Source organism: Limnohabitans rimovensis (SeqCode) (assembly GCF_965234775.1).
Classification (GTDB): Bacteria; Pseudomonadota; Gammaproteobacteria; order Burkholderiales; family Burkholderiaceae_C; genus Limnohabitans; species Limnohabitans rimovensis.
The window spans coordinates 555,925-651,392 of record NZ_OZ248566.1; the positions used below are offsets into that span (position 1 = coordinate 555,925).

At 55.2% G+C, this 95,468-nt stretch carries 87 protein-coding genes and 2 tRNA genes (1 of these 89 running past the window's edge); 63 read left to right on the forward strand and 26 right to left on the reverse strand.

Annotated elements, in window-relative coordinates; genetic code table 11:
* The 3 genes in view from AC8GFZ_RS11515 to rlmD are tightly spaced (at most 11 nt apart) and all read left to right on the forward strand, a layout consistent with a single transcriptional unit that may run on beyond the window.
* A protein-coding gene (locus AC8GFZ_RS11515; RefSeq protein WP_506645024.1) for a protein-L-isoaspartate(D-aspartate) O-methyltransferase crosses the window boundary here: on the forward strand, positions 1-154 show its 3' portion. The gene continues 695 nt to the left of window position 1, outside the view; 154 of the gene's 849 nt are visible here — the last part of the coding sequence; its start codon lies beyond the left edge, outside the window; the stop codon is at positions 152-154.
* A gap of 11 nt (positions 155-165) precedes the next feature.
* On the forward strand, positions 166-1,083 hold the full coding sequence (locus AC8GFZ_RS11520) for a peptidoglycan DD-metalloendopeptidase family protein (RefSeq protein WP_506645025.1): 918 nt from the start codon (positions 166-168) through the stop codon (positions 1,081-1,083).
* A gap of 7 nt (positions 1,084-1,090) precedes the next feature.
* A complete protein-coding gene (rlmD, locus tag AC8GFZ_RS11525; RefSeq protein ID WP_506645026.1) occupies positions 1,091-2,464 on the forward strand; it encodes a 23S rRNA (uracil(1939)-C(5))-methyltransferase RlmD in 1,374 nt (457 codons plus the stop codon).
* 66 nt (positions 2,465-2,530) lie between these two features.
* Here rlmD and AC8GFZ_RS11530 read toward each other — a convergent pair whose 3' ends face one another.
* Positions 2,531-3,223, reverse strand: coding sequence for a Bax inhibitor-1/YccA family protein (locus AC8GFZ_RS11530; RefSeq protein ID WP_506645027.1), 693 nt, complete (start codon positions 3,221-3,223; stop codon positions 2,531-2,533).
* Positions 3,224-3,390: 167 nt separating this feature from the next.
* Here AC8GFZ_RS11530 and AC8GFZ_RS11535 point away from each other — a divergent pair, with 167 nt between their 5' ends.
* A complete protein-coding gene (locus tag AC8GFZ_RS11535; protein ID WP_506645028.1) occupies positions 3,391-3,795 on the forward strand; it encodes a GlcG/HbpS family heme-binding protein in 405 nt (134 codons plus the stop codon).
* Positions 3,796-3,861: 66 nt separating this feature from the next.
* Here AC8GFZ_RS11535 and ppsR read toward each other — a convergent pair whose 3' ends face one another.
* Entirely contained in the window at positions 3,862-4,683 is an 822-nt protein-coding gene (gene ppsR / locus AC8GFZ_RS11540; protein WP_506645029.1) for a posphoenolpyruvate synthetase regulatory kinase/phosphorylase PpsR, read from the reverse strand.
* A gap of 196 nt (positions 4,684-4,879) precedes the next feature.
* Here ppsR and ppsA point away from each other — a divergent pair, with 196 nt between their 5' ends.
* From ppsA to dnaB, 8 genes are all read left to right on the forward strand, one after another.
* Positions 4,880-7,276, forward strand: a complete 2,397-nt coding sequence (gene ppsA, locus AC8GFZ_RS11545; RefSeq protein WP_506645030.1) for a phosphoenolpyruvate synthase — start codon at positions 4,880-4,882, stop codon at positions 7,274-7,276.
* A 116-nt stretch (positions 7,277-7,392) separates the two neighbouring features.
* On the forward strand, positions 7,393-7,554 hold the full coding sequence (locus AC8GFZ_RS11550; RefSeq protein WP_506645031.1) for a hypothetical protein: 162 nt from the start codon (positions 7,393-7,395) through the stop codon (positions 7,552-7,554).
* Positions 7,554-9,560 carry a VC_2705 family sodium/solute symporter gene (locus AC8GFZ_RS11555; RefSeq protein ID WP_506645032.1) on the forward strand — a complete coding sequence of 669 codons (2,007 nt, stop codon included), beginning with the start codon at positions 7,554-7,556 and terminating at the stop codon, positions 9,558-9,560. Before AC8GFZ_RS11550 ends, AC8GFZ_RS11555 begins: the two co-directional genes overlap by 1 nt.
* Before the next feature lie 159 nt (positions 9,561-9,719).
* Positions 9,720-10,085 carry a 30S ribosomal protein S6 gene (gene rpsF, locus AC8GFZ_RS11560; protein ID WP_506645033.1) on the forward strand — a complete coding sequence of 122 codons (366 nt, stop codon included), beginning with the start codon at positions 9,720-9,722 and terminating at the stop codon, positions 10,083-10,085.
* Between the two features lie 16 nt (positions 10,086-10,101).
* Positions 10,102-10,392, forward strand: coding sequence for a primosomal replication protein N (gene priB, locus AC8GFZ_RS11565; protein ID WP_506645034.1), 291 nt, complete (start codon positions 10,102-10,104; stop codon positions 10,390-10,392).
* Between the two features lie 12 nt (positions 10,393-10,404).
* Positions 10,405-10,686 carry a 30S ribosomal protein S18 gene (gene rpsR, locus AC8GFZ_RS11570; protein WP_054255839.1) on the forward strand — a complete coding sequence of 94 codons (282 nt, stop codon included), beginning with the start codon at positions 10,405-10,407 and terminating at the stop codon, positions 10,684-10,686.
* A gap of 11 nt (positions 10,687-10,697) precedes the next feature.
* Positions 10,698-11,150, forward strand: a complete 453-nt coding sequence (gene rplI, locus AC8GFZ_RS11575) for a 50S ribosomal protein L9 (protein WP_506645035.1) — start codon at positions 10,698-10,700, stop codon at positions 11,148-11,150.
* Between the two features lie 239 nt (positions 11,151-11,389).
* A complete protein-coding gene (gene dnaB, locus AC8GFZ_RS11580; RefSeq protein ID WP_506645036.1) occupies positions 11,390-12,793 on the forward strand; it encodes a replicative DNA helicase in 1,404 nt (467 codons plus the stop codon).
* Between the two features lie 15 nt (positions 12,794-12,808).
* Here the strand turns inward: dnaB and AC8GFZ_RS11585 are convergent, their stop codons facing one another.
* The 3 genes from AC8GFZ_RS11585 to AC8GFZ_RS11595 all read right to left on the reverse strand — a co-directional run bounded on the left by AC8GFZ_RS11585 (position 12,809) and on the right by AC8GFZ_RS11595 (position 15,622).
* The gene (locus tag AC8GFZ_RS11585) at positions 12,809-14,281 is read right to left on the reverse strand and encodes a PhoH family protein (protein ID WP_506645037.1); all 1,473 of its coding nucleotides are present in this window, start codon (positions 14,279-14,281) and stop codon (positions 12,809-12,811) included.
* 348 nt (positions 14,282-14,629) lie between these two features.
* Positions 14,630-15,115 carry a peroxiredoxin gene (locus AC8GFZ_RS11590; protein WP_506645038.1) on the reverse strand — a complete coding sequence of 162 codons (486 nt, stop codon included), beginning with the start codon at positions 15,113-15,115 and terminating at the stop codon, positions 14,630-14,632.
* A 129-nt stretch (positions 15,116-15,244) separates the two neighbouring features.
* Positions 15,245-15,622, reverse strand: a complete 378-nt coding sequence (locus tag AC8GFZ_RS11595) for an Mth938-like domain-containing protein (protein ID WP_506645039.1) — start codon at positions 15,620-15,622, stop codon at positions 15,245-15,247.
* A 67-nt stretch (positions 15,623-15,689) separates the two neighbouring features.
* Between AC8GFZ_RS11595 and AC8GFZ_RS11600 the strand changes: the two genes are divergently transcribed.
* From AC8GFZ_RS11600 to AC8GFZ_RS11650, 11 genes are all read left to right on the forward strand, one after another.
* Entirely contained in the window at positions 15,690-16,916 is a 1,227-nt protein-coding gene (locus tag AC8GFZ_RS11600; protein WP_506645040.1) for a pyridoxal phosphate-dependent aminotransferase, read from the forward strand.
* Positions 16,913-18,223, forward strand: coding sequence for a homoserine dehydrogenase (locus AC8GFZ_RS11605; RefSeq protein ID WP_506645041.1), 1,311 nt, complete (start codon positions 16,913-16,915; stop codon positions 18,221-18,223). Before AC8GFZ_RS11600 ends, AC8GFZ_RS11605 begins: the two co-directional genes overlap by 4 nt.
* Positions 18,223-19,659: a threonine synthase gene (thrC, locus tag AC8GFZ_RS11610; RefSeq protein ID WP_506645042.1), complete on the forward strand. Its 1,437-nt coding sequence runs from the start codon at positions 18,223-18,225 to the stop codon at positions 19,657-19,659. Before AC8GFZ_RS11605 ends, thrC begins: the two co-directional genes overlap by 1 nt.
* 20 nt (positions 19,660-19,679) lie before the next feature.
* The gene (gene mobB, locus AC8GFZ_RS11615) at positions 19,680-20,216 is read left to right on the forward strand and encodes a molybdopterin-guanine dinucleotide biosynthesis protein B (protein ID WP_506645043.1); all 537 of its coding nucleotides are present in this window, start codon (positions 19,680-19,682) and stop codon (positions 20,214-20,216) included.
* Positions 20,213-21,475 carry a molybdopterin molybdotransferase MoeA gene (locus AC8GFZ_RS11620; protein WP_506645044.1) on the forward strand — a complete coding sequence of 421 codons (1,263 nt, stop codon included), beginning with the start codon at positions 20,213-20,215 and terminating at the stop codon, positions 21,473-21,475. Before mobB ends, AC8GFZ_RS11620 begins: the two co-directional genes overlap by 4 nt.
* Complete coding sequence (gene moaD / locus AC8GFZ_RS11625) at positions 21,472-21,723, forward strand: molybdopterin converting factor subunit 1 (protein ID WP_506645045.1); 252 nt, start codon at positions 21,472-21,474, stop codon at positions 21,721-21,723. The genes AC8GFZ_RS11620 and moaD overlap by 4 nt, the downstream gene beginning before the upstream one ends.
* A gap of 2 nt (positions 21,724-21,725) precedes the next feature.
* A complete protein-coding gene (moaE, locus tag AC8GFZ_RS11630; RefSeq protein ID WP_506645046.1) occupies positions 21,726-22,208 on the forward strand; it encodes a molybdopterin synthase catalytic subunit MoaE in 483 nt (160 codons plus the stop codon).
* 103 nt (positions 22,209-22,311) lie between these two features.
* On the forward strand, positions 22,312-24,939 hold the full coding sequence (gene clpB, locus AC8GFZ_RS11635; protein ID WP_506645047.1) for an ATP-dependent chaperone ClpB: 2,628 nt from the start codon (positions 22,312-22,314) through the stop codon (positions 24,937-24,939).
* A 108-nt stretch (positions 24,940-25,047) separates the two neighbouring features.
* Entirely contained in the window at positions 25,048-26,028 is a 981-nt protein-coding gene (locus AC8GFZ_RS11640) for a Bug family tripartite tricarboxylate transporter substrate binding protein (protein ID WP_506645048.1), read from the forward strand.
* A gap of 6 nt (positions 26,029-26,034) precedes the next feature.
* On the forward strand, positions 26,035-27,267 hold the full coding sequence (locus AC8GFZ_RS11645) for an MFS transporter (protein ID WP_506645049.1): 1,233 nt from the start codon (positions 26,035-26,037) through the stop codon (positions 27,265-27,267).
* 31 nt (positions 27,268-27,298) lie between these two features.
* A complete protein-coding gene (locus tag AC8GFZ_RS11650; RefSeq protein ID WP_506645050.1) occupies positions 27,299-29,008 on the forward strand; it encodes a thiamine pyrophosphate-binding protein in 1,710 nt (569 codons plus the stop codon).
* Positions 29,009-29,151: 143 nt separating this feature from the next.
* Here the strand turns inward: AC8GFZ_RS11650 and AC8GFZ_RS11655 are convergent, their stop codons facing one another.
* Positions 29,152-29,610: an SWIB/MDM2 domain-containing protein gene (locus AC8GFZ_RS11655; protein ID WP_506645051.1), complete on the reverse strand. Its 459-nt coding sequence runs from the start codon at positions 29,608-29,610 to the stop codon at positions 29,152-29,154.
* Between the two features lie 352 nt (positions 29,611-29,962).
* Here AC8GFZ_RS11655 and AC8GFZ_RS11660 point away from each other — a divergent pair, with 352 nt between their 5' ends.
* From AC8GFZ_RS11660 to AC8GFZ_RS11710, 11 genes are all read left to right on the forward strand, one after another.
* Positions 29,963-30,277, forward strand: a complete 315-nt coding sequence (locus AC8GFZ_RS11660; protein ID WP_506645052.1) for a gamma-glutamylcyclotransferase family protein — start codon at positions 29,963-29,965, stop codon at positions 30,275-30,277.
* A gap of 354 nt (positions 30,278-30,631) precedes the next feature.
* Positions 30,632-31,951, forward strand: a complete 1,320-nt coding sequence (aceA, locus tag AC8GFZ_RS11665; RefSeq protein ID WP_506645053.1) for an isocitrate lyase — start codon at positions 30,632-30,634, stop codon at positions 31,949-31,951.
* 140 nt (positions 31,952-32,091) lie between these two features.
* On the forward strand, positions 32,092-33,999 hold the full coding sequence (gene thrS / locus AC8GFZ_RS11670; protein WP_506645054.1) for a threonine--tRNA ligase: 1,908 nt from the start codon (positions 32,092-32,094) through the stop codon (positions 33,997-33,999).
* Between the two features lie 91 nt (positions 34,000-34,090).
* Positions 34,091-34,690 (forward strand): translation initiation factor IF-3, encoded by a 600-nt coding sequence (gene infC / locus AC8GFZ_RS11675; RefSeq protein ID WP_506645118.1) that lies wholly within the window; start codon positions 34,091-34,093, stop codon positions 34,688-34,690.
* A 136-nt stretch (positions 34,691-34,826) separates the two neighbouring features.
* Positions 34,827-35,030 carry a 50S ribosomal protein L35 gene (rpmI, locus tag AC8GFZ_RS11680; RefSeq protein ID WP_300041581.1) on the forward strand — a complete coding sequence of 68 codons (204 nt, stop codon included), beginning with the start codon at positions 34,827-34,829 and terminating at the stop codon, positions 35,028-35,030.
* Between the two features lie 24 nt (positions 35,031-35,054).
* Positions 35,055-35,414 (forward strand): 50S ribosomal protein L20, encoded by a 360-nt coding sequence (gene rplT / locus AC8GFZ_RS11685; RefSeq protein ID WP_506645055.1) that lies wholly within the window; start codon positions 35,055-35,057, stop codon positions 35,412-35,414.
* Between the two features lie 98 nt (positions 35,415-35,512).
* Complete coding sequence (locus AC8GFZ_RS11690; protein WP_506645056.1) at positions 35,513-36,550, forward strand: phenylalanine--tRNA ligase subunit alpha; 1,038 nt, start codon at positions 35,513-35,515, stop codon at positions 36,548-36,550.
* A gap of 18 nt (positions 36,551-36,568) precedes the next feature.
* The gene (gene pheT / locus AC8GFZ_RS11695) at positions 36,569-38,992 is read left to right on the forward strand and encodes a phenylalanine--tRNA ligase subunit beta (RefSeq protein ID WP_506645057.1); all 2,424 of its coding nucleotides are present in this window, start codon (positions 36,569-36,571) and stop codon (positions 38,990-38,992) included.
* 15 nt (positions 38,993-39,007) lie between these two features.
* Positions 39,008-39,340: an integration host factor subunit alpha gene (locus AC8GFZ_RS11700; protein ID WP_506645058.1), complete on the forward strand. Its 333-nt coding sequence runs from the start codon at positions 39,008-39,010 to the stop codon at positions 39,338-39,340.
* Positions 39,341-39,437: 97 nt separating this feature from the next.
* Positions 39,438-39,893 carry a MerR family transcriptional regulator gene (locus AC8GFZ_RS11705; RefSeq protein ID WP_506645059.1) on the forward strand — a complete coding sequence of 152 codons (456 nt, stop codon included), beginning with the start codon at positions 39,438-39,440 and terminating at the stop codon, positions 39,891-39,893.
* Between the two features lie 21 nt (positions 39,894-39,914).
* Positions 39,915-39,991: transfer RNA gene (locus tag AC8GFZ_RS11710), tRNA-Pro, on the forward strand.
* A 240-nt stretch (positions 39,992-40,231) separates the two neighbouring features.
* On the opposite strand, the gene AC8GFZ_RS11715 is transcribed toward AC8GFZ_RS11710, so the two are convergent.
* Together AC8GFZ_RS11715 and AC8GFZ_RS11720 are read right to left on the reverse strand one after the other, a co-directional pair.
* Entirely contained in the window at positions 40,232-42,460 is a 2,229-nt protein-coding gene (locus tag AC8GFZ_RS11715) for a xanthine dehydrogenase family protein molybdopterin-binding subunit (RefSeq protein WP_506645060.1), read from the reverse strand.
* Between the two features lie 2 nt (positions 42,461-42,462).
* Positions 42,463-42,918 carry a (2Fe-2S)-binding protein gene (locus tag AC8GFZ_RS11720; protein ID WP_506645061.1) on the reverse strand — a complete coding sequence of 152 codons (456 nt, stop codon included), beginning with the start codon at positions 42,916-42,918 and terminating at the stop codon, positions 42,463-42,465.
* Between the two features lie 164 nt (positions 42,919-43,082).
* Here AC8GFZ_RS11720 and gnd point away from each other — a divergent pair, with 164 nt between their 5' ends.
* Positions 43,083-44,063, forward strand: coding sequence for a phosphogluconate dehydrogenase (NAD(+)-dependent, decarboxylating) (gnd, locus tag AC8GFZ_RS11725; RefSeq protein ID WP_506645119.1), 981 nt, complete (start codon positions 43,083-43,085; stop codon positions 44,061-44,063).
* A gap of 13 nt (positions 44,064-44,076) precedes the next feature.
* Here gnd and AC8GFZ_RS11730 read toward each other — a convergent pair whose 3' ends face one another.
* Entirely contained in the window at positions 44,077-44,628 is a 552-nt protein-coding gene (locus tag AC8GFZ_RS11730; RefSeq protein ID WP_506645120.1) for an NUDIX hydrolase, read from the reverse strand.
* A 27-nt stretch (positions 44,629-44,655) separates the two neighbouring features.
* Positions 44,656-45,351, reverse strand: coding sequence for a fumarylacetoacetate hydrolase family protein (locus tag AC8GFZ_RS11735; protein ID WP_506645062.1), 696 nt, complete (start codon positions 45,349-45,351; stop codon positions 44,656-44,658).
* A gap of 195 nt (positions 45,352-45,546) precedes the next feature.
* On the opposite strand from AC8GFZ_RS11735, the gene pgeF reads away from it, so the two are divergent.
* Entirely contained in the window at positions 45,547-46,317 is a 771-nt protein-coding gene (gene pgeF / locus AC8GFZ_RS11740; RefSeq protein WP_506645063.1) for a peptidoglycan editing factor PgeF, read from the forward strand.
* On the opposite strand, the gene AC8GFZ_RS11745 is transcribed toward pgeF, so the two are convergent.
* Positions 46,243-46,542, reverse strand: a complete 300-nt coding sequence (locus AC8GFZ_RS11745; RefSeq protein WP_506645064.1) for a hypothetical protein — start codon at positions 46,540-46,542, stop codon at positions 46,243-46,245. The genes pgeF and AC8GFZ_RS11745 overlap by 75 nt on opposite strands.
* 129 nt (positions 46,543-46,671) lie before the next feature.
* Between AC8GFZ_RS11745 and AC8GFZ_RS11750 the strand changes: the two genes are divergently transcribed.
* The 5 genes from AC8GFZ_RS11750 to AC8GFZ_RS11770 are packed head-to-tail and all read left to right on the forward strand — an operon-like array spanning position 46,672 to position 52,368.
* Positions 46,672-48,375, forward strand: coding sequence for a PHA/PHB synthase family protein (locus tag AC8GFZ_RS11750; protein WP_506645065.1), 1,704 nt, complete (start codon positions 46,672-46,674; stop codon positions 48,373-48,375).
* 50 nt (positions 48,376-48,425) lie between these two features.
* A complete protein-coding gene (locus tag AC8GFZ_RS11755) occupies positions 48,426-49,604 on the forward strand; it encodes an acetyl-CoA C-acetyltransferase (protein WP_506645066.1) in 1,179 nt (392 codons plus the stop codon).
* A 48-nt stretch (positions 49,605-49,652) separates the two neighbouring features.
* On the forward strand, positions 49,653-50,390 hold the full coding sequence (gene phbB / locus AC8GFZ_RS11760) for an acetoacetyl-CoA reductase (RefSeq protein WP_506645067.1): 738 nt from the start codon (positions 49,653-49,655) through the stop codon (positions 50,388-50,390).
* A complete protein-coding gene (gene dusA, locus AC8GFZ_RS11765; RefSeq protein WP_506645068.1) occupies positions 50,390-51,457 on the forward strand; it encodes a tRNA dihydrouridine(20/20a) synthase DusA in 1,068 nt (355 codons plus the stop codon). Before phbB ends, dusA begins: the two co-directional genes overlap by 1 nt.
* Positions 51,454-52,368: a DMT family transporter gene (locus tag AC8GFZ_RS11770; protein ID WP_506645069.1), complete on the forward strand. Its 915-nt coding sequence runs from the start codon at positions 51,454-51,456 to the stop codon at positions 52,366-52,368. The genes dusA and AC8GFZ_RS11770 overlap by 4 nt, the downstream gene beginning before the upstream one ends.
* On the opposite strand, the gene AC8GFZ_RS11775 is transcribed toward AC8GFZ_RS11770, so the two are convergent.
* Positions 52,338-53,036: a GntR family transcriptional regulator gene (locus tag AC8GFZ_RS11775; RefSeq protein WP_506645070.1), complete on the reverse strand. Its 699-nt coding sequence runs from the start codon at positions 53,034-53,036 to the stop codon at positions 52,338-52,340. The two genes, AC8GFZ_RS11770 and AC8GFZ_RS11775, sit on opposite strands and share 31 nt — an antisense overlap.
* Before the next feature lie 111 nt (positions 53,037-53,147).
* On the opposite strand from AC8GFZ_RS11775, the gene scpA reads away from it, so the two are divergent.
* Genes scpA through AC8GFZ_RS11810 form a run of 7 tightly spaced genes read left to right on the forward strand, consistent with a single transcriptional unit; the run spans position 53,148 to position 62,683 of the window.
* Positions 53,148-55,331, forward strand: coding sequence for a methylmalonyl-CoA mutase (scpA, locus tag AC8GFZ_RS11780; RefSeq protein ID WP_506645071.1), 2,184 nt, complete (start codon positions 53,148-53,150; stop codon positions 55,329-55,331).
* 37 nt (positions 55,332-55,368) lie between these two features.
* Positions 55,369-56,418 carry a methylmalonyl Co-A mutase-associated GTPase MeaB gene (gene meaB / locus AC8GFZ_RS11785; RefSeq protein ID WP_506645072.1) on the forward strand — a complete coding sequence of 350 codons (1,050 nt, stop codon included), beginning with the start codon at positions 55,369-55,371 and terminating at the stop codon, positions 56,416-56,418.
* The gene (locus AC8GFZ_RS11790; protein ID WP_506645073.1) at positions 56,411-57,943 is read left to right on the forward strand and encodes an acyl-CoA carboxylase subunit beta; all 1,533 of its coding nucleotides are present in this window, start codon (positions 56,411-56,413) and stop codon (positions 57,941-57,943) included. The genes meaB and AC8GFZ_RS11790 overlap by 8 nt, the downstream gene beginning before the upstream one ends.
* Positions 57,944-57,959: 16 nt before the next feature.
* Positions 57,960-60,011, forward strand: a complete 2,052-nt coding sequence (locus AC8GFZ_RS11795) for an acetyl-CoA carboxylase biotin carboxylase subunit (RefSeq protein WP_506645074.1) — start codon at positions 57,960-57,962, stop codon at positions 60,009-60,011.
* Complete coding sequence (locus AC8GFZ_RS11800) at positions 60,008-60,502, forward strand: VOC family protein (protein ID WP_506645075.1); 495 nt, start codon at positions 60,008-60,010, stop codon at positions 60,500-60,502. The genes AC8GFZ_RS11795 and AC8GFZ_RS11800 overlap by 4 nt, the downstream gene beginning before the upstream one ends.
* An 8-nt stretch (positions 60,503-60,510) precedes the next feature.
* A complete protein-coding gene (locus AC8GFZ_RS11805) occupies positions 60,511-61,704 on the forward strand; it encodes a M20 aminoacylase family protein (RefSeq protein WP_506645076.1) in 1,194 nt (397 codons plus the stop codon).
* 16 nt (positions 61,705-61,720) lie between these two features.
* The gene (locus AC8GFZ_RS11810; protein WP_506645077.1) at positions 61,721-62,683 is read left to right on the forward strand and encodes a tripartite tricarboxylate transporter substrate binding protein; all 963 of its coding nucleotides are present in this window, start codon (positions 61,721-61,723) and stop codon (positions 62,681-62,683) included.
* A gap of 96 nt (positions 62,684-62,779) precedes the next feature.
* Here AC8GFZ_RS11810 and AC8GFZ_RS11815 read toward each other — a convergent pair whose 3' ends face one another.
* The 3 genes from AC8GFZ_RS11815 to AC8GFZ_RS11825 form a co-directional block, all read right to left on the reverse strand.
* Complete coding sequence (locus tag AC8GFZ_RS11815) at positions 62,780-63,454, reverse strand: RnfABCDGE type electron transport complex subunit B (protein ID WP_506645078.1); 675 nt, start codon at positions 63,452-63,454, stop codon at positions 62,780-62,782.
* Complete coding sequence (locus tag AC8GFZ_RS11820; RefSeq protein ID WP_506645079.1) at positions 63,451-64,791, reverse strand: polyhydroxyalkanoate depolymerase; 1,341 nt, start codon at positions 64,789-64,791, stop codon at positions 63,451-63,453. The genes AC8GFZ_RS11815 and AC8GFZ_RS11820 overlap by 4 nt, the downstream gene beginning before the upstream one ends.
* An 81-nt stretch (positions 64,792-64,872) precedes the next feature.
* Positions 64,873-66,069 (reverse strand): amino acid aminotransferase, encoded by a 1,197-nt coding sequence (locus AC8GFZ_RS11825; protein ID WP_506645080.1) that lies wholly within the window; start codon positions 66,067-66,069, stop codon positions 64,873-64,875.
* Between the two features lie 83 nt (positions 66,070-66,152).
* Between AC8GFZ_RS11825 and uvrB the strand changes: the two genes are divergently transcribed.
* The 10 genes from uvrB to AC8GFZ_RS11875 all read left to right on the forward strand — a co-directional run bounded on the left by uvrB (position 66,153) and on the right by AC8GFZ_RS11875 (position 74,557).
* Positions 66,153-68,273: an excinuclease ABC subunit UvrB gene (uvrB, locus tag AC8GFZ_RS11830; RefSeq protein WP_506645081.1), complete on the forward strand. Its 2,121-nt coding sequence runs from the start codon at positions 66,153-66,155 to the stop codon at positions 68,271-68,273.
* A 79-nt stretch (positions 68,274-68,352) separates the two neighbouring features.
* Positions 68,353-68,889 (forward strand): Fe-S cluster assembly transcriptional regulator IscR, encoded by a 537-nt coding sequence (iscR, locus tag AC8GFZ_RS11835; protein WP_506645121.1) that lies wholly within the window; start codon positions 68,353-68,355, stop codon positions 68,887-68,889.
* 43 nt (positions 68,890-68,932) lie between these two features.
* Positions 68,933-70,153 carry an IscS subfamily cysteine desulfurase gene (locus AC8GFZ_RS11840; protein WP_506645082.1) on the forward strand — a complete coding sequence of 407 codons (1,221 nt, stop codon included), beginning with the start codon at positions 68,933-68,935 and terminating at the stop codon, positions 70,151-70,153.
* 19 nt (positions 70,154-70,172) lie between these two features.
* Entirely contained in the window at positions 70,173-70,565 is a 393-nt protein-coding gene (gene iscU / locus AC8GFZ_RS11845; protein WP_506645083.1) for a Fe-S cluster assembly scaffold IscU, read from the forward strand.
* Between the two features lie 38 nt (positions 70,566-70,603).
* Positions 70,604-70,927: an iron-sulfur cluster assembly protein IscA gene (iscA, locus tag AC8GFZ_RS11850; protein WP_506645084.1), complete on the forward strand. Its 324-nt coding sequence runs from the start codon at positions 70,604-70,606 to the stop codon at positions 70,925-70,927.
* A 1-nt stretch (position 70,928) separates the two neighbouring features.
* The gene (gene hscB / locus AC8GFZ_RS11855; RefSeq protein ID WP_506645085.1) at positions 70,929-71,477 is read left to right on the forward strand and encodes a Fe-S protein assembly co-chaperone HscB; all 549 of its coding nucleotides are present in this window, start codon (positions 70,929-70,931) and stop codon (positions 71,475-71,477) included.
* Positions 71,478-71,489: 12 nt separating this feature from the next.
* Positions 71,490-73,346 carry a Fe-S protein assembly chaperone HscA gene (gene hscA, locus AC8GFZ_RS11860; protein ID WP_506645086.1) on the forward strand — a complete coding sequence of 619 codons (1,857 nt, stop codon included), beginning with the start codon at positions 71,490-71,492 and terminating at the stop codon, positions 73,344-73,346.
* The gene (gene fdx / locus AC8GFZ_RS11865; protein ID WP_506645087.1) at positions 73,346-73,684 is read left to right on the forward strand and encodes an ISC system 2Fe-2S type ferredoxin; all 339 of its coding nucleotides are present in this window, start codon (positions 73,346-73,348) and stop codon (positions 73,682-73,684) included. Before hscA ends, fdx begins: the two co-directional genes overlap by 1 nt.
* A gap of 1 nt (position 73,685) precedes the next feature.
* On the forward strand, positions 73,686-74,375 hold the full coding sequence (gene dnaQ, locus AC8GFZ_RS11870; protein WP_506645122.1) for a DNA polymerase III subunit epsilon: 690 nt from the start codon (positions 73,686-73,688) through the stop codon (positions 74,373-74,375).
* A gap of 107 nt (positions 74,376-74,482) precedes the next feature.
* Positions 74,483-74,557, forward strand: a tRNA-Val gene (locus AC8GFZ_RS11875).
* 295 nt (positions 74,558-74,852) lie between these two features.
* Here the strand turns inward: AC8GFZ_RS11875 and AC8GFZ_RS11880 are convergent.
* The 4 genes from AC8GFZ_RS11880 to AC8GFZ_RS11895 form a co-directional block, all read right to left on the reverse strand.
* The gene (locus AC8GFZ_RS11880; protein ID WP_506645088.1) at positions 74,853-75,056 is read right to left on the reverse strand and encodes a hypothetical protein; all 204 of its coding nucleotides are present in this window, start codon (positions 75,054-75,056) and stop codon (positions 74,853-74,855) included.
* A gap of 36 nt (positions 75,057-75,092) precedes the next feature.
* Positions 75,093-76,343, reverse strand: a complete 1,251-nt coding sequence (locus tag AC8GFZ_RS11885; protein WP_506645089.1) for a hypothetical protein — start codon at positions 76,341-76,343, stop codon at positions 75,093-75,095.
* Positions 76,344-76,548: 205 nt separating this feature from the next.
* Positions 76,549-77,190 carry a hypothetical protein gene (locus AC8GFZ_RS11890; protein WP_506645090.1) on the reverse strand — a complete coding sequence of 214 codons (642 nt, stop codon included), beginning with the start codon at positions 77,188-77,190 and terminating at the stop codon, positions 76,549-76,551.
* 61 nt (positions 77,191-77,251) lie between these two features.
* Positions 77,252-78,187 (reverse strand): hypothetical protein, encoded by a 936-nt coding sequence (locus AC8GFZ_RS11895; RefSeq protein ID WP_506645091.1) that lies wholly within the window; start codon positions 78,185-78,187, stop codon positions 77,252-77,254.
* Between the two features lie 291 nt (positions 78,188-78,478).
* Here AC8GFZ_RS11895 and AC8GFZ_RS11900 point away from each other — a divergent pair, with 291 nt between their 5' ends.
* On the forward strand, positions 78,479-79,141 hold the full coding sequence (locus AC8GFZ_RS11900; protein WP_506645092.1) for a hypothetical protein: 663 nt from the start codon (positions 78,479-78,481) through the stop codon (positions 79,139-79,141).
* Positions 79,142-79,272: 131 nt separating this feature from the next.
* Here the strand turns inward: AC8GFZ_RS11900 and AC8GFZ_RS11905 are convergent, their stop codons facing one another.
* The 4 genes from AC8GFZ_RS11905 to AC8GFZ_RS11920 all read right to left on the reverse strand — a co-directional run bounded on the left by AC8GFZ_RS11905 (position 79,273) and on the right by AC8GFZ_RS11920 (position 90,703).
* Positions 79,273-86,220 (reverse strand): YDG domain-containing protein, encoded by a 6,948-nt coding sequence (locus AC8GFZ_RS11905; RefSeq protein WP_506645093.1) that lies wholly within the window; start codon positions 86,218-86,220, stop codon positions 79,273-79,275.
* Between the two features lie 63 nt (positions 86,221-86,283).
* Complete coding sequence (locus AC8GFZ_RS11910; protein WP_506645094.1) at positions 86,284-87,975, reverse strand: ShlB/FhaC/HecB family hemolysin secretion/activation protein; 1,692 nt, start codon at positions 87,973-87,975, stop codon at positions 86,284-86,286.
* Between the two features lie 110 nt (positions 87,976-88,085).
* Complete coding sequence (locus AC8GFZ_RS11915; RefSeq protein WP_506645095.1) at positions 88,086-88,802, reverse strand: response regulator transcription factor; 717 nt, start codon at positions 88,800-88,802, stop codon at positions 88,086-88,088.
* Entirely contained in the window at positions 88,778-90,703 is a 1,926-nt protein-coding gene (locus tag AC8GFZ_RS11920) for a sensor histidine kinase (RefSeq protein WP_506645096.1), read from the reverse strand. The genes AC8GFZ_RS11915 and AC8GFZ_RS11920 overlap by 25 nt, the downstream gene beginning before the upstream one ends.
* Positions 90,704-90,875: 172 nt before the next feature.
* Between AC8GFZ_RS11920 and AC8GFZ_RS11925 the strand changes: the two genes are divergently transcribed.
* Entirely contained in the window at positions 90,876-91,097 is a 222-nt protein-coding gene (locus tag AC8GFZ_RS11925; protein ID WP_506645123.1) for a YgjP-like metallopeptidase domain-containing protein, read from the forward strand.
* A 285-nt stretch (positions 91,098-91,382) separates the two neighbouring features.
* On the opposite strand, the gene AC8GFZ_RS11930 is transcribed toward AC8GFZ_RS11925, so the two are convergent.
* A complete protein-coding gene (locus AC8GFZ_RS11930; RefSeq protein WP_506645097.1) occupies positions 91,383-91,955 on the reverse strand; it encodes a tyrosine-type recombinase/integrase in 573 nt (190 codons plus the stop codon).
* A 604-nt stretch (positions 91,956-92,559) separates the two neighbouring features.
* Between AC8GFZ_RS11930 and AC8GFZ_RS11935 the strand changes: the two genes are divergently transcribed.
* Positions 92,560-92,940, forward strand: coding sequence for a DUF6876 family protein (locus AC8GFZ_RS11935; RefSeq protein WP_506645098.1), 381 nt, complete (start codon positions 92,560-92,562; stop codon positions 92,938-92,940).
* 231 nt (positions 92,941-93,171) lie between these two features.
* Here AC8GFZ_RS11935 and AC8GFZ_RS11940 read toward each other — a convergent pair whose 3' ends face one another.
* Positions 93,172-93,378, reverse strand: coding sequence for a hypothetical protein (locus AC8GFZ_RS11940; RefSeq protein WP_506645099.1), 207 nt, complete (start codon positions 93,376-93,378; stop codon positions 93,172-93,174).
* Positions 93,375-93,887, reverse strand: a complete 513-nt coding sequence (locus AC8GFZ_RS11945; protein WP_506645100.1) for an ATPase — start codon at positions 93,885-93,887, stop codon at positions 93,375-93,377. The genes AC8GFZ_RS11940 and AC8GFZ_RS11945 overlap by 4 nt, the downstream gene beginning before the upstream one ends.
* Before the next feature lie 354 nt (positions 93,888-94,241).
* On the opposite strand from AC8GFZ_RS11945, the gene AC8GFZ_RS11950 reads away from it, so the two are divergent.
* Together AC8GFZ_RS11950 and AC8GFZ_RS11955 are read left to right on the forward strand one after the other, a co-directional pair.
* On the forward strand, positions 94,242-94,715 hold the full coding sequence (locus AC8GFZ_RS11950) for a DUF6641 family protein (RefSeq protein WP_506645101.1): 474 nt from the start codon (positions 94,242-94,244) through the stop codon (positions 94,713-94,715).
* A 241-nt stretch (positions 94,716-94,956) separates the two neighbouring features.
* Positions 94,957-95,421: a winged helix DNA-binding protein gene (locus AC8GFZ_RS11955; RefSeq protein WP_506645102.1), complete on the forward strand. Its 465-nt coding sequence runs from the start codon at positions 94,957-94,959 to the stop codon at positions 95,419-95,421.
* The last annotated feature ends 47 nt before the right edge of the window (positions 95,422-95,468 follow it).

Consider the following 95,468-nt stretch of genomic DNA (forward strand, 5'->3'; position numbering starts at 1 on the left):
CGAGCAGCTCGCGGTGGGTGGCCGGCTGATTGCGCCCACGCTCACGGCCAATGGCCAGCAGGCCTTGGTGGTGATCGATAAAACCCTCCAGGGATTGCATCAGCAGCAATATGAGGCCGTTCATTTTGTCCCCCTAAAATCGGGCGTCGCTTAATGAGGGTTGGGATGAATTCCGTGCCGCGTAGCTGGGGTCTGTGGGTTGTTGCTTTGTTGCTGGCCATTGGCATGGCGGGATGCGCTTCGCGATCGGGCTTTCCGGCGCCGGTCGAAGACCGGGGCAGCAGCCTTGGGCGACTTCCCCCACCGCCGCCACCCAGCCCGGCTTCTGCCAGCCGCCCGTCGGCACGCCCAGATCCGCAAACCTTGCCCGGTTATGAGAACATGGGCAAACCAGGTTTTTACACCGTCAAACCGGGTGATACCTTGATCCGCATCGGTTTGGATGCAGGCCAAAACTGGCGCGATTTGGTGCGCTGGAACAAGATTGACAACCCCAATTTGCTGGAAGTTGGGCAGGTGCTTCGCGTCGTGTCACCGGACCAAACACCAGCCCCCGAGGCGGTGGTGATCAAACCTGTCACAGCGCCCACCGTTGTCAATGCTGCTGGGCCTGACAGCAAGCTGGCCACAGCCGCCCCGCCCACCCCTTCGCTTCCTTCGACCGGTGTGGCCGCAGGAACGCCTGCCGCATCGACCCCTGGCATGGCCGACAGTGATGGCCTGGCTTTTATCTGGCCGCACAACGGCACTGTCACGGCTGGTTTTGACGAAGCCAAAAACAAAGGCCTGGACCTGGCGGGCAAGGCCGGCGATCCCGTGCTGGCCGCCGCCGATGGCAAGGTGGTGTACGCGGGGTCTGGTTTGCGCGGTTATGGCAACTTGGTAATCATCAAACACAACAACACATTTTTAAGCGCCTACGCACACAACCAAGCTTTGTTGGTGCGCGAGGACCAATCGGTCAAGCGCGGTCAAACCATTGCCCAAATGGGCAACAGCGATGCTGACCAGGTGAAGCTGCATTTTGAAATTCGCCGTCTGGGCAAGCCGGTGGACCCCGTTAAATTCTTGCCCCCCCGTTGAAGCCCGCGTGAGTCCCAAGCCTTTGCCCGAACTCGACATCGAGTCGCTCGATCACGATGCCCAAGGTGTGGGCCACAGCATGGAGGGCAAGGTGGTGTTTGTCGAAGGTGCGCTGACTGGTGAGCGGGTGAGCGCCATCATCCACCGCAGCAAGAACCAATGGGAGCAGGGGACTTTGCAGGCCGTCTTGCATGAAAGCTCCCAACGGGTCAAACCACACTGTCCGCATTTTGGTTTGCACGCCGGTGCTTGCGGGGGCTGCAAGATGCAGCACTTGCACCCCATGGCCCAATTGGCGGTCAAACAAAGGGTGATGGAAGACAACTTGTGGCATTTGGGCAAGGTCAAGCCCGAGCGCGTCTTGCGCCCCATCCAAGGCCCAGATTGGGGCTATCGATATCGGGCACGCCTGTCGGTGCGCTGGGTGCAAAAAAAAGGCGAGGTGTTGGTGGGCTTTCACGAGCGCAAAAGCCGCTATGTGGCCGACATGCAGGTCTGCCCGGTGCTCCCGCCCCAAGTGAGTGCCATGTTGCTGCCGCTGCGAGCGCTCTTGGGCGGCATGCAAGCGCGCAGCACCTGTCCCCAAATTGAATTGGCCGGCGGCGACCGCACCACCGCCTTGGTGCTGCGCCATTTGGAGCCCTTGAGCCCCAGCGATTTGCAAGCCTTGCGCGACTTTGCCATCCAGCATGGGGTGGAGTGGTGGCTGCAGCCCAAAGGACCGGACACAGCCCACCGTTTGGACAACGCGGCCTCTGACTTGTTTTATGCCTTGCCCGAATTTGGCATCCAGTTGCCCTTCAAGCCCACCGATTTCACCCAGGTCAACCCCCGCATCAACCGTGTGTTGGTGCAGCAAGCCTTGCAACTGTTGGATGTTCAAGGCAACGAGCGGGTGATCGACTGGTTTTGTGGTCTGGGCAACTTCACCTTGCCCTTGGCCACCCAAGCCGCTGAGGTCTTGGGGGTGGAGGGGAGCGCTGCCTTGGTGCAACGGGCCCATGACAACCTGGGCTTGCAGAAAACCCGATTGGCCCCCACCCGTTTTGTTGCGCGCAATTTGTTTGAGATGACGGCACCAGCCCTGGTGCAAGATGGCGTGGCCGACAAGTGGCTGATGGATCCGCCCCGAGAAGGTGCCTTCGCGCTGAGCAAGGCCTTGGCCGATGCCATTCAAAACCCCGCCGAGCACCCTGGCTGGCAACCGCCGCAGCGGATTGTGTATGTCAGTTGCAACCCAGCCACCCTGGCCCGAGACGCGGGCTTGCTGGTGAATGTGGCCGGTTACCGTTGCACGGCAGCCGGCGTGGTGAACATGTTTCCGCACACCGCCCACGTGGAGAGCATGGCGGTGTTTGACAGGATGCCACCGAGCCCATGACAAAAGGCCCCGAAGGGCCTTTTGCAGGAGAGGGCCAAAGAAGGTTGGCCGTCGTTGGGGAGAAACTTAATCGCGTTCGCCGCCCATGATGCCCAGCAAAGCCAGCAGGCTTTGGAACACATTCATGATGTCCATGTACAAGGACAAAGTGGCACTGATGTAGTTGGTCTCGCCGCCATCAATGATTTGTTTGATGTCATACAGCATGTAGGCGCTGAAGATACCAATTGCCAACATGGAGATGGCCATCATGCCGGCCGATGAACCGACAAACACGTTGATGATGCTGCCCACCATCAGCACCATGGCGCCAACGAACAACCATTTGCCCATGCTGCTCAAGTCGCGCTTGATCACGGTAGACAAGCTGGCCATCAGGAAAAACACACCGGCTGTGCCACCAAAAGCGGTCATGATCAGCTCGGCGCCGTTTTTAAAGCCCAGCACCATGGCGATCATGCGCGAGAGCATGATGCCCATGAAAAAGGTGAAGGCCAACAAGACCGGCACGCCTTTGGCTGTGTCTTTGGTCTTTTCGATGGCGTACATGAACCCAAAGGCGCCCACCAAGAAAACCACCAAGCCCACGCCACCCGACATGGCCCGGCTCAGGCCTGTGACCACACCCAGCCAAGCACCCAGCACCGTTGGCACCATGCTCAGGGCCAGCAGCCAATAGGTGTTGCGCAACACCCGGTTGCGCTCAGCGGGGGTGGTGGTGACGTATTGGTAATCCATCGTTTGGTATGAATCGCTCATGACACAGTCTCCAAAGTTACTCTGCACATGCAGATGGCGATATTCTAGGAGGATTCAAGTCCCCACCCACAATATGCCTAAGCCTTGTAGGTTTATGCCGTTTCCAGTGGGTGTCGCAGATTTATCCCCCTCTGCCGTGATGGCGCAGGTTTGCTAACATCATTGCCATGAAAAACAAACCCACCCTTGAACACTCCGATCTGCAGCGCATGGCCGCTGCCGCCCAAGCTGAAGCCTTGAAAAACCAATGGGCTGTGTCCTTTGCCATCGTCGATGACGGCGGACATTTGCTGTGGTTTGAACGCATGGACGGCGCAGCACCGAGCACGTCGTACATGGCACCGGCCAAGGCCAACACCGCAGCACTGGGCCGGCGTGAGAGCCGCATTTACGAAGAAATGATCAACGGCGGGCGCTATGCCTTTTTGAGCGCCCCCAACCAACAAGGTTTGTTGGAGGGCGGTGTGCCGATCATCAAGGACGGGCAAGTGATTGGTGCGGTGGGCGTAAGTGGCGTGAAATCCCAAGACGACGCCCAAATCGCCCGCGCAGCCATCGCTGCACTGGGTTGAAGGCCCGCTCCATCGGGGCGAGTCACACAAACGCGTTGCGCGAACCCCCATCGCTGCGGCAACCCGCTAATAAGTCAGGCGCTCAGGCCTGACTTCTTGCAAGATGGTGGTGGCAATTTCTTCGATGCTTTTGGTGGTGGTAGATAACCAGCGGATGCCTTCGCGGCGCATCATGGCCTCGGCTTCGCTGACCTCGTAGCGGCAGTTGTCCAAACTGGCATACCGCGAACCGGGCCGACGCTCGTTGCGGACCTCGCTCAAACGCTCGGGAAGAATGCTCAGGCCAAACACCTTTTTGCGAAAAGCTTGCGCCGCAGAGGGAAATTGCTGGCGCTCGAAATCCTCGGGTATCAGTGGGTAGTTGGCGGCCTTGATGCCGTACTGCATGGCCAAATAAAGGCTGGTTGGGGTTTTGCCACTGCGGCTCACACCCACCAAAATCACATCGGCTTTGTCCAAATCGCGGCTGAGTTGGCCGTCGTCGTGCGATAGGCTGAAATTGATGGCCTCGATGCGGTCATGGTAGGCCTGGCTTTTGCTGACATCCGAAAAACGACCAACCCGGTGGTTGGAAGTGATGCCCAATTCGGCTTCCAAGGGGTTAACAAAGGTGCCAAACATATCGAGCAACAAGGCTTTCACGCCGTTGCGAATCACGCCCAAAACATTCTCATCGACCAAGGTGGTGAACACAATCGGGCGGCGGCCCTCCAACTCGGCGGTGTGGTTGATTTGGCGCACCGCTTGGTGCGCCTTGTCCACCGTGTCCACAAACGGCAAACGCACATGGCGGGACTTGATTTCAAACTGCGCCAAGATGGCGTTGCCAAAGGTTTCAGCAGTGATGCCAGTGCCGTCAGAGACAAAAAAGACCGTGGGGTTGGGCATGGGTGCTTTCAAAGGGGGTGGGCCCAAACGCAGGCCTACAATCTGTCCATTATCCAAATTTATACATGACAAACCGTTTCTACACACCCAAAAAAACACAACTCCGCTGTGTGGGAGCGTTTGCACATGGGCCACACGGGCTTGAACATCAGCCCCGGCTTGGCGCCACACCGGTTTTAACTTCCGGAGCTTCCCCATGTCTGCACTCTTCAGCCCGACCGCCTTGGTCGTACCGTTTGAAAACCTGAGAATGACCGATGTCGAGGCCGTTGGCGGTAAAAACGCCAGCCTCGGCGAGATGATTTCTCAGCTCCCCGCAGGAGTCCGCGTCCCCACCGGCTTTGCCACCACTGCACATGCTTTCAGACAGTTTTTGCACCACGAAGGTTTGGACGCACGCATTGCCCAGCGCTTGACCAGTTTGGACACCGAAGATGTGCGTGCCCTGGCCCTGGCGGGTGCCGAAATCCGCCAGTGGCTGATGGATCAGCCGTTTCCCGCCGATTTGGAAGCGGAGATCCGCGCAGCGCATTCGGTTTTGTGTGCCGGTCAGCTGGATGCCTCATTGGCGGTGCGCTCTTCGGCCACTGCCGAGGATTTGCCCGACGCATCCTTTGCCGGCCAGCAAGAGACCTTTCTCAATGTGACGGGTATTGAAGATGTGTTGTTGAAGATGCGCGAGGTGTTTGCCTCGCTCTACAACGACCGCGCCATCAGTTACCGGGTGCACAAAGGATTTGCCCATGCTGATGTGGCTTTGTCGGCTGGGGTCCAGCGCATGGTGCGCTCGGACTTGGGGGCGGCAGGGGTGATGTTCACCATGGACACCGAAACCGGTTTTGACCAAGTGGTGTTCATCACATCGAGCTACGGCTTGGGCGAGACAGTGGTGCAAGGTGCCGTCAATCCTGACGAGTTTTATGTGCACAAGCCCATGCTCAAAGCCGGGCACAAGGCGGTGATTCGCCGCAGCCTGGGCTCCAAATTGATCCAAATGGTGTTCGCCACCCCTGAGCAGCGTGCCCAGGGCGGTAAATTGGTTCACACCGAGGATGTGCCCACCGAGATGCGCAACCGCTACTCGTTGACCGACGATGAGGTGCAGCAGTTGGCGGCTTACGCTTTGGTCATCGAAGCGCACTATGGCCGGGCGATGGACATTGAATGGGGCAAGGACGGTGTGGATGGGCAGCTTTATATCTTGCAAGCCCGCCCAGAGACCGTGAAAAGCCAGCAAAAAGACCAGGTCGAACACCGCTTCAAGCTCAAAGCCCAGGGAACTGTATTGGCCCAAGGCCGTGCCATCGGCCAAAAAATTGGCGCCGGACCGGTGCGCTTGGTCAACCACATCGATCAAATGGATCTGGTGCAAGCGGGGGATGTGTTGGTCACCGACATGACCGACCCCAACTGGGAGCCGGTGATGAAGCGCGCCAGCGCCATCGTCACCAACCGCGGCGGGCGCACCTGCCACGCGGCCATCATCGCCCGCGAGTTGGGCATCCCTGCGGTGGTCGGTTGTGGCGACGCCACCGAACACCTCAAATCGGACCAACTGGTCACAGTCAGTTGTGCCCAGGGCGATACCGGTTTTATCTATGACGGTCTGCTGCCCACCGAGGTGAGCGAGGTCGCGCGCGGCACCATGCCCGAGATCGCCACCAAAATCATGATGAACGTGGGCAACCCGCAGTTGGCGTTTGATTTTTGCCAACTGCCCAACCAAGGTGTGGGCTTGGCCCGGCTGGAGTTCATCATCAACAACAACATTGGCATTCACCCCAAGGCCATCTTGGATTACCCCAATGTCGACTCTGACCTGAAAAAAGCGGTGGAATCGGTGGCCCGTGGCCATGCCTCGCCGCGTGCGTTTTATGTGGACAAAGTGGCGGAGGGTGTGGCCACCATTGCCGCGGCTTTTTGGCCCAAGCCGGTGATTGTTCGCTTGTCCGACTTCAAGTCCAACGAGTACCGCAAACTCATCGGGGGCAGCCGGTACGAGCCCGAAGAAGAAAACCCCATGCTGGGTTTTCGCGGTGCAGCGCGTTACCTCAGCGCTGACTTTGGCCCAGCCTTTGCCATGGAGTGCGAAGCCCTGCGCCGGGTGCGTTTGGACATGGGTTTGCGCAATGTGCAAGTCATGGTGCCGTTTGTGCGCACCTTGGGGCAGGCCGAGCGCGTGACCCAGTTGTTGGCCCAGCACGGTTTGCAACGTGGACAAGACGATTTGAAATTGATCATGATGTGCGAAGTGCCCAGCAACGCCATTTTGGCGGCTGACTTTTTGCAATTTTTTGACGGTTTCTCCATCGGCTCCAACGACCTGACCCAACTCACTTTGGGCTTGGACCGTGACTCGGGATTGGAATTGTTGGCCGCTGATTTTGACGAACGCGACCCGGCGGTTTTGGCCATGCTCGAGCGCGCCATCGATGCCTGTCATGCAGCCGGCAAATACGTGGGTATTTGCGGTCAAGGCCCCAGCGACCATGCCGACTTTGCCTTGTGGTTGGCCCAAAAAGGCATCAGTTCCATCTCGCTCAACCCCGATAGCGTGATCCAAACTTGGAAATCGCTGGCTGCGCCGACCTAAACACTAGGGGCAACCCCAGCCCTTGAGCTTCGGAAAACTGCTAAAACCAAGGTGTGGACCCCGAAATCAATTCCCCATCTTCACACCCTGGACACCGCGCTTGGTGGGCATTGTGTTTGACGATGCTCGCCACCTTGGCCGCCTTGGCCTGGGTTTGGCTGACGCCAGATCAATCGGGGTGGCATTTTTGGTGGGTGGCCCAGGCCATGCCGGTGGCTTATGTGCTGTTGCTGTGGTGGGTGCATGGCATCCGCTGCGATGAACCCGGCCAGCGGTGATGGGTGAGGCCTGGAGCTGGCGCATGGTGGCGGGCGCCAGTTTGGGTGCTTTGCTGATGGCCTTGTCCTTGTGGCTGGCCGAGACTTGGGGTGTTTCCAAATCCAGCATCAATGTGGCTTTTTTGGTGCTGTCGATTGTGGGCTATGCCGCGATTGGCTTGGTGTGCCGAACCACCTTGTTCAACGAATACTATGTGGCTGGGCGTCGCATTGGGGCGCCCTTCAATGGCATGGCCACGGCGGCCGATTGGATGTCGGCAGCCACTTTCATGGGGTTGACCGGATTGCTGATTTCCGATGGGTTTGTTGGCGATGGTGCACATGCCGGAGGCTTGGCTTATGTGTTGGGTTGGACCGGTGGGTTTTGTTTGTTGGGTATTTTGTTCGCCGGCAAGATCAACCAATCGGGTGCCACCACCATCCCCGAATTGTTGGGCCAGCGGCTCGACAGCACGGCTGTGCGCTGGCTGGGTGCAGCAGGTGCCATCTTGTGCTCAGGCGTTTATTTGGTGGCGCAAATTTATGCCATCGGCCTGGTCGCTTCGATGTTGTCGGGAATGAACTTTGAGCTGGGTGTTTTTTTGGCATTGGGTGGCGTCTTGCTCTGTTCCTTTTTGGGCGGCATGCGGGCGGTGACCTGGACACAGGTGCTGCAATGTGTGGTCATCGTCTCGACCATGGTGACGTTGGCGGTGGCCGTGGCATGGCATCTTCACGGCAGTGCTTTGCCCTCTTGGGGCGCAGGCATGGGCTTGCAGGCGATGGCCCAACGGGTGCGTGACATCCAAATAGATCCGGCCGAGGCGCAATCCAAGGCCATCATGCGCGAAAGACTGGCCGAATTGGAGCGCAAGATCGCCGACCCCGAGCAAGCCCGCTTTGCTGAGCGGCAGTTGTTGGGTGCCAAAATTGCAGATTTGAAGCTGCAAAACAGCCCCGTGCGCGATATCCAACGCTTGGAGGCCAACCCGGTTTGGCACGACAGCGACAGCCACCGTTTGGTCCAGGTCTGGCAACGCGAGCGCGGCCTGATCCAGCAAGAGCTTCAGCGCGCCATTGGCTTTGAGCGCGGGAGCGCCAGCGTGATTCACCACGGCTTGCTCAACACAATTTGTTTGGTGTTGTGCTTCATGATGGGAACGGCCTCCTTGCCCCATGTGCTGATGCGGTCGCTGACCACCCCCACAGCACGGCAGGCCCAACAGTCGATTGTTTGGACCTTGTTCTTTGTGGTCATTGTCTACCTGTGCGCGTCGAGCTTGGCGGTGATGATCAAACAGGTGGTCTTGACCGATTTGGTGGGCTCGGCCATGGGTGCCCTGCCGGAATGGGCGCAAAACTTACGGTTGCGAAAACCGGCCTTGTTGACCCTCAACGATCACAATGGCGATGGCCTGGTTCAGTGGGCCGATGTGCGCTTGGCCACCGACTATTTGGTGCTGGCAGCACCTGAGATTTTGGGCATTTCTGCTGTGTTCACCGGCCTGATTGCCGCTGGTGCTTTGGCCGCTGCCTTGTCCACCGCGGATGGATTGTTGTTGACCATCTCCAATGCCTTGGCCCACGACATGTATTTCCAAACCCTGGCCCCCCAGGCCACGCCCATTCGCCGGGTGATGCTGTCCAAAATTTTGTTGATGCTGGTGGCTTTGGTGGCGGCCTGGATCGCAACCTATCGACCCGTGGACATTTTGTTTTGGGTCTCTTGCGCTTTCTCCTTGGCCGCATCGTGTTTTTTCCCCGTTTTGTTGCTCAGCTTGTATTGGCCGGGGTTTAGCCGTGCGGGGGCCGTGGGAGCCATGGTGTCGGGGACCTTGTTGGCGCTTTGGTACATAGGCGCCCATTCTCTGGCCGCTGCGGGCTTGGGGGCCGTGGATGGGCTTTGGTGGGGCGTGGCGCCGGTGAGTGCCGGCGTTTTTGGCGTGCCCCTGGGCTTGTTTGTGGGTATTTTGTTGAGCAAAATATGGCCCCCAACCCGTTCCGCACCATTGTCCGCTGCGGCTTGAGGCGACCCAAACTGCCCCAAAAATTCAATGGGGATTGGGTGCGCACGACGACCTGACCCAACTGTGCACAAAAGCGGGTGCGCGTTCGCCTATAATCTTGGGTTTCCCTTGCCGCACCCCATCAGACGCTGGGGGCGGCTTCATCCACAAGGAGTCTGCATGCGTCATTATGAAATCATCTTGCTCATCCATCCGGATCAGAGCGAACAAGTTCCAGCCATGCTGGAGCGCTACAAAGGCATGATCACCGCTGGCGGCGGCGTGATCCACCGGGTTGAGGACTGGGGTCGGCGTCAGCTGACCTACATGATCAACAAACTGGCCAAGGCGCATTACCTGTGCATCAACATCGAAGCCAGCCAAGCGGTGATGGCAGAAATCGAACATGCGTTCAAGTTCAATGACGCTGTGCTGCGCCACCTCACCGTTCAAAAGAAGAAGGCCGATACTGGTCCTTCCTCGATGATGAAGAGTGTGGAACGCGAAGAGGCCCGCAAGGCCCAGCAAGCGGACTTTTCTGCCTGAGGTCGATCGGCTGGGTGTGAACCAGTTGGTTTTGACGGCACGCATCGCAGAGGTCAGTCCTTTGCGGTACACCCCAGCGGGATTGCCAGTTTTGGAATTGCGACTCGAACACGAGTCAGAGCAGCAAGAAGCCGGAACCCCGCGAACCGTCAAAACCTCTGTCAAAACCATTGCGGTGGGCCTGATGGCCGAACGCATTGGCCACCAAGCCCTCGACAGTTGCTGGTTGTTCAAAGGCTTTTTGGCCACCACCCGCAACGCCAAGCACCCTGTTTTTCATTTGCAAGATTTTCAGCCCAACACATAGGAGGCCCAAGCCATGGCCACGTTCAAGAAATTCAACAAAGACAAGCGCCCCAAGCGCAACACCCAGTCCCTGCTGTTCAAGCGCAAGCGCTTTTGCCGTTTCACGGTTGCTGGCGTGGAAGAGATTGACTACAAAGATGTCGACACCTTGCGCGACTTCATTGCCGAAAACGGAAAAATCATTCCCGCACGCCTGACCGGCACCCGGGCCATTTACCAACGCCAACTCAACACCGCCATCAAGCGTGCCCGCTTTTTGGCCATGTTGCCCTACAGCGACCAACACAAAATCTAAGGGAACACATCATGCAAATCATATTGCTCGACAAGGTGGTGAACCTTGGCAATCTGGGTGAAGTCGTCAAGGTCAAAGACGGTTATGCCCGTAATTTCCTGATCCCTTCGGGCCGCGCTCGCCGCGCCACCGCAGACGCCATCAAAGAGTTTGAAGTGCGCCGCGCTGATCTGGAAAAGGCGGCTGCTGAAAAGTTGGCCCAAGCCCAAGCGGCTGGTGAAAAGTTGGCGGGCACCACCGTCAAGCTGACCCAAAAGGCCGGTGTGGATGGCCGCTTGTTTGGCTCGGTGACCAATTTCGACATCGCCGAAGAGCTGGTCAAAGCCGGCTACACCCTCACCAAAGCCCAGGTACGCATGCCCCATGGCCCTATCAAGGTGGTCGGCGACTCTGCAGTCAGCGTGTCTTTGCACACCGATGTGGTGGTGGAAGTCAACGTGTCGGTGTACGGCGAAACCGCCTGATCTGGCCGAACAGAACGCAAAAGCCGTTGCTTGCAACGGCTTTTGCACTTTTGGCGCTCAGATGCGCATCAATACGGGTGGTTTGAGTTCTTGCCCGTTTGCGTGGGCATGGAGGGCCAGTGTGCATACTTTCGAATTCTGGGCTTGGCTTGTCCCCCGTCTGTGCACCACTTATGCACAGACTTGTACCGTGACAGCGCGACACACTGGCTATACGATCGTGCTTTAGAAGGAATTTCATGTCAGCTGTTTTTTCCAGCATCGAAGAACTGTCCAGCAAAGACCGGCAAGTGGCGCAGTTGCGCATTCCGCCGCACTCCATCGAAGCCGAGTCCAGTGTGTTGGGTGGGCTTTTGCTGGACAACTCAGCCTGGGACCGGATTGGCGACATGCTGCAAGACGGGGATTTTTACCGCTACGAGCACCGCCAAATATTTGCCTCTTTGACGGCTTTGATCAACACCAGCCGGCCGGCCGATGTGATCACCGTCTTTGAGCATTTGCAAGGGGTGGGCAAGGCCGAGGAGATTGGGGGCTTGGCGTACCTCAATGCCTTGGCCCAGTACGTGCCCAGTGCCAGCAACATCCGCCGCTATGCGGAAATCGTGCGCGAGCGTTCGATTTTGCGCAAACTGGTGTCGGTCAGCGATGAAATCGCCACCCAGGCTTTCAACCCGCAGGGCAAGCAGGTTTCGCAAATCCTTGATGAGGCCGAACAAAAAGTCTTCAGCATTGGCGAAGAGGGTTCACGCATGCGCCAAGGCTTTCAGGCCATGAACACCTTGGTCGTGAGCTTGATGGACCGTGTCCAGGAGATGGCCGATAACCCGAATGACATCACCGGCGTGCCCACTGGTTTTTATGATTTTGACCGCATGACCTCGGGCTTGCAGCCCGGCGATCTGGTGGTGTTGGCGGCCCGCCCCTCCATGGGCAAAACCGCGTTGGCCATCAACATTGCTGAGCATGTGGCTTTACAAGAGCAATTGCCGGTGGCGGTGTTCTCCATGGAGATGGGCGCCAGTCAGTTGGCGGTGCGCATCGTGGGCTCCATCGGCCGCATTGACCAAACCCATTTGCGCACCGGCAAACTCACCGACGAGGAGTGGCCGCGCTTGACCGAGGCCATTGAGCGTTTGCGCGATGTGTCCTTGCACATTGATGAGACGCCAGGCCTCAACACCAGCGAGCTGCGCGCCAATGCCCGGCGTCTGGCGCGCCAGTGCGGCAAGATGGGCCTGATCGTGGTCGATTATTTGCAGCTGATGTCGGGCTCGAGCAACGAATCTGACAACCGGGCCACCGAACTGGGTGAGATTTCTCGCGGTTTAAAAATGCTGGCCAAAGAGCTGCAATGCCCGGTGTTGGCCTTGTCGCAGCTCAATCGCAGTGTCGAGACCCGCACCGACAAGCGGCCCATGATGAGCGATTTGCGCGAGTCTGGCGCCATTGAGCAAGATGCCGACGTCATCATGTTCATCTACCGCGATGACTATTACAACAAGGACTCCAAAGAGCCGGGTGTGGCCGAGGTCATCATCGCCAAGCAGCGCAATGGCCCGACGGGCACAGTCAAGCTGACCTTCCTCAAGCACATCACCAAATTCGAGTCTTACGCGGCCAGCTCCAACGGCGACTATTGAAGTCGCCGTGGCTCATCAGAGCGCGTCGCTGGCAAAGTCAGCCAAGCGAGAGCGCTCACCACGGGCCAGGGTGATGTGTCCGCCATGGGGCCAACCTTTGAACCGATCCACGGCAAAGGTCAGACCCGACGAGCCTTCCGTCAGGTAAGGCGTATCGATTTGGGCCAAATTGCCCATGCAAATGATCTTGGTGCCAGGGCCGGCACGGGTGATCAAGGTTTTCATTTGCTTGGGCGTCAGGTTTTGCGCCTCATCGATGATCACGATTTTGTTCATGAAGGTGCGCCCGCGCATGAAGTTCATGCTCTTGATCTTGATGCGGCTGCGGATCAATTCGTTGGTGGCGGCGCGTCCCCATTCACCGGCCGAGGTTTCGGTTTTGGCCAAGGCTTCGAGGTTATCGTCCAAGGCCCCCATCCAGGGGCCCATTTTTTCTTCTTCGGTGCCAGGTAAAAAACCAATGTCTTCGCCCACACTGACGGTGGCGCGGGTCATGATGATCTCGGTGTAACGGCGCTCGTCCAGCACCTGGGTCAGGCCGGTGGCCAGCGCCAGCAAGGTCTTGCCGGTGCCAGCGGTGCCGGTCAGGGTGACAAAGTCAATCTCAGGGTCCATCAGCAGGTTGACGGCAAAGTTTTGCTCGCGGTTGCGCGCATTGATGCCCCATACCGCATTTTTCGGGTGGGTGAAGTCTTTCAAGGTTTTGAGGGTGGCGGTTTTCCCCCGCACCTCGGTGACCCGGGCATACATGCTGGGCTCGCCAGGGGACTCAAAGTAAACGAACTGGTTGATGTGCAAACTCGGCACGATGGGGCCGCTCACCCGGTAGAAGGTGTGGCTGGCGCTTTGCCAGCTTTCAATGTTTTTGGCATGCTTGACCCAAAAATCTTCACTCAGGCTCAATGCGCCTGAGTAAAGCAGATCGCCATCTTCAAGGGTCTTGTCGTTTTGGTAGTCTTCTGCCGCCAAGCCCAAGGCGCGCGCCTTGACGCGCATGTTGATGTCTTTGGACACCAGCACCACTTCGCGCGGTGCATGCAATTTGCGCAGGGCCTCGACTACCCCCAGAATTTGGTTGTCTGCTTTGCCTTGGGGCAGGCTGCTGGGCAAAGAAACTTCTAGGTGACTGGTCTGGAAAAACAAACGCCCACCCACTTCTTTGTGCCCTGTGCTGTTGAGCGCCAAGCCCACCGCCATGTCCGCACCGGGATGGGCCGCCAAACTGTCCAAGCTGCGGCTGGTTTGGCGCGCATTGCGGGCCACTTCGGTCATGCCTTTTTTGTGCCCATCGAGTTCCTCCAGAACAATCATGGGCAGAAAAACATCGTGCTCTTCGAATCGAAACAAGCACATGGGGTCGTGCATCAGCACGTTGGTGTCGAGCACAAACAGCTTGGCAGGACCGCTGGGGGCCTTTTTCTTGGGTTTGGGTTCGGTTTTGGCCGTTGGTGAGCCCTTGTCAGCTGTTTTGCTGATGGGGCTAGGCATCGATTTTTCCAAGTACAGAACCACATTCGGCCCTGGCTCGGGTGCGCGCGTTGGTGACGGAGGTTCCGAGCGTTTGGCTTTCGGGGGGCGCTGCTGAGACCATTCTGTGGTGGAGGTCGTGGCCGCAGATGTTTCCAGGGCGTCGGTGCGAAGCAGGGCGGCGCGTTTGCCAGGGGGGGGAGGGAGTGGCATGGTCTATGGTTTTAGAGGGGATGGCGGGGGAGGGTTCAGAAGCGAAAAAGCCGCCAGGTAAAGCTGGCGGCTGATGTTGAAGTGGGCGAAAAATGGTTCCAAGGCGGCTAACCGTCTAGGGAGATCGATCGCTTGGCATTCGAACGGTGAGGGCTATCACGCGGTTTTTTCGGCTTTTTTGAGTGCCTTGACAGATTTCAAAACCTCATCAATGTGGCCGGGCACTTTGAGGCCACGCCACTCTTGCTTGAGCAAACCATCTGCGCCAATCAAAAAGGTGCTGCGCTCAATGCCTTTAACCTTTTTGCCATACATGATTTTGTTTTTCACCACACCGAACATGTGACACATTTTTTCTTCGGTGTCGGCGATCAGTTCAAAAGGCAATTCCAGTTTGGTCTTGAAATCGTCGTGGGATTTCATGTTGTCGCGGGAAACGCCAAAAATAACCGCACCGGCTTTGGCAAAGTCTTTGTATTTGTCGCGAAACTGCATGGCCTCTGTGGTGCAGCCAGGGGTGTTGTCTTTGGGGTAAAAATACAAAATCACCATTTGTCCATGGTGAGATGTGTTGGAGACTTTCAGCCCCCCGGTGGCATTCGCTTCAAATTCAGGGAGGGGTTTGTTGACAACGATCGCCATGGTTTCTTGATCTCTTGAGACAGTGGGGCAGCAGCGTGGTGACACATCAACCGGCCAACTGTCATGTTTGGCACAGGTACCGCAGCTCCCAATTTTAACGCCTTTTGCCCTCAGGCCCTGCCTTGAGCGTCAGGCAGGCCTTTGCACGATCAAAGCCGCTGCCACATGCCGCCCTTCACCCGCCAAAATGTTGTAGGTTCTGCATGCCGCTTGGGTGTCCATGGTTTCGATGCCCAACCCCAACTGGATCAAGCCTTGCAAGCAATGGGCGGGCGGAAATTGCAGGCGCCGCCCACTTCCAAAAATCAGCAATTCAATACCCAATTCGTATACCGCCTGAAAATGTGCGGGCGTCAAATCATCGGGGTGTTGGCATGGCCAAGCCAAAAGAGCCCCTTTGGAGCTGATGATCACGCTGTGCTCGACTTTGTCCCCATTGATGCCGATCCAGCCCTCGCCATAGCCGGTCACGGCCAAGACATCCATGCGATCGGGTTGAAGTTTCATCGGGGCCAGGCGTTAGAAGTATGGTCAAATTATAGGTTTTAGCCACGTCTGGCCAACGGGAGCCCCATTGAAGACCATTGCCAAATCGGAAAAACTGTCCAACGTTTGTTATGACATTCGCGGGCCAGTGCTCGACCGTGCTCGGCAGATGGAGGAGGAGGGGCAAAAAATCATCAAGCTCAACATTGGCAACCTGGCCGTGTTTGGTTTTGATGCCCCAGAGGAAATTCAGCAAGACATGATTCGCAACCTGCCCAGCGCTGCGGCCTATTCGGACAGCAAGGGTATTTTTTCAGCGCGCAAAGCGGTGATGCACTACACCCAACAACAGGGCATCAAAGGCGTATCGCTAGAGGACATTTACCTGGGCAATGGGGCCAGTGAATTGATTGTCATGGCCACCAATGGCTTGCTTAACAATGGCGATGAGTTGTTGCTGCCGGCCCCAGACTATCCCTTGTGGACCGCTGCCGTGAGTTTGTCGGGCGGAACGCCCGTGCACTACATGTGCGATGAGGCCAATGGCTGGATGCCCGATTTGGACGACATCCGCGCCAAAATCACGCCGCACACCAAAGGCATTGTGGTGATCAACCCGAACAACCCAACGGGTGCCCTGTATTCAGATGCCTTGTTGCAAGGCATCGTCGATTTGGCCAGGCAGCATGGCTTGGTGATTTTTGCCGATGAGGTCTACGACAAAGTTCTCTATGACGGGCATCGCCACACGGCCTTGGCCAGTTTGTCCACCGATGTGCTGACCCTGACCTTCAACTCCTTGTCCAAGAGTTACCGCTCATGCGGTTACCGTGCGGGTTGGATGGTGGTCTCGGGCGACAAAAAACCCGCACAGGACTACATCGAAGGGCTGAACATGCTGTCCTCGATGCGTTTGTGTGCCAATGTGCCCGGTCAGTCGGCGATCCAAACCGCCTTGGGCGGCTATCAAAGCATCAACGACTTGGTCAAGGAAGGTGGGCGTTTGCGCCGCCAACGCGATTTGGCATACGAGCTCATCACCGCCATTGAAGGGGTGAGCTGCGTTAAACCCAGCGCCGCCTTGTACATGTTTCCCAAATTAGACCGGCGCATTTACCCCATCGAGGACGATCAACTTTTCATCCAGGAGTTGCTGCAAGAAACCAAAGTCTTGCTGGTCCAAGGCACAGGCTTCAATTGGCCGACCCCCGATCACTTTCGCATCGTTTTTCTCCCCCATGAGGACGATTTGCGAGAAGCCATTGGGCGGATTGCCACTTTTTTGACCCAATACAGAAAGCGTCACGCATCATGAAGCCGATTCAAGTGGGCCTGCTGGGCATTGGGACCGTGGGCAAAGGCACGTTTGAAGTGCTGTTGCGCAACCAAGAGGAAATTCAAAGCCGTGCAGGGCGGGGCATTGAAATCGCCATGGTGGCGGACTTGGACACCGCCCGCGCGCGGGAAATTGTGGGGCCCGGTGTGACCGTGGTCAACGATGCGCGCGCTGTTGTGGCCAACCCCGAGATTGACATCGTGGTGGAACTCATTGGCGGCTATGGCATTGCCCGCGAGTTGGTCATGTCCGCGATTGAGGCGGGCAAGCATGTGGTCACCGCCAACAAAGCCTTGCTGGCGGTGCACGGCACAGAGATTTTTGAAGCGGCGCACCGCAAGGGCGTCATCGTGGCTTTTGAGGCCGCGGTGGCGGGGGGCATTCCCATCATCAAAGCCTTGCGCGAGGGCTTGACCGCCAACCGCATCCAATGGATTGCGGGCATCATCAATGGCACGACCAATTTCATCTTGTCGGAGATGCGCGACAAAGGCCTGCCGTTTGACGCTGTGTTGAAGCAAGCCCAGGCACTGGGTTATGCAGAGGCCGACCCCACTTTCGACATTGAAGGCGTGGATGCCGCGCACAAAGCCACCTTGATGTCGGCCATTGCTTTTGGCATTCGGGTGCAGTTTGACAAGGCCTATGTGGAAGGCATTACCCATTTGGAGTCCAAAGACATCACCTATGCCGAACAAATGGGATACCGCATCAAGTTGCTGGGCATCACCAAGCGCGTCAAGTCCGGTGTGGAGTTGCGGGTGCACCCCTGCCTGGTGCCCACCAAGCGTTTGATTGCCAATGTGGAAGGGGCGATGAATGCGGTCATGGTGCAGGCCGATGCGGTGGGCACCACCTTGTATTACGGCAAGGGCGCTGGCAGCGAACCCACGGCCAGTTCTGTGATCGCCGATTTGGTGGACATCACCCGCTTGCACACGGCAGACCCCTTGCACCGCGTTCCCCATTTGGCATTTCAACCCGATGCCATCCGAGAGATCCCTGTTTTGCCGATGTCAGAGGTGGTCACCAGCTACTACCTGCGCTTGCGGGTCGCGGACCAAGCCGGCGTGCTGGCGCGATTGACGGGCATCTTGGCCCAAGCCGCCATCAGCATCGATGCGGTGTTGCAGCGCCCAGCCGGTGAGGTGCAAAACCAAACCGACCTGATCATCCTTACCCACGCTTGTGTGGAGTCGGCCATGAACTTGGCCATAGAGCAGATGCAGGCCTTGGACACGGTTTTGGCGCCGGTGGTGCGCATTCGCAAAGAAGAGCTCAACTGATGCTTTACTTGTCGACCCGTGGTGACCCTGAGCAAAGGCGCTTTTGCGATATTTTGCTGGAGGGCTTGGCACCCGACGGGGGCTTGTATTTGCCGGTGGCTTATCCGCGCATCAGCGCGCAAACCCTGGAGCACTGGCGAAGCGTTTATGCAAACCAAGGTTACGCGCAACTGGCTTTTGAAATCTTGTCTCTTTACATAGACGACATACCGCCAACAGACCTGCTGACTTTGTGTCAAAAAACCTATACGGCTGAAGTGTTTGGCACCACCGAAATCGCGCCCCTGCGGCCTTTGGAGCCAGGGATATTTGTCCTGGCCCTCTCCAACGGCCCCACCTTGGCGTTCAAAGACATGGCCATGCAACTGCTGGGCCATTTGTTTGAATATGAATTGGCACGCCGTGGCGAGGAGCTCAATATTTTGGGCGCCACCTCGGGTGACACCGGCAGTGCGGCCGAATACGCCATGCGCGGAAAAAAAGGGGTGCGGGTTTTCATGACCAGCCCGCATGGCCGGATGAGCCCTTTTCAGCAGGCCCAGATGTTCAGCCTGCAAGACCCCAATATCCACAACATCGCCATTGAAGGGGTGTTCGATGATTGCCAAGACTTGGTCAAGGCCGTCTCAGGCGATCACGACTTCAAGCGAAAGTACCGCATTGGAACGGTCAATTCCATCAATTGGGCGCGCTTATTGGCCCAGGTGGTGTATTACTTTGCGGGCTACTTTCAAGCCACCGATCAGCCAGGCCAACGCGTGAGCTTCACCGTGCCCAGTGGCAATTTCGGCAATGTGTGTGCCGGGCATGTGGCCCGTTCGATGGGCTTGCCCATTGATCAACTGGTGGTGGCCACCAATGAAAACGATGTCTTGGATGTGTTTTTCAAAACGGGTGTTTATCAGGTGCGCAGCAGCGAGCAAACGCATGAAACGTCCAGCCCATCCATGGACATCTCCAAAGCCAGCAACTTTGAGCGCTTTGTCCATGACTTGCTCGAGGGCGATACCCTGCGCGTTCGCCAGTTGTTCCACGATGCGCTGACGAGTGCGGGCCGCTTTGACCTGTCGGCAGACCCCCTGTTTGCACACGCAGCCACAAAGCATGGTTTTGTCAGTGGTCGCAGCAACCACCCAGATCGCTTGCGCACCATCCAAGACACCCACCGCAGGTTTGACCAAATCATTGACACCCACACGGCCGATGGATTGAAGGTGGCCCGCGAGCATGTGCGAGACGGTGTGCCGATGCTGGTTTTGGAGACCGCCTTGCCGATCAAGTTTGCCGACACCATTGTCCAAGCCCTGGGCCATGCCCCCCCATGTCCGCCCGCATTTTTGGATCTGGCGGAGCGGCCGCAACGGGTGAGTGTGATGGCACCCGATGTGAATTTGGTCAAGGCGTATATCCAACAACACTGTGAGGCCAAGGCATGATGGGCGCGCCCACAACACCCATGAAAGTGATTGGCTTTGCGGGTGAGTCCGGCGCAGGTAAAACGGGCTTGGTGGAAAAATTGATCGGTCACTTGAAAGCGCGTGGTCTTCGGGTATCGGTGGTCAAACACGCCCACCATTCATTTGATGTGGATCAACCCGGCAAAGACAGTTGGCGGCACCGCGAAGCCGGGGCCTTTGAGGTGGTGGTGGCCAGTAACCAACGCTTGGTGTTGCAAAGACAGTTTGAACAAGCCGCCAAACTCAGCCCGCATCATTTGATTGCAGAGCTCTACACCGGGGTCGATTGGGTCTTGGTTGAGGGATTCAAAGACAGTGATTTGCTCAAAATGGAAGTGTGGCGGCCGTGCACGGGCAAGGCGGTCCGCTATCCCCACGATGACTTCATTGTGGCCATCGCCACCGATGAGCCCCAGGCCTTGCCCCAGCCCACCAACTTGGATGTGTTGGATCTGAATGCCCCACAAATGGTTGCTGATTGGTTGATTCAACACCAAGATCGTTTTGTCTACCAATCGCCTTTGGTCAATCCATGAGTGCTGTGGCCAAACCCCTGATGTCCCTGGACGATGCGCTCGCCATCATGCTGTCGCATGTGCAAAGTTTGACGTCGGTGGAGACGGTGGCCACTTGGGACGCCGATGGCCGCATCCTGGCAGAGGATGTGGTTTCTGAGTTGGCCGTGCCCGCACTGGACAACAGCTCGATGGACGGGTATGCCTTGCGCTGCAGCGATGTGCCCCATGTGGGCAGCACCTTGCGAGTCACCCAACGCATTCCGGCGGGCAGCCATGGCCAGCCCCTTCATCCTTGTGAGGCAGCGCGCATTTTCACAGGTGCACCCATCCCCCCGGGTGCGGATGCGGTGGTGATGCAAGAGCACGTCAGCGTGGACCCGGTTCAACCCGAGATCATCACCATCAACCAAACGGTCAGCAAAGGGCAATGGATACGCCGTGCCGGTGAAGACGTTTCCATGGGGGCCGTGATTTTGCCCAGAGGATGTCGCCTTCAACCGGCGGAGTTGGGTTTGGCCGCCAGCATTGGCCGGGCCGAGTTGGCAGTGGTGCGCAAACCCCGTGTCGCCTTGCTCTCCACGGGTGACGAACTCATCATGCCTGGCCGTGTGGCACCGGCCGACATGAAGCCTGGCACGATTTACAACTCCAATCGTTTTTTTCTACGCGCCTTGCTGCAAAGAGCAGGCTGTGAAGTCACCGACCTGGGCATCGTGCCCGATCAACTCCAGGCCACCATGGATGTGTTGGGTCAAGCCAGCGTTGAACATGACCTGATTCTTAGCAGTGGTGGCGTCTCCGTTGGCGAGGAGGACCACGTCAAGCCCGCCGTCCAGGCCTTGGGGGTTTTGAACGTGTGGCAAATCGCCATGAAGCCTGGCAAACCTTTGGCCTTTGGTTGGATCAACAAACCTTCTGCAGTCACTGCTCAGCCGCCATGCTTTTTCTTGGGCTTGCCTGGCAACCCCGTATCGAGTTTTGTGACCTACTTGTGTGTGGTCAGGCCGTTTTTGCTGGCCTTGCAGGGTGGTGTGGAACGCGACCCAGCCCCCTACCAATTGCCTATTCATTTCGATTGGCCCAGGCCAGACAAGCGGCGTGAGTTTTTGCGCGTGCGCCGCAATGGGCAAGGTGGATTGGATCTCTTCCCCAACCAAAGCTCGGGGGTGTTGACCTCGGCGGTGTGGGGTGACGGCTTGGTTGATGTGGCCCCAGGGCAAGTGCTCTGCCAGGGTGACTTGGTGCCTTACTGGCCTTTTTCGCATTGGTTGTCATGAAGATTCATTTGCGTTACTTTGCTTCGGTCCGGGAAGCCATTGGCTCGGGACAGGAAACGGTTCAAACCCAGGCCGCCCATGTGGGCCAATTGCGCCTCGAGTTGATGGAAATCAGCCCCCAACACGCTGAAGCCTTGGCGCCCCACAAAGCGGTGCGTGCCGCCCTCAACCAGGTCGCCTGTACCGAGGATGCGGCCTTGAGCGATGGCGATGAGGTGGCTTTTTTTCCGCCAGTGACCGGGGGCTGAAGATGGCGTCTTTGTCGGTGTCCATTCAAACCGAAGACTTTGACATTGGGCAAGAGCACCAAGCCTTGCGCGCACAAGATGAACGGGTGGGGGCGGTGTGCAGTTTTTTGGGCACGGTGCGCAGCCAAAGCGATGGTCAGGCTGTGTCTGCCATGGCCTTGGAGCATTACCCGGGCATGACCGAAAAAGCCATCATGGCCATGTTGAACCAGGCCCAAGACAAATTTGATATCCACGCGGCGCGGGTGATCCACCGCATTGGCGACCTGATGCCTGGAGACCAAATTGTGTGGGTCGGTGTGACCTCGGCCCACCGGGGTCAAAGTTTTCAAGCCTGTGAATTTTTGATCGACTACCTCAAAACCCAAGCCCCGTTTTGGAAGAAAGAGCAAACACCGAACGGAGCGCGTTGGGTCGATGCCCGGGTCAGCGATGACGATGCGCTGGCGCGCTGGGGCATTGAAGTGCCTCGCCAAGCCGGTTGATTGATGTGGATCAAGACCAGGGCGCGCTCTTCGCTTTGGCACCGCTTGAAAACAGCGGCGGCAACCCAAACTGCAGTCCACTACAACATTGACGGGAAAAGCCATGCGTGTCGAAAAGCTCACCACCAAGTTTCAAGAAGCATTGTCTGACGCCCAAACTTTGGTGTTAGGCGCTGACCAAGCTTATATTGAGCCGGCCCACTTGATGGTCGCCATGCTGCGCCAAACCGATGGGCCCCAATCGCTGTTGATGCGCGCAGGCGTGGCGGTGCCGGCCTTGTTGCAAGACGCGCAACAAATGATGGCACGTTACCCGCAAGTACAAGGCCAAGATCAGGTGCAGGTGGGGCGCGAGTTGGTGGGTTTGATCCAAGCGGCCGAAAAAGAAGGCCTCAAACGCAAGGACCAGTACATTGCCGGTGAACTGTTTTTTCTGGCCTTGGCCGATCACAAAGGGGACGCGGGCCAATTGGTGCGCAAGCATGGTCTGGCCCGTTCCAGTCTGGAGGCAGCGATCGAGGCTGTGCGCGGTGGTGCACCGGTGCAAAGCGCCGATGCAGAAGGCCAGCGCGAGTCGCTGAAAAAATATTGTGTGGATTTGACCGAGCGCGCCCGAGCCGGCAAGTTGGACCCGGTGATTGGCCGTGACGACGAAATACGCCGTGCCATCCAAGTCTTGCAACGGCGCAGCAAAAACAACCCGGTGTTGATCGGAGAGCCAGGGGTGGGCAAGACGGCGATTGTGGAAGGCTTGGCGCAGCGCATCGTGGCGGGTGAGGTGCCCGACTCGCTCAAAGGCAAAAAGGTTTTGTCATTGGACATGGCGTCCCTTTTGGCTGGCGCCAAATTCAGGGGTGAGTTTGAAGAGCGTTTGAAGTCGGTGCTCAAGGAGTTGGCCCAAGATGAGGGCCAAAACATTGTGTTCATTGATGAGTTGCACACCATGGTGGGCGCTGGCAAGGCCGAGGGCGCGATGGACGCCGGCAACATGCTCAAGCCGGCCTTGGCCCGGGGAGAATTGCATTGTGTGGGCGCCACCACCTTGGATGAATACCGCAAGTTCATCGAAAAAGACGCAGCCTTGGAGCGGCGCTTTCAAAAAATCATTGTGGGCGAGCCCACGGTCGAGGCGACCATTGCCATCTTGCGCGGTCTGCAAGAGCGCTACGAGGTGCACCACGGGGTGGAAATCACCGACCCCGCGATCGTCGCGGCAGCCGAGTTGTCTCACCGCTACATCACCGACCGTTTTTTACCCGATAAGGCCATCGACTTGATTGACGAGGCGGCGGCCAAAATCAAAATTGAAATTGATTCCAAACCCGAGGTGATGGATAAATTGGATCGGCGCTTGATTCAACTCAAGATTGAGCGTGAGGCGGTGAGAAAAGAAAAAGACGATGCCTCGCAAAAGCGCCTGGCTTTGTTGGAGGAAGAGGTGGTCAAGCTGGGCAAGGAATATGCCGATTTGGAAGAGATATGGAAATCGGAAAAATCCAATGCCCAAGGCAGCGCCCTGGTCAAGGAAGAAATCGATCGGATGCGCTTTCGCATCGATGAATTGACCCGCAAGGGTGAGTTCAACCAAGTGGCCGAGCTTCAATATGGGAAATTGCCGGAACTCGAAAAGCGGCACAAGGAGGCGCAAGCCAAAGAGGCGAAAAAGTCCAGTGACAGCGGGCAACCGCGCTTGCTGCGCACCCAAGTGGGTGCCGAAGAAATCGCCGAAGTGGTGGCCCGTGCCACCGGCATCCCGGTGTCCAAGTTGATGCAAGGCGAGCGCGATAAATTGTTGCTGATGGAAGAGCGCTTGCACCAACGGGTGATCGGTCAAGAGGAGGGCATCTCGGCCGTGGCCAATGCCATTCGCCGTTCGCGTGCTGGTTTGGGTGACCCGAACCGACCCACCGGATCATTCCTGTTTTTGGGCCCCACCGGGGTCGGTAAAACAGAGCTGTGCAAAGCTTTGGCGGCCTTTTTGTTTGACAGCGAAGACCACCTGATCCGCATTGACATGAGTGAGTTCATGGAAAAGCACTCTGTGAGCCGAATGATTGGTGCGCCCCCCGGTTATGTGGGCTATGACGAGGGCGGTTATCTCACCGAGGCCGTTCGGCGCAAGCCCTACAGCGTGATCTTGCTCGACGAGGTGGAGAAAGCCCACCCGGATGTGTTCAATATTTTGTTGCAGGTGCTCGACGATGGGCGTTTGACCGATGGTCAAGGCCGAACGGTGGACTTTAAAAACACCGTCATCGTGATGACCTCCAACATTGGCTCACCCATGATCCAGAGCATGGTCGGGCGTGACAACGCCGAGATCAAAGACGCGGTGTGGGAAGAGTTGAAAAACCATTTCAGGCCTGAGTTTCTCAACCGCATCGATGAAACCGTGGTTTTCCACTCGCTGGATGCCAGCCACATTGCGCGTATCGCCCAAATTCAACTGGATTTTTTGGCCCAGCGCTTGGCCCACATGGACTTGTATTTGGAGGTGTCGCCGGCGGCATTGGCGGAGCTGGCCAAAGTGGGCTTCGATCCGGTATATGGCGCGCGTCCGCTCAAGCGGGCCATTCAGCAGCGGATTGAAAACCCCTTGTCCAAATTGTTGCTGGAGGGCAAGTTTTTGCCCCAGCAAGTGGTCGCCATTTCGGTGGACCCGGTGCGCTTCCCTGGGGAGTTCAAATTCACCCCGCAGGATGCGCCCAAAGAAGCCAAGTCAGGCCACTGAGACTGTGGCGGCTGAGGTCCAGCATGGGGCTTGGCTTGCGGATAAACTGAGGATCATGGAGCCCTGGTGCAAACCAGGGCTTTTTTGATGGACTCAACCGGGAAATCTATGCGCGGACTTTTATGGGGTGTTTTCAGTGTGATGGGCTTGCTGGCAAGTCTGCACAGCTCGCTGGCGTGGGCACAAGCTCCTTTTCCGAGCAAACCGATCAAAATCATCGTCCCTGCCACGCCAGGAGGCACCTCAGACATTTTTGCCCGTGCCATTGCGAATAAGTTGCAGGAAAGCTTGGGCAAGCCGGTGGTGGTGGAATACAAACCCGGTGCCGCCACCAACATTGGCACCGACTTGGTGGCCAAATCGGCGCCCGATGGACACACCTTGTTGATCAATGGGATCACCTTGGCCACCAACCCCATGTTGTTTGCCAACTTGCCGTTCAACCCTTCTAAAGACTTTGCGCCCATCATTGAAGTGGCAGAGATGCTCAATGTGGTCACGGTACACCCCAGTGTGCCAGTAGGAAATATGCGCGAGCTGGTGCAGCTCATCAAGTCTCAGCCGGGTGTTTTCAACCACGGCACACCTGGGGTGGGCAGCTCGGGCTTTTTGTCTGCCGAACTGTTGGCGGTGAAAACCGGGGCCAAGATCACCCACGTTGCTTATCAAGGCAATGCGCAGGCCGTGGTCGATCATTTGGGTGGGATTTTGCAAGTGGGGTTTGTCAACTTGCCCGTGGCATTGCAACACGTCAAAACGGGCAAGCTCAAGGCCTTGGCCGTGACTTCGGCGAAACGCTCGCCATTGCTGCCCGATGTGCCAACAGTGGCCGAAGCTTTGGGAATGGCCGATTTTGAATTGGTCGGCTGGTTTGGCTTGCTCGCCCCTTCACGAACGCCGCCAGAGGTGGTGGCACGGCTTCATGCCGAAACCCTCAAGGCCTTGCGTGACCCAGGGGTGATCGAGGTGATCCAGACCGCCGGCGGCAGCGTGGGCGGGGGCAGCTCAGCGCAATTTGAAGCGCGCATTCGGCGCGATGCCGAACGCTTGGCCGACGTGATTCATTTGTCGGGCGCTGCGGCCAAGTGATGGACCATGTCAAGCACGCTTGAAACAACCAACATAGTGCCCTGGCGGCAAGATGCCCAGGTGATGGGCTTGGTGGGCTTGGTTCATGCCAGCTCGCATTTTTCTCACCTGTTGCTGCCCTTGATGTTCCCGGCTTTCATGCAAGATTTTGGCCTGGGTTATGCCCAACTGGGCTTGTTGATGTCGGTTTTCTTTGTGGTCTCGGGGATCGGCCAAGCCCTGTCGGGATTTTTTGTTGACCACTTTGGGGCTCGCCCTGTGTTGTATGCGTCCTTGGCGATGCTGGCTTTGGCCTGCGCCAGCGTGACCCAAGTTCAGGGCTATGGTGGGTTGATGTGCTCGGCCATTTTGTTTGGTTTGGGCAATTGCACTTTTCACCCCGTCGACTTCACCATTTTGAACAACCGGGTTTCTGAGCAGCGCTTGGGGCATGCGTTCAGCACCCACGGGCTGACAGGCAATTTGGGTTGGGCAGCAGCACCCACCTTCATGGTGGGCATCTCGACCCTCAGCCATTGGCGCACGGCCTATGCCTGTGCAGCCCTGGTTTTTGTGTCGCTTTTGCTGCTGTGCATGTTTCAACGTGCGCATTTGCACACCGAACCCCAGCGCCACCCGACCCAGGGCGTCAAGCCGGCGATGGGTGCCAGCACCAGCCTGTCTTTTTTGCGCTTGCCCGTGGTGTGGTGGTGCTTTGGATTTTTTGTTTTTTCCACAATGACTTTGGCCGTGGTGCAAAGTTTTTCGGTCTCCATCCTGCAGTCCCTGGTGGGGGTGAGCTTTGAAGCGGCGACCCATACGCTGACCGCTTATTTGGTTTGTGCTGCCTTGGGCATGCTGGCGGGCGGGTTCATGGCGGCCACCTTTGCCAAGCACACCCAAGCCGTGGTCGCTGGCAGCATGTTGAGCGCGGCCTTGTTGTTGGTGATTTGCGCCACCACGTGGTTGGGTCCCATGGGGAGCATGTTGGCGATGGCGATCACCGGATTTGCTGCTGGTGTGGGCGGGCCATCGCGTGATTTGATGATCAAACAAGCCACACCCAAGGGGGCCACGGGCCGGGTTTATGGGATGGTCTACTCCGGCATGGATGTGGGTTTTGCCATTGCGCCTGCCTTGTTTGGCGTGTTCATGGACCACGGTTGGTATGCCGCCACCTTGGTCGGCGTGAGCCTGACTCTGGTGGTGAGTGCCGCCTTGGCCGTGGTGGTGGGTCGGCAAGAGGAAAGCTCGGTTTGAGCTTTGGGTTCAATTATTAGCAAAGCAAGCCATGGACAAGACAGAAAAAAAACAGATCGCCGGCCACTTACTGGTTGAATGTTTGGTCCATCAAGGTGTGACACATGCCTTTGGTGTGCCTGGCGAAAGTTTTTTGGCCGTGCTAGATGGGTTTCACGCCTACAAAGAACACATTCAATTCATCACCAATCGCCAAGAGGGCGGGGCGGCTTTCATGGCCGAGGCCCAGGGTAAGTTGACGGGGCGGCCGGGTATTTGCTTTGTGACGCGCGGGCCCGGTGCCACCAATGCCTCGATTGGGATTCACACCGCCTTTCAAGACAGCACCCCCATGGTTTTGTTTGTGGGTGATGTGGGCAGCGATCACCGAGATCGCGAAGCGTTTCAAGAGGTTGACTACAACAGTTTTTTCGGCCCCAACACCAAGGGGCTGGCCAAGCGGGTGGAGCGGGTTGATGACCCGCAACGCCTGCCCGAATATGTATCGCGGGCTTTTGCCATGGCCATGAATGGCCGCCCTGGTCCGGTGGTGGTGGTCTTGCCCGAGGACATGCTCACGCAAATGGTGACGGCACGCCCATTGCCCCGGTTGGATCCGGTGGAAGCCTGGTGCGACCCCGGCGCTTTGCGCAAACTCAGAGAAATGTTGTTGGCTGCTCAAAGACCTTTTGTCATCGCGGGTGGGGGCGGTTGGACGCCGCAAGCCGCGCAGGCTTTGGAGCGTTTTGCCGATGCGTGGAAGCTCCCGGTGGGCAATGCTTTTCGTTTCCAAGATACGTTTGACAACCACCACCCTTTGTACGCCGGGGACGTGGGCATTGGCATCAACCCCGCGCTGGCGCGTCGCATCGAAAGCTGCGACCTCATCATTGCCCTGGGCCCACGCCTGGGCGAGATGACCACTGGAGGCTATGCCTTGCTCAAGGCGCCCAAAACCGCGCAAAAACTGGTCCACATTCACGGTGGGGCGGAGGAGTTGCATCGGGTTTACCACGCGGATTTGGCCATGAACGCCACCATGAACGCGGCGGCCCGCGCTTTGGAGGTGCTCAGCCCTCCCATTGAATTGCCTTGGGCTGCTTGGGCCCATGAAGCCCATGCGGACTACTTGGCGAACTTAAAGCCCCAAGCCCTGCCCGGGTCGATCGATATGCCAGCCATCATTGCCTGCATCGACCGGCATTTGCCGGCAGATGCCATCGTCACCAATGGAGCGGGTAACTTCGCCAGTTGGATGCACCGCTTTCACCGCCATCATGGGCTGGCCAAAGGCCACAAAACCCAGCTGGCGCCCACCTCAGGGGCCATGGGTTACGGCGTTCCGGCGGGCATTGGGGCGAGCATCTTGACGGGCAGGACGGTGCTGACCATTGCAGGGGATGGCGACTTTTTGATGAACGGGCAAGAGCTGGCCACAGCCATGCAGTTCGGTGGAAAAACCATCATTGTGCTGCTCAACAATGGCATGTTTGGCACCATCCGCATGCACCAGGAGCGTGAGTATCCGCACCACGAAAGTGGTTCAGGTTTGCGCAACCCAGATTTTGTGGCCTTGGCCCAAGCCTATGGTTATGCTGGTGTGCAGATCGAGCAAACCGATCAGTTCGAGCCCGCACTCAAAGCGGCATTGGCATTGGACCGTGGCACCTTGATAGAGGTGCGCTTGGACCCCGAGGTGATCACCACGCGTGCCACCATGACCGCCATTCGAGAGGCGGCCATCAAAAAGCGGGCGAGTTGAGTGAGACCTGTCCTAACGCTCTTGGTATTCAGGCACTAAGATTCATCGCTGCTGGTCTGCATGCTGTCAGCTTGGCCGAGCGAAGGTGAATGTCCATAAAAAAAGGCCGCTTGCGCGGCCTTTTTTATCGGGGACTGAAGCGATTACTTCAGGTGCTTGCCAATCAAGCTGGCCAGTTCAAACATGGTCACCTGGGCTTTGCCAAAGACCGCGCGCAATTTGTCATCGGCATTGATGTTGCGCTTGTTGACTTTGTCTTGCAGGCCATGCTTTTTGATGTATGTCCACATCTTGCTGACCACCTCTGTGCGAGCCAGGGGAGTTGCACCCACCACAGCGGCCAAAGCGGCGCTGGGGGTCAATGCACGCATGAATGCGGCATTGGGTGTGCGCTTCTTGGCTGGCGCTTTTTTCGCTGCTTTTTTGGCGGGGGCTTTTTTAGCCACTACCTTTTTAGCAGGCGCCTTTTTGGCTGGCGCTTTTTTCGCAGGCGCTTTTTTAGCGGCTACTTTTTTTGCCGGTGCTTTTTTCGCAGCGACTTTTTTGGCAGGAGCTGCTTTTTTTGCAGCTTTTTTTGCCGGGGCTTTTTTTGCAGTTGCCATGATTCAGTTTCCTTCTAGAAGAGAGTGAAAAATCACCGGCGGAAACGGTGTCTCCACCGGCAGAGCGAATCCTAATGGAGAAAACACGCTTTTCCAAGGGGAAAACGGTTTTTTTCACTCTTATATGTTGTTTTTTACGAGTGAAAATACCCTGTGAGGTCACTGCTGTGCTGGTGTGTGTGGCGTCTGTGGGTGGAAATGGTCCTCGTTGGCCATCGGGCGCGATGTCTTGTGCGGCATTCGAAGGGGCTCATTTGCTGGTTTTCAACAGCGATCAAACCACTTCGATCAACGGCCTGTTTGTGACCCCGGCTTGCAAGTGGCGGCTAAGGTTCTGTTTTAGGAGGTCATGGTGTCGGCTGAATTCCCCTTGCATGTTTTTGTTTACGGCACGTTGCGCCGTGGCGCTGCCAACGATATCAATCGATTGAGTCCGTCGCCTCGGTTCATGGGAATCACCCAAGTGGCCGGGCGCTTGGTCTCGCTCGGCGATTACCCGGGCATTCAGTTGGGGAAGGGCGGTTATGTGGTCGGCGAGGTTTATGCCATATCTGCTGAACTTGAAATGTTGCTGGATCAAATTGAAGGACTATTGCCAATCCCCGATGGCCAATACCGCAAAAAATACATCCAGGTTTCCTTGGGCGCACAAGACTTTTTTGTTTGATCTATGAAGCCACTGCCGAAACATGGGCGCGTGGGGTCCCCCTGGTGTCGGGGGATTGGATGGCCTAGCGCAGGGAAAGCATGAAGTGCAGGACGCCCGTGTCGGCCTGGAAGCAGGGGTCTGAACATCCCAAAACACATTTTCACAATACGAAAATTTCATTTTGCCCATCTTGGTTTATTTTTTCAATGCAAGATAAGACATGCCGTATTGCGAAATATAAATAGCAAGCATTTGTTTTTAATGAAGAAAATAAAATTCTTATATAAGACATAAGAGCATTTATTGTCTTATATAAGACTTAAAGTATGGGTTCTGCATACGCAGTTTTAACCACTTTCAAAGGGAACCACCATGCCACAAGCTCTGACCGAACAACTCAGCCGTGAACAGCAAATCTCCGCACTTGAAAAGGATTGGGCCACCAATTCACGCTGGAAGGGAATCAAGCGCGGTTACAGCGCAGCCGATGTGGTTCGCTTGCGCGGCAGTTTTCCCATCGAATACACCTTGGCCCGTCGTGGCGCAGAAAAATTGATGGATTTGCTGCAAAGCGAGGCCTACGTCAATTGCTTGGGTGCCTTGACCGGTGGTCAAGCCATGCAGCAAGTTAAAGCAGGCATCAAAGCCATTTACCTCTCAGGTTGGCAAGTGGCGGCTGACAACAATGGCTATTCGTCGATGTACCCTGATCAATCCCTCTACCCAGTGGACTCGGTGCCTGGGGTGGTTGAGCGGATCAACAACACCTTTCGACGCGCTGATGAAATCCAGTGGGCAAAGGGCTTGAACCCAGGTCAGGCAGGCTATATCGACTATTTCGCCCCCATCGTGGCCGATGCCGAGGCTGGATTTGGCGGTGTGCTGAACGGGTTTGAGTTGATGAAGGCCATGATTCGCGCGGGTGCGGCTGGGGTGCATTTTGAGGACCAGCTGGCATCGGTGAAGAAGTGTGGTCACATGGGCGGCAAAGTGCTGGTGCCCACCACTGAGGCCGTGCAAAAATTGATTGGCGCTCGCATGGCCGCAGATGTGTGTGGCACATCCACCCTGGTCATTGCCCGCACGGATGCAGAGGCTGCAGACCTGTTGACAAGCGATTACGATGAAAATGACAAGCCATTCATCACGGGTGAGCGCACAGCAGAGGGTTTTTACAAAACCCGCAAAGGCATGGACCAAGCGATTTCACGTGCCGTTGCCTATGCGCACTATGCCGATTTGGTGTGGTGTGAAACCGGGACCCCCGACTTGGAGTTTGCCCGTCAATTTGCGGAGGCAGTGCACAAGGTTCATCCCGGCAAAATGTTGGCCTACAACTGTTCGCCTTCTTTCAATTGGAGAAAGAACCTGGACGATGCCACGATTGCCAAGTTCCAACGCGAGCTCGGTGCCATGGGTTACAAGTACCAATTCATCACCTTGGCGGGCATCCATTCCATGTGGTTCAACATGTTTGACTTGGCGCAGGATTACGCCCAGCGCGGCATGTCTGCTTATGTGGAAAAGGTGCAAGAACCCGAGTTTGCAGCGCGCGAGCGAGGCTACTCCTTTGTTTCCCACCAGCAAGAAGTGGGTACCGGTTACTTTGATGATGTGACCACGGTCATCCAAGGTGGCAAGTCCAGCGTCACGGCGCTGACAGGCTCTACCGAAGAAGAGCAGTTTCACTGAACCCACTTGATTCGCCCCCCGCTGTGGGGCGAGAATGAAAAAGCCCGTTCGCGGGCTTTTTTTATGGGAAAATCAACTGCATAGCGCGGCCTTCTACCGCGCTTGTTTTGTTTCTTAGACAGATCTTCACCGAGTTGCCCATGCCCCAAGTTACCCTGCCAGATGGCTCTACGCGCACTTTTGCTTCGCCCCTGACGGTGGCTGATGTGGCGGCCTCCATTGGCGCAGGACTGGCCAAGGCGGCCTTGGCCGGAAAAGTGGATGGTCAATTGGTCGACACCAGCCATTTGATTCAAAGTGACTCGCGTTTGGCCATCATCACGGCCAAAGATGCCGATGGCGTGGAGGTCATTCGGCATTCGACGGCCCACTTGCTGGCTTACGCAGTCAAAGACCTTTTTCCCGAAGCGCAGGTCACCATTGGGCCGGTGATCGAAAACGGCTTCTATTACGATTTTTCCTACCACCGGCCATTCACTCCGGATGACTTGGTCGCGATCGAAAAGAAAATGACAGCTTTGGCCAATCTGGATGAAGCCATTGTTCGCCGCGTTTTGCCACGCGACGAGGCCATTGCCCACTTCAAATCTTTGGGGGAGCACTACAAGGCGGAAATCATTTCCAGCATCCCTGCCCAAGAAGATGTGAGCTTGTATCGCGAAGGTGCCTTTGAGGATTTGTGCCGCGGACCCCATGTGCCCAGCACGGGCAAGTTGAAGCACTTTAAGTTGATGAAGGTGGCGGGTGCTTATTGGCGCGGCGATCACCGCAACGAAATGTTGCAGCGCATTTATGGCACGGCCTGGGCCAGCAAAGACGACCTTCAGCAATACCTCACCATGCTGGAAGAGGCCGAAAAGCGAGACCACAGAAAACTGGGCCGCGAGCTTGATTTCTTCCACATCGATGAGCACTCACCGGGAACCGTTTTTTGGCATCCCAAGGGTTGGATTTTGTGGCAAGAGGTGGAGCAGTACATGCGCCGCGTCTATCGTGACAACGGCTACCTTGAAGTGAAAGGGCCGCAGATCCTGGATCAGCACCTGTGGGAGAAAACGGGTCACTGGGACAAGTACCGTGAAAACATGTTTGTGACCGAATCGGAAAAGCGCGACTACGCCTTGAAGCCGATGAACTGCCCGGGGCACATTTTGATTTTCAAGCAAGGCATCAAAAGTTACCGTGACTTGCCTTTGCGTTTTGGTGAGTTTGGCCAATGCCACCGCAATGAACCCACCGGAGGCTTGCACGGGATCATGCGTGTGCGCGCCTTTACCCAAGATGATGGCCATATTTTTTGCACCGAAGCACAAATTCAGTCAGAGGTGCTGGCCTTCACCACCTTGCTGCAAAAGGTTTACCGAGATTTTGGTTTCACCAAAATCCTTTATCGCTTGTCGACCCGACCCGAGAAGCGCATTGGCAGCGACGAAAGCTGGGACCGTGCGGAGCACGCGCTGGCCGAAGGCTTGAAAGCTTCAGGGTGTGATTTTGAGTACCTGCCAGGGGAGGGCGCCTTTTATGGACCCAAAATCGAATACACCCTCAAAGATGCACTCGGACGAGAGTGGCAATGCGGAACGATTCAAGTCGACCCAAACATGCCCGAGCGTTTGGATGCGGAGTTTGTGGCCGAGGACGGTGGCCGCCACAGACCCATCATGTTGCACCGAGCGATCGTGGGAAGCCTCGAGCGATTCATTGGCATTTTGATAGAAGAGCATGCGGGCGCATTGCCTGTTTGGCTCGCGCCAGTTCAAGTCAGTGTGCTCAATATCACCGACGGCCAGGCCGATTACGTCGAAAGTGTCGTTAAAAGATTGAAAAATCAAGGCTTTAGGGTGGACTCGGATCTGCGAAACGAGAAAATTACCTATAAAATACGTGAGCATTCAATGCAAAAGCTGCCCTACATCTTGGTCGTTGGCGACAAAGAGAAAGCAGCGGGTGCCGTTGCAGTGCGCGCCCGAGGTAACAAAGACCTCGGAGTGATGTCCTTGGATGCATTTGAACAAATCATCTCTAATGACATTGCCCTCAAAAGCTGATTTCTTTGAAATAGCGACTGGGTGCGTTGCACTTGGCGGTTGTGTGCCGTTTGTCATTGGACAAACGGTTTTTTAATAAAGGACAAGAACCATCGCTACTGAATTCAGAGATCGCCGCCATCGCGAAGAGCGTAAGCACCGGTTGAACCGGGAAATCATGGCACCCGAAGTCCGCTTGAGTGGACCCGACAACGAGCCCTTGGGGATTGTGAGTCTGATGGAGGCCTTGCGCATGGCGGGAGACCTAGATGTGGACTTGGTCGAAATTGCTTCCACTGCGGTACCACCGGTCTGTCGTTTGATGGACTACGGCAAGTTCAAGTACCAAGAGCAAAAGAAGGCCGCTGAAGCCAAGTCCAAGCAAAAGATCATTGAAGTCAAAGAGATCAAGTTCAGGCCCGGTACCGATGATGGGGACTACAACATCAAGTTGCGCAACATCAAACGGTTTTTGGCTGAAGGCGATAAGTGCAAGATCACATTGCGATTCAGGGGCAGAGAAATCACGCACCAAGAAATCGGAATGGCCTTGCTGCAAAGAATTCGGGAGGAATTGGCTGACCTGATCGTGGTTGAGCAATTCCCCAAATTGGAAGGCCGGCAAATGATCATGATGATCGCGCCGGGCAAGAAAAAAGTGGGCGGCGTTGCCAAACCCACGGCTGAGGTCGCTGCGGTGGCCTCGGCTTAAAACTGACAGGGGCGGTTGGTTTCCGACCCTGACAGCGTTCCCCTGATTGAGTTTGGGGGACACAAGTGGCTCGGGGCCATCAAGTTTGCTAAGGTTGCAAACGCCTCACGAGCACAATGAGAAAAGGAGCATTCCAATGCCCAAAATGAAAACCAAAAGCAGCGCAAAGAAGCGCTTTCGCGTTCGTCCGGGTGGCACTGTCAAACGTGGACAAGCCTTCAAACGTCACATCTTGACCAAGAAGACCACCAAAAACAAGCGCCACTTGCGTGGCTCGGTCGCAGTCCATGAGACCAATATGGGTCACATGGCTCAAATGTTGCCCTTTGCAGGGCTGTGATCAGACGAACAAGGAAAATTTCAAATGCCTCGCGTTAAACGTGGAGTGACGGCACGTGCCCGTCACAAAAAAGTACTCGCTCAAGCCAAAGGTTTCCGTGGTCGCCGCGGCAATGTGTTCCGCATCGCCAAAGAAGCGGTGATGAAAGCTGGGCAATATGCCTATCGCGACCGCCGAACCAAAAAGCGTGTGTTCCGTCAGCTTTGGATTGCCCGTATCAATGCGGCAGCCCGTGAACTGGGCATGACCTACAGCCAGTTTGCCAATGGCCTGAAGAAAGCGGCCATCGAGATCGACCGCAAGATGTTGGCCGATTTGGCGGTGCACGACAAAGCTGCCTTTGGGCACATTGTTGAGCAAGTCAAAGCCAAGCTAGCTGCTTGATGTCACCCACCCGGTTGCGCCTGGTATGCAGGTGCGCCGGGTTTTTTATTTTCATGGGCCAATGAGCCCCCGTTTGATTCAAACCCGCTTGCCTCGCAATGAATGATCTGAATGCTTTGGTAATGGCTGCGCAATCGGCTTTCGAGGGATGTCATACCCAAGCTGATTTGGAAAATGCCAAGGCCCAATTTTTGGGAAAAACCGGGCGCATCACGGAGTTGATGAAGGGCTTGGCCACATTGCCAACTGAAGAAAAGAAGCTTCAGGGGGCCGCGATCAATCAAGCCAAACAAGCTGTTGAAATGTCATTGACCCAGCGCAGACAAGCGCTGGCAGATGAAGAGCTGTCGAGCCAACTGAAAGCGCAGGCCTTGGATGTGGCTTTGCCGGGGCGCTTGCGTCCAACGGGTGGCTTGCACCCAGTCAGTTTGACCTTGGAGCGTATCGAGCAAATTTTTGACTCCATGGGCTTTGAAGTGGCGCAGGGCCCTGAAATTGAAACCGATTGGTACAACTTCACTGCACTCAATACGCCTGAAGACCATCCAGCGCGTTCCATGCACGACACCTTTTATGTGGAAGGTGGTTATTTGTTGCGCACCCACACCAGCCCGATGCAAATCCGCCATGCGGTGAGCCACGTCAAGCGCCATCAAGCCTTGCTGGATGCGGGTCAGGTCATGCCAGAAATTCGCGTGATTGCCCCCGGGCGCACTTACCGCGTGGACAGCGATGCAACCCATTCCCCCATGTTTCACCAGTGTGAGGGTTTGTGGATTGGAGAGAACATCAGCTTCAAAGACCTGAAGGTGGTCTTCACCGATTTCTGCAGAACTTTTTTTGAGTCTTCGGATTTGGTGCTGCGATTTCGCCCCAGCTTTTTCCCCTTCACCGAGCCCAGCGCGGAAATTGACATTCAGTTTCCCAGCGGGCCTTTGGCAGGGCGCTGGCTCGAAGTGGCCGGCTCCGGACAAGTGCATCCCCAAGTGATCAGAAACATGGGTTTGGACCCAGAGCATTACATGGGCTTTGCCTTTGGCATGGGACCCGACAGGTTGACCATGCTTCGCTATGGGGTCAATGATTTGCGCCTGTTCTTCGATGGCGACATTCGTTTCTTAAGTCAATTTCGCTAAATCAAATCCTGCCCCACTATGCAATTTCCTGAGTCTTGGTTGCGCGAATTTTGCAACCCATCGTTGAGCTCTCAAGCCTTGGCAGACACCCTCACCATGGCGGGTTTAGAGGTGGAGGAAATGCGTCCTGTGGCACCGGCTTTCAGCAAGGTGGTGGTCGGTCAGATATTGAGTGCAGAACCTCACCCGAATGCAGATCGTTTGCGCATTTGTGAAGTGGATGTCGGCCTGCCGCAAAACTTGTCCATTGTTTGCGGTGCACCCAATGCCCGCGTTGGTATCAAGGTGCCATGCGCCATGGTCGGGGCCTTACTGCCGCCGGGTGAAGACGGCAAACCTTTTGCCATCAAACTGGGCAAGATCAGGGGCGTGGAAAGCCAGGGCATGTTGTGCTCCTCCAAAGAGTTGCAACTCAATGACGATCACGGCGGTTTGCTGGAACTGGCTGAGACCGCAGAGTTGGGCCAAGACATTCGCCAGCACCTGAAATTGGACGATGTGCTGTTCACCCTGAAGTTGACGCCGAATTTGGCCCATTGTTTGGGCATACATGGGGTGGCGCGTGAGTTGTCTGCATTGACTGGTTCGCCACTCTTACAACCCCAATACCCCACTGTGCCGTGTACCTCGGATCAAGTGCTGCCGGTGCAAATTGAAGCCCCAGACTTGTGTGGTCGCTTTTCTGGTCGTGTGGTTCGAAACGTCAATCCTTTGGCGCCAACGCCTGGCTGGATGGTTGATAGATTGGCCCGCTGCGGACAGCGCAGTGTGAGTGCCTTGGTCGATATTTCCAACTATGTGATGTTTGAGTTGGGCCGACCCACCCACATTTTCGATTTGGACAAAATCAAAGGTGGTCTGCAGGTCCGCTGGGGGCGCAAAGGCGAAACCTTGAAGCTGCTCAACGGGCAAACCGTTGAAGTGGATTCGGATGTGGGCGTCATCGCGGATGATCACCATGTTGAATCACTGGCTGGCATCATGGGGGGCGACGCCACCGCAGTCGGTGACGCAACCCAGCACATCTATATTGAAGCCGCATTTTGGTGGCCCAAGTCTGTGGCGGGTCGCTCGCGCCGCTTCAACTTTTCCACCGATGCCGGTCACCGATTTGAACGTGGCGTGGATCCATCACTGACGGTGGAGCACATTGAGCGCATCACCCAGTTGGTTTTGGATATTTGTGGAACGCCGGATACCCAGTGTGGGCCCATTGATGATTGGCAACCCAATATGCCGCGTCCATTGCCTGTTCGATTGCGGGTGGCGCGGGCTTCCAAGGTTTTGGGCATGGAACTCCTGGCCGACCAATGCATGAAAGCTTTGGTGTCTTTGGGTTTGCCTTGCACATTGTCAGAAGGCGTCATCACCGTGACGCCCCCGAGCCATCGATTTGATTTGCAAATTGAAGAAGACCTGATTGAGGAAGTGGCGCGCATGATTGGCTTTGACCAATTGCCAACCACGCCACCGCAAGCGCCTATTTGCGCCAAACTTCGCCCCGAATCCAAACGCAGTACCCACAGCGTTCGCCACAGCTTGGCAGCGCTGGGCTATCAAGAGACCATTAACTTCAGTTTTGTCTCGGCTCAATGGGAGACGGACTTGTTGGCCAACCCAGACCCGGTGAAGCTGGTCAATCCGATTGCCAGCAACATGGGCGTGATGCGATCTTCTCTCGTGGGTTCCTTGCTTCAGGTGGTCAAATTCAACCTGGACAGGCGCGCCGAGCGGGTGCGTGTTTTCGAAATTGGACGGGTGTTTCGAAAAAATGCGCAAACACCTAACAGCGACACCACGGTGGAGGGGTTTGATCAACCCATTCACATCGCGGCCATTGCCGTCGGTCCCCTGGTGCCACTTCAATGGGCAGCACCTGACCAAGACGCAGATTTCTATGACGTCAAGGCAGACCTTCAAGCGCTTCTTTCGCCTCTTGAGGCGCAGTTTCATCCCGCCGAGCATCCTGCATTGCATCCAGGGCGATGTGCTGCCGTGACTTTGCGCGGGCAAACGATTGGCCACATCGGGGAGTTGCATCCTAAGCATCGACAGTCTTGGGGTTTGGTGCAAGTGCCGGTGCTTTTTGAATTGACTTTGGATCCGGTTTTGGCTGTGGACATACCCATGTTCAAGCCTGTATCCAAGTTCCCTGTGGTGCAGCGCGATTTGGCGGTCGTGGTCGGGCAAAGTGTGACCCACAACCAATTGATGCAGGCTGTTTTTGCGGCACCCACCCAGGGCTTGCTCAGGGATGCGGTGTTGTTTGATATCTACCAACCAGATCAGGCCGTGACAAACCTGTCGGCCAATGAAAAGAGCTTGGCCATTCGGTTGACGCTGGGAAGCGAAGAATCGACTTTGACCGATGAGCGAATCCAGGCTGTGGTGGATTCGGTTTTGTCTTCTTTGACACTCGCGCTGCAAGCGCGATTGCGCTAACTCAGGAGAATTCGCATGGAAATTTCAGTCGATAGCCTTGAAACGCCAGCCTTGACCAAGGCCCAACTTGCAGAAATGCTGTACCAGCAAATTGGTTTGAATAAACGCGAATCCAAGGACATGATTGAGGCTTTTTTTGACCTCATCACCCAAAGTCTCGTGGAGGGCAACGACGTGAAAATTTCTGGCTTCGGCAATTTCCAAATTCGCACCAAGTCAGCAAGACCCGGCCGCAACCCCCGTACCGGGGAAGTCATTCCCATCGCAGCGCGAAGAGTGGTTACTTTCCATGCCAGTCATAAATTAAAAGACCTCATTCAGAGTGAAAACCCGGGTCAGAGCACTTAAATTTTTACAAACTTTAAATTTTTACATTCTTTTTTGTTCTTACCTACTTATCTTTTCTGCGCGCTTGGGGTAACCTTGGTTCTTACATATCTCGTTCATGGAAACCCTTCTACCCGCTATACCTGCCAAACGCTATTTCACCATCGGTGAAGTCAGCGAGTTGTGCGCCGTCAAGCCCCATGTCTTGCGTTACTGGGAACAAGAGTTCACCCAGTTGAGGCCCATGAAACGGCGCGGCAACCGCCGTTACTACCAGCACCATGAAGTTTTGATGATCCGTCGAATCCGCGGTTTGTTGTACGAGCAAGGTTTCACCATCAGTGGCGCTCGCAATCGATTGCAAGAAATTGGACACGAGTTCAAGTTCGAGGACGCGAGCGCTGATCTCGATGTTGTTGAGGCTTTGCCTGTCAATGTGATCTCTGCTGCACCACACGCAGAAGGCTGGGGCATGTCATTGGCCACACCAGAGGCCACTGGCTCAAAGCGTTTGTTTCTCCTGCGCCGGGAATTGTTTGAAATTCGGGAGTTGCTCAGTGAGGCCCACGCATAACCCCGTTATAATCTCTCACTTCGGCGTGTAGCGCAGCCTGGTAGCGCACTTGCATGGGGTGCAAGGGGTCGCGAGTTCGAATCCCGCCACGCCGACCAACGATACAAGGGTTAGCAGAGTTTTTCTGCTAACCCTTTTCCATTGCACCATTTTGATTTGAGACGTTGATCCATGGTTTGCAAGCAGTCTCTGTGCTGTGACGCTTTACCGACCCCTCACTGCATTCAGCGTGAACTCAAATCATGACTTGCGCAACCTATGGCGCATGATCAAACTGGCATGACCAACGGTCAGCAAAGCCTGTGGAGGGCAGGGCTCCACAGGCTGTTTGCGCTCAATCAGGTGATCACTTTTTTCACCCGGGCTGGCGACATGGGCAAATGGCGCAAGCGTTTGCCGCTGAGTTGAAAAATGGCGTTGGATATGGCGGGGGCCACCGCCAAAACACCAATCTCACCCATGCCTGTGGGCGGGGCCTTGGAGGGAATGATCTGTGTATGGATTTCTGGCATGTCTGCCATGCGCAGCACAGGGTAATCATTGAAGTTGGACTGCACCACAGAACCATTTCGAATGGTCAGTTCTTCGAGCAAGGCCAAGGAAAGTCCGTAGACCACAGCCCCTTCGAGTTGAGCCAACACATTGACGGGTTGAATGGGCAAGCCCGTATCAACGGCTACCCAATAGTGGTGCACTTGAATTTTGCCGGTTTTGCGATTGAGCGACACTTCTGCCACCCCAGCAGAGAGGGTGCCGTGGTAGTCCGCGAAAGCGATCCCCAGGCCACGGTCTTTGCGTTTGCGGTTCCAGTCTGACATTTCGGCAACCGTTCGAATCACCGCATTGGCCCTGGCGTCCGATTGTGTCAACTCAAGTCGCATGGCCAGAGGGTTGATGCGGCGCTCAAATGCAATCTCATCCAGGAAGGATTCAATGACAAATTTGTTGTAGCCAGCACCAATGCCACGCAAGGGTGCAACCCGAGTGCCACGCATTTCCCGCACACCCTCTGCCAACGTGTGGGGAATGGCGTAATGGGGTAAGTCGGAGCCGTTCCAACCGACGTAATCTTTGCCGCCGGTGGCTTGGAAGCGGGCGGGTGCGGCAACAGCGTCGACATTTTCTGCCACCAAACGGTGACGCCAGCCGATCAGTTGACCCTTGTCATCCAGGCCTGCTTTCATCACATGGTGGGTCAGGGGCCTGGGGCGGGCAGCAGCCATGTCATCCTCTCGAGAGAGGACGAGTTTCACGGGCAATTTGGTGATGTTGGACAACACCACGGACTGGGCAATGATGTCTGGGGCGATGCGCCGACCGAAGCCGCCACCCAACATGTGTTGATGGACCTTGATTTTGTCTGGCGTGGTTTTCAAAATGCCAGAGGCGACTACGGTGGCCAAGAAAGAGAACTGCGTTCCGGTCCATATTTCGGCCGATTGGCCATCAGCCGCCACTTTGGCCAAACAATTCATCGGTTCCATTTGGGCGTGATAAGCGTGTTCGGACCAATAGGTGGCTTCGATGGTTTTGGCGGCTTGTCCCAGGGCGGCGGTGGCGTCACCGCGTTTGTAGGCATCCATCGCCTTGGCATTGGGGTCTTGACCTTGTTTGGCATAGTCCGCTTTGGATTTTTCAGAGTCAAAGCCGGCAGCTGCGGCGGCGCCCGAGGTGTTCCAAGTGACTTTGGCTTTGAGCAAGGCGCGGGCCACTCGCGTGGATTCTCCCGTTTTGCCAATCACAGCCACACCAAAGGGAACCGTCAGAACCCTTAGGACGCCTGGAACCGCCATGACTTCTTCAGTGTTCACGTTTTCAGCTTTGGCGCCCTCCATGGGCGACTCCAGAACCGAGGCGTGAACCATGCCCTCAACCCTGGCATCGATGCCAAACTGTGCGGTGCCATCGACCTTGGATTGAACATCAATGCGACCGATGTGGGTGCGACCAATGAGGGTGAACTGCTCCGGTTTTTTCAACTCGTCGTCAGTGATCTTGGGCAATTCAGCTGGCACGGTGGCAAACTTGGCCACATCGCCGTAACTGATGCGTTGATTGCTTTTGGCATGCACGACGGTGCTGTTTTGCGTGCTCAACTCGCTGATCGGCACGCTCCATTTGGTCGCGACAGCGTCCATCAAGACCCGCCGGGCTTGGGCGCCGGCAACCCGCAGGGGTTTGAAATAACCTGGGACTGCCACACTGGCCAATGAGGCCTGCCCGCCGTTGAGCAATGGGTGAGGATTGCCATAAACCTTAGGATTGGGTGGGGCAATTTCCACTTTGACTTTTGACCAGTCTGCATCCAACTCCTCCGCCAATATCAGCGGCAGTGTGGTCAAGGTACCTTGACCCATCTCAGCCGTGGGCGCAAGAATGGTGATGGTGTTGTCGGTGGCGATGTTGACCCATACGTTGATGGCCATTCGCGCATCGTTGGTTTGGGCCGATGTGCCCATGGGCAGCATGGCGCTGCCCATCGCCAAGGAAAAACTCAGCCCTGAGCCAACGGCCAAAAATTGACGGCGGTTGATGTCTGAATGGTCAATGGAAGTGTGCTTGGACATGATCATGCTTCCTTGGCTGCGCGTTGAATGGCGCTCACGATGCGTTGATAGGTTCCGCAACGGCAAATATTGCCGTTCATGTGGGCCACGATTTGGGCGCGACTGGGGTTTTTATTCTTGGCCAGCAAAGCGGCCGCTTGCATGATCTGACCCGACTGGCAGTAACCGCATTGGGGCACTTGTTCGGCCACCCAAGCTTTTTGCAATTTATGGGTTCCCGTGGGCGATAAGCCTTCAATGGTTGTCACTTGTTTGCCCGCGACTTGGTTCACAGGCATGCTGCAGGATCGAACCGGCACATCGTTCACGTGCACGGTGCAAGCGCCACATTGGGACACGCCACAACCATATTTGGTGCCTGTGAGTTGAAGGTCTTCCCGCAGAACCCACAGCAAAGGGGTGGCGGGTGCCGCATCGGTCACAGCCGATTTGCCATTGACATTGAACGTGGTGGACATGCGCGTGTTCTCGAAAGTTGCAATATTGACAGTTTAAATAGACATGGGTCCCGGATTCATCAGCGGTTTCCCTAGAGATTGCGTGTATCGGTGTTGGCGCAGACAGACACCTTCGGTTCAATTGAAGTTAAAGTGCAGCCAAGTTCATCAAAGTGGGTTCAACAATGCACATTGGCATGATTGGTTTGGGAAAGATGGGGGGCAATTTGGTGCGTCGTTTGCTCAAAAAGGGCCACAGCTGTGTGGTTTACGACGCGAATATGGCCAGCACCCAGCCGTTGGTGGGTTTGGGTGCTGTCGGAGCCCAAAGCTTGGCTGATTTGGTGCAACAACTGCCCCAACCCAGGGCCATTTGGATGATGTTGCCTGCGGGTCAGATCACCGAGGACACCGTTCAGTCCTTGAAGGCCTTGTTGCAAGCCGGGGACATTTTGATCGACGGTGGAAATGCCAACCACAAAGATGATGTGCGCCGTGCCCAAGAGTTATTGCCCGTGGGCATTCATTATTTGGATGTGGGCACCAGCGGCGGGGTTTGGGGTTTGGAGCGTGGCTATTGCTTGATGGTTGGTGGCGAGTTGGCTGCTTTCAACAGGATGGCACCTGTTTTCCACGACTTGGCACCCGGCGAAGGGCAAATCACGCCCACACCCGGTCGGGAAGGCTTTGAATCCACAGCGCACTTGGGCTATTTGCACACGGGGCCCGTGGGTTCAGGGCATTTTGTGAAGATGATTCACAACGGCATTGAGTACGGAATGATGCAAGCCTTTGCAGAGGGGTTTGACATCCTCAAAGGCGCTGGGCAAAGCGCTGTGCCGGCAGAGCGTCGCTACGACTTCAACCTGGCCGATATTGCAGAGGTGTGGCGCAGGGGCAGTGTGGTTTCTTCTTGGCTATTGGATTTGGCGGCGATTGCTTTGGCACGAGATCCCCAGCTGGCTGATTTTTCTGGCCATGTGCAAGATTCAGGAGAGGGTCGCTGGACTGTCGAAGCCGCCATTGAAGAGGCCATACCAGCCCATGTGCTGACCGCTGCTTTGAATGCCAGGTTCAGGTCCCGGCAATCCCCCAGTTTTGCCGACCAAACCTTGTCAGCACTGCGGCATCAGTTTGGTGGCCATCAAGAGCCCAAAAAGAGCTGAGCGGTATGGGTTCTCAGTGATGGATGTCCATTTGGTGCAAACCAAACTCGCCGGCTTGGCGGTCGGCAAAAAAAGCCCTCAGGGTTTCCTTCACGGTGCGAAAGGCCAGCTCATCCCAGGGGATTTCATGCTCTTCAAATAGCCGGGCTTCCATGGTTTCATGGCCCGGCGCAAATTGGTCAGAGGTCAATTCGGCGAGAAAAAAGAAGTGCACCTGACCCACACGTGCCACATTGAGCACACTGAAAAGCCCTTGCAGCTCAAACTGGGCGCCGGCCTCCTCAGTGGTTTCGCGTGCAGCGCCTTCGCCCAGGGTCTCGCCCAACTCCATAAAGCCTGCAGGCAATGTCCATTTGCCTTTGCGCGGTTCGATGTTCCGCTTGCACAACAACACCGACTTTCCCAGCACCGGTATGGTGCCCACCACATTCAATGGGTTTTCATAGTGGATGGTCTGGCATGCAGGGCACACCGCCCTTTGCCGCGTATCGCCGTCGTCAGGCACGCGCAATACAACCAATTCCCCACAGTTTTTGCAGTGTTTGATGCTGGAGCGAAGCAAAATAGGTGATCCCAGTGCGCAGCAATTGGTTCAGTTGACGTGAACGGTCAGGGTGGGCAAGCCTGTGACATCACCAACCATGGTGTCGCCACTGACCACCGCAGCCACACCTTCAGGTGTGCCGCTGAATATCAGGTCTCCAGGTTGAAGTTCCCAGGCAGCAGACAGGTGTTCAATGGTTTCTGAAATATTCCAAATCAGCTTGCTGACACTGCTGGATTGACGTGCCTTGCCATTGACTGACACGGAAATGGCAGCAGATTCGATGTGGGCCAATTTTTCGGCCCGCACAATCGGGCCCATCGGTGCGCTGTGATCAAACGCCTTGCCGATGCACCAGGGGCGACCTTGCTTTTTCATGTCGTTTTGAAGGTCGCGCCGGGTCATGTCCAAGCCAACGGCATAGCCGTAAACATGGCTCATCGCCTGGCTGGCGCCGATGTTTTTGCCACCTTTGCCGATGGCCACCACCAATTCGATTTCATGGTGAAAATTGCCCGTCATGCTGGGGTAGGGGATTTGCCCTGTCTGGCCTTCGGGCACCACCACCAATGCATCGGCGGGTTTCAAAAAGAAAAACGGCGGCTCACGGCCGGTGTATCCCATTTCTTTGGCGTGCTCTTCGTAGTTGCGTCCCACGCAATAAATGCGATGGACAGGAAATTGCTCAGGCTGACCGATCACGGGGACAGATATGATGGCTGAAGGGGCAAAGACAAAATTCATGGACGCTACTTTCATGGGCAGTAAATGCGCAATCACCAAACCCTTTCAGGGGGTGCGCAAAAAAACGATGGGCAGAGTGTGCCATGAACTGGCGAGCCCTGGCTTTGAGGTCGTTGCACCCAAGGGCTTGTTCGCCTGGGTTCAGGCACTGACCAGCCCGTTGGCCCCTTGTGCGCCTTCAACTTGGGCCCGTTGATGGATCAGCACTTGCAGGGGCTTTGGCCTGAAGGCATCAAGTCCTTTTGCAGTCTGCGCGACGGTGGTGTTTCCACGGGTGCCTATGCGAGCCTGAACTTGGGCAATCATGTGGGAGATGACCCCAGCGCGGTCAGCGCCAACAGGGAAAGCTATCGTGGGCACATTGGGGCAAAGCCGGTTTTTTTGAACCAAGTTCACGGTTGTAGCCTGGTTGAATTGACCGAACAAACCCCAGATGGCATTTCTGCCGATGTCTGCATCACCCAAGTGTCCGGGCTGGCTTGCACCATCATGGTGGCGGATTGTTTGCCCGTTTTATTCGCCGAACCCTCTGGGCAATGGGTTGCCGCTGCACATGCGGGCTGGCGAGGTTTGGCTGGGGAAATGGGGCTGGGGGTCATCGAAGTGGCGGTGCACGCCATGCGCGAGCGCATGGATGCAGATGTCTTGCCAATTCAGGTGTGGCTGGGGCCATGCATTGGGCCGCAGGCTTTCGAAGTTGGCCATGAAGTGAGAGATGCGTTTTGCGCTGTTGATGCACGAGCCAGTGAGTGCTTCCAGCCTGGACCAACGAAGGGCAAGTGGTGGGCCGATTTGCCCGCATTGGCCCGTATGCGTTTACAGGCCCTGGGTGTGACCCACATCACAGGCAATGACGGATCTCCATCTTGGTGCACCGTGACGCAGCCGGATTTATTTTTTTCCCACCGGCGAGATCGTGTCAGCGGTCGATTCGCCGCCAGCATTTGGCGGGATGTGACTGCCTAACTCAGCCCCATCTGGGTGGGGTTGATTGGCTGCTGCTTCCATTTCTTGTTTCAACCTTCGCCGCCGCCCTGGTGTGTTGAGCAGGTACAAGACCAAAGCCAGTGGCGCCACACCATAAAGAACAAATGTGAAGAAAGCGCCCAACAAGCTGCCTTGGGGGTGAAAGGCCTCGGCCACGGCCATCATCAAGGTGATGTAAATCCAGGCGATGGCAACCAGGTACATGGGGTATGGCCTCTAAAACGAAAAATTGTCAGTGTCACGAAGGCTGAAGCTGAGATACTCATCATCAACAGGCTTTCACGCACAGCAGTGTAGGGCCGCCAAAAATACCCATGCGCTTTGGAGACAAATATGCGCCCACAACAGGCCACAAACAGCGGCAACGCTGCAAATGCTTTTCAACAAAGCCTTGCCCAAGGGTGGCAACAGGCCTTGGCTAGCTTTCAGCAAATGGCCCAGTCTTCTCCGCAGACGGGATCATTGGCATTCAACCCCGCCCAATTGCAAACTTTGAAAGATCAATATTTGCAAGAGGCCACACAGCTGTGGAACCAAGGCTTGAGCAAAACCCCGGTGCTCAAAGACAGGCGTTTTGCCGGTGATGCATGGGGCCACAACCCCATGGCTGCTTTCTCAGCGGCCATTTACCTGCTCAACACCCGCACCTTGATGGGTTTGGCCGACGCCCTGGAAGGGGACCACAAGACCCGCGAGCGCATTCGTTTTGCCGTCGAGCAGTGGAGTGCGGCCAGTGCACCGAGCAACTCCTGGTTGCTCAATGCGGATGCTCAACAAAAAGCCATTGACAGCCAGGGTGAGAGCATTGCCAAAGGCGTTCAAAATTTGTGGCACGACCTGCGCCAAGGCCACGTATCCATGACGGACGAAAGCCTGTTCGAGGTGGGCAAGAATGTCGCCACGACCCAGGGTCATGTGGTGTTTGAAAACGACTTGTTTCAACTCATCGAATACAAACCCCTGACGGCCAAAGTCCACCAGAAGCCTTTTCTGCTGATTCCGCCTTGCATCAATAAGTACTACATATTGGACTTGCAGCCTGAAAACTCTTTCATCCGCTACGTGGTGGCGCAAGGCCATCGCACATTTGTGGTGAGTTGGCGCAACCCTGACGCTAGCCATGCCCAGGTGAGTTGGGATGACTATATTGAGCAAGGTGCGATTCAAGCCATTGAGGTGGTGCGAGACATCGCCAAAGTTCCTCAAATCAATGCCTTGGGCTTTTGTGTGGGCGGAACCATTTTGACCACCGCCTTGGCCGTGCTGGCAGCACGCGGCGAAAAACCGGTCAGCAGCGCCACACTGCTCACAACCTTGATTGACTTCAAAGAGACCGGCGTTTTGGATGTGTTCATTGACGAAAATTTCGTCAAATTTCGCGAAATGCAATACGCCAATGGCGGTCTGATGCCCGGCAGGGACATGGCGACCACCTTCAGCTTTTTGCGGCCCAACGACTTGGTGTGGAATTACGTGGTGAAAAACTACCTCAAGGGTGAGACCCCACTGCCATTTGATTTGCTGTATTGGAACAGTGACTCCACCAATTTGCCGGGCCCCATGTTCGCTTGGTATTTGCGCAACACCTATCTGGAAAACCGCTTGGTTCAACCGGGCAAAGCCGAGGTTTGCGGTGAAAAAATTGACCTGGGCTTGGTCGATTTGCCCGTCTATATATATGGCTCTAAAGAAGACCACATCGTGCCCATTGAGGCCGCTTATGCCAGCACCCAGGTGTTGCCGGGTAAAAAACGCTTTGTCATGGGAGCATCTGGTCACATTGCGGGGGTGATCAACCCGCCTTCATCCAAAAAACGCAGCCATTGGTTGCCCGCTGACACGCAGTTGCCCCCTGAATTTCAAAACTGGCTCGGCAAAGCCAAAGAAGTGCCGGGCAGTTGGTGGGATGATTGGTCCAAATGGCTGCGGCCACAGGCGGGTGCTTTGGTCAATGCGCCCAGGTCCCCTGGACGTGCCCCCTACAAAGCCATCGAGTCCGCGCCCGGGCGTTATGTCAAGGCCAAGGCTGCGGCGTGATCGGTGTGGGCCGGTATGGGATCAACAGATCAGTTTCATAGGAGAAGATTGTGCAAGACATCGTGATTGTTTCGGCCGCGCGAACAGGCGTGGGTAAATTTGGTGGCAGTTTGTCCAAACTCAGCGCCACAGAGTTGGGCAGCTTGGTGGTGCGTGAGGTGGTGATCCGCTCGGGCTTGGACCCGGCTTTGGTGGGCGAGGTCATCATGGGCCAAGTCTTGGCAGCCGGTGCTGGGCAAAACCCGGCACGCCAAGCCTTGATGAAGGCGGGTATTCCCAAAGAGGTGCCAGCTTTGACCATCAATGCGGTGTGTGGCTCTGGCCTCAAAGCGGTGATGTTGGCCGCGCAGGCCGTGGCCTGGGGCGACAGCGAAATTGTCATCGCCGGTGGCCAAGAAAACATGAGCGCTTCGCCCCACATTTTGAACAACTCGCGCGATGGCCAGCGCATGGGCGACTGGAAAATGATCGACAGCATGATCGTTGACGGCCTGTGGGATGTGTACAACCAATACCACATGGGCATCACGGCAGAAAACGTGGCCAAGGCCCATGGCATCACCCGCGACATGCAAGACGCATTGGCATTGGCCAGCCAACAAAAAGCCGCTGCAGCGCAGGCGGCGGGCAAATTCAAAGATGAAATTGTCCCGGTGCTGTTGCCCCAGAAAAAGGGCGATCCCATCGTCTTTGCCAGTGACGAATACATCAACCTGAAAACCAACGCCGAAGCCTTGGCCGGCCTGCGCCCCGCATTTGACAAGGCCGGCAGCGTCACCGCTGGCAATGCCTCGGGCATCAACGATGGCGCTGCGGCCGTGATGGTCATGACGGCCGCCAAAGCCAAGTCCTTGGGCCTCCAACCTTTGGCGCGCATTGCGTCCTTTGCCACCAGTGGCTTGGACCCGGCCACCATGGGCATGGGGCCGGTTCCAGCATCGCGCAAAGCTTTGGAGCGTGCCGGCTGGAAAGCGTCGGATGTGGATTTGTTCGAGCTCAACGAAGCCTTTGCGGCCCAGGCCTGCGCCGTCAATCAAGCTTTGGACATCGACCCCGTGCGCGTCAACGTCAACGGTGGGGCCATTGCCATTGGTCACCCCATTGGTGCATCGGGCTGCCGAATTTTGGTGACCTTGTTGCACGAAATGCAGCGCAGTTCCGCCAAAAAAGGTTTGGCCGCCTTGTGCATTGGCGGCGGCATGGGCGTGGCATTGACGCTCGAGCGCTGATACTTGATCGATTTTTAAAATTTCATTGAAACCAATAGGAGACACAACATGGGTAAAAAAGTAGCTTACGTCACCGGCGGCATGGGCGGCATTGGAACCGCCATTTGCCAGCGCTTGCACCAAGATGGTTTTGTGGTGATCGCCGGGTGTGGACCCACCCGCGACTTCAACAAATGGTTGGACGAGCAAAAAGCCCTGGGATTTCACTTTTATGCGTCGGTGGGCAATGTCAGCTCCTGGGAGTCGACGGTGGATGCGTTTTCCAAGGCCAAAGCGGAGCATGGCCCCATTGATGTGTTGGTCAACAACGCCGGTATCACCCGCGACCGCATGTTCCTCAAAATGACCCGCGATGACTGGGACGCCGTGATCGACACCAATCTCAACTCCATGTTCAACGTGACCAAACAAGTGGTCGGTGACATGGTTGAGCGTGGATGGGGGCGCATCATCCAAATCAGCTCGGTCAACGGGGAAAAGGGCCAAGCGGGCCAAACCAATTACTCCGCCGCCAAAGCCGGCATGCATGGCTTCACCATGGCCTTGGCCCAAGAGCTGGCCAACAAGGGCGTGACCGTCAACACCATCAGCCCGGGATACATTGGCACCGACATGGTCAAGGCCATTCGCCCCGAGGTGTTGGAAAAAATTGTCAACACCATCCCTGTGAAGCGTCTGGGTGAACCCAGCGAAATTGCATCCATCATTGCCTGGCTGGCGTCCAATGAAAGTGGTTATTCCACCGGCGCCGACTTCTCGGTCAATGGTGGCCTGCACATGGGCTGATGCTGGTGTCACCAGGGCTTGAACACGTGACCGTGATCAAGCCCTTCACCCTATCGGTGGCGCCGATGATGGACTGGACGGACAGGCATTGCCGTTACTTCCATCGCTTGATCACCCGCCATGCTTGGTTGTACACCGAAATGGTGACCACAGGCGCTTTGCTGCATGGCGATGTGCCCAGGCACTTGGACCATGACCCTTCGGAACACCCGCTGGCCTTACAAATCGGCGGCAGTGAGCCGGCCGATTTGGCCAAGGCCGCCCAATTGGGGGTGCGTTGGGGCTACCGCGAGATCAATTTGAATTGCGGCTGCCCCTCTGAGCGCGTGCAGCGCGGAGCATTTGGTGCTTGTTTGATGGCCGAGCCTGCATTGGTGGCCGATGGCATTAAGGCCATGCAAGACGCGGTCGACGTGCCGATTTCTGTGAAGCACCGCATTGGCTTGGATGGGGATGAGTCAACCGCCATGGTGATGGATTTTGTCGGCCAATTGCACACCGCAGGATGCCGCAAATTCATTGTGCATGCCAGAAACGCCTGGCTCAAGGGGCTGTCTCCCAAGCAAAACCGCGAGGTGCCCCCTTTGCGTTACGAGGTGGTTCACCGGCTCAAACAAGACTTCTCTGATGCTGAATTCATCGTCAACGGTGGCATCCAAACCATGGTCGACATGGATGCCCATGCCGTTGGCGTTGACGGCATCATGGTGGGGCGAGCGGCCTACCACAACCCTTGGCTGATGAGCCAATGGGATGGGTGGTTGGAGGCGCTTCAGCAACCGTCAGTGGGTCACGCGCCACATCAGCTTGTGCATACCCTCGCAGACAACGAAGCACGTCGTGACGAGGTCGAGTTCGCCATGGTGGAATACATGGCAGACCCCAAGCGGTGTGGTGGTGCCCATTGGTACAGCGTGGCCAGGCACATCTTGGGTTTGCGCCATGGTTTGCCGGGTGCGCGCTTGTGGCGACAGGTCTGGAGCGACCACCGATTGAAGGACCGGCCCGTGATGGATGTGTATCGCTTGGCCCAAGCGGCTTTGCAACGCCACGCTGTGATTGGATGATGGGGCCCGAACAACGCCTGTTGTGGGCCCAGGTTTTGGTTTGGTTCATCCCAGCCCTGTGGGCGGTCAATTACTTTTGCGCCCGTTTGGCCCCTGGGGTGGTCGATCCGCACATTCTGGCCCTGGGACGTTGGGCCATTGCTGGCCTGATATTGGGTGGCTTGGCCCGCCATGAAATATGGCAAGCCCGATGGCAAATTTGGTCAGACCGTTGGCAGTACCTGGCCTTGGGCACTTTGGGCATGCTGATTTGTGGTGCTTGGGTGTATTGGGGCGCACAAACCACCTCTGCCATGAACATAGCCTTGATCTATGCGGCCGCACCCGTCTTGATCGCCTGGGGCTCGGCCATTTGGTTGGATGAGCGCATGCGTCCGCGCCAAATGTTTGGCGTCGCCTTGGCTTTGGTGGGGGTTGTTCATGTGGTGGTCAAAGGCAATTGGGTGGCGCTGACGCAGATGCAGTGGTCCATGGGTGATGTTTTGATCATGGCCGCCACTTTGTCATGGGCCGCTTATGCCTTATTGCAGAAAAAGTGGGTTTGCACCCTGTCTTCCACAGCGCGCCTGGCATGCATTTGCGCGGGGGGTGTCATCACATTGCTGCCGTTTGCGCTTTGGGAAAGCTTGCAACCACAGGCACCGCAGTGGACTTGGTACGCCACCATTTTGTTGCTGGCGGTGGCCTTGGTGCCAGGCATTGGGGCTTATTGGATTTACGCCTGGGCGCAAAAAACCCTGGGTGCCAGCCGAACCAGCATGACCTTGTATCTAGGGCCTTTGTGGGGCGCCTTGGTGTCTTGGGGTTTGCTGGGCGAGTCTTTGGGTTGGCACCACGCCGTGGGCAGCTTGTTGATTTTGCCGGGCGTGGCGCTGGTGGTTCAACCTTCGGCGGTGACCAAGACCGATTGATGGGGTGCGTTCACTGGCACCACCACATCTGGGGTGGCCGCTTCCAGTCCGTTGGCAAAATGCGCTTGCATTCTTTGCAGGCTCAAGCCGGGGTTGCGCGCTGCCAGGGCATCCATCAGGGCCTGGTGTTCGAGGAGTGACTCCTCCAGCCGGCCAGATTTCAACAATGAATTTTGCCGGTTGAGCTTCATGACCTTGCGCAGATCGATCACCATTTGTGTGCGCCATTTGTTGTTGCCGATTTCCAATAAGCGCATGTGAAAGCGCTCGTTGATCTCGAAAAAGGCCGAGCGGTCTTGCACCGATTGCTTCAATTGGCTGTGCAGACCTTGCAACTCCTGAATGTCCTCAGGCCGCGCGAATTGGGCCACCTGTGCCGCTGCGTCAGATTCCAATAGGGCCAGAAGGTGGTACACATCGTTCAAATCTTTGTCGCTGACATCGGTGACGTAAGCGCCTCGGCGCATTTTCATGGTCACCAAACCTTCGGTGGCCAGCACTTTCAGCGCTTCACGCAGAGGCGTGCGGCTGATGCCGTACTCTTGCGAGATCTTCATTTCATCGATCCAACTGCCAGGCGTCAGTTCACGGGCAAAAATACGTTGGCGCAGGCGTTCTGCGACCTCCTCATACAAGGCATGCCGTCCCAAATTGTGATCAGTGCTCATGGTGATGATTGTAAGCCTAGAAGAGCATTTTGAATTCATAATTATGAATGATATGATTCTTTAACGACACAAACCTTGTCCGCTTCAGGGCAATTTCTCCAAGGTCCATCCATGAACACCCCCTCAGAATCCAACGGTGAATCTCGCATTGCGCAGTGGGAAAAGGCCGCCGCCAAATCGGCGCCCGGCGGCCGCTTGGAAGATTTGAATTGGCGCACCCCCGATGGCATCACGGTCAAGCCCTTGTACACGGCCGAAGACGTGCAAGGCCTGGCCCATGCCGACACCTTGCCGGGGTTTCCCCCTTATGTGCGCGGCCCCCAGGCCACCATGTATGCCGTCAGACCATGGACCATTCGGCAGTACGCTGGCTTTTCGACGGCGCAAGAATCGAACGCGTTTTATCGCCAAGCCTTGGCCGCAGGGGGGCAGGGCGTTTCGGTGGCATTTGATTTGGCCACCCACCGAGGCTACGACTCGGACCACCCCCGCGTGACGGGGGATGTGGGCAAGGCGGGTGTGGCCATCGATTCGGTCGAGGACATGAAAATTTTGTTCGATCAAATTCCGCTGGACAAGGTGTCCGTGTCCATGACGATGAATGGCGCTGTGTTACCCGTCCTGGCCGGATATATCGTGGCCGCACAGGAGCAAGGCGTGAAGCTCGAGCAGCTCAGTGGCACGATCCAAAACGACATCCTCAAAGAGTTCATGGTGCGCAACACCTATATCTATCCGCCAGAACCGAGCATGCGCATCATTGGGGACATCATTGCTTACACCGCTGAGCACATGCCCAAGTTCAACTCGATATCCATATCGGGCTACCACATGCAAGAGGCTGGCGCCAACCAAGCCTTGGAGCTGGCCTTCACCTTGGCAGACGGCAAAGAATATGTGAAAACCGCCATGTCCAAGGGCTTGGATGTGGATGCTTTTGCTGGTCGATTGTCTTTTTTCTGGGCCATCGGGATGAACTTTTATCTCGAAATCGCCAAGATGCGGGCGGCCCGTTTGCTGTGGTGCCAAATCATGCAGGGCTTTGGTGCGAAAAATCCCAAAAGCTGGATGCTCAGAACGCATTGCCAAACCTCTGGTTGGTCGCTCACCGAACAAGACCCCTACAACAACATCGTGAGAACCACGGTGGAGGCCATGGCGGCTGTTTTTGGGGGCACACAGTCGCTGCACACCAACAGCTTTGACGAAGCCATTGCCTTGCCCACCGAGTTCAGCGCCCGAATTGCGCGCAACACGCAGTTGATCATTCAGGAAGAAACCCACATCACCAAGGTCATCGATCCCTGGGCGGGCAGCTACATGATGGAAAAGCTGACCCAGGACATGGCCGATGAAGCCTGGAAAATCATTCAGGAAGTGGAGGCCATGGGCGGCATGACCAAAGCCGTGGACTCTGGTTGGGCCAAGCTGAAAATCGAAGCGGCCGCTGCCGACAAGCAAGCGCGCATCGACTCCGGCCAAGATGTGATCGTGGGTGTGAACAAATACAAATTGGCCACTGAAGATGTGGTGCAAACCCGTGACATTGACAACGTCAAGGTGCGCGAAGCCCAAATTGAACAATTGCGCGCCATCAAGGCGATAAGAGACACCACAAAAGTCAAGGCGGCACTGGCTGCATTGACGCAAGCGGCGCAGGACCAAACGGGTAATTTATTGGCCTTGTCGGTGGAAGCCATTCGCTTGCGTGCCACCGTGGGTGAAGTGAGCGACGCCCTGGAAGTGGTGTTTGGTCGGCACCGTGCCGATACGCAAAAGGTGACCGGTGTCTATGCCGCGGCCTACGATGAAGGGTCGACGGACGGCGACAGCATGGCTTACTGGGACCAGCTGAAGGTGGATATCGCTTCATTTGCCCACGACCAAGGCCGGCGCCCGCGCGTGATGATTGCCAAATTGGGTCAAGACGGGCATGACCGGGGCGCCAAAGTGGTCGCCACCGCTTTTGCAGACCTTGGGTTTGATGTGGACATGGGGCCTTTGTTTCAAACACCCGAAGAATGCGCCCGACAGGCGATTGAAAATGATGTCCATGCCGTGGGGGTGTCCACCCTCGCCGCCGGGCACAAAACGCTGGTGCCAGAAATCATCAAAGCATTGAAAGCGCAAGGGGCCGAGGACATCATTGTCTTTGTGGGCGGTGTGATTCCCCGCCAAGACTATGAATTTTTGTACAGCGCAGGTGTGAAGGGCATTTACGGACCCGGCACACCCATTCCGGTGAGCGCACGCGGCGTTTTGACGCACATCCAACAGGCGTTGGCGTCGCATTGATGGCCTGCATGGTTTTTGCAGCATCGGTGTGCCAGGCATGAGCCCATCCGATTTACACCCCCAAGCCAAGGCCATTTTGACGGGCCTGCTGGGGGTTGATGGGGTGGTGCGGCGCCGCAGCATGGCCAAGGCCATCACCTTGCTGGAATCCACCCGTGCAGACCATCGCGCATGGGCTGACGACTTGCTCACCGCCATGTTGCCCCACACGGGCAGGGCCTTCAGGCTCGGTTTAAGCGGTGTGCCTGGCGTGGGCAAAAGCACCTTCATTGAAGCCCTGGGGCTGCACTTGATCGGACAAGGCCATCGGGTGGCGGTGTTGGCAATTGACCCATCCTCCTCGGTGTCAGGCGGATCGATCTTGGGGGATAAAACCCGGATGGAACATCTGGCAGTGAACCCATCTGCCTTCATTCGACCCAGCCCGAGCAGCGGGAATTTGGGGGGGGTGGCCGAAAAAACCCGCGAATGCATTCTGGTGTGCGAGGCCGCTGGATACGATGTGGTGATCGTTGAAACGGTGGGCGTGGGCCAAAGTGAAACCGCTGTGGCGGGCATGACGGACCTGTTCGCCCTCATGCAATTACCCAATGCCGGTGACGATTTACAAGCCATCAAAAAGGGCATCATGGAGTTGGCCGACTTGGTCTTGATCAACAAAGCAGATCTCGATGCCAATGCCGCCACCCGCGCACAAGCCCACATCAGCAGTGCACTTCGCTTGTTTGCACCGCACCCGCACACAGACATCGAACACGCGCCATGGCAGCCCCCCGTGATGCTGCTCAGCGCCCTCAAAGGCGCTGGGCTGGAGGACTTTTGGGGCCTGGTGCAGCAGCATCAAAAAGTCCAAAAGGCCCAGGGTTTGTTCATCCAACGCAGACAAAACCAATCCTTGACTTGGATGAATGAGCGCATTCAAGCGGGCTTGCAATCCGCCTTCAAAGAGAACCCCGCGGTTAAAAATTTATGGCCAGAGCTCACAGCTTTGGTCCTATCGGGTCGCTTGGCCCCCTCCACAGCGTCGCGCAGGCTTTTGCAGGCGAACCAAAACCATCCCCATTCTTCAGGAGATATCCATGCATGACATCAACGAACAGCTCGAGCTCAAGCGCACCGCAGCGCGCCAAGGGGGGGGTGTCAAGCGCATACAGGCCCAACATGCCAAGGGCAAGTTGACGGCCCGCGAGCGCTTGGAAATTTTGTTGGATGAGGGCACCTTCGAAGAGTGGGACATGTTTGTCGAGCACCGCTGTGTGGACTTCGGCATGGCCGACAACAAAATTCCTGGCGATGGGGTGGTCACCGGCTACGGCATGATCAACGGGCGCTTGGTGTTTGTGTTCAGCCAAGACTTCACGGTGTATGGCGGGGCTTTGTCCGAAACCCATGCCGAAAAAATTTGCAAGATCATGGACCAAGCGATGAAGGTGGGTGCACCCGTCATTGGCTTGAACGATTCTGGCGGGGCCCGCATCCAAGAGGGTGTGGCCTCTTTGGGTGGCTATGCAGACGTGTTTCAGCGCAATGTGATGGCCAGTGGGGTGGTGCCGCAAATCAGCCTCATCATGGGGCCGTCGGCGGGCGGGGCGGTGTATTCGCCAGCACTGACTGACTTTATCTTCATGGTCAAAGACAGCTCATACATGTTTGTGACCGGTCCAGAGGTGGTCAAAACGGTGACCCATGAAGAGGTGAGCGCCGAAGAGTTGGGCGGCGCCGTCACCCACACCACCAAAAGCGGCGTGGCCGACATGGCCTTCAACAACGACGTAGAAGCTTTGCTGATGCTCAGGCGGCTCTACAACTACCTGCCCTTGAACAACAAAGACAAAGCCCCTGTGCGCAAAAGTGGCGACCCCACCGACCGCATGGATCTCAGCTTAGACACCTTGGTGCCTGACAACCCCAACAAGCCGTACGACATGAAAGAGCTGTTGCTCAAAACCGTGGATGACGGTGATTTTTTTGAGTTGCAACCCGACTACGCCAAAAACATTTTGATTGGCTTTGCCCGCATGGATGGCCAGACGGTGGGGATCGTGGCCAATCAACCCCTGGTTCTGGCTGGGTGCTTGGACATCAAAAGCTCGATCAAGGCTGCGCGGTTTGTGCGTTTTTGCGATGCCTTCAACATACCGGTGTTGACCTTTGTGGACGTGCCCGGCTTCATGCCGGGAACCAGCCAAGAGTATGGCGGCATCATCAAACATGGTGCCAAGTTGCTATATGCATATGCGGAATGCACTGTGCCCAAAATCACCGTCATCACCCGCAAGGCCTATGGCGGCGCCTACGACGTCATGTCTTCCAAGCATTTGCGGGGCGATGTGAATTTCGCATGGCCCAACGCAGAAATTGCCGTGATGGGCGCCAAAGGTGCCGTTGAAATCATTTTTCGCGAGGACAAGGGCGATCCGGCCAAATTGGCGATGCGCGAAGCCGAGTACAAAGCCCGGTTCGCCAACCCGTTTGTGGCGGGGGCCAGGGGCTTCATTGACGATGTGATTCAACCCCACGAAACACGCAAGCGCATTTGCAGATCATTGGTGATGCTGAAAGAAAAAAGCATTGAAAACCCATGGCGCAAGCATGGCAACATCCCTTTGTGAGACCAGGATACCGAACATGTTCAATAAAATTTTGATCGCCAACCGTGGCGAAATTGCCTGCCGAGTGATCGCCACCGCCAAGAAAATGGGCATACAAACCGTGGCCGTTTATTCTGAAGCTGACAAACTGTCTCGCCATGTGCAATTGGCCGATGAGTCTGTCCTGATTGGGCCAGCGGCTTCGCGTGAGTCTTATTTGGTGGCTGAAAAAATCATCGCGGCGGCCAAATCCACTGGCGCCCAAGCCATTCACCCGGGTTATGGTTTCCTCAGTGAGAACGAAGCATTTGCCAAGCGGTGTGAAGACGAGGGTTTGGTTTTTATCGGACCCAAACACCATGCCATTGCGGCCATGGGCGACAAAATTGCCTCAAAAAAGTTGGCAAAGAAAGCGCAGGTCAACACCATACCCGGCCACAACGAAGCGATTGAAAGCCCTGAAGATGCGGTGAAAATTGCCCAATCAATTGGCTACCCGGTAATGATCAAAGCCTCTGCTGGCGGTGGTGGCAAGGGCTTGCGCGTGGCTTTCAATGACAAAGAAACCCACGAGGGTTTTACTTCTTGTCGCAATGAGGCCCGCAACAGCTTTGGCGATGACCGCGTGTTCATCGAAAAATTTGTGGAAGAACCGCGCCACATTGAAATTCAAGTGCTGGGTGACGCGCATGGTCATGTCATTTATCTCAATGAACGCGAATGCTCCATCCAGCGTCGGCACCAAAAGGTGATTGAAGAAGCGCCATCACCTTTTATCAGTGAAGAAACCAGGGCGGCCATGGGTGCTCAGGCCGTTGCTTTGGCCAAAGCCGTTCAGTATCAAAGCGCTGGAACGGTTGAGTTTGTCGTTGGCAAGGACCAGAGCTTTTACTTTTTGGAGATGAATACCCGGCTCCAAGTCGAACACCCGGTGACCGAATGCATCACCGGCTTGGATCTGGTCGAGTGGATGATTCGAATCGCGGCCGGAGAAAAGCTGAGCTTGCAGCAATCGGAAGTTCAACGCAATGGTTGGGCCATCGAATGCCGCATCAATGCCGAAGACCCTTTCCGAAACTTTCTGCCATCCACAGGGCGACTGGTGCGATTCCGCCCGCCTGCCCAGACCATGTTCCAAGCCAACCCAGAACAACTCATGGGTGTGCGCGTTGACACAGGGGTCATGGAGGGCGGGGAAATTCCCATGTTCTATGACTCGATGATTGCCAAGCTCATTGTTCATGGGCGCGACAGGGCCGACGCGATTTCAAAAATGCGAAATGCATTGAATGGCTTTGTGATCCGAGGGGTCAGTTCCAATATTCCTTTTCAATCGGCATTGCTGGCACACCCCGACTTCATGTCGGGTGAGTTCAACACGGGATTCATTGCCCAACACTATTCCCACGGTTTTCGCTCCGAAGATGTAAACCATTCAGATGCAGACTTCTTGATCGCTTTGGCATCTTTTGTGCGGCGCAAGTCCCGCGAACGTGCTGCGGGTTTGAGTGGGCAGTTGCCTGGCTACGATGTCAAAGTGGGCCAACAATACACGGTCATCACATTGGATGCCCAGGGCGAGCACAGCCACACCCAGGTGGAGGTGGATGACTCGGGTGGGCGCCATGACACGGCGGTCATCAAGGTGAATGGCAAAAATTACGCCATTGAAAGCCACTCGCGTTTGAATGATGTGGCCATTCATGGCACTGTCAACGGGCTGCCATTCACCGCACAGGTTGAACGGGGATCCACCCAAAATCCTTTGTGCTTAAAGGTGCAACACAATGGTGCCTGCATTGAGGTGTTGGTGATATCACCGCGCATGGCAGAGCTTCACCGCATGATGCCTTTCAAAGCACCGCCAGATTTGAGCCGTTTTGTGTTGTCACCGATGCCGGGTTTGCTGGTCGAGGTCGCCGTTCAAGCGGGCCAAAAAGTCATGGCCGGTGAGCGTGTGGCCGTGATTGAAGCGATGAAGATGGAGAACGTTTTGTTTGCAACGCAAGACGGCATTGTGAAAAGCGTGGTGGCTGGAAAAGGTGAGTCCTTGACCGTTGACCAAGTTATTTTGGAATTCGAATCATGACCACCCCTCAGATGCGACCTTTCAAGGTGTTGGGAGTTCAACAAATTGCCATCGGGGGATTGGACAAACATCGGTTGCGTCAACTGTGGGTGGACAAACTGGGTTTGGCGTTGACCGGGCAATTTGTGAGTGAAAGCGAAAACGTGGACGAAGACATTTGCGCCATGGGAGAAGGCCCATTCAAGGTGGAGGTTGATCTCATGCAACCGTTCAATGTTGATAAAAAGCCAGCTGTGCATGCCACGCCCTTGAACCATGTGGGACTTTGGATTGATGACCTGGCCTCGGCAGTGCAATGGCTCACCGCGCAAGGTGTGCGCATGGCACCAGGAGGCATCCGCAAAGGTGCTGCAGGTTATGACATTTGTTTTTTGCACCCCAAAGCCAATGAAGAATTTCCCATTGCGGGTGAGGGCGTGTTGATCGAATTGGTGCAAGCCCCGCCAGAGGTGGTCAAAGCATTTTCGGCCATTGCCGCACAAAGTCACTGAGGTTGGTCATGCTCCATTTGCCAGATTTTGAAGACATGGGCGCGTTCGTGGCTTTGCGTCGTGATATCCATGCCCACCCTGAATTGGGTTTTGAAGAGCACAGAACCGCAGCTTTGGTGGCCGATCGATTGCGCCAATGGGGCATCGATGTGCACACCGGTGTCGCAGGAACAGGCGTGGTGGGTGTGTTGCGGAACGGCGATGGCCCGCGCAGCATTGGCTTGCGAGCCGACCTCGATGCCTTGCCCTTGCAAGAAGAAAACCATTTCGCCCATCGGTCCACCCACGATGGCCGGATGCATGCTTGTGGCCACGATGGCCACACCACCATGTTGCTTGCCGCGGCCTGGTATTTGTCAAAGCATCGCAATTTCAGTGGCACGGTGAATTTTATTTTTCAGCCGGCCGAAGAAATGGGCAAGGCGGGTGCCAAAAAGATGATTGAGGATGGCTTGTTCACCCGCTTTCCATGCGAAGCCGTGTTTGCGCTGCACAATTTTTCAATCGGCTCGGTGGGTACATTTGCGCTGAACCACGGTGCTTTGATGGCCTCCAGCAACACATGGCGGGTGGTGATCAAGGGCAGCGGCACCCATGCATCACTGCCCCACACGGGTACCGACCCGGTGGCGCCAACGATCGAACTGGCGCAGCAATTGCAAACGCTGATTCCCAAGGTGGTAGATCCACGTGAGCGGGCTTTATTGGCAGTGACCCAAATTCAAGGCTCTGGCGCACCCAATGTGATTCCAGACCAAGCTTGGGTGGGGGGGACTGTTCGCACCTTCTCCGAATCAGTGACCGATGTGATTGAAAAAACCATGCGTCAAATGGCCACAGGCATTGCGCAAGCCCATGGGTGCAGCGCAGAAATCAGCTTTGTGCGCGCTTCCCCGCCGGTGGTCAACCATGTGGCAGAGGCCAAGTTTGCCGCGCAGGTGATGCGCGAGGTGGTGGGTTCAGACGGGGTGGTCGAAAACTTCAATGCGGTGATGAGCGCCGAAGACTTTGCGCACATGCTCAAAGTCAAGCCAGGCTGTTATGCCTTCATCGGCAATGGCGAAGGCGCACACCGTTTGCCCGGTCATGGCGTGGGCCCTTGTCTGATTCACAATACCTCATATGATTTCAATGATGAAATCTTGCCAGTCGGCGCCACTTATTTCGCACTGTTGGCGCAGCGCTGGTTGGCCCAAAAATAAACCTGAAAGGACACTTATGAAACGCACTCCATTGGGCTGGCTTTTGTCAATCGCTGTATTGCTCTTGGGCTTGCACACCAACGCCTTTGCACAGCGTGTGATTCGCATCGTGGTTCCTTTTGGACCTGGGGCTGTACAAGACACGGTGGCGCGGACCTTCAGCAATGAGTTGGGGCAGTTGTTGGGTGCCACGGTGGTGATCGACAACCGTGCTGGCGCAGGTGGCACGATTGGCACCGCCTCTGTGGCCAAGTCCGCCCCAGATGGCAACACCCTGATCATGGCCGCAGCCAGCCACACCTTGGCGGGTCACATGTATGCAAAGCTTGGGTATGACCCGATCAAGGATTTTGCACCTGTCTCCATGTTGGGTTATTCGGGTTATGTGATTGCTGCCCCCGCATCCATGGGCGTCAGCAACTTGGCCGACTACATCCGACTGGTCAAGTCAAAGCCCAAACAGCTCAATTACGCTTCGGCAGGCAATGGAAGTGCCACCCATTTGGGCATGGCATCTTTTCTGGCCAAAGCAGGTTTGGAGATGCAGCACATTCCCATGAAATCCACCGGTGACGCCGTCAACGAGGTGCTGGCGGATCGGGTGCAAGGGGTGACTGGCGCTACCATTGGTTTGGTTGGTTTTCGCCAAGACTCTCGGGTCAAATTGTTGGCTTATACCGGGTCCAAGCGCTCTAAGTTCTTGCCTGATGTCCCCACGGTTTCGGAGTCTGGCTTGACCGGTTTTCGATTTGATTCTTGGTTTGGTTTGTTGGCGCCCGCTGGAACGCCCAAAGTTGAGATCGATAAGATCAACGCGGCATTTCAAAAAGCCATTGCCGATCCTGCCGTTCAGGACCGGTTGGCCCGAGTGGGCTTGGAGGTGAGCACCGCCAGTCCAGAGGAATTCTTGGCGATATTGCGCGCCGATTGGGAAAGCGCAGCAGCCATCGTCAAAGCTTCTGGTGCCAGGGTGGAGTGATTCATTGAAGTCCGCCTGCATTTGTCCATCTAGATGGATGGACGCCATGGCGCTTCGGGGCTCTCAATGGCGCGGTGTGGTTATCTGGCGCAGCCGTTAATTTTTATGCCCAATCGGCTTGGTCTTCAAGGTTTGGGCCCGTGCCAGCGCAGCTTGAACCATCATTTTTTTGCGGGCCGTTTTGTCAGCATCGCTGCTCGTGTCGTTGGCCTCGTTGGGTGGGGGCGCAAGAGCGACATTGTTCGGGTCTGAAACGAGGGCAGTGGGTGAGGAAGATGGCTGGGCCAAACGGTTTTGGTGCGCAGCATACCGATCGCGTGCATGCGTGGCTTCTTGGTCACTCCATGCTTGCCAACCAGTGCGGTCACCGCTGATATCTTCCATTTCAATGCAATCGACGGGGCAGACAGGCAGGCACAGCCCACATCCTGTGCAGTGTTGCTCGATCACCGCATGCATGCGTTTATGGCTGCCAAAAATGGCGTCTGTGGGGCACACAGGCAGGCATAAGGTGCAACCTATGCACCAACTTTCGTCGATCCACGCGACTTGGCGTGGAGCCTCCATGCCGTTGGCAGGATTGAGTTCGCAAACAGGTCGCCCCGTGATGGCGGCCAATCGTTCAATGCCAACTTGGCCGCCTGGGGGACATTGGTTGATTTCAGCGGCGCCTTCTGCAATGGCTTTGGCGTAATGCGCGCAATCAGGGTATCCGCAACGCGTGCATTGCGTTTGCGGCAATGCGGCCAATAGGCGGTCGCTCAGGCTCACGTGGTTTTGCGAGAGGCTCTGCCGGTTTTGGTCGGAACCAACTTTTTGCTGGGTGTGGGCTTGTTCTGTCCCACCACATGGTGGGCCAAGATGAAGTCGCGCACTTGAGGGAACACAATTTCTCTCCAACGACGGCCACTGAAAATGCCGTAGTGACCCGCACCCGGAACTTCCAGGTGTTTTTTGTGTTGGCTGACTATGCCCGTGCACAGTTGGTGGGCAGCTTGTGTTTGACCGGAACCCGAAATATCGTCAAGCTCTCCCTCAACGGTCAACAAGGCCGTGCCTTTGATGTCTTGCGGGCGAACACGTTCTGCTTCGCCGCTGGAATTGCGCACGTCCCAGGTGCCTTTCACCAGGGCAAAATCTTGAAAGACCGTGCGGATGGTTTCCAAGTAGTAGTCAGCATCCATGTCCAGAACGGCGTTGTATTCGTCGTAAAACTGCCGGTGCGATTCTGCGCTGGAGTTGTCGCCTTTGATGAGGTCTTTGAAGTAGTCGTAGTGGCTTTTCAGGTGCCGGTCAGGGTTCATGGCGACGAAGCCAGTGTGCTGCATGAATCCTGGATAAACACGCCGACCGGCGCCCGGGAAATTGGGCGGCACTCGAAAAATCACATTGTTTTCGAACCACTCAAAGCTTTTGTTCATGGCCAAATTGTTGACGGCCGTGGGCGATTTGCTGGCATCAATGGGCCCACCCATCATGGTCATGGATTTGGGTAGCTTTTCCCCTTGAGAAGCCATCAATGAGACAGCGGCCAATACGGGAACGGTGGGCTGACACACACTGATGACGTGGCAGTGTCCGTAATGCTTTTGCAAATGTTGAATGAATTCGCGGATGTAGTGAACGTAATCGTCCAGGTGAAATTCGCCCTCTGACAGGGGGACCAATCGAGCGTTTTTCCAGTCAGTGACATACACCTTGTGGTCTGCCAGCATGGTACGCACGGTGTCGCGCAACAAAGTGGCGTAGTGGCCAGAGAGGGGCGCCACGATCAGCACAACGGGCTGCACCTTGAGCCGATTCAGGGTGGCAGGGTCATCGCTGAAGCGCTTGAAACGGCGCAACTCGCAAAAAGGCTTGTCGATTTCAATGCGTTCGTGGATGGCAATTTCTTGATCACCAATGGCCACGGTGTTGATGCCGAACTGGGGTTTTTCGTAATCTTTACCCAGCCGATACATCAAGTCGTAGGTGGCGGAAATTCTTTGAGAAAACGGGTTTTGGCCCAGTGGCGAGATGGGGTTGCTATAAACCTTTGCGGCAGCCTGTGCAAAATCAGCGAACGGCTCCATCAGGGACCGTTGGGTTTCATAGATTTGATAAAGCATGGTGTTCCTGTTTGATGCAAAGCAATATAACAGTGGATTTTTAAGTAAATTGGGGTGATCGCACCAAAATGAGATGTCAAATCAAAGTACTTTGGCAATGCTTGCGCAGACGTGATCGATGTTTTTGCTGTTCAGGGCTGCGACGCACATGCGGCCTGTATCGGTTCCATAGACGCCGAACTCGCTGCGCAATCGAATCATTTGATCCTTAGACAAACCTGAATAGCTGAACATGCCAATTTGCTGGGTGATGAAGCTCATATCGCGTTGCACCCCAGCCGCTTTGAGGCCTTCGACCAGTTTTTGACGCATGTCTTTGATTCGAACGCGCATGCCAGCCAGCTCGCTTTCCCAAAGGCTGCGCCATTCTGGGGTGTTGAGCACGGCAGCCACAACCGATCCACCGTGGATGGGTGGGTTGGAATAGTTGGTGCGGATGGCAATTTTCAGTTGTGACAAAACTTTAGCGGCTTCATCAGCGGTTTCGCAGTGCACGGACAAGGCACCAACACGCTCACCGTAAAGGCTGAAACTTTTGGAAAAAGACGTCGCCACAAAAAAACTCAACCCCGCTTGGACAAACAAATCAACCACGGCTCCGTCCTCGGCAATGCCATGGCCAAAGCCTTGGTAGGCCATGTCCAAAAATGCGGTCAATCCGTTGGCTTTGACGGTTTCCACCACTTGCTGCCATTGGCTGGGTGTGATGTCATAGCCCGTGGGGTTGTGGCAGCAAGCGTGCAAAACAACAATGGAGCCAGCTTGCGCAGACGCCAAAGATGCAAGCATCTTGGGGAAGTTAACGCCCAGGGCCTGGGCGTCATAGTATGGGTAAGCCTGAACTTCGAACCCTGCTTGGGTGAACAGCGCTTTGTGGTTCTCCCAACTGGGGTCGCTGATCAAAACCTTGGCCTGCGGATTCAAGCGCTTGAGAAAATCGGCGCCCACTTTGAGTCCACCCGTGCCCCCCAGGCACTGTACGGTGGCCACGCGCTTGGCCAGTACCGATGGGGATTGCGCACCAAACACCAACGCTTGTACAGCGCTGTCATAGGCTGCAATACCGTCGATGGGTAAATAACCGCGAGCGCTGGGTTTTGCCATCATCGCTTGCTCGGCTTTTTGAACGCATGCCAGCAGGGGCAATTTGCCATTGTCATCATAATAAACACCAACGCCGAGGTTGACTTTTTTCGGGTTGCTGTCCGCCGCAAATTGTTCGTTCAGCCCCAAAATGGGGTCGCGGGGTGCCATTTCGACAGCAGAGAACATCGACATGAGGTGTCCTAGATGGGGTGATGTGGTTGAAGGTTGCGCAGACTGTTGTAGGCTACGTTGTTGTTGCCAATTTTAACGCTCACATGACCACACCCCTTGCCGTTGATACGCATCCACCTCAGGTGGGTGACATTGAAGGTCAATTTGTTCAATTTGCAGGCTCGCCTTTTGAGCTTTTTCAACCCTATTTGCCCGCAGGCGATCAACCGCAGGCAATTGATCAATTGGTCGCGGGGGTGAATGATGGTGAAGTTTTTCAAACCCTTTTGGGCGTGACGGGTTCTGGCAAAACTTTCACCATGGCCAATGTGATCGCGCGTCTGGGACGGCCTGCCATAGTTTTTGCCCCCAATAAAACACTGGCCGCACAGCTTTACAGTGAGTTTCGTGAGTTTTTTCCGCGCAACGCTGTGGAGTATTTCGTCAGTTATTACGACTATTACCAGCCTGAGGCCTATGTGCCCCAGCGTGACCTCTTCATTGAAAAAGACAGCGCCATCAATGAGCACATTGAGCAGCTGCGGCTGAGCTGCACCAAGAGTATTTTGGAGCGACGCGATGTGATTGTGGTGGCCACGGTCTCGGCCATTTACGGCATTGGCGAACCTGAAAGTTACCACCAAATGGTGATGACCTTGCGCAGCGGCGACAAGTTGGGCCAGCGAGAGGTGATCGGCCAATTGGTGCGGATGCAATATGAACGCAATGACATGGATTTTTCGCGGGGTTGCTTTCGCGTCAGGGGCGAGACCATTGATGTGTTTCCAGCTGAGCACAGTGAATTGGCGCTGAGGATCAGCTTATTCGACGATGAAATTGAATCTCTTGAATTGCTGGATCCCTTGACAGGGCGAGTGCGCCAAGCCGTGCCCAGGTTCACGGTTTATCCATCGAGTCACTATGTCACCCCTCGTGACAAAGTTCTGGCCGCCATTGAAACCATTAAATTAGAGTTGGCCCAGCGCTTGGGCGAATTGGTTGGCATGGGGAAATTGGTAGAGGCGCAGCGCCTGGAACAAAGAACCCGGTTTGACTTGGAAATGCTGACCGAAGTGGGTCACTGTAAAGGCATCGAAAACTACACCCGGCACTTGTCTGGCGCCAAACCGGGCGAGCCTCCCAGCACCTTGACCGACTACATGCCCAAAGACTCGGTGATGTTCTTGGATGAAAGCCATGTGCTCATGGGCCAATTTGGTGGCATGTACAACGGAGACCGTTCGCGCAAAACGACTTTGGTGGAGTATGGGTTTCGATTGCCCAGCGCCTTGGACAACCGCCCTTTGAAGTTGGAGGAGTTTGAAAAACGCATGCGCCAAGTTGTGTTTGTTTCAGCAACACCGGCGCAGTATGAAAAAGACCATGCCGGTCGTGTCGTGGAGCAATTGGTGCGTCCCACAGGGCTGGTAGACCCCGAAGTGGAGGTGCGACCTGCCACCCATCAAGTCGATGACGTGCTGCAAGAGATTCGCTTGCGTGTTGATTTGAAGGAGCGGGTGCTGATCACGACATTGACCAAGCGCATGGCCGAGCAGCTGACCGACTACCTCAGTGACAACGGTGTCAAGGTGCGCTATTTGCACAGCGATATTGATACGGTCGAGCGCGTGGAAATCTTGCGCGATCTTCGGTTGGGAACCTTTGATGTATTGGTGGGCATCAACTTGTTGCGAGAAGGCATTGATTTGCCGGAAGTCTCCTTGGTGGCCATCATGGATGCCGATAAAGAAGGGTTTTTAAGGTCAGAACGCAGCCTGATTCAAACCATTGGACGGGCAGCACGCAACATCAATGGGCGCGCCATTTTGTACGCTGACGTCATCACAGAGTCCATGAAAAAGGCCATTGGGGAGACCGAAAGACGTCGCGAAAAGCAAATCGCTACCAACTTGGCCGCAGGGATCACACCCAAGGGTGTTTTTAAACAGGTGCGCGATCTGATTGACGGGGTGCACAGCGATAAATCGTCAAAAGAGGCGCAGCGAGAGGAGTTGCTGCGTGCACAAGTCTTGGACATGGGCGAAAAAGACCTGGCCAAAGAGATCAAACGCCTGGAAAAAGCCATGCTGGAGCACGCCAAAAACCTTCAGTTCGAACAAGCCGCACAAGTTCGTGACCAACTCTCTCGCTTGAGAGAGCAGGTGCTGGGTGCCAGTGGCAAAGACACCTTGGCAAGAGACGACATCAAAGCCACCACTCTTTGAAGGCCTATTACCCGAGCAATTTGTTTGGTTATCGGTTATAGTTGACTTGTTTAGTCGACATAGCCCTAAGGAGCTTCACATGCGTCTCACCACCAAAGGTCGTTTTGCAGTTACCGCCATGATTGACCTGGCTTTGCGCCAGAACAATGGTCCTGTGACTTTGGCTGCCATCAGCCAGAGGCAACAAATTTCTTTGTCTTATTTGGAGCAGTTGTTCGGCAAACTGCGTCGCAATGAGCTGGTGGAATCTACCCGTGGCCCAGGGGGTGGGTATACCCTTGGCAGAAGGGCCGCTGAAATCACCGTTGCTGACATCATCGTTTCTGTGGATGAGCCAATTGATGCCACCCACTGTGGCGGCAAAGAGAATTGTCTGGGTGAGTCGGGGCGCTGTATGACCCATGACTTGTGGACCAGTTTGAACCAGCGCATGGTTGAGTTTTTAGATTCGGTCACCTTGCAAAAATTGGTTGATGACCAATTGGCCAAAGGTGTGCAAATCGAATCCAAGCCCATGATCAAAAGGGCCATATCCAGCTCGCCGGTGGTCAAGCCATTGCGGGTGAATGCGCCCAACTCGGTTTTTGCACTGGGCAATGTTTTTGCCAAAAGCTGATCCAAGTTTTACTTTTTACCTGATCTGAAACAAATTGCCGAAAATGGACGCCACGCCTCATTTCCCCGTGTACATGGATTACGCCGCCACAAATCCTGTGGATCCCCGTGTGGTTGATGCCATGATTCCTTGGTTGCGAGAGCATTTTGGCAACCCCGCTTCACGCAGCCATGCGTGGGGTTGGGAGGCCGAAGAAGCAGTTGAAAAAGCACGCCAATATGTGGCTGAATTGATTGGGGCTGACCCCAGGGAAATTGTGTGGACGTCCGGTGCAACCGAATCGAATAATTTGGCCATCAAGGGCGCGGCGCATTTTTACCAATCCCGCGGCAAGCATTTGATCACGGTCAAAACCGAGCACAAAGCCGTTTTAGACACCATGCGTGAGTTAGAGCGTCAAGGATTTGAGGTCACCTATCTCGATGTGCAAGAAGACGGCTTGCTCAGCATGGCTGCTCTAGAGGCGGCCGTTCGCAAAGACACCATCTTGATCAGCGTGATGTTTGTGAACAACGAAATTGGCGTGGTTCAGGATATTGCTGCCATTGGGGCCATGTGTCGAGCCAAAGGCATCGTTTTTCATGTGGACGCCGCACAGGCCACTGGAAAGGTTGATATCGATTTGCAGACTTTGCCGGTTGACCTCATGAGCCTGGCGTCGCACAAAACATATGGGCCCAAGGGCATCGGCGCGTTGTACGTTCGCCGCAAACCCCGTGTCCGACTTGAGGCCCAAATCCATGGGGGTGGGCATGAGAGAGGCATGAGAAGCGGCACCTTGCCCACCCATCAGTGTGTGGGCATGGGCGAGGCTTTTAGGTTGGCAAAGATCGAAATGGCTGACGATTTAAAGCGTACCAAGGTTTTGCACGACAGGCTTTTGGCCGGCTTACAAAATTTGGAGCAGGTCTTCGTCAATGGTCATCTGACCCAAAGGGTGCCGCACAACCTCAACATCAGCTTCAACTTTGTTGAAGGCGAGTCATTGATCATGGGCATCAAAGGCTTGGCCGTCTCTTCCGGATCGGCTTGTACCTCTGCCAGCCTAGAGCCCAGCTATGTTTTGCGTGCCTTGGGCCGCAGTGATGAGTTGGCCCATAGCAGCTTGCGCATCACCATTGGTCGTTACACCACAGAAGAAGAAATCGATTACGCCATTTCAACCATCAAGCACAACGTCAATAAGCTTCGTGAGCTCAGCCCCTTGTGGGAGATGCATCAAGACGGTATTGATATCAGCACCATTCAATGGGCTGCTCATTAAAAATTGAAAAGGTAACCCCATGGCTTATAGCGAAAAGGTCATTGACCATTACGAAAACCCGCGAAATGTGGGCTCCTTTGACAAGGGAGATGAATCCGTAGGTACCGGCATGGTCGGAGCACCTGCTTGCGGTGACGTCATGAAGCTGCAAATCAAAGTCAACCCAGAAACTGGGGTGATTGAAGACGCACGTTTCAAAACCTATGGCTGTGGTTCCGCCATCGCCTCGTCATCTTTGGTCACAGAGTGGGTCAAGGGAAAAACTTTGGACCAGGCTGCTGCCTTAAAGAACAGCGAAATAGCCCAGGAATTGGCGTTGCCCCCGGTCAAAATCCATTGCTCCATATTGGCTGAGGACGCGATCAAGGCGGCCGTTGAAGATTACAAAAAGAAACACATCAGCCTTGCCTGAGATGTGTCCCGTTTTTTGAACTGCGATCATCAATCATCATGTCTGTTTCTTTGACCCCAGCGGCTGCTCGCCACGTGAACAAATATTTGTCCAAGCGGGGCAAAGGCTTGGGTGTCCGACTGGGTGTGAAAACCACGGGCTGTTCTGGCTTGGCGTACAAGCTGGAATACGTGGACGATATGACACCAGAAGACATCGTCTTTGAGGCGATGGGTGTGAAGATTTTGATTGATCCCAAAAGCTTGGCATACATCGATGGCACCGAACTCGACTTTGTTCGAGAGGGCCTCAATGAGGGGTTCAAGTTCAACAACCCCAACGAGCGTGACCGTTGCGGCTGTGGTGAGTCATTCCGGATCTGAGGTGACCGCGCCAGACAAATTTCAGGCACCAAATCTGGCTGCCAATGACTTTGCCTTGTTTCAATTACCCCAGCAGTACGCCATAAATTTGCTGGCGTTGGAGCAGAGCTGGAAAGCCTTGCAACGGCATGCTCACCCGGATATGCATGCCCAAGCCGATGCATCTGCACAAAGGCTGTCCATGCAATGGTCTGTCCGGATCAACGAAGCCTATCAACGGTTAAAAAACCCCATTAAACGTGCCGCCTATTTGTGTGAACTGCAAGGCGTACCTATTTCTGCTGAAACCAATACAGCCATGCCCACGGATTTCTTGGTACAGCAAATCACTTGGCGCGAAGCCCTGGACACGGCAGCCAGCCCGGCCGAAATGGATGGGCTTCTGACCGAGGTCAAGGCATACCGAGATTCCTTGCTTGCAGAATGTGAGCGGTTTTTAGACGTGATCTGCGATGCACATAAGGCTGCCATGTCTGTCAGGGCTTTGATGTTTGTGGATCGATTTATTCAAGCTGTCGTGCTGCAATTGGACCGATTAGAGAGTGCATAGTGCACCAAATTCATGGCCTTATTACAAATCTCTGAACCTGGTCAAGCGCCAGACCCCCACCAAAGGCGAATTGCCGTCGGAATCGACTTGGGAACCACCCACTCCTTGGTTGCATCCGTCAGGCATGGTGTGCCCGAGTGTTTACCAGATGAGCAAGGTCGAGTTGTATTGCCCTCTGTTGTTCGGTATTTGCAGGGTGGTACGCGCCAAATTGGTTTTTTAGCGCAAGACAACCAAACCCAAGATGCCCCCAATACCTTGGCTTCGTTCAAGCGCTTTATGGGCCGTGGACTGAAAGACATTCCTAATCACGCACAACTTCCCTATCGATTTGAAGACGCACCTGGAATGCTTCAAATTCACACTTCGGATGGTTTGAAGTCGCCCGTGGAGATCAGTGCCGAAATTTTGGCCACCCTTCGGTACCGTGCCGAAGACAGCTTTGATGATGATTTGTTCGGGGCGGTGATCACGGTGCCTGCTTACTTTGACGATGCCCAACGACAAGCCACCAAAGATGCGGCTCAACTGGCTGGGCTACATGTATTGCGACTCATCAATGAACCCACTGCCGCCGCTATTGCATATGGGCTCGACCAAGGCAGTGAGGGGATTTACGCCGTCTACGACTTGGGCGGTGGTACCTTTGATATCTCCATATTGCGCCTTCAAGCTGGTGTGTTCGAAGTGCTTGCCACAGGGGGGGATTCTGCCCTTGGGGGGGATGACTACGACAACATGCTGGTGGAAGCGCTGTTACAAAAGTTTGGCGTCAAGCCGACATCGCCACAAGAAAAAGCCCAACTTCAATTTGCAGCTCGCGCATGCAAAGAGCACTTATCTGCTGCGCAAGAAAGCCGGTTTTGTGTGAATTTGTCTGCTGGTGCCATAGATGTACTTGTCAGCCGCTTTGAGTTTGATCAATGGACCTTTTCATTGACCCAGCGGACCATTGCGGCCGTGCGCAAAGCTTTGCGTGATGCAGATTTGGAAAAGAATGATGTTCAAGGTGTGGTGATGGTGGGGGGATCCACGCGCATGCCACAAATTCAAACTGCAGTGGCGGAGTTTTTTCAAAAGCCGCCTTTGAACAACCTCAATCCTGATGAAGTGGTTGCTTTGGGGGCGGCCATCCAAGCCAATCAGTTGGCGGGCAACAACCCAGATGGAGAGATTTTGTTGTTGGACGTGATTCCATTGTCCTTGGGGCTGGAAACCATGGGGGGCTTGGTCGAGCGCATCGTTCCGCGCAACCAAACCATACCCACAGCCATGGCCCAAAACTTCACAACCTATCAAGATGGCCAAACGGCACTGGCCTTGCATGTGGTGCAGGGCGAGCGAGACTTGGTGGCAGATTGCCGCAGTTTGGCGCGATTTGAGTTGAGGGGCATCCCCCCCATGGCGGCCGGTGCTGCTCGCATCCGTGTGACATTCACAGTGGACGCGGATGGTTTGCTACAAGTCAGCGCCCAAGAAATGATCAGCGGTGTACAAGCCCACATCGACGTCAAACCCAGTTACGGTTTGAATGACCAAGACATCGCCCGAATGTTGCAAGCGGGCTTTGCAACGGCACAAGAAGACATGGCTGCGCGTGCATTGGCCGAGGCCCGGTTGGATGCGGATCGAATCTGTTTGGCCACCCGCAGTGCGCTACAAGCCGATGGCCATTGGCTAGACACGAATTACCGCGCGTCGATTGAAAAAGCCATTGACGAATTGATCATTGCCAAAGCTGCCCATGACCCATCCATCATTGAGGCTGCCACGAAAGCCTTGTCCAATGCCACAGAATCTTTTGCCGCACAAAGAATGAATCGCGGTATACAACAGGCCCTGGCCGGTAAAAACATAGAAAGCATTTGATGCCCATCATCAAAATTTTGCCCCACGCTGAATATTGTCCGACGGGTGCTGCGCTCAACTCTCCCGTTGGCAACACCATTTGTGAAACACTTTTGGAAAATCAGATCAACATTGAGCACGCTTGTGACATGAGTTGTGCCTGCACCACTTGCCACGTGATCGTGCATGAGGGCTATACAAGCCTCAATGCCCTAGAAGAAACCGAAGAAGATTTGCTTGATCGCGCTTGGGGCTTGCATCCCAACTCACGCCTGAGTTGTCAAGCCATTGTGGCCCTGCAAGACTTGGTGATTGAAATACCAAAATACTCGATCAATCACGCCAAAGAAAACCACTGAAATGCGACAGATAGTTTTAGACACAGAAACCACGGGCCTTTCTGCTGAAAATGGCGATCGGATCATCGAAATCGGATGCGTGGAATTGCTGGGCAGAAAAATCACTGGCAATCATTTTCACCACTATCTCAATCCACAAAGAGACAGTCACGAAGACGCGTTGAAAGTGCACGGAATCAGCAATGAGTTTTTGCGCGATAAGCCTGAATTTTCTGTCATCGCATCTGATTTTTTAAACTTCATTGCAGGTGCGGAAATCATCATCCACAACGCCTCTTTTGATATTGGGTTTCTCAACAAAGAGCTAGAGCGTTTGAACTTAGGGCGCTTGACGGAGCATGTGGCGGGGGTCACAGACACCTTGTCGATGGCCAAGGAAATGTTTCCTGGCAAGCGAAATTCACTGGATGCACTTTGCGATCGATTGGGTGTGAACAACGCAGAGCGAACATTGCACGGCGCTCTGTTGGACGCTGAGCTCTTGGCCGATGTCTATATTTGTTTGACGCGTGGACAAAACGCACTGTTGATCCAGGAAGATTCTCAAGATCAGGTTCACCATGAAAACGCTGACATTGACTTGTCTCAATTTGATCTGCCTGTGATTTCTTCAACTGAGCAAGAAATCACAGAGCATTCAAATGCCATGGCCACGCTGTCTAAGTCCAGTGGCGGCCACGTGGTCTGGTAATCCACATCTCCCTGAGCACACGGATATCAAGCGCCTTAAATTTCGACGGAGCGAATCGATTTTCAGGTCAAATTTATGTCAAAATGCCGCCTTGAAATTTGGATTTCGCGTGGTTAGCTCAGTGGTAGAGCATCGCCTTCACACGGCGGGGGTCGGGGGTTCGAAACCCTCACCACGCACCAAAAATTTCCCTTTATCTTCAACAACTTAAGCACTTTTATTGGCGCTTTACTTTAAGAAATTTGTAGTATACCGGTCCCATACTACATTTCATAGATTTTTCAATGTGTTTTCATAGATTTCTCGATCAGAAATCTATCTAATTTTTATCTCGCGTGTGTGTGGTGAGCTGCCCTTTGCGTGCAAGCCCTACAAGCGTTGATCTCATGTGCCAGCTACTTTGCCCAGCCCTGGTGTGGAAAAGTGTGCTGTAGGGCTTTTTAAACGCCCGCGTGCAGGGCTAGAAAGTTGTGAGGCTCAAGCGGGCTTGCAGTCAGCGCACATGAACATGCTTTGATTGAGCACGCGTCTGAAGCTGCCCAGTGCACGCGGCTTGTGCAATCCGCATTTGTAGCAACTCATGCTGGCGCCAGTACCAGAGGCTGCAAATGGACTGCCACCTTCTTTGGATTTGTACCTGAGGCCATCGCCAGAAATTTTTGTGGTTTCGTCTTTGCTCATGCAGGCATTCTATTGAGCAAGCCTAGATTGCGGCGATCATTCCCAAGGCCTGGGTCTGCGCTTGCTCTGCAGTTCACCCACGTTCATCTCACCCTGCAAGGGAGCAGCGTAAAAGCGGTCAATCATCTCAGGACTGGTGCGAGCATTTCGTGCCAGGGTCAAGGTGTCCACCGTTCTGCCAAACATCAGCCGGAACATGATGCTGCTGTGGCGCAGACTGTAAAGACTGCGTGGCTCACCCACATTGCCAATCTTCAGTTGTGTGATGTCAAGTATTGAGTCAAATTGTTTGGCCAGCAACTTCATGGCATGGTCTCTGGTGGATGCCAGGGGCATGAACACAAAGTCATCTGGCTGAACGGCTCTGCCAAATTCAAGCTCTTGGCGACGGCAAATGCGCTCATACACCTTCACAGCCCAGGGCATGGTGGTAATTGGATAGCTGTGGCCCTTGCTGGGGGGTAGGGTCAGCCGCAAATAGGTCCATTCGCGTCTGACAATCTCCACATGCTTGTGCTGCATGTTGCGAACATCAGTGGGGCGGATGTAGCTGTTGACCATGAACACAATGAGATCGGCCAAGTCTCGCGTGATGTCATAGCTTTTGATCAAACGGTCACCTGGGCTGTGCTTTTCCCCTGAGAGGCAGAAGTAATTGCCCTCACCATCACTTTTCACACGCCACTCAATGCGCTTGCCAGCAAACTTTTTGGCGGCTCTGAACAGCTGCTTGTACTCGCCCACATTGAACCAGCCCCGAGGCTTGTCTTCCACGCCCACCTTGGGAAACTCCGGCAGGTGCTGCAAAAAGCTGTGCCTGGCACCATGTTGAAGCACCTTGCGCACCAGCCCCATGTAGGCGCTCAGAGTTGAAATGCTCAACTTGGGTTCAAGACTGGACATTTTCTGCAGGTACTCATCCAACAGCTTGTAGTTGATGCTCAACACATCCGTCTGACCAAAGAACGGCAGGATGTGCTTGTCCATCCTCAGCTGCAGGTTCATGTAACTGGTCTTGGACAGCTGCATGCGATTGAGCTTGGCCAGTTCAGTGTCCATCAGCATCTTGGCCACCTTGGCAAAAGACACCACCTCTGCTGCGTTCACATCAATGGGCAAGCCCTCAAACGTTCCGCCATGCATGCGCAGGTTGATGTCATCGTAAAAGCGCTTGGCAGCTTCCAGTGCATCACGCTTGTTTTCTGTCTTGGTGGTGCGCTTGAAGATGTGCTTTTCAGCGTAGTAGCGTACCCACCAGTAGCTTGAGGCTGGGATTTTGAAGATCACCAACTTTCTGGGGTAGCCAGGAATCCGTGTGATGGTGTCCTGTAGCGGGACAGATCTGTGGCGCTGATGGGAGTCGGGTTCTAGTGCTCGGGCCATGGCTTTCACTCGCAATGTTCTACATAGTGTGTTTTCTGAGAAGCAGGGCAGTCAACCGAAAGCTGGCTGGACTGTGGCTTTTAGACGATCTGCACAATCGATCGAATGGTCAGGCAGTTGCTGTTTGCTCTGCAGGTTCATCTGCACTGCTCTGGGAGGTTTGACCTGTCCAATAGTGCTTGTCATGCCAATCACGGAGATCTGATAAGGTTTTATCGATCGCTTGTGTGCCATATCTTTCTGTCATTGCTTTTAAACAGTCAACATCAAAGTTTTCGATCACAGTGTCTTGAATGCCACTTTCCAGGAGTTCTTCTTTGTGTTTTTCAACTTTTTCGGGCCATCTTTTGACTTCATCAAACAAGTGCCTGGCATGGTGATAGTTGTGCAATCGCTTGCTTAATTTTGTAAAGTCGTTGTTCTCTACGTAGAAAGATCCACTGCATATTTTTGAGTACTTCAAAATAAAAAAACTGTTGGGTTGAATTCTTTCTGCAGTGAAGTAAAAGTGTGAAATCGGAATCGTTGCCCAATAGCCAGGACCTTCCTCGCCAGTGTCTGGACTTAAACAATATTTCAATCTACCAAGAGAACGGATGTAATTTCTGTGATGACCGTGTGCTTTGTAGCAACTGAAATCCTCAGTACCCAGCAGACGAACGATCTCTTTGCGCTTGGGCAGCTCGCCTTCGTCCTTCACATGCCAAAGCAAGATTGAGCCTTTGGTAATTTTTTCGAAAAGATTTGACATGACATTCGCTTCCATAAATTCCCTAAACCCGAAGGTTTAGGGGGGAGGGGGATTGCTTGGTTTAAGCGGGTTGATTAATCGTCACGCCGCCAATGGTTTGGGTCTGGGGCGCATTGAGCATGGCCTCAGGTTGCACTGCACCGTTCACTGCAGGCATGCCACTGGGTTGATAGCCCTTGTCGCCAGGCTTCATGCCCCAGCCAGAGGTGATGCCCAGTTTTTCGCGCAAGACGTCAAGCTTTTGTTGCATGGCTTCCAGGTCATCTGGCATGCTGGCCTCGGCCACCAGGTTCAAGATCTGCGACTCCATGGATTCGTTCAGCTTGAAGAACCTGACCACGCGGCGCTCTTGGCCAATGGGGTTCACGCAAACCGCAAACTCAAAGCTGCCTTGCTTTTTGCCCTCAACCACGGTGTTGAGCACAAACTGGTCATCCACATGCACCACGGTTTGGCTTGACTTGGCATTGGCCAAAAGAATTTTGCGCAGCATCTGCGTCTTGGCTTCCTTGTGATCCTTGACGTTTTTGGCTGCTTCGGCCTCGTCCCTGGTGGCTGTGATCTTGCCAATGCCGCCACGGTCTTTGATGTAGTTGGGCAGCTCTTGGGCCGTGAGGTTTTCATCATGCGCCACCTGTAGTACTTTGGAGTACGAGTAGGCGGTCTGACGATCCGTTGGCAGGATGAAGCGCAGCACCGTGGTGATCCAAGGCGTGTTGGCCTGGGTCTTGATCTCATGCTCTTCCTCCAAGCGCTCACGCATGCGCTGAAGGATGTGATCCCGCAGGGGTGACTCGTTGATCTGCAGGGCATAACTGTAGATGGCACCCAAGAGGGCATAAAGCTCCTTGGTACCCCTCACAACGTATGTTTCCACATACTGGTCGTTCATCTTGGACAGGTTCTGGGCCTGCCCCAAAACCATGTCCACCTGAGCGTCGTTGGCGCTCTTGTCACTGGGTCGGCGGCTATCGGAACCGCCAAGGGCGCGGTTCATAAGTAGGCCAAAAGCAAACTCATCCACAGCTGGAACCGCTGGGGCAGGGCTGGGTGGAACCCCATGAAAGGCAATGGTTTGGACGGACTCTTGATTCATAAAAACTCCTGTTGAAAAATAACTTTCGGGACCGTCGGCCAGGATGGACACGACAAGCACAGGTTAGTTTTCTGGCGTCGGAGGTTTTTCACTTTTTCGAGGGGGTACGAAAAAATGAAAGTTCAAAGGCTGGAATGGTGTAGGCAAGAAAAGCTGGTTTCCTTGATCGCTGGTGGGCTACTGAGGTCTGAGGTGACCGCGCCCTTTATCCACGGCACCTACCTGGAGCTTTGGTGGCGATGCCTTAAGTGTTCTAAAGAATTCACCCAAAGCGGCCGTACCGGCATATTCACCTCTGCCGGCGCATACAAGACCTTCTGCATGTTTGGCTCAATAGAAGACATGACGTTTCATGACTGGTGGCTGAGCAAGGGCCATGAGTTTTTTAGTCAAAGCATTACGACCTTGCAAGTCACGCTGTATGTGAAACGCAAGAACATCAATGCATTTGCAATTACCGTAGATGCATTTCAAGATGTATCAAGCCAGTTGGCCGGAAAAGAGTTTGGCTTTTGGCACGACCAGATCTGCCTGCTGAATGCAAAACAGGGGCTGCTGTCTGAGGCACCATTGTCCTGGCCAATTTTTCGCAGTCGAATTGGCTTGGAAGCGATCTCTCAGCTGTTGAGCATCATGGAAACTCATGACCAAATCGTTCGCAATGCGCCAAAAACATGTCTATGGCAGATAGGCGAACAGCTAAAACTCAACCCTAAGGCCATGCCTAAACATGATGACTTCCCTGCTGATGCGGCAGACAAGCACAAGGCCATGGGTCAGACTGTGAGCAACTACCTGAGAAAAGGGAATCGCCTTGTCAAAAATGCATGCAATGGCATATTCCCTAAATGCTGATCAAAATTAATTTTTTCTCCCGTCAACTACAACGTGGGGCATTCAAAAAGGTTATGGGCTAAAGCCTGGATTCATGCGTGGAGCTCGCAAACCATTTAAGTATGAAGGATTCCCAATCGCTCAAAGCATTGTTAATCTGCTCTTTCTGAGATCACCACCAACGTGCGTTGTCCGCCAAAGGTCAATGCCACTTGCAGTGGAAAAGCGCCATCCGGCACGGCGCTGGCATCAAACCGCAAGGTTTTGACATCAAATTTCAGCCATTCAGGAAGTGCAGAACCACTCGGTAAGTTTGCGCGAATATCGGAACTTTCTGCGGCTGCGGTACGAACCGATTCAGGCAGATCAAAGCTAAATCCTGCGCCCACGGTAGACGTTCCCTTTGGCAAAGAAACCGCAAACATCATCGACAAACCGGTTGAACTGGGTGCATTGCGTTGCTCAACGCTGATGCCTGATGCCTGCGAGCTTGCAGCTGAGCTGTTGGCAGAACTGCCTGAGTCATTCGTCACCAAAGTTTGGGTTGTGGCACTCACCATCAACGGTTGAGGTATGTTGGCATTGGACAGACTTGTGCCCATCACAGGCGGTGTTGGGTTATTGGCCAATAATTTAGAGGCGACAACTTGCGCCGCGGTGACATTGGGTGAGACAGAGACATCGCGTGTGATGTTGGTGCCCGTTTTGTTGACAACCCCAGTGAAGTTGTTGGTGCCGTCTAGGGTGATGCTGCCGCCAGCGGTGAGGTTGGTGGGGCCGGTGGCGACAGTGAGTGTGCTGCTGGTGCCCTGGGTGACGTTGCCGGTGGTGGCAGTCAGGTCCAAGGTGCTGGCGTTGACCACACCGTTCACAGCGAGGTTGGTGGCAGCAGTTGCGTTGAGGTTGCCAGCCGTGGTCACGGTGCCCAGTGTGAGCGCATTCGCATCGACGATGGTCACGTTGCTGCCATTCAGGCTAACGGCACCCACAAAGTCATTGCCCGCATTGCCCAAGTTGATTGCGGCGGGTTGTCCGCCCTGCGTGGCTGTGAAACTGCTGGTCGATTGCGCTGTGATCACGCTGCCGCTGGATTGGCTGATGGCGCCATCGGTGCTGGTCACGCTCAATGTGCCTGTGCTGGTCAGGTTGCCCAATTGCACGCCAGCCGTGGTGTCTGTGATGCTGGTGTTTCCACCCACAGAAACACTGCCCGAAGCGCCTTGGCTGAAGTTTTGGGTGACTGATAGGTCACCTCCAAGGGTCATGGCACCGCCAGTTTGCACCAACGAGGCTGCCGTCATGGCGCCTGTGCCCGAAAAGCTGCCACCGCTTTGGTTGAAGCTGTCCGAGGTGGTTGAGCCTGTATTGGTCAGAGTGCCGCCACTTTGCGTGAGGCCGCTCAAAACCATGCCGCCCGTGCCCACATTCAAGGTGCCCGCGCTTTGCGACAAATTGCTGCCCGTGCCCGTCAACCCGTCAATGTTGACCGCACCGCTTTGCGCAGGAGCAACCACTGTGCTGCCAAAGCTGGCCGTCACGCCAGAGGGAATGACCACGTTGGCCACGTTGGACAAATCAGGCACCGCACCGCCCGCCCAGTTGGCGGGATCAAACCAATTGCCCGTTGTGCCGCCCACCCAAGTGACAGAGTTCAGGCGTGTGATGCTGCTTTGCGTGTTGCTGGCGTAAGTGATGGCGTAATTGCCGCCGCTGTTGCCGTCAGCCACCACCGCTGCGCTTGGCGTCAGCGTTTTGCCGGTGCCCACATTCTTATTGTCAAAGTTAAGGCTGACGCCACTCACCGTATCGCCTGCAACACCCAGTGCTGTGCTCAGTGCCGTCAAGTCTGCTGCGGTCACTGAGGAGGTGGTTTGCCCGTCGTAGACCTTGGTGCCCGTCGGTGCAGTCAGTGTCACGGCTTTGGGCGTGATGGTGCCTGAGCCACTGATGGACGCATTGGTGATGGTGTAGTTGCCAGCATCGTTGCCCGTCAATGCCAAATTGCTGAGGGTGTAGGTGGTCGAACCTGCATTGCGCGAGGCAAATTGCCCATTTCCGCCAGCGCTGACTGCGTCGGTCAGGGCACCCGACGTCACCACGCCGGTCATGCCAATCGAGACCCCAGTCGCTGCGGTGGTGCCGTCATAAGGTTTGGTGGCGTTATTGACATTGGGGGTCAATGCTTTTGGTGTGACAGACAAGTCACCCACGACGGTCAAGCGACTGAAGTTGGGGTTGGCGCTGGGCGTGATGGCAAGCCCAGAGCCTTCCAACTGGTAAGCCCCTGCCTTTGTCTGTAAGGTCGTGCTGAGCGAAGCATTGACAGGGGTGAGATTGAATGTGGCCGATGTGCCTGCGCCGTCGTTCACGGACACGGCATTGCCGTTCACGTTCACAGTGCCTACGTTGACCGGTGCAGCAGGGTTGCCCCCCGCAGGCATGTACTGAGCGCTGCTCACGGTGTAGGTGGGCGCAGACCCGTAGGTGGCACTGGCGCTTTGCAAGCGAACCAAGAGTTGCTCAGCCGGCACGATGGTGTAACTGCCCTTTGCGTAACTGATTTGGTAATTTGGCGCAACAGCGCCAGAAGGTACCAGTGCATTGGCATAGGTGCCTGCAGACTCGGTGCCACTGCTGGCCAACACACCGGTTGCAGCGCTGCCGTTGGTGATGTTCAAGGTGTTGGTGCGGTCTACGCTCACCGTCGGTGTGCTGGTCAGAACGCCAGCGGTCGACGCCGTTTCGCCCACCACAAAGGGTGAATAACTGAATGTGAAGCCAGGGTCTGCGGTGGTCACAAACTTGGCATCGTTGTTGGCGTAAACCGTTAAAGAAGCTGGGGTGATTTGTTTTGTAGCCGCTGCAGGCTGCGTGAGCGAGTAATTGCCTGACTGCGCACCCGACAAGCTCAGACCCGTAAAAGTCACTGTGCTGGCCGTGGCGACGTCTTTGGTGTTGAAGTTGCCAAGGGCTGTGCCAGTCAGAGCAACGGTGTCGCCCAAGTAGGCCTTGCCGTCACTGCTGGTGCCCGTGCCTGTGGCAATGGCGGTTTGCAAGACCGCCGTGCCGCTCACAACGGCTGTGGTGGTGCCGTCGTAAACCTTGTCAGCGGTGGTCACGCCCGACACCGTCAATGCCTTGGCCGTGATGCGTGGCGTTGTGGCGTTGGCGTGCTGGGTCAGGCTGTAGTTGTCTGCGCCTGTGCCAGTCAGACCCAGACCTGAGAAAGCCACCGTGTTGGCTGTGATCACGTCTTTGGTGTTGAAGTTGCCAAGGGCTGTGCCAGTCAGGCTCACGGAATCAACCGCATAAGCCTTGCCGTCGCTGCTGGTGCCCGCGCCTGCCGCAATGGCAGTTTGCAGCACAGCGGTGCCGTTGACGGCGGCTGTGGTGGTGGCGTCGTACACCTTGTTGGCCGATGACAGCCCGCTGACGGTCAGCGCCTTGGCCGTGATGCGCGCCGTGTTATCGGAAGGCTGCGTGAGAGCGTAATTGCCTGATTGCGCACCCGTCAAACTCAGGCCTGTGAAAGCCACCGTGTTGGCCGTGAGCACGTCTTTGGTGTTGAAGTTGCCCACAGCTGTGCCCGTCAAGCTCACCGTGTCACCCGTGAAGGGTTTGCCATCACTGCTGGTGCCTGTTGCCACAGCCGCTTGCAATACTGCGGTGCCGCTCACCACGGCCGTGGTGGTGCCGTTGTAAACCTTGTTGGCGCTTGAGAGCCCAGAAGCCGTCAGCGCCTTGCGGTTGACCGTCAGCGTATTGGCGGAGACGCTGTAGCCCAATCCAGTCAAGTTGCTGGTGATGGTGTAAGGCGTGGCATTGGCATTGAGACGGCCCGAGGAATAGGCCGCGCTGGTGATGGTTTGAGAGAACGTATCGCCATTCAACAACCCAGTGGGCGTGGTGGACAACGCAAAACTGTCGCCATAAGTGATGACTTGGTTGAGGTTGTCCAGGGTGATGGCTGTGGGCTGTTCGCGATAAATGCCATACACACCCGAGCTAAGGGCGGTCCAGCTGCCAGTGGCAAAGTTGGTCGATTCATCGGCGTTGTACCTAAAGCGCCCAGTGCCTGCCGTCAGGCCGCTCAAGCTGGTCAAGCCCGTACTGCCTGTCACGCTGCCAGTCATCAGGCTGATCCTTCCTCCAGTACCGACGCTCAGCGTGGGCGTTCCAGAGATCAGCAAGTTGCCCCCGGAGGCAGTTCCTGGGGCGGTGCTCTTACCCGCGTTGAGCAAGATGGCACTGCTGGTCGTGCTGGTGGTGTTGATGTTGTCAGCCAAGGTGAGGTCGCCCGTCAAGGTAGAGACACTGACGGCGCCGGTGGCTCCAATGCCAGAGGTGGCACCCACTGTGCCGATGGTGAGCGCATTGCTGTCAATGTAGGTTAGGCTGCCCACGCCGCTGGCCGCCAAGGTGCCAACGTTGTTGCTGGCGTGGTCAAGCGTGACGTTTCCGCCTAAGAGGAACAGGTCACTGGCGACAACGAAGCCGCTGGTGCCATCGGTGACAGCCTTGCCGGTGCCGCCTTTGAGGGTGATTTGGCTGTTGGTGGCCGTGATCGGCGCACTGATCGTGATGGCCCCACCGTTAATGGAGATCGGACCTGTTGCGGTGATGGCTGTGCCCACGGTCACATCGGCGGTGTTGGCGCTCTTGCCCAGGCGCACGCTAGAGGGGGAGCCTGAAATCGATGGAAATGTCTGCGCCGCTGAGAAGGTGGACCCTGCTGATTCAAAAACGATGTTGCCACCCGTGTTGAGTTTCAGAGCATTGGGGTTGAAAGTTTTGTTGGCCTGTATCGTGATGTCAGACGTGCTGGTGGTCACAGATGATCCACTCACAGCCCCGATATTCAAAGTTTCACTTCTTAGAGAGGTGATTGAGTTCTGCGTACCTAACGAGCTTCCATCCGGTGTCAGGTCAACGATACTGATGCGCCCAGACTGCGACAGCAGACTGGCCCCGGCCCAGTTTTGCAGACCATCTGAATTGGCGGTTGTTCTACGGTACAGGTTCAGGGTGAGTGCACCGGAGTCGGTGACGATGGTGTTACCGCCACTGAAATAAATACCCATTGCGTTACCGGTGGTGGTCAGATTGGATGCATTTCCTGTCACGGTGATGTTGCCGCTGCCACTGGTCCGGACAATGGAGTTGTCGCCAAAAAGAACGGCGACGTCATCTTGAGTTCCGCTAGCCCCCCCAGCTGCAAAAGAAGAACTTAGATTTATGTTGCCGCCAGAGGCATTGAAGCTGGCGTTGTTGCCAATTAGCAGAGCATAGTCTGTGCTGCTCGTTTGGGGTGAATTTGTGACGCTGTAAGTGATCGGTGACCCTTGGGTGGTCACGCTGAAAGACCCCTGTACGATGGCTGTGCCGGAAAGGCTGATACCCGTGCTGTTGGTCGCGGTGCTGGATAAGTTGTTGTTCACCGAAATGATGCGGCCAGCGTTCAGAGTAATCCCACCACCAATGCTCAAGGCATAGTAAACATTGATGTCTCTGTGCGCGGTCAGCGTCAGAGAATTAGCGGCCGCTTGGGTGACTGCGGCATTCACTCTGATGTCGCCATTGCCTCCCGGTGACGCATCCGTGGCAATGGCAACGCTGGTGGTGAGTAAGTTGCCGGCCAGGGTTGTCGCGCCAATGCCACTCGTGGTTTGCCCGCCTGAACCGGCGCTGATGGTGAAGTCAATCGGGTCCAGCAGCCATTGGCCAGCGTTGCCTTTTGGCGCCAACGTGTTCACCCCGGCTGTTTCAGCCACGCGCAGTGTGTGCCCTGAGGTTTCGACACGCCCACCTTGGCCGCTGTTGGGGCCGCCTTGTGCATGAATTTGCCCTGCAAAATCGGTTTCACTGCCTTCTGCTTTGACATCACTCCACAGCACCACCATGCCGCCATCGCCATTGTGCGTGGCGCTGGCATCGATGGTGGCACCGCTGGCCATGTTCACTGTGGTGGCCTGTTGGTTAGGCTGCTCTGTGACTTGCAGCAGCGGGTCAGCGCTGCCTTGCCAGTTGCCCCCCACCAGCACCGTGCCGCCGCCGGCAGGCCCCGTGGCGCTGATGCGGCTGCTGCTTTGCAGCTCAATGCTGTCGCCTTGCAGGCTGATGTTGCCGCCTTTGCCAAAGGCCTCAGTGCTGCTGGCATCCAAGGTGCCCGCATTTTGCACACGCGCGCTGCCCGACAACACAATGCGCCCGCCTTGTTGTTGAAGGCCAGTGGCTTCCACCGTGCCACTGTTTTTCACCACGCCGCCGACCAGGCGGTCCATCGATTGCGCGCTGATGATGACCAAGCCGCCAGGGGCTTGTACGGCCAAGCGGTTGTCCACCAGGGCTTGAATTTGGCTGGGCGTGACGCGCAGGCTCGTCAGGCGGTTGTTGCTGTCGAACTTCAAGTCAAAGGCTTCGCCAGCGGCCATGGCCACGGTGCCCATGTGCGCGATGACGGCACCTTGGTTGCGCACCTCAGGTGCGAGCAGTGCGATGTAGCCGCCCAATGTGGCCTTGAGCTCGCCTTCGTTGACCACGCTGGCGGTGCTGTCGTTGCGCTCAAACCTGTTTTTGCCCGCCATGAAGTCGGCATTGCCAATGCCATGTGTGGTCGCGATCAAACCGCCCACATCGACGCGCGCATCTTTGCCAAAAAACACACCCGACGGGTTGGTGAGGATGACTTGGCCGTTGGCTGAAATTTGGCCAAAGATTTGGCTGGGGTCGTTGCCGAGCACACGGTTGAGCGTGACGCTGCTGGCACTGGGCTGTACAAACTGCACCTTGGCGTCTTTGCCCACATTGAAGCTTTGCCAATTGATGGCCGCGCGGTCGGTGCTTTGCTGGATGAGCATATTCGCACCCGTTTGCCCAATGCTTGCCTTGCCCGCGCCGACTTGCCCGCCCGTGGGCAAGGTGCTGGGTGGTGGTGCCGTCTGGGCGTAGGCGCTTTGCGCCAAAAGACCCCCCAGAATTGCAGCAATGGCTGAGACCACCTTCGCACCCGAGCTGGGCTTGCCTTTGGCGCTGACGGTTTCGGCAGCGGCGACATAGGTTTGCTTACTGGCGTTCCAGATGCTGTGGAATGACTTGTTCATGGTGCGGGGCTCTGTGGGTGCTTCAGATGAAAAAAGCGTGTTGGGTCTTGGATCGTGGGTGGATCAAAAAGACAAGCCTGCGGTGAACCAGATGCGGTTGATCAGAAGCGTGCCGTCGCCATCGGTACCGGTGGCTGTGGGCTTGGGGTTGCTGCCTTCGCGCTGAGACCACGTGAGCTTGGCGTTGAGACCCAGGGGGCCTTGCCAAGCCGCGCTCAGGCCATACCCGCGCAAACTCGATGGCGTGGATGCGTCAGCGGCTGTGGTTGGCAGCGCGGTCACCCAAGCTTGGTCTATAAAACCGCTCAGCAACCACGCAGCATGCAAGCGCCAGCGCCATTCGCCCGTCAGCAGTTGGCCGCGCTCACCACCCAACTCGCTGCTGGGGTAGGCGCGCACGATGGTGGCACCGCCGATGTAAAACTTCTCAGACGAGTCCAGCAACTGCGTGGCGTATTGGCCTTGGAGGTTGAGGAGCAGAGAGTGGTCCTTGGTCAATGACTGTTGTCGGCTCAGGGCGTAGTTGAATTTGATGTAGTCGCGGCCCAGGGTGTCGATCTGGGTGTGGGCCTTGACACGGGCGAGTTGACCTTGCACCACTTGCAATGAGGCACTGTTGGCACCGCCGCCACCCAGGTCGTCAAAAACGTTGCCAGAAAAACCCAACTTCAGGCTGTTGGTCTCGTAATCGGCGTAGCTGTTGGTGGCGCTGGTTTTGTTGATGCTGTCGTTGTAGAAACGTTTGTTATCCAGACCCCCAGAAAAATACAAATTGCGCATGCGCTGCCGAACGACTGGAAAGCTCCAGTCCAAGCCTATGCTGTCGGAGCTGCCTTGGACGTTCAAGCTCACCAAGCTGCTGGGGCCGTCGATGACTTTGTAGTTCATCGTGCTGCCGTTGAACCCAAAGCGCAAGCCGTTGTAGCCCACAGGGACGGTCAGACCCAATCGGACGTAGGCACTGCCTTGGGTGCGCAATGCGGTCAAGTTGATCAATTCGCCGTGGTCGCCAGGGCTGTTGATGTTCAGGTTGAGCATGACGCGGTTGCTGCCGGTTGAGCGCGCACCGGTGTTGTCCAGGGTCACTTCGCCGTAGACAAAAGCCTCGTCGCTGTTTTGAATCGCCAAGCCCGTTTCGCCTTCGGCCTGGCCTGGAACCAAGGTGCCTGCGACGCTGATGCCGGGCAGGTCGTCGGCCAACAGCAGGGCACGGTCGAGGGCCAGTGTGTTCAAAGGCTCGCCCGTTTTTTGTTGCTCCTCGAAAAAGGCCTCAATGTCCGAGGAAAGAACGCGCTTGGAAGGTTCGCCTTCCAGGCGCAGGCCAGCAAACCGTGCTTCCACCACTTGCAGGGTGATGGTGCCTTCGCTGATGTCTTGCTCTGGCAAATAAACCCGCGCCAACCATCCGGACTCACGGTAGGCAGCGGCGACCGCATCGGCGGCGCGCTGTATCCCGGCAAAGTCGAGTTGCAGGCCCACAAACGCCTGCAGGACGGTTGCCAGTTGTTCGCTGCTGAGCAAGTTGTTGCTTGCAAAGCGGAAGGATTTGACCATGACGGTCATGCCCGATGTGGGCTGGATTTGGGGGGGCAGCGGTGCGCTTTGGGGGCGCGCTGCGGGCAATGGCTGTGGGCGTTGTTGCTCGATTTGCTGACGCAAGCTACCGGCGTCTGGGGGCGTTTGGGCCCATCCCGAAAAGCTCAGCCCCAATGCGACAGGCAAAGACCAATAAGTGGGAAGAGGTCTATTGGGCATTTTGTGGGTCAAGAAAAAACATCGCGCGAGGTTAAAACGCGAAAATCTTTCTTTGCCTACAAAAACCTACAAAATTGACATGTCTTAATGGGTGAGGTCAGCAGGTACTGCTAAACCACTTGCACTGAGATGCACAGCTGGTAGCCGTGCCCCCGGATGGCTTCGATGCAGTTGCTGCCCGCTCCGGCGTCTACCAGTTTCTTGCGCAGGCGCACCATGCGCACTTCCAGGCTGGCTTTGGGGTAAGTTTCCAGGTTCAGGCCGAGGGTTTCGGCGATTTGCCAGTAGGCGATGCGCTGTCCTGGGGCACGTGAAAAGGCGGTCAAGATGGAAGTTTCAGAAGCGCTCAGGACAATTTCAGACTGACCAGGCTTGGCAATACGCATGTGCTGCTGATGCAGGGTAAAGCTTTGCTGGTTCTGGTTTTGCAGCAGGGTGTCAACCCTTTGTCGACGCCGACCAAGGGCGCCAACCGCGGCACAGAGTTCGGGCACTTCGATGGGTTTGCTGAGGTACATGTCGGCACCTCGCGCGTAGCTTTCGAGCTTGTCGCTCAGGCCCGAGCGGGCTGTTACCACGATCAAACCCGCGAGCGGGTAGGCGGTGCGTACGCGCTCAGTTAGGCTCAGGCCATCTTCGCCGGGCAGGTTCAGGTCGATCAAAAAAATGTCAACGTGTTGGCCTTGGGCCACGTCTTCGAGCTCTTCGGCACAAGACAGTGCAACGACTTGATGGCCTGATTCCTCCAGCGCTTGCTGGAGCATGTCGCGCAAAATGTCGTGATCTTCAACAATCACCAGGTTCAGGCGTGGTGCAGGGGTATCCACAGAACAAACTCCACATGTTGATAGCTGGGCGCGTAAACCAAAGTGCCCCCCAGGCTTTGCGCCAGCTCTCGCGATAGGAAAAGCCCGAGGCCTGTGCCCGATTCGCGTTGTGCGGCATTGGCGCGGTAATACTTGTTGAACAGTTGCTCAGTGTCAGGCCAGCCAGCCAGCCCCGGTGTGTTGCTCATGCGCAGTTCCAAGCCCGGCAGATCATCCTGGGTTTTGGGCTTCAAGGTGACGGTAACGGGGGTGAGGGGGTCGCTGTAATGGGCCGCATTGATAAGCAAATTGGTCAGAACGATTTGCAGCAGTTGTGGGTCTGTGTGTGGCCGAGGCAAGTTTAGGTCTGCGGCGAGATCGAAACGCCCCTTAAGCTTTGAGATGGCCTTTGCTTGTTGACGTAAGAGCCCCACCACATTGACTGGTTGGCGGTGTTGCTTCAGTCGAAGTTCTCCGATTTGGTCAGACTGCACGCAGCGCTCGATGATGGCTTTCATGTCTTGCACAGCATGGCTGGCATGTGCCAGGTTTTCTTCCCGGTTTGTCTTGTTACCCAGCGCTAACGACACGATAGACAGCGGTGTCTTGAGCTCGTGCATCAGCATGTGTAAAAACTGAGATTGCTCTTGACGCTGTCGCTGCTCAAGGGCCAGGACTTGCTTGGTCCTGTCTAGGTTCATGGCCATCATGGTTTTCTCGTTTTGTAGCTCATGCGATTTTTGGGCCATGTTGTATACACGCAATTGCATCAGCAAGAACATCACCAGTCCATCGAGCAAGACATGCATCAGGTTACCGGCCAGCAAGAAGCGGTTGATTGGCAGCCACCCCTGCCGGATGGCGGCGGGGATGATGTTGATGGTCGCGAAAATGGAAAAATAAGCCAACAATAACAAGTAGGACAAGCTTTGTTTTTGCCGGGAGGGTTGAGCGAACAACAAGGTAAACCACATCAAGCCCAAGCAAACAATCACCATGACATTGGTGCTTAACAACATGAATCGGGTCATGTCAAAGAACTGGAGAAAGGGCAGTACGCAGACCAGCGCCACAGCGGCAAGTGTTGCGCGCAGAAAGCCGCGCTGCAGGCCATAGTCTTCAAACAAGACGGTATAGAACCATACGCCGCTAGCAAGAGTCCAAATCCGGATAAAGTATCCTAGGCAGAGGCGGAAGTTCAGGGGAATGAGATCGCTCAGCAAAAGCCCACTGAAACCCACCATACTGAAAGCCCACAGCGTGGCCATCCATTGTTTAAAGGCGTATACCCCCATCACTCGCTCTCGACTCATCCACCATTGCATCGTCGACCACAGGGCAAAGACGATGGACACAGACTGCAGAAAGACCACGAGTCTTTCCATGTTGTAATTTTTGACTTGTGCTTTGCGCAAAGGCCAGACATCGGTCATGACCAGCCGGGCACTTGGGGTGTCGATGCGCAAGTACAGGTTGCGCTCTTCGGGTAAGGGTGGAATCTGAAATGAAAAATTGATCGAATCCAAGGCATCCTCACTGCGCGGTCTAGCATAACCACCGTGCTGGACCCGGGTTGAGGCTGAGTCATACAAAGTCAGTTGATCGAGGAAAAACGGTTCAACACCGACGATCCATGCCTCTTTTTCTTCGGGTAAGGCTGCACGCAAGGTGTAGCGGATCCAGATGGGTTCTTCCCCAAATCCCCAATTCATCTTGCCATCAAAAGATGTCCAGCTTTCGACGGCTTGGACCTCTTGAAGCGTGGCACGACCGCTGGAGTCCATGTGCCAGGCCATGGATTGGACGAGCGGAGGTGCTTTGCTTCCGTCTGGGGATGGTTGGCAAGCTGCCAGCCCGAATGTGAGCAGGAGCGTCAGGAACAATCCAGACCAACGGAACCAGCGGGGAGCATTGACGAGCATGGTCAAGGAACAGGTGGGTATGACAATGAAAGGCTTGAAAGCTGGTAGTTTTTAACAGAAAAGCAAGTTGAAGCCTACATTTCCCTACATCGCTGAAGCCATCACTTGTTCCAAGCTACTGGGTTGATCGAAACCCGTCCTTATCTGTCACACCCGGCTAGACCGGGTAACCATCCCCGCCGAAGTCACCCAAGCGTTTAAAGGTTGCGACGACCTTGCCAAAAAGCAAAGGGAATGCTTGGATTACATCGTTGTGCATGAACTGGTGCATTTGCTGGAGCCGGCACACAACGAGCATTTCATCAAACTGATGGATCAACATATGCCCAAGTGGAAGTCACATAGGCAATTGTTGAACAGCTTGCCGGTCAGGCATGAAAACTGGGAGTACTAAGAACCTTAAACTATATGCTTATGAAATTAACTAATATATGGATATGGCAATATTTTAAAAATTCCGTATTCGCAAGTGCAATGTCACAATGGTTGAATGGATCGCTAAATGATCTATCGAAAATTTTTGACGAAATCGCGTATCCTGATGTGTCTCATCGCAAATGTGGTTTGCACAAATTAAACTAATAAATTATTTTTTACTACTTTCAAAATGCAAATTTATTTCGATTGAAGCTTCGATGAAAAATAATTAAATTTGATATCTTTAGTTATAAGTCAGGAATCAAACCAGCTCGACAGCTGCCTTCAATTGACTGGGGCTGCTGTAAAGATAGGCAGCGGTGGTGCTGATTGAGCGGTGCCCAGCAAGCGTTTTTAAAATATGTATCGCAGTGCCTTTGTTGGCCAAGTTTGTTAGGAACGTTCTGCGCCCACTGTGACTGCTGGCACCCTCAACTCCAGCGCCTTCGTACATGAGTGCAAAGGCCTGAGCCAAGCTGTTTGCGCCGAATCCTGACTTGATGCTTTTTTGGCTGGCAAAGAATGGGTAGTTGCGATCCACGCACCGAGCCTGTGCTGCATACGCTGCCAATTCCTCGCGCAGTCGGATGTTGACGAAAACAGTCCTTGGGTGTCGGCCCTTGGTCATGTCGGGCAGCAAGCGGATTTCTTCCTTGACTGTGCCGTCCTGCTTGATCACATCGCTCCAGCGCAGGCAAGCAACTTCACCGATTCTTAAACCTGCCAGGTGAGTGAGCAGCATCATTGCTCTGTTGCGTGGCGCGAAGCGGCGTGTGCGGATGTGGTCCAGTACCCGTGTCAGTTCTTCTTTGGTGAGTGTTTTTGCCTGTGCCATTCAAGTTCTCCTTTAATCATGTGTTTGCGTTAATTGCATTGTGTTTTCACATATTTATCTGGGCAACCTGAGTCCTGCCAGAGTGGCGGGTTACCGAGCTAGAGAGAGGGCGAAATGAACTGGTTGTGGATAACTTTTTCATTGAAAAAATCCTCAACAATTTCAAAGCTCAAGAGGCGAAATCATTAGAAAGCTGAATTTTCATAGATTTCCGCATCGCTTTCGCACTCTTTTGGTGCCCAAATCACCACTGCATCAAATCAGCCCTACAAGCGCTGATCGGCGCTGCCAGCATCCCAAGTATTCGGTCAGGTAGATCGATGCGCTGTAGGGCGTTTTAGCGCTGGGGTTTTGTGACTAGACAGTTGTTGATTGCAGCTTTAGGGCAAATCTGTGAGATTTCCGCCACGGGCATGTACACAGCCCGAATGGGTCCTGCAGCTTTCGATTTCACAGCTACGGAAATTCGGGGTCAAGTACTTGAATTTCTGCCCAGATGATTTTCATTCGGTACCCCGCCAAGTTATCGGGACACCACGTATCGGTTGCCCATTTGAGCATGTGAAACAAAACTGTGGTCATGCAAACAACGCAGGACACAGCGATGAAAACACAAGATGAACTAGAGCAACTGGGACTTGACACTCTGACCCTGGCTCAATTCACCGGTACCAGCGCCTATTACAGGATCAGCCGCAGGCACCTGCTGACAGATGGCACCCGATACTTGGCAGAAAAGGGCGCTTGCTTTTGGATGATGGATGCTGTGGCCAGCCACCTGTGTGAGATTGGCACGGAGGACTGGTTTGTGCTGATCCGTGTGCAAGTGTCGGAGGGCAGGGCGGAGATGATCTACGAAGATGGCAATGGCCGCGAGCACGCCAGACAGGCGATACCCTACACAGACTTTGCCCAGAGTGAAATCACGCTGTACGCCTGCTGGGACCGGGAGCACTGGGTGATCATGCTGCCCAGCGAGTATTGATCTGTGTTGGCCCCGACTGAATGCTGTGAAATCCCCACTGCGCCCATAGCAACCAACGCGCGTCCTGAGCGTTCATGGCTCGAACTTCAGTTTTGATCACTTGGCTGCGGCCGTGGACCTGTGCGCGAACAGATGCTTGATAGGTGTGCATCAAGTACTTATCACTTGCGTGAAGGTAGTGCGCATAAAAAAGCCAGCGTGAAGCTGGCTGTTTGATGATCGCAATGCCGTTCAGAGGTGTGACTGGTGCTCTTCTTGCTCACGCAGCTTGATCAAATCAGCTGCTGCCAACTCAACGTTTTTTCCATCAATCGCCACAACGATACCCGTATTGGTTTTGATGGCTAGATCTTGCGCTGCACGGGCTGCACGCTCCATGGCCGCATATGAGCCTGCCAAATCTGGATCACTAGAGGTGCGAATGTCTTTGGTGTTCATTTTTTACTCCAGTCAATGAGCTTAGGGTGCATGCCAGAACTGTCATAAAACGCCCATGAATCAACTACCTTGCTGTAACGCTCATGGAAGTTGGCTAACCCAGCTTTGAAGCGTCGGCGAATAACGTCTTCAGGAATGTTGTGGCCACCTTGCAGAACGCGGCGCGCAACCCTGGATACGGCGATGTCTTCATTGGGCAATGACAAGAACCAAAGCTTAACTTGATAGCCTAGGTGCTGCCATACAGCTATCTTTTTCAAATAGGTCAAGCCGGACAGCGTGGTTTCAAACGCAAAACTGTGTCCAGCATCCACGCATTCGTCGATTTCTTCCAGCATCAGGCGGCCAGCCTTGAAAGAGGCTGTCTCTGGATTGAATGGAGCCAAGCCAGCAGCGATCAAATCGGCGTTGATGAATCTCAGCGTTTGGGCCTCAGCAGGCAAGAAATCACGGGCAAATGTGGTTTTGCCCGCGCCGTTGGGTCCAGCAATGATGATGATTTTTTTCAAATAACGCTCGTGTTCTTATGATTTTATGCTTTGCAGGGCCAATTGCCAACCGGCAGATCTAGGGTGCATTTCCGCGAAATTCCTGTCCAGCTAGTGACAAAAAAGGAATTGTCAATTTACTCGAGCCCGAAGATTTTCTCGAGCAAGGAGCTGTCCTGCCTTCGGCATGTGGTGGCAATGCCACTCCAAGATCCCATTTGGCCAATGAATTTCAACAATTCAAGCTTATAAATTACTATATGTCTGTGACTTTTTTTGTGATCCTGAAATCTGTAAAAAGGTGCTAAATACACTGGAAATCCTAGATTTCATTTGCAAGGAACGTGTATCCAGTGTGTGTCAGGTTTAAAAGCATTGAAATTGGTCCAGGCCAAGCGAGAAAAGGGTGCCAGCCAACAGCATGCAAGGCGTCAAAAGCTAAGCACCAAGTTGGCTGAGCAGATCCAGTTGGCCAAAGCACAGCAGTCAGGCACAGAGTTTTCGCCTGTAAGGATCCGTACGGTCCGAGACGAAGTGACAGGTGAGAGCCGTAGGGTTGAAGTGCCCAAGAGACTAAAGCCCTGGTGGTGGACAGATGACAAGGGCAAGCTGTGCATCACTGTTCGCTATGGGGCACGCACACTGGAGATAGTGGAAGGCAAAAACGCCATCGAGACTGACAGCATTGCCGATGTGATTGCTTCCTTGCAAGTGATCCCCTCTGCAGTTGACGCTGGTGAGTTGGACCGGCGCATTGACGCGGTGATGGCACAGGTCAAAGCTGGCATGGCCAAGCAGTCGGCGCCAAGTGCTCGTTCAACTTTGAAGCTGCCCAGTAAGACAACCTAATACAAGATGCTTGATCAAGCTTGATTCAGTTTTGGATTTCACCCGGGATATGGTTCAGGGGTATGGATTTTGATCTAGATCAACCTAGATTTTGAGCCATGTCTTGTTATTACACATCCCGGGTACATATGCATAGCAACCACCCCAGATAGGGCTTAATGCCGCAAGTATTTTTCTCATACTGCAGTAAGAAAAGTTCGGAAGAAGACGTCTAAATGAAGTGATCTCGAAGGAGGTTGATATGAATGAAACACGCCAAACGCCTCATCGCAATGTGTCGCTGCTGACGAACGCTGAATTGGACCAACTTTGGGCGATCTCTAGTGATTCAGCAGACGAGAAAACTGCCTTCAAAAAGCAAAGCACCCATCACCTCTACATGGAGTTCTTGCAACTCTCCAGCGCCAACACATCAAGCCGAAATGTGCCAAAGTTGACAACTAATGAGCAGCACCTTCTAGAGCAGATTGCTGTTCAAAGTGAGAGCGGCAACCCAATAAGTGTGAGTGAGGCTTGCTTAATGCGCCAGTTCGGTTGTGCATCTACAGTTCACCATCAGATCCAAAAATTAAGGGCTGCAGGCTTGATTTTTCTAGGCGTTGATCAAAAGGATCGGCGTAAAAAATTCATTAACCTCAGTTCAAACGGGCTCAGATACTTTGAGCAGATTGAGGATTGCTTGGATGCGGCTTTGATGAATCAGTAGGGGGTGACTGGCTTATTAGTCCGCCCTGAACAATTGAATTTCTCAAA

Coding starts and splice junctions, on each gene's coding strand:
- AC8GFZ_RS11520 (WP_506645025.1), top strand. CDS start 166: ATGAATTCCGTGCCGCGTAGCTGGGGTCTGTGGGTTGTTGCTTTGTTG.
- AC8GFZ_RS11530 (WP_506645027.1), bottom strand. CDS start 3,223: ATGAGCGATTCATACCAAACGATGGATTACCAATACGTCACCACCACC.
- AC8GFZ_RS11535 (WP_506645028.1), top strand. CDS start 3,391: ATGAAAAACAAACCCACCCTTGAACACTCCGATCTGCAGCGCATGGCC.
- ppsR (WP_506645029.1), bottom strand. CDS start 4,683: ATGCCCAACCCCACGGTCTTTTTTGTCTCTGACGGCACTGGCATCACT.
- ppsA (WP_506645030.1), top strand. CDS start 4,880: ATGTCTGCACTCTTCAGCCCGACCGCCTTGGTCGTACCGTTTGAAAAC.
- AC8GFZ_RS11555 (WP_506645032.1), top strand. CDS start 7,554: ATGGGTGAGGCCTGGAGCTGGCGCATGGTGGCGGGCGCCAGTTTGGGT.
- rpsF (WP_506645033.1), top strand. CDS start 9,720: ATGCGTCATTATGAAATCATCTTGCTCATCCATCCGGATCAGAGCGAA.
- rpsR (WP_054255839.1), top strand. CDS start 10,405: ATGGCCACGTTCAAGAAATTCAACAAAGACAAGCGCCCCAAGCGCAAC.
- rplI (WP_506645035.1), top strand. CDS start 10,698: ATGCAAATCATATTGCTCGACAAGGTGGTGAACCTTGGCAATCTGGGT.
- dnaB (WP_506645036.1), top strand. CDS start 11,390: ATGTCAGCTGTTTTTTCCAGCATCGAAGAACTGTCCAGCAAAGACCGG.
- AC8GFZ_RS11585 (WP_506645037.1), bottom strand. CDS start 14,281: ATGCCTAGCCCCATCAGCAAAACAGCTGACAAGGGCTCACCAACGGCC.
- AC8GFZ_RS11590 (WP_506645038.1), bottom strand. CDS start 15,115: ATGGCGATCGTTGTCAACAAACCCCTCCCTGAATTTGAAGCGAATGCC.
- AC8GFZ_RS11595 (WP_506645039.1), bottom strand. CDS start 15,622: ATGAAACTTCAACCCGATCGCATGGATGTCTTGGCCGTGACCGGCTAT.
- AC8GFZ_RS11605 (WP_506645041.1), top strand. CDS start 16,913: ATGAAGCCGATTCAAGTGGGCCTGCTGGGCATTGGGACCGTGGGCAAA.
- thrC (WP_506645042.1), top strand. CDS start 18,223: ATGCTTTACTTGTCGACCCGTGGTGACCCTGAGCAAAGGCGCTTTTGC.
- mobB (WP_506645043.1), top strand. CDS start 19,680: ATGAAAGTGATTGGCTTTGCGGGTGAGTCCGGCGCAGGTAAAACGGGC.
- AC8GFZ_RS11620 (WP_506645044.1), top strand. CDS start 20,213: ATGAGTGCTGTGGCCAAACCCCTGATGTCCCTGGACGATGCGCTCGCC.
- moaD (WP_506645045.1), top strand. CDS start 21,472: ATGAAGATTCATTTGCGTTACTTTGCTTCGGTCCGGGAAGCCATTGGC.
- moaE (WP_506645046.1), top strand. CDS start 21,726: ATGGCGTCTTTGTCGGTGTCCATTCAAACCGAAGACTTTGACATTGGG.
- clpB (WP_506645047.1), top strand. CDS start 22,312: ATGCGTGTCGAAAAGCTCACCACCAAGTTTCAAGAAGCATTGTCTGAC.
- AC8GFZ_RS11640 (WP_506645048.1), top strand. CDS start 25,048: ATGCGCGGACTTTTATGGGGTGTTTTCAGTGTGATGGGCTTGCTGGCA.
- AC8GFZ_RS11645 (WP_506645049.1), top strand. CDS start 26,035: ATGTCAAGCACGCTTGAAACAACCAACATAGTGCCCTGGCGGCAAGAT.
- AC8GFZ_RS11650 (WP_506645050.1), top strand. CDS start 27,299: ATGGACAAGACAGAAAAAAAACAGATCGCCGGCCACTTACTGGTTGAA.
- AC8GFZ_RS11655 (WP_506645051.1), bottom strand. CDS start 29,610: ATGGCAACTGCAAAAAAAGCCCCGGCAAAAAAAGCTGCAAAAAAAGCA.
- aceA (WP_506645053.1), top strand. CDS start 30,632: ATGCCACAAGCTCTGACCGAACAACTCAGCCGTGAACAGCAAATCTCC.
- thrS (WP_506645054.1), top strand. CDS start 32,092: ATGCCCCAAGTTACCCTGCCAGATGGCTCTACGCGCACTTTTGCTTCG.
- rpmI (WP_300041581.1), top strand. CDS start 34,827: ATGCCCAAAATGAAAACCAAAAGCAGCGCAAAGAAGCGCTTTCGCGTT.
- rplT (WP_506645055.1), top strand. CDS start 35,055: ATGCCTCGCGTTAAACGTGGAGTGACGGCACGTGCCCGTCACAAAAAA.
- AC8GFZ_RS11690 (WP_506645056.1), top strand. CDS start 35,513: ATGAATGATCTGAATGCTTTGGTAATGGCTGCGCAATCGGCTTTCGAG.
- pheT (WP_506645057.1), top strand. CDS start 36,569: ATGCAATTTCCTGAGTCTTGGTTGCGCGAATTTTGCAACCCATCGTTG.
- AC8GFZ_RS11700 (WP_506645058.1), top strand. CDS start 39,008: ATGGAAATTTCAGTCGATAGCCTTGAAACGCCAGCCTTGACCAAGGCC.
- AC8GFZ_RS11705 (WP_506645059.1), top strand. CDS start 39,438: ATGGAAACCCTTCTACCCGCTATACCTGCCAAACGCTATTTCACCATC.
- AC8GFZ_RS11715 (WP_506645060.1), bottom strand. CDS start 42,460: ATGTCCAAGCACACTTCCATTGACCATTCAGACATCAACCGCCGTCAA.
- AC8GFZ_RS11720 (WP_506645061.1), bottom strand. CDS start 42,918: ATGTCCACCACGTTCAATGTCAATGGCAAATCGGCTGTGACCGATGCG.
- gnd (WP_506645119.1), top strand. CDS start 43,083: ATGCACATTGGCATGATTGGTTTGGGAAAGATGGGGGGCAATTTGGTG.
- AC8GFZ_RS11735 (WP_506645062.1), bottom strand. CDS start 45,351: ATGAATTTTGTCTTTGCCCCTTCAGCCATCATATCTGTCCCCGTGATC.
- pgeF (WP_506645063.1), top strand. CDS start 45,547: ATGGATCAGCACTTGCAGGGGCTTTGGCCTGAAGGCATCAAGTCCTTT.
- AC8GFZ_RS11745 (WP_506645064.1), bottom strand. CDS start 46,542: ATGTACCTGGTTGCCATCGCCTGGATTTACATCACCTTGATGATGGCC.
- AC8GFZ_RS11750 (WP_506645065.1), top strand. CDS start 46,672: ATGCGCCCACAACAGGCCACAAACAGCGGCAACGCTGCAAATGCTTTT.
- phbB (WP_506645067.1), top strand. CDS start 49,653: ATGGGTAAAAAAGTAGCTTACGTCACCGGCGGCATGGGCGGCATTGGA.
- dusA (WP_506645068.1), top strand. CDS start 50,390: ATGCTGGTGTCACCAGGGCTTGAACACGTGACCGTGATCAAGCCCTTC.
- AC8GFZ_RS11770 (WP_506645069.1), top strand. CDS start 51,454: ATGATGGGGCCCGAACAACGCCTGTTGTGGGCCCAGGTTTTGGTTTGG.
- AC8GFZ_RS11775 (WP_506645070.1), bottom strand. CDS start 53,036: ATGAGCACTGATCACAATTTGGGACGGCATGCCTTGTATGAGGAGGTC.
- scpA (WP_506645071.1), top strand. CDS start 53,148: ATGAACACCCCCTCAGAATCCAACGGTGAATCTCGCATTGCGCAGTGG.
- meaB (WP_506645072.1), top strand. CDS start 55,369: ATGAGCCCATCCGATTTACACCCCCAAGCCAAGGCCATTTTGACGGGC.
- AC8GFZ_RS11790 (WP_506645073.1), top strand. CDS start 56,411: ATGCATGACATCAACGAACAGCTCGAGCTCAAGCGCACCGCAGCGCGC.
- AC8GFZ_RS11795 (WP_506645074.1), top strand. CDS start 57,960: ATGTTCAATAAAATTTTGATCGCCAACCGTGGCGAAATTGCCTGCCGA.
- AC8GFZ_RS11800 (WP_506645075.1), top strand. CDS start 60,008: ATGACCACCCCTCAGATGCGACCTTTCAAGGTGTTGGGAGTTCAACAA.
- AC8GFZ_RS11805 (WP_506645076.1), top strand. CDS start 60,511: ATGCTCCATTTGCCAGATTTTGAAGACATGGGCGCGTTCGTGGCTTTG.
- AC8GFZ_RS11810 (WP_506645077.1), top strand. CDS start 61,721: ATGAAACGCACTCCATTGGGCTGGCTTTTGTCAATCGCTGTATTGCTC.
- AC8GFZ_RS11820 (WP_506645079.1), bottom strand. CDS start 64,791: ATGCTTTATCAAATCTATGAAACCCAACGGTCCCTGATGGAGCCGTTC.
- AC8GFZ_RS11825 (WP_506645080.1), bottom strand. CDS start 66,069: ATGTCGATGTTCTCTGCTGTCGAAATGGCACCCCGCGACCCCATTTTG.
- uvrB (WP_506645081.1), top strand. CDS start 66,153: ATGACCACACCCCTTGCCGTTGATACGCATCCACCTCAGGTGGGTGAC.
- iscR (WP_506645121.1), top strand. CDS start 68,353: ATGCGTCTCACCACCAAAGGTCGTTTTGCAGTTACCGCCATGATTGAC.
- AC8GFZ_RS11840 (WP_506645082.1), top strand. CDS start 68,933: ATGGACGCCACGCCTCATTTCCCCGTGTACATGGATTACGCCGCCACA.
- iscU (WP_506645083.1), top strand. CDS start 70,173: ATGGCTTATAGCGAAAAGGTCATTGACCATTACGAAAACCCGCGAAAT.
- iscA (WP_506645084.1), top strand. CDS start 70,604: ATGTCTGTTTCTTTGACCCCAGCGGCTGCTCGCCACGTGAACAAATAT.
- hscA (WP_506645086.1), top strand. CDS start 71,490: ATGGCCTTATTACAAATCTCTGAACCTGGTCAAGCGCCAGACCCCCAC.
- fdx (WP_506645087.1), top strand. CDS start 73,346: ATGCCCATCATCAAAATTTTGCCCCACGCTGAATATTGTCCGACGGGT.
- dnaQ (WP_506645122.1), top strand. CDS start 73,686: ATGCGACAGATAGTTTTAGACACAGAAACCACGGGCCTTTCTGCTGAA.
- AC8GFZ_RS11880 (WP_506645088.1), bottom strand. CDS start 75,056: ATGAGCAAAGACGAAACCACAAAAATTTCTGGCGATGGCCTCAGGTAC.
- AC8GFZ_RS11890 (WP_506645090.1), bottom strand. CDS start 77,190: ATGTCAAATCTTTTCGAAAAAATTACCAAAGGCTCAATCTTGCTTTGG.
- AC8GFZ_RS11895 (WP_506645091.1), bottom strand. CDS start 78,187: ATGAACCGCGCCCTTGGCGGTTCCGATAGCCGCCGACCCAGTGACAAG.
- AC8GFZ_RS11905 (WP_506645093.1), bottom strand. CDS start 86,220: ATGAACAAGTCATTCCACAGCATCTGGAACGCCAGTAAGCAAACCTAT.
- AC8GFZ_RS11910 (WP_506645094.1), bottom strand. CDS start 87,975: ATGCCCAATAGACCTCTTCCCACTTATTGGTCTTTGCCTGTCGCATTG.
- AC8GFZ_RS11920 (WP_506645096.1), bottom strand. CDS start 90,703: ATGCTCGTCAATGCTCCCCGCTGGTTCCGTTGGTCTGGATTGTTCCTG.
- AC8GFZ_RS11930 (WP_506645097.1), bottom strand. CDS start 91,955: ATGGCACAGGCAAAAACACTCACCAAAGAAGAACTGACACGGGTACTG.
- AC8GFZ_RS11935 (WP_506645098.1), top strand. CDS start 92,560: ATGAAAACACAAGATGAACTAGAGCAACTGGGACTTGACACTCTGACC.
- AC8GFZ_RS11940 (WP_506645099.1), bottom strand. CDS start 93,378: ATGAACACCAAAGACATTCGCACCTCTAGTGATCCAGATTTGGCAGGC.
- AC8GFZ_RS11955 (WP_506645102.1), top strand. CDS start 94,957: ATGAATGAAACACGCCAAACGCCTCATCGCAATGTGTCGCTGCTGACG.